Origin of the sequence: uncultured Eubacterium sp., assembly GCF_937958975.1 — a bacterium.
In the GTDB taxonomy this organism is placed as follows: Bacteria; Bacillota; Clostridia; order Lachnospirales; family Lachnospiraceae; genus Eubacterium_G.
This window is the reverse complement of record NZ_CALGRE010000022.1, coordinates 1-81683: the sequence shown is the minus strand read 5'-3', so window position 1 is coordinate 81683 and position 81683 is coordinate 1. Positions and strand designations below refer to the sequence as shown.

The 81683-nt window shown below is 34.9% G+C and carries 70 protein-coding genes, 1 tRNA gene, 1 other RNA gene, 1 pseudogene and 1 riboswitch; of the genes and pseudogenes, 7 read left to right on the top strand and 66 right to left on the bottom strand.

The genetic code is table 11. The features are described 5' to 3' along the window. The 3 genes from Q5O86_RS03910 to Q5O86_RS03900 form a co-directional block, all read right to left on the bottom strand. A partial coding sequence (locus Q5O86_RS03910; protein WP_302625842.1) for a diaminopimelate decarboxylase occupies positions 1–947 on the bottom strand: 947 nt, incomplete at its 3' end. A gap of 45 nt (positions 948–992) precedes the next feature. Further along, positions 993–2486 carry a 4-alpha-glucanotransferase gene (gene malQ / locus Q5O86_RS03905; protein ID WP_302625841.1) on the bottom strand — a complete coding sequence of 498 codons (1494 nt, stop codon included), beginning with the start codon at positions 2484–2486 and terminating at the stop codon, positions 993–995. 21 nt (positions 2487–2507) lie between these two features. After that, entirely contained in the window at positions 2508–3437 is a 930-nt protein-coding gene (locus tag Q5O86_RS03900; protein WP_302625840.1) for a hypothetical protein, read from the bottom strand. 394 nt (positions 3438–3831) lie between these two features. Between Q5O86_RS03900 and Q5O86_RS03895 the strand changes: the two genes are divergently transcribed. Continuing rightward, entirely contained in the window at positions 3832–8067 is a 4236-nt protein-coding gene (locus Q5O86_RS03895) for a 2-hydroxyacyl-CoA dehydratase (RefSeq protein ID WP_302625839.1), read from the top strand. Between the two features lie 99 nt (positions 8068–8166). Here the strand turns inward: Q5O86_RS03895 and Q5O86_RS03890 are convergent, their stop codons facing one another. The 9 genes from Q5O86_RS03890 to ssrA form a co-directional block, all read right to left on the bottom strand. After that, positions 8167–10479 (bottom strand): glycosyl hydrolase family 18 protein, encoded by a 2313-nt coding sequence (locus Q5O86_RS03890; protein ID WP_302625838.1) that lies wholly within the window; start codon positions 10477–10479, stop codon positions 8167–8169. 175 nt (positions 10480–10654) lie between these two features. Beyond that, a complete protein-coding gene (gene ung / locus Q5O86_RS03885; protein WP_302625837.1) occupies positions 10655–11329 on the bottom strand; it encodes a uracil-DNA glycosylase in 675 nt (224 codons plus the stop codon). Between the two features lie 3 nt (positions 11330–11332). Then, positions 11333–12208, bottom strand: a complete 876-nt coding sequence (locus Q5O86_RS03880; RefSeq protein WP_302625836.1) for a diacylglycerol kinase family protein — start codon at positions 12206–12208, stop codon at positions 11333–11335. 29 nt (positions 12209–12237) lie between these two features. Then, the gene (gene hisF / locus Q5O86_RS03875; protein ID WP_302625835.1) at positions 12238–12999 is read right to left on the bottom strand and encodes an imidazole glycerol phosphate synthase subunit HisF; all 762 of its coding nucleotides are present in this window, start codon (positions 12997–12999) and stop codon (positions 12238–12240) included. A 31-nt stretch (positions 13000–13030) separates the two neighbouring features. Further along, positions 13031–13639, bottom strand: a complete 609-nt coding sequence (gene hisH / locus Q5O86_RS03870; RefSeq protein WP_302625834.1) for an imidazole glycerol phosphate synthase subunit HisH — start codon at positions 13637–13639, stop codon at positions 13031–13033. After that, positions 13623–15149: a HAMP domain-containing sensor histidine kinase gene (locus tag Q5O86_RS03865; protein ID WP_302625833.1), complete on the bottom strand. Its 1527-nt coding sequence runs from the start codon at positions 15147–15149 to the stop codon at positions 13623–13625. Before Q5O86_RS03865 ends, hisH begins: the two co-directional genes overlap by 17 nt. After that, entirely contained in the window at positions 15146–15826 is a 681-nt protein-coding gene (locus Q5O86_RS03860; protein ID WP_302625832.1) for a response regulator transcription factor, read from the bottom strand. Before Q5O86_RS03860 ends, Q5O86_RS03865 begins: the two co-directional genes overlap by 4 nt. 104 nt (positions 15827–15930) lie before the next feature. Then, positions 15931–16560 carry a Fic family protein gene (locus Q5O86_RS03855; RefSeq protein WP_302625831.1) on the bottom strand — a complete coding sequence of 210 codons (630 nt, stop codon included), beginning with the start codon at positions 16558–16560 and terminating at the stop codon, positions 15931–15933. A 232-nt stretch (positions 16561–16792) separates the two neighbouring features. Further along, positions 16793–17131: a transfer-messenger RNA gene (ssrA, locus tag Q5O86_RS03850) on the bottom strand. Between the two features lie 169 nt (positions 17132–17300). Between ssrA and Q5O86_RS03845 the strand changes: the two genes are divergently transcribed. After that, on the top strand, positions 17301–17822 hold the full coding sequence (locus Q5O86_RS03845) for a DUF6512 family protein (protein WP_302625830.1): 522 nt from the start codon (positions 17301–17303) through the stop codon (positions 17820–17822). Here the strand turns inward: Q5O86_RS03845 and Q5O86_RS03840 are convergent, their stop codons facing one another. The 9 genes from Q5O86_RS03840 to Q5O86_RS03800 all read right to left on the bottom strand — a co-directional run bounded on the left by Q5O86_RS03840 (position 17823) and on the right by Q5O86_RS03800 (position 27431). Then, positions 17823–18611 carry a formate/nitrite transporter family protein gene (locus tag Q5O86_RS03840; RefSeq protein WP_302625829.1) on the bottom strand — a complete coding sequence of 263 codons (789 nt, stop codon included), beginning with the start codon at positions 18609–18611 and terminating at the stop codon, positions 17823–17825. Positions 18612–18622: 11 nt separating this feature from the next. Further along, on the bottom strand, positions 18623–19072 hold the full coding sequence (locus tag Q5O86_RS03835) for a C-GCAxxG-C-C family protein (RefSeq protein ID WP_302625828.1): 450 nt from the start codon (positions 19070–19072) through the stop codon (positions 18623–18625). A gap of 1 nt (position 19073) precedes the next feature. Then, a complete protein-coding gene (locus tag Q5O86_RS03830; protein ID WP_302625827.1) occupies positions 19074–20081 on the bottom strand; it encodes a Gfo/Idh/MocA family protein in 1008 nt (335 codons plus the stop codon). A 79-nt stretch (positions 20082–20160) separates the two neighbouring features. After that, a complete protein-coding gene (locus Q5O86_RS03825; RefSeq protein WP_302625826.1) occupies positions 20161–21600 on the bottom strand; it encodes a cell wall metabolism sensor histidine kinase WalK in 1440 nt (479 codons plus the stop codon). A 1-nt stretch (position 21601) separates the two neighbouring features. Beyond that, a complete protein-coding gene (locus Q5O86_RS03820) occupies positions 21602–22285 on the bottom strand; it encodes a response regulator transcription factor (protein WP_302625825.1) in 684 nt (227 codons plus the stop codon). Positions 22286–22300: 15 nt separating this feature from the next. Continuing rightward, positions 22301–23218, bottom strand: coding sequence for a thioredoxin-disulfide reductase (gene trxB / locus Q5O86_RS03815; protein ID WP_302625824.1), 918 nt, complete (start codon positions 23216–23218; stop codon positions 22301–22303). 93 nt (positions 23219–23311) lie between these two features. Further along, complete coding sequence (gene trxA, locus Q5O86_RS03810) at positions 23312–23623, bottom strand: thioredoxin (protein ID WP_302625823.1); 312 nt, start codon at positions 23621–23623, stop codon at positions 23312–23314. 51 nt (positions 23624–23674) lie between these two features. Continuing rightward, positions 23675–26278, bottom strand: a complete 2604-nt coding sequence (locus tag Q5O86_RS03805; protein WP_302625822.1) for a cation-translocating P-type ATPase — start codon at positions 26276–26278, stop codon at positions 23675–23677. A gap of 256 nt (positions 26279–26534) precedes the next feature. Then, positions 26535–27431: an aldose 1-epimerase family protein gene (locus tag Q5O86_RS03800; protein ID WP_302625821.1), complete on the bottom strand. Its 897-nt coding sequence runs from the start codon at positions 27429–27431 to the stop codon at positions 26535–26537. Positions 27432–27770: 339 nt separating this feature from the next. Between Q5O86_RS03800 and Q5O86_RS03795 the strand changes: the two genes are divergently transcribed. Together Q5O86_RS03795 and Q5O86_RS03790 are read left to right on the top strand one after the other, a co-directional pair. Beyond that, on the top strand, positions 27771–27974 hold the full coding sequence (locus Q5O86_RS03795) for a cold-shock protein (RefSeq protein ID WP_302625820.1): 204 nt from the start codon (positions 27771–27773) through the stop codon (positions 27972–27974). A gap of 158 nt (positions 27975–28132) precedes the next feature. Continuing rightward, positions 28133–29131, top strand: coding sequence for an alpha/beta hydrolase (locus Q5O86_RS03790; protein ID WP_302625819.1), 999 nt, complete (start codon positions 28133–28135; stop codon positions 29129–29131). A gap of 112 nt (positions 29132–29243) precedes the next feature. Here the strand turns inward: Q5O86_RS03790 and Q5O86_RS03785 are convergent, their stop codons facing one another. Together Q5O86_RS03785 and Q5O86_RS03780 are read right to left on the bottom strand one after the other, a co-directional pair. Further along, positions 29244–30272, bottom strand: coding sequence for an NAD(P)/FAD-dependent oxidoreductase (locus Q5O86_RS03785; protein WP_302625818.1), 1029 nt, complete (start codon positions 30270–30272; stop codon positions 29244–29246). 94 nt (positions 30273–30366) lie between these two features. Next, a complete protein-coding gene (locus Q5O86_RS03780; protein WP_302625817.1) occupies positions 30367–30915 on the bottom strand; it encodes a ferritin family protein in 549 nt (182 codons plus the stop codon). A gap of 219 nt (positions 30916–31134) precedes the next feature. Between Q5O86_RS03780 and Q5O86_RS03775 the strand changes: the two genes are divergently transcribed. Further along, positions 31135–31593, top strand: coding sequence for a peptidoglycan-binding protein (locus tag Q5O86_RS03775; RefSeq protein WP_302625816.1), 459 nt, complete (start codon positions 31135–31137; stop codon positions 31591–31593). 128 nt (positions 31594–31721) lie between these two features. On the opposite strand, the gene Q5O86_RS03770 is transcribed toward Q5O86_RS03775, so the two are convergent. The 7 genes and pseudogenes from Q5O86_RS03770 to Q5O86_RS03740 all read right to left on the bottom strand — a co-directional run bounded on the left by Q5O86_RS03770 (position 31722) and on the right by Q5O86_RS03740 (position 43240). Next, positions 31722–33428: a S8 family peptidase gene (locus Q5O86_RS03770; protein ID WP_302625815.1), complete on the bottom strand. Its 1707-nt coding sequence runs from the start codon at positions 33426–33428 to the stop codon at positions 31722–31724. 60 nt (positions 33429–33488) lie between these two features. Beyond that, positions 33489–34406, bottom strand: coding sequence for a SufD family Fe-S cluster assembly protein (locus Q5O86_RS03765; RefSeq protein ID WP_302625814.1), 918 nt, complete (start codon positions 34404–34406; stop codon positions 33489–33491). An 11-nt stretch (positions 34407–34417) separates the two neighbouring features. Beyond that, positions 34418–35143, bottom strand: coding sequence for an ABC transporter ATP-binding protein (locus tag Q5O86_RS03760; protein WP_302625813.1), 726 nt, complete (start codon positions 35141–35143; stop codon positions 34418–34420). Continuing rightward, on the bottom strand, positions 35136–36146 hold the full coding sequence (locus Q5O86_RS03755) for a S66 peptidase family protein (RefSeq protein WP_302625812.1): 1011 nt from the start codon (positions 36144–36146) through the stop codon (positions 35136–35138). Before Q5O86_RS03755 ends, Q5O86_RS03760 begins: the two co-directional genes overlap by 8 nt. Then, positions 36143–38923, bottom strand: a pseudogene (addA, locus tag Q5O86_RS03750) (helicase-exonuclease AddAB subunit AddA); the annotation flags it as partial. The gene Q5O86_RS03755 and the pseudogene addA, both read right to left, overlap by 4 nt. Positions 38924–38934: 11 nt before the next feature. Beyond that, on the bottom strand, positions 38935–39798 hold the full coding sequence (locus Q5O86_RS03745; protein WP_302625811.1) for a UvrD-helicase domain-containing protein: 864 nt from the start codon (positions 39796–39798) through the stop codon (positions 38935–38937). Between the two features lies 1 nt (position 39799). Continuing rightward, the gene (locus Q5O86_RS03740; protein ID WP_302625810.1) at positions 39800–43240 is read right to left on the bottom strand and encodes a PD-(D/E)XK nuclease family protein; all 3441 of its coding nucleotides are present in this window, start codon (positions 43238–43240) and stop codon (positions 39800–39802) included. A 203-nt stretch (positions 43241–43443) separates the two neighbouring features. Between Q5O86_RS03740 and Q5O86_RS03735 the strand changes: the two genes are divergently transcribed. Further along, positions 43444–43884, top strand: a complete 441-nt coding sequence (locus Q5O86_RS03735) for a hypothetical protein (RefSeq protein WP_302625809.1) — start codon at positions 43444–43446, stop codon at positions 43882–43884. A gap of 44 nt (positions 43885–43928) precedes the next feature. On the opposite strand, the gene Q5O86_RS03730 is transcribed toward Q5O86_RS03735, so the two are convergent. From Q5O86_RS03730 to aroD, 15 genes are all read right to left on the bottom strand, one after another. Continuing rightward, positions 43929–45968, bottom strand: a complete 2040-nt coding sequence (locus tag Q5O86_RS03730; RefSeq protein ID WP_302625808.1) for an NAD(+) synthase — start codon at positions 45966–45968, stop codon at positions 43929–43931. Between the two features lie 130 nt (positions 45969–46098). Next, a complete protein-coding gene (locus Q5O86_RS03725; protein WP_302625807.1) occupies positions 46099–46866 on the bottom strand; it encodes an N-acetylmuramoyl-L-alanine amidase in 768 nt (255 codons plus the stop codon). 65 nt (positions 46867–46931) lie between these two features. Next, positions 46932–47285: a hypothetical protein gene (locus Q5O86_RS03720; RefSeq protein WP_302625806.1), complete on the bottom strand. Its 354-nt coding sequence runs from the start codon at positions 47283–47285 to the stop codon at positions 46932–46934. Between the two features lie 190 nt (positions 47286–47475). Then, on the bottom strand, positions 47476–48231 hold the full coding sequence (gene dapB, locus Q5O86_RS03715; RefSeq protein WP_302625805.1) for a 4-hydroxy-tetrahydrodipicolinate reductase: 756 nt from the start codon (positions 48229–48231) through the stop codon (positions 47476–47478). A gap of 50 nt (positions 48232–48281) precedes the next feature. Next, a complete protein-coding gene (gene dapA / locus Q5O86_RS03710) occupies positions 48282–49166 on the bottom strand; it encodes a 4-hydroxy-tetrahydrodipicolinate synthase (RefSeq protein ID WP_302625804.1) in 885 nt (294 codons plus the stop codon). 85 nt (positions 49167–49251) lie between these two features. Beyond that, a riboswitch (Lysine riboswitch) is annotated at positions 49252–49433 on the bottom strand. Between the two features lie 145 nt (positions 49434–49578). Next, positions 49579–50772 (bottom strand): glycosyl hydrolase, encoded by a 1194-nt coding sequence (locus Q5O86_RS03705; RefSeq protein ID WP_302625803.1) that lies wholly within the window; start codon positions 50770–50772, stop codon positions 49579–49581. An 84-nt stretch (positions 50773–50856) separates the two neighbouring features. Beyond that, positions 50857–52395 (bottom strand): glycosyl hydrolase, encoded by a 1539-nt coding sequence (locus Q5O86_RS03700; RefSeq protein ID WP_302625802.1) that lies wholly within the window; start codon positions 52393–52395, stop codon positions 50857–50859. A 137-nt stretch (positions 52396–52532) separates the two neighbouring features. Further along, on the bottom strand, positions 52533–53882 hold the full coding sequence (locus Q5O86_RS03695; RefSeq protein ID WP_302625801.1) for a hypothetical protein: 1350 nt from the start codon (positions 53880–53882) through the stop codon (positions 52533–52535). Positions 53883–53978: 96 nt separating this feature from the next. After that, the gene (locus Q5O86_RS03690; RefSeq protein ID WP_302625800.1) at positions 53979–55094 is read right to left on the bottom strand and encodes a hypothetical protein; all 1116 of its coding nucleotides are present in this window, start codon (positions 55092–55094) and stop codon (positions 53979–53981) included. 330 nt (positions 55095–55424) lie between these two features. Further along, positions 55425–57122 (bottom strand): glycosyl hydrolase, encoded by a 1698-nt coding sequence (locus Q5O86_RS03685; RefSeq protein ID WP_302625799.1) that lies wholly within the window; start codon positions 57120–57122, stop codon positions 55425–55427. Between the two features lie 117 nt (positions 57123–57239). Then, entirely contained in the window at positions 57240–57869 is a 630-nt protein-coding gene (locus Q5O86_RS03680) for a single-stranded DNA-binding protein (protein ID WP_302625798.1), read from the bottom strand. 187 nt (positions 57870–58056) lie between these two features. Further along, positions 58057–58929 carry a hypothetical protein gene (locus Q5O86_RS03675; protein ID WP_302625797.1) on the bottom strand — a complete coding sequence of 291 codons (873 nt, stop codon included), beginning with the start codon at positions 58927–58929 and terminating at the stop codon, positions 58057–58059. A gap of 110 nt (positions 58930–59039) precedes the next feature. Continuing rightward, a complete protein-coding gene (locus tag Q5O86_RS03670) occupies positions 59040–60011 on the bottom strand; it encodes a D-2-hydroxyacid dehydrogenase (RefSeq protein WP_302625796.1) in 972 nt (323 codons plus the stop codon). A 146-nt stretch (positions 60012–60157) separates the two neighbouring features. Then, entirely contained in the window at positions 60158–60715 is a 558-nt protein-coding gene (efp, locus tag Q5O86_RS03665; protein WP_302625795.1) for an elongation factor P, read from the bottom strand. Between the two features lie 71 nt (positions 60716–60786). Next, a complete protein-coding gene (gene aroD / locus Q5O86_RS03660) occupies positions 60787–62064 on the bottom strand; it encodes a type I 3-dehydroquinate dehydratase (RefSeq protein ID WP_302625794.1) in 1278 nt (425 codons plus the stop codon). A gap of 130 nt (positions 62065–62194) precedes the next feature. On the opposite strand from aroD, the gene Q5O86_RS03655 reads away from it, so the two are divergent. Next, complete coding sequence (locus tag Q5O86_RS03655) at positions 62195–63070, top strand: shikimate dehydrogenase (protein WP_302625793.1); 876 nt, start codon at positions 62195–62197, stop codon at positions 63068–63070. A 49-nt stretch (positions 63071–63119) separates the two neighbouring features. Here the strand turns inward: Q5O86_RS03655 and Q5O86_RS03650 are convergent, their stop codons facing one another. From Q5O86_RS03650 to Q5O86_RS03550, 21 genes are all read right to left on the bottom strand, one after another. Then, a complete protein-coding gene (locus tag Q5O86_RS03650) occupies positions 63120–63626 on the bottom strand; it encodes a YqeG family HAD IIIA-type phosphatase (RefSeq protein WP_302625792.1) in 507 nt (168 codons plus the stop codon). 55 nt (positions 63627–63681) lie between these two features. Beyond that, positions 63682–64131 carry a transcriptional regulator NrdR gene (nrdR, locus tag Q5O86_RS03645; protein ID WP_302625791.1) on the bottom strand — a complete coding sequence of 150 codons (450 nt, stop codon included), beginning with the start codon at positions 64129–64131 and terminating at the stop codon, positions 63682–63684. Between the two features lie 65 nt (positions 64132–64196). Continuing rightward, complete coding sequence (locus Q5O86_RS03640; RefSeq protein WP_302625790.1) at positions 64197–64460, bottom strand: PRC-barrel domain-containing protein; 264 nt, start codon at positions 64458–64460, stop codon at positions 64197–64199. Between the two features lie 53 nt (positions 64461–64513). Beyond that, complete coding sequence (gene sigG / locus Q5O86_RS03635; protein WP_302625789.1) at positions 64514–65290, bottom strand: RNA polymerase sporulation sigma factor SigG; 777 nt, start codon at positions 65288–65290, stop codon at positions 64514–64516. A gap of 80 nt (positions 65291–65370) precedes the next feature. Then, entirely contained in the window at positions 65371–66108 is a 738-nt protein-coding gene (gene sigE, locus Q5O86_RS03630; protein WP_302625788.1) for an RNA polymerase sporulation sigma factor SigE, read from the bottom strand. Beyond that, positions 66109–66936: a sigma-E processing peptidase SpoIIGA gene (locus Q5O86_RS03625; protein ID WP_302625787.1), complete on the bottom strand. Its 828-nt coding sequence runs from the start codon at positions 66934–66936 to the stop codon at positions 66109–66111. It lies immediately after the preceding gene. Between the two features lie 267 nt (positions 66937–67203). Then, positions 67204–68349, bottom strand: coding sequence for a sugar-transfer associated ATP-grasp domain-containing protein (locus Q5O86_RS03620; RefSeq protein WP_302625786.1), 1146 nt, complete (start codon positions 68347–68349; stop codon positions 67204–67206). A 188-nt stretch (positions 68350–68537) separates the two neighbouring features. Beyond that, positions 68538–69563: a ketol-acid reductoisomerase gene (gene ilvC, locus Q5O86_RS03615; RefSeq protein WP_302625785.1), complete on the bottom strand. Its 1026-nt coding sequence runs from the start codon at positions 69561–69563 to the stop codon at positions 68538–68540. A gap of 88 nt (positions 69564–69651) precedes the next feature. Next, positions 69652–70134: an acetolactate synthase small subunit gene (ilvN, locus tag Q5O86_RS03610; protein ID WP_302625784.1), complete on the bottom strand. Its 483-nt coding sequence runs from the start codon at positions 70132–70134 to the stop codon at positions 69652–69654. Positions 70135–70636: 502 nt separating this feature from the next. Further along, positions 70637–70709: transfer RNA gene (locus Q5O86_RS03605), tRNA-Thr, on the bottom strand. A gap of 82 nt (positions 70710–70791) precedes the next feature. Then, positions 70792–71619 (bottom strand): RNA methyltransferase, encoded by an 828-nt coding sequence (locus tag Q5O86_RS03600; RefSeq protein ID WP_302625783.1) that lies wholly within the window; start codon positions 71617–71619, stop codon positions 70792–70794. Continuing rightward, a complete protein-coding gene (locus Q5O86_RS03595) occupies positions 71612–73783 on the bottom strand; it encodes an ATP-dependent helicase (protein ID WP_302625782.1) in 2172 nt (723 codons plus the stop codon). The genes Q5O86_RS03600 and Q5O86_RS03595 overlap by 8 nt, the downstream gene beginning before the upstream one ends. Positions 73784–73880: 97 nt before the next feature. Next, positions 73881–74648, bottom strand: a complete 768-nt coding sequence (locus Q5O86_RS03590) for an SDR family oxidoreductase (RefSeq protein ID WP_302625781.1) — start codon at positions 74646–74648, stop codon at positions 73881–73883. 34 nt (positions 74649–74682) lie between these two features. Next, positions 74683–75420: a 23S rRNA (guanosine(2251)-2'-O)-methyltransferase RlmB gene (rlmB, locus tag Q5O86_RS03585; RefSeq protein ID WP_302625780.1), complete on the bottom strand. Its 738-nt coding sequence runs from the start codon at positions 75418–75420 to the stop codon at positions 74683–74685. Positions 75421–75445: 25 nt separating this feature from the next. Further along, positions 75446–75895, bottom strand: a complete 450-nt coding sequence (locus Q5O86_RS03580) for a Mini-ribonuclease 3 (protein ID WP_302625779.1) — start codon at positions 75893–75895, stop codon at positions 75446–75448. Positions 75896–75907: 12 nt separating this feature from the next. Further along, positions 75908–77320, bottom strand: coding sequence for a cysteine--tRNA ligase (cysS, locus tag Q5O86_RS03575; protein WP_302625778.1), 1413 nt, complete (start codon positions 77318–77320; stop codon positions 75908–75910). A 29-nt stretch (positions 77321–77349) separates the two neighbouring features. Beyond that, positions 77350–78369 (bottom strand): GNAT family N-acetyltransferase, encoded by a 1020-nt coding sequence (locus Q5O86_RS03570; protein ID WP_302625777.1) that lies wholly within the window; start codon positions 78367–78369, stop codon positions 77350–77352. A gap of 12 nt (positions 78370–78381) precedes the next feature. Continuing rightward, on the bottom strand, positions 78382–79293 hold the full coding sequence (locus tag Q5O86_RS03565) for a DUF2156 domain-containing protein (RefSeq protein WP_302625776.1): 912 nt from the start codon (positions 79291–79293) through the stop codon (positions 78382–78384). A gap of 1 nt (position 79294) precedes the next feature. After that, entirely contained in the window at positions 79295–79768 is a 474-nt protein-coding gene (gene ispF / locus Q5O86_RS03560; protein ID WP_302625775.1) for a 2-C-methyl-D-erythritol 2,4-cyclodiphosphate synthase, read from the bottom strand. 180 nt (positions 79769–79948) lie between these two features. Continuing rightward, positions 79949–80872 carry a Fic family protein gene (locus Q5O86_RS03555; protein ID WP_368074731.1) on the bottom strand — a complete coding sequence of 308 codons (924 nt, stop codon included), beginning with the start codon at positions 80870–80872 and terminating at the stop codon, positions 79949–79951. A 130-nt stretch (positions 80873–81002) separates the two neighbouring features. After that, the gene (locus Q5O86_RS03550) at positions 81003–81188 is read right to left on the bottom strand and encodes a hypothetical protein (RefSeq protein WP_302625774.1); all 186 of its coding nucleotides are present in this window, start codon (positions 81186–81188) and stop codon (positions 81003–81005) included. Positions 81189–81683 lie beyond the last annotated feature (495 nt).

Genomic DNA, 81683 nt, shown 5'->3' with positions numbered 1-81683 from the left:
GAGCCATACATAGCTGGTCTCATTAGATTTGCGGCACATGCATCCACACCGATATACTCTTTGTAAATATGTTTTTCATGAATAGCCTTTGTCACTAACGCACCGTATGGTCCCATCATAAAACGTCCCATTTCCGTATAGATTGCCACATCACCCATTCCGGCCGGCGTAAGAATTTCCTCATAAACTTTTCTAACCCCCTCGCCGATTACCATAATATCATTTGGTGTCTGCTCAGGTGTATATGGTATACCTACACCACCGGACAGATTAATAAATTTAATATCTGCTCCGGTTTCCTTTTCCAGCTTAACCGCAAGTTCAAATATTGTTTTTGCAAGCATCGGATAATATTCATTTGTCACTGTATTGCTTGCGAGAAAAGCATGAATACCAAAATTTTTAACCCCTTTTTCTTTTAGGATTTTAAAAGCCTCAACAATCTGTTCCGGTGTCATTCCATATTTAGATTCTCCAGGGTTGTCCATAATTCCGTTACAAACCTCAAAAACTCCACCCGGATTATATCTACAGCTGACTGTCTCCGGAATGCCGCATTCTTTTTCCATAAAATCAATCATTGTAATATCGTCTAAGTTTATAATACCACCCAGACTGTTACAATAAGCAAACTCTCCCTCCGGTGTTTCATTCGAGGAAAACATTATCTCATCATTTCTAAGCCCCAACTTATCCGCAATCATAAGTTCTGTGTAGGATGAGCAGTCTACACCACATCCCACCTCAGCTAATTTCTTGATAATAAACGGATTTGGTGTTGCCTTTACTGCAAAATATTCTCTAAATCCTTTATTCCAAGAAAAAGCTTCATTTACTTTTCTCGCATTATCCATAAACCCTTTTTCATCATAAATATGAAAAGGTGTTGGGTATTTCTTTGCTATCTCCTGTACCTGTTCTAACGTTACAAATGGTTTCTTAGTCATCTTCAGTCCTCCCTTTACTAACAAAAATTTGTACTTTCATCACTCTTATCGACCATAAATATCACATAAGTATCTTAGTCTCTCAATTTTTTCTGCGCTAAATTGTCCGTTTAGCATTCTCCATCTCCAATTTGTCCCCATTGATGATGGCAGATTCATTCTGCCAATATTGCCCACTTTCAATACATCCTGCATTTGAAAGATAACAAGATTTGCCACACTCTCATATGCCGTCTTAAAAACTTTATCTACAAGGTCATCTATGGAACCATTTCTACATTCCATGTATTCTCTTATATACCCGAGTTCCCACGATTGAAGCCCGGTAAAATAACCTACAAGAGTATCATTGTCGTGTGTCCCTCCATAAGCCACCATATTCGGTGTCCAGTTATATGGCAAATGGTCATTTTTTCGATTGCCATCAAAGGCAAACTCTAGAACTTTCATACCCGGATATCCGGATTTTTCAAGAACTTCTATTACTTCGGGCATTTTCACACCCAAATCTTCTGCAATAATACGTTTATCACCGATAGATTCATTTATTGCCCGAATCAATTTCATTCCCGGACCCTTATTCCATTTTCCGTTTCTTGCATCCTCGTCTTCTGTAGGTATGGAATAATATTTTACCATTCCTATAAAATGGTCAATTCTTATAACATCATATAGATTTGCAGAATGTTCCATACGCTTTCGCCACCAGAAAAAATCATCCTTCTCTAAAGCTTTCCAATCATAAAGAGGGTTCCCCCATCTCTGTCCTGTCTCTGAAAATGCATCCGGCGGAACTCCCGCAATTTTCTTAGGCATCAAATCTTCATCTAATTGAAATACCTCCGGATTCTGCCATACATCAGAAGAATCCATTGCAACATAGAGCGGAATATCTCCAATAATTTCTACTCCATTTTCATTAGCATATTCTTTTAATTGACTCCACTGCTGTGAAAATTTGTATTGAATAAATCTATAAAAATCTATATCATCTGCCAAATCATTATTATATTTCTCCAACGCATCGGCTTCTCTATACTTAATGTCTTCATCCCATTCCTGCCATGACATATAATCAAACTTCTTCTTACAGGCACTGTATAGACAATAACCGTCCAGCCAAAACCCGTTCTCTTTCAAAAACTGTTTATATTTATTGGTATTTTTATGATTACTATTTTTATAAGCTTCTTTTAAAACCGTAAATCTTGAATTATATATCAATCCATAATCTACATACTGTTCTTCCATATTCCATCTAAAACTTTGAACATATTCTTTTGTTAAAAGTCCTTCTTCTATCAATATATCTAAATCAATAAAATACGGATTTCCTGCAAATGCTGAAAACGAGGCATAAGGACTGTCCCCAAAACTTGTCGGTCCAAGTGGCAGCACCTGCCAGTATTTTTGCTGTGCACAGACAAGACTATCTACAAATTCAAAGGCACTTTTTCCAAAAGTTCCAATTCCGTATGGAGACGGCAGACTGCTGACCGGCATCAAAATTCCGGCACCTCTACTAAAATTCTCCTGCATATTATATCTATTCCTTCCAACTTAATTATGATTATGTGTAAATAAATGGTCCTGGCAATACTCTTTATTTCCAGAACATTTTGAACAATATCTAAAGGTCAGATTCGGGTCATCTAACTCTGTTCTGCCACAAACCGCACATTTATGTCTTGCCCCACCACCATAGTTTACAGGCTTTGCCTTTTTTATGGATTGTTTGTATTCATATCTCCGTTTCACCTGTTTTGGACTAAATCGGCCTCTGTGTCTTCCCCAAAGCCAATATATTAAGAAATTTAGTAAGGATACTATAATAAGGACTGTAGTTACAATCGCCGTAACTCTTGGACCATATTTAAATGCCTCAAAAATTTCAAAAATAATATATGCACCATACAAAAATCCAAACCATTTTATTTTTATAGGAACGATAAAGTATAATAAGAGCTGTTCCTCCGGATAAGTAGCTGCATATGCCAGGAATATCGACATATTAATGTAATATGTGCTGACACATAAACTGATAACGGTTCCCAAACAGGCCTCTGGATTAAAGAAACTTCCAAGCATCATTCCGCCAAGCATATCTCCTGACACAATTCCCACATAATACAAAAGCAATAATAATCCATATAATATAAACGCTCCCACAACTGTAAAAATAATTCCTGAAAACATATATACATTATAACGATATGTTCCCCATGTATGCTCAAGTCCCTGCCCCAGCTGGTAATAAAGCAAAAGCATAATAATTGTAAAAATTCCAAATCCTTCCGGGGGAACTAATATCCATGTAAAGATTCTCCATACCTCACCATGTAAAATCATATAAGGATTAAATAATAGAAAACTATACATCTCAGGACTTGTAAACTGAATTACATATCCGATAATATATGCAATAATAAGATATAGTGATAAATTTTTTATTGCATATTTTCCAAATTTCTTCTCAAACTTTGATGCCATATCAATTCTCCTAAATTATATTCTTTGCAAAAACCTGCTCTGCTGATTATGAACAAAAGTATCTTTCTTTTCATAAATATTCCATAGGCAATTTGTTCTATCTATAAATTCTATATACATATACTTTAACATCCTTAGTAATCCAAATTACAGTATAAATTCTGTCATACTGTTTGTCAAACAACTTTCTTATTCAAATTTGTTTTTTTAATCATCCTAAACACATTTTTAATATTTCACATTTTTTTCACCACTTTCCTTTATGTGTAAAAGGTTGTTTAGTTGTTTTTTTATTTTTTTTATATTATAATAAGAAGTCGTTTTTGATGAAAAATATCGAAAACACTCTTTTTTTGAATATTATTATCTTTTTATAGATGAATCGGAGGCAATAATGAATAATAATTATTACAGTCTTGGTATCGATATTGGTTCTACAACAGTAAAAATCGCAATATTAGACCAGAAAAATAATTTAATCTTTTCAGACTATGAAAGACATTACGCAAATATCCAGGAAACTTTAGTTTCTTTATTAGAGAAAGCTCAGGACAAATTAGGAAATATCGAGCTTGCTCCAATGATTACCGGTTCCGGTGGACTTGCGTTATCAAACCACTTAAAAGTGCCTTTTGTACAGGAAGTTGTTGCCGTTGCATCTGCACTTGAAAATTATGCTCCACAAACCGATGTTGCTATCGAGCTTGGTGGAGAGGATGCAAAAATCATTTATTTTACAAACGGTATTGAACAGCGCATGAATGGAATCTGTGCCGGAGGTACAGGTTCGTTTATCGACCAGATGGCATCTCTTTTACAAACAGATGCCTCAGGTCTGAATGAATATGCAAAAAATTATCAGGCAATCTATCCAATCGCTGCAAGGTGTGGTGTTTTTGCCAAAACTGATATTCAGCCATTGATAAACGAAGGTGCTACAAAAGAAGATTTAGCAGCTTCCATTTTTCAGGCAGTGGTAAATCAAACAATCTCAGGTCTCGCATGTGGTAAACCAATCAGGGGAACCGTTGCATTCCTTGGTGGTCCGCTTCACTTTTTACCTGAACTAAAAAATGCATTTATTAGAACATTAAAATTAGATGATGAACATATCGTTGCTCCGGAACATTCCCATCTTTTTGCAGCTACCGGTGCGGCATTAAATCACAATACAAACGTAAGAGTCAATATTTCTGATTTACATGAACAGTTATCTAAAGGGGTCAAAATGTCTATGGAAATCAAACGTCTTGACCCATTATTTCATAATCAACAGGAATATGACGCCTTTATAGAACGTCATAACAAGGCAACTGTTAAAAAAGGAGATTTATCTGCCTACAGTGGCAATTGTTTTCTCGGTATTGATTCCGGCTCTACTACAACAAAAGCTGCCTTAGTCGGGGAAGATGGTACACTTCTATATTCTTTCTACAGCGGAAATAACGGAAACCCTTTACAGACTATTATTAATGCTGTGAAAGATATTTATGCGAAATTACCAGATGATGCTAAAATTGTGCGTTCCTGCTCTACCGGATATGGAGAAGCTCTAATCAAAGAGGCGCTTCTTTTAGATGAGGGAGAAGTTGAAACAGTTGCGCATTACTATGCCGCCGCATTTTTCGAACCACAGGTAGACTGTATTCTGGATATCGGTGGACAGGATATGAAATGTATTAAAATTAAAAACAATTCTGTAGACAGTGTCCAGTTAAATGAAGCCTGTTCTTCCGGATGTGGCTCCTTTATTGAAACTTTTGCCAAATCTTTAAACTTTACAGTACAGGATTTCGCAAAAGAAGCGCTATTCGCCACAAATCCTACAGACCTTGGCACAAGATGTACCGTGTTTATGAATTCAAATGTAAAACAGGCACAAAAAGAAGGAGCCAGCGTTGCAGATATTTCTTCCGGTCTGGCTTATTCCGTTATAAAAAATGCACTCTACAAGGTTATCAAAATAACAGATGCGAAAGGTTTAGGAAGAAAAGTTGTCGTTCAAGGCGGTACTTTCTATAATGATGCTGTTCTCAGAAGTTTTGAAAAAGTCGCTGACTGCAAAGCTATCAGACCTGATATTGCAGGTATAATGGGCGCTTTTGGCGCTGCTCTCATTGCAAGAGAGCGTTTTCACGGCGAGAGCACTACCATGCTAAGCCTAAAAGAATTAGAGGCTTTTTCTTATGATACTTCTATGACCCGATGTAAAGGCTGTACCAACTCCTGCCTTTTGACAATCAACAAATTTTCTGATGGTCGCCGCTTTATCAGTGGAAACCGATGTGAAAAAGGAATTGGTGGACAAAAAAATAAAGAAAATATACCAAATCTGTTTGAGTATAAAATGCAGAGAATGTTTGGATACGAACCCTTAGATGCTAAAACAGCCCCACGAGGTATTGTAGGCATTCCCCGAGTCCTAAACATGTACGAAAACTTTCCGTTTTGGGCAACATTTTTCAAAGAATTGGGTTACAGCGTTATGCTCTCCCCTGAATCTTCTCATAAGATTTATGAGATGGGTATCGAATCCATTCCTAGCGAATCCGAATGTTATCCGGCTAAATTAGTTCATGGGCATATTGCATGGTTATTACAAAATGGTGCAAAATTCATATTCTATCCTTGCATTCCATATGAGAGAAATGAAACACCGGATGCAAACAATCATTATAACTGCCCAATCGTTACATCGTATGCCGAAAACATTAAAAATAACGTGGAAGAATTGGAAGATTCATCGATTCACTTTATGAATCCTTTTATGGCTCTCACAAACGAAGATACAATTACTACAAGGCTTGTGGAAGAATTTTCAAAAACATTCCATATTCCTGAAACAGAATTAAAAACTGCTGCTCATCTTGCCTGGAACGAACTTATCGCTTCCCGAGAGGATATGGCAAAGAAAGGGGAAGAAACATTAAAATACATGGAAAAAACCGGCAGACGCGGTATCGTTCTCGCCGGCCGTCCGTATCATGTCGATCCTGAGATTAACCATGGTATACCGGAAATGATTAATTCCTACGGACTCGCGGTTCTTACAGAAGACTCTGTGTCACATCTTGCGGAAGTTGAGAGACCTTTAATCGTTTCTGACCAATGGATGTACCATTCAAGGCTTTATAAAGCTGCCAACTTTGTAAAAACAAGGGATGATTTAGATTTAGTCCAGTTGAATAGTTTCGGATGTGGGTTAGATGCTGTTACTACAGACTGCGTCAGTGACATTTTAACAAAATCCGGAAAAATATACACAGTTCTCAAAATTGATGAAGTAAATAATCTGGGAGCTGCAAGAATCAGGATTCGTTCACTTCTCGCTGCTATAAGAGTTCGAAGCGAAAAACATTTTGAGCGCTATATTCAGCCATCCTCGATTAATAAAGTTGAATTTACAAAACAAATGTATGATGACAAGTACACAATTTTGACGCCACAAATGAGTCCAATCCATTTCACAATGCTACAAGCTGCACTCAATTCATGTGGATATAATTTTGAAGTTATGGAGAGCAATAAATCCTGTGTAGATATGGGATTAAAATATGTAAATAACGATGCCTGCTATCCTTCTCTGATTGTTGTTGGGCAGATTATGGAATCACTACTTTCGGGTAAATATGATTTGAATAAAACTGCTGTTATTATCACACAAACCGGTGGTGGCTGCCGGGCAACAAATTATATAGGATTTATCCGGCGTGCATTAGAAAAGGCAGGGATGGGACATATTCCTGTTCTCTCACTCAGTCTACAGGGACTTGAAAAAAATAGCGGTTTTAAAATCACTCCGAAATTTGCAGTCAAAGCTGTGGAGGCTGTTTTATATGGGGATTTATTTATGAGAGTCGTTTACAGAACCCGCCCATATGAAATGAACGAAGGTGAAACAGATGCACTGCACAAAAAATGGGAATATAAACTATGCAGGGAACTGGCTGATAAAAAATTTGGTATTCGACGTTTTAAGCATAATATGAAAAAAATCGTAGAAGAGTTTGATGCAATTCCGGTTCAAAATATTAAAAAGCCAAGAGTTGGTATTGTAGGCGAAATCTTAGTTAAGTTCTCTCCTACTGCTAACAATAATCTGGTTCAATTACTTGAAGCTGAAGGGGCAGAGGCTGTCATGCCCGACCTGATTGACTTCTTCTTATATGGATTTAGAAATGCAACGTTTAAATATGAAAATTTAGGTTTTGACAAGAAATCCGTCCGTATAAACAACTTAGGAATCAGCGCTATTGAATGGATGCGAAATTCGGCAAAAAAAGCATTAATTAAGAGTAAACACTTTACCCCTACATCTGATATATGGGAAATGAGTAAAATGGCTGAAAAAGTAGTTTCTATTGGAAACCAGACCGGTGAGGGATGGTTCCTTACCGGTGAAATGTTACATCTGATTCATGATGATGTTCCAAACATTATCTGTACTCAGCCATTTGCCTGTCTTCCAAATCATATTGTCGGAAAAGGTGTGATTAAAAAACTCCGTGCAATGAATCCTGATGCAAATATCGTTGCTGTAGACTATGACCCCGGAGCCAGCGAAGTGAATCAATTAAACCGTATTAAATTAATGCTCGCAACAGCAAATAAAAAAATAAAGCAAGAATAGACATATTTATAGATAACATAAAAAACAGGATTGACTTTTGTCAATCCTGTTTTTATTATCAGTTATTAATATTCAATGCATAACCTATATAATTATTTATTATGCAAATATATTTTTCCAATCAAAGTCAATCGCATTATATGAAGGATTTACTACTGATAAAATATTATCGAAAAGATAATCATGCCCAGCTTTGTTTGTCATCTTTTTATTACTATATAAATTATCTGCAATATCATATACTGTCAAAGATTTTACTGCACTATACTTATATGTTCCATCTTTCATCTTCATATATGCTCTCACATAAATTTCTGAATTATAAAATTCTGCTGTTTTCACAAGTGTCATTGTCATTGCATAGCTTTCATAATTATTCTTTCCACTGTAATTCACATCGACTTTACCTGTATTAGTAGCAGGATAATCATGTACTAAGCTATTTGTTGAATTAACCACCATTTCTGCCATATTAGTTGATGAAGCTAAACCATACACTAATCCAAAGCTTTCAATATCACTGCCTTTGTTTACAGAATATACCACTCTATATCCTTCTTTTGTTGTACTAATCTGACATCCGTTAATCTCAATATTAGATGCAGCCTGTTCTTCTGTCTCCGGTGTCTGTGTTGTTGTTTCCACAGCTGCTCCGCCTGCCACATTAATATCTCCTGTAACACCTGTACTCTCTTTGCCATTTAATACTGCTGTTATTTTAACCGTGTGATTTCCACCGGCAATACCGGAAATTACATGCTCTGCACACTCTACTCCACTGAGCTTTAATACACCATCCACATAAACATTATATTTCTGTCCATTTGCAATTTGCTGTTCACTCTGTCCCCACACTACTGTAATTGTATTATTTTCTTTACTGGAAATTACATGTCCAATTACCTCGATTGGCTGTGTACCCGGCTGCTGTGACTCTGTGGTTTCCTGTGTATCTGGAGCTGTTGTCACTTCTGTTCCAGTCAAATCTTCTATTTTTATACTATTAAATGTAAGAGTTGTCCCAGGTTGAATACCATTACCCAACTCAAACATTACTCTCATCTGATTTGATGTGACATCAAACGTTGCTGTAATCGTATTGGAGCCTACACGAATATCATGATAAGCCTGGTCTGTTGACGCATTTGAAATATCTTCCTTAATACCGATGTTTCCTGCTTTGTCCGATGTTACATTTACCGTCACCTTATATTTATGCCCTGCAACAACATTAGTATCATATCTTGCCTGAATCAACCATGGCACACCAACATTTGCATTTTCTACATAAAGCTGATACGGTGTTCCATTTCCACCTTTATAAGCACCTGTAGCTGAACCACTCCAATTTCCAAAATAGCATCCCCAGTTTCCTGATGTAACCCAATCATTTTGTATTGCACTTGTAAAACCTGCCGGGATATTAGTGGAAGGTGCCTTTGTTGTCTGTGGCTGTGAGCTTCCAGAACCCATAACATCCTTAATTACTCCAAGTAAAGAATAAGATGAGTAGGAATCCTGTCCAATCTCCCAAATCATTGTTCCACCATAACTCTTGCTATATTCTGCTTTTTTTCTGATTGTACTCATTCCGTTATAATATACGCCATTCGCATAATCCAAATTAGCATTTGCTGCATTGGAACCTACCATTTCTGCATATGTGTATGCTGTTCCCCCAGCTCCATATCCATAAAACGGAACGCCGATAACTAATTTGTCGTTACTCACTCCTCTTGAGCCATAATATGAAATCATATCATAAATCTGGCTCCAAGGGGCAACCTCACCTGTTCCGCTCTGATTATAATCATATGACATTAAATTCAGAAAATCGAAATACTGATATGTACTATTCTGTATTCCTCCTGTAAACCATGTTCCTACTGCCATTGTAAGAAGCTTACCGCTGGCTTTTAATCTGGATGATAATTCAGAAACAAGTGCATCAAAATTGTTCCATACACCGGCATCTGTTACTTCTAAATCTAAATCCACACCATCAAGATTATATGTATTTACATAATTCATCAATTGATTTACAAATGAAGTTCTTTTTGCCGCTGTTGTGAATGGACCATCACTGGTATTAAAACCATTCCAACCTCCTACAGCTATTAATGCCTTCACTCCATTTGCATGACATTTACTTACAATTGTCTGCACATCTCCTGCCGAAAAACCTGATGTCAGTGTTCCATTACTATAAGTCATAAATGACAGGTTACAATGTGTTAACGCTGAAAAGTCAATCGAATTAACTGTACCCATTCTGTATGACGGCAGATATCCGACAACCCTTCTTCCAGGGTCTGACGTTGTAGCTGCCTTTGCCACTGGTAAATTCATTGGTAGTAATGTACAAACCATTACTAAAGCCAATAAAGCTGAAATTAGTTTCTTTTTAATCATAGATAAACCTCCCTTATATTGAATCCTATCTACGCCCCCCGACGCAAATAAATCCTTTTTCTTCAATATAAAATCTACCCTTATATTTTTTTATAGTCAATACTTATTGGAAAATGTTTACTTTTTCTAAAAGAAAAACACCATTTCTAAAAATGGTGTTTTTTATCTATAACTATTATATGTTTTCAATCTGCCAATCAATAGGCTCCACTCCATTCGCTTTCAGGAAATCATTTGCCTGACTAAAATGCTTACATCCAAAAAATCCTCTGTATGCAGAGAGAGGACTTGGATGAGGTGCCTCTAATATAAGATGTTTCGGATTTGTCAGCATTACCTTTTTTCTTCTGGCAGGACTTCCCCATAAAAAATATACAATTGGTCTGTCCTGAGCATTCACAGCCTCAATTACTGCATCCGTAAACTGCTCCCATCCGTGTCCCTGATGTGAGTTTGCTCTGTGAGCTCTCACTGTGAGGACTGTATTTAATAATAGAACTCCCTGGTCCGCCCATTTTTTCAAATAACCATTATTAGGAATATAACATCCTATATCATCATGTAATTCTTGATATATATTGACTAATGACGGTGGCGTTTCATTTCCCGGCAAAACTGAAAATGACAATCCATGCGCCTGATTCACATTATGATATGGGTCTTGTCCCAACAGTAAAACTTTTACATCCTTTAACGGTGTAAAATGAAACGCATTAAAAATATCATCTGCCGGTGGATAAACCACTGTCTTACTATATTCATCCCGAACAAATTTATATAAGTCGCTGTAATAAGGCTTTTTAAATTCTGCGTTCAAAGGCTCCACCCAATCATTACAAATCATTCCCATTTTTTAATCCTCCAGTATTTCATTTATAAGTTTTTTATCATTGAATATCCTGACTGCTCTTTTTTCAATCTCTAATTCAAAGTGTTTTGACGTTATCATTTCACCGTCTATATTGAAAGTATATGTCTCTTGACAATCAACAACAATTTTTGAATCCTTATATTTTTTTACATGCCTGTCCGTTTCGTGCTTACCACAAATTAACTTAATCAGAACCGGGATTATTGAAAGTTTTGGCATCCTTTCCACGATATATACATCAAACATCCCATCATTCAATATAGCGTGAGGCGCTATTTTATATCCACTGCCATAATATTTCCCATTACAAACAGCAAGAATAGTACACTCATTATTAATTGTTGTCTCACCCATACTGATATTTAATTTCTTAAATTTATACTTAAAATATGTAAATATTAATCCGGCATTATAACGCTGTGTGACAGGTATCCATTTTTTTGAACGAATCATAGAAAGATTATTCGCCACATCAGCATCCAAGCCAATACATGCCACATTAATAAAATATCTTCCATTAATTTTGCCTACATCAATATAATGTATACCTGTATCTAAATCTTCTAAAGACCTGTCAAAATCATTTCCACTGCCTGTTGGAATATTCCCAAGTATTTTATTGTCAGATGCTACTACTCCATTCAAAACTTCGTTTAAACTTCCGTCACCTCCAACAGAAAAAACAACACATTCTTCATCAATAAGATTTTCTGTTATATGTTTCGCCTCTCCTGCTCTTGATGTATAAATAATCTCATATGGAACTTCTCTTCTCATACAGGCATCTCTGATATTATCTTCTATTTTCCTTTTTTTTAATTTTCCGCTGCTGGGATTCATTATAAAATAGTATTTCATTTTTTATTCGCTGTATTTTTTGTCCCATATTACAGTCTGACAGCAACTCCTTTTTCATCTAAATAGTGCTTTAAATCCATAATCTCAAGTTCTTTATAATGGAACAGAGATGCTGCAAGAGCTGCATCTGCATTTCCCTCTGTCAGTGCCTCGTGAAAATGTTCCTTTGTTCCCGCTCCTCCCGAAGCAATCACCGGAATCGAAACATTATCTGCAATTATTTTTGTTAATTCTATATCGTAGCCCTGTTTTACACCATCACAATCCATACTTGTGAGAAGTATTTCTCCTGCTCCGAGTTTATCTGCCTTCATTGCCCACTCCACGGCATCAATTCCCATGTCTACGCGACCACCATTTTTAAATATATTCCATCCATTACTATCTTCCCTTCTCTTAGCATCAATGGCAACGACTACACACTGACTCCCAAATTTATCTGCCGCTTCGCTAATCAGATTTGGATTCATAATTGCCGCTGAATTAATAGAAATCTTATCGGCGCCTTCCCTCAATAACTCTTTAAAATCATCTACCGTCCTAATGCCGCCGCCTACCGTAAAAGGAATAAATACCTGCTCTGCTACTTTTCGTACCATATCCACAACTGTTCGCCTGTGATCTGATGATGCTGTAATATCCAAAAAAACTAATTCATCTGCTCCAGCCTGATTATATGCTTTCGCCACTTCAACCGGATCTCCGGCATCTCTCAAATTTATAAAATTTGTACCTTTTACCACGCGGTTATTGTTCACATCAAGGCATGGAATAATTCTTTTTGTATGCATTATAATCTCCCGTCTTATATATTTTTCTACATCAATCTAAATTTGCAAAATTAGATAATATCTTTAATCCCACATCACCACTCTTTTCGGGGTGAAACTGACAGGCAAAAACATTATCTTTTTCTACAGAAGCATGTATGTGTGTAACATATTCCGTACTGGCTTTAACAATAGACTCTTCTTTTGCTTTTAAATAATATGAATGTACAAAATAAACATAAGACTGTTCATCAATATTCTGAAATAATTTTCCATAATTGCTTAACTCCAGAGAGTTCCATCCAATATGAGGAATTTTAAATCCCGGCTTATCCGGTATCCTAAGAATCTCCCCTGAAAGAATCCCTAAACCACTCACGTCCGGTGTCTCATCACTGCTTTCAAATAGCAGCTGAAGTCCCAGACAAATGCCAAGAAATGGTGTCTTTTTATCTACAACATCATATATAGTGTTCACTAAATTGTAATCTCTTAATTTTTTCATGGCATCACCAAAAGCTCCAACTCCGGGCAGCACCACTTTATCCGCCGCAAGAATCTCATCCTTATCTCTTGAGACTATTGTTTTTTCCCCCAGATATTGGAAAGCTTTTTCCACGCTCTTAATATTTCCCGCATCATAATCAATTATCGCTATCATTAATCTGTCCTTTTTTCCCTTCTTCTAGCGTTTTACCATCAAGTTCAAACCAAAATTCAACACCTTCATCGCAATTTCGCACACCATATTCTCTCCCATGTCTGTCCATAATTGCTTTTACAATAGACAATCCTATTCCGTTTCCGCCATAAGCTCTGGTTCTTGCCTTATCCACTTTATAAAACTTAATCCATATATTTTCTAATTCACTTTCCGGTATCTGTTTCCCGGAATTAAAAACTGACACTCTTACTATACCATCTTTTTCAATTATTTCCACTTTAATTATTTTGTTTTCATCCACATGATTCAAGGCATTATTCAAATAGTTTGTAATTACTTCTTCAATCTGGAACTCATCTGCCCAGACACTTATAGGTTTTCTAGGCACAAACTGTATCAAAACTCCTTTTTGTTCTATACGGAGCTTCATTGAATGTATCACACCCTCGATTACCGAAACAATATCAAATCTCTCTAAATGGACATGGTTTCCTCCGAACTCTAGTTGATTTAAAGTAAGCAGATTTTTTACCATCTTATTCATTTTTGCCGCTTCATCGACAATGACATCACAATAGTATTGCATATCCTCAGGACTTTCACCGACTCCCTCCTGAAGCCCCTCCGCATAACCTTGAATTAACGCAATCGGTGTTTTTAATTCATGAGAAACATTTGAAATAAATTCTTTTCTCATCTCATCCACTTCTTCTTTTTCTGCAATATCCTTTTGAAGTTCAATATTTGCTGCTTTCAGTTCAGTTATCGTCTCCTCCAGTTTTTCTGACATTTCATTCATACTCTCACCGAGTATTCCCAATTCGTCGTTATGATGCCCCTCATATTTCACATTAAAATCCAACTCTGACATTCGTTTTGAAATATCTGCCAACTGCAATAATGGTTTCGTATATCTTGTCATCATAAACAATATTACGATAGTTGTTATAATAATAGCACATATTCCCAGGCGCAGATAAAATTTATTTGTGATGCCGATACTTTCTTTAAAGCTCTCGACTGACATCCTGATAATAATAAAATTACCATTGTCAAGAATGGAATACAATTCATAATATTTATTTGTCGACCTTTTATCTACCATATACTGAATCGTATAGTCTTCTCCCGATTCGATAATTTTATTTTCTTTATTTTCATTAATATTTTGTCCAAAGACTAAATCTGCCCATCTGTCCGCTAAGTTTTTATCCGCTCCGTATGCATACACAGAATATCCTGTAATATCCACCATAATCAATGTAGCACCTGAAGTCTCACAAATACTGTTTAATTTTCTTATATTTTCTGCCTGTTCTATTTTCTCATCTTTAGATACCACATTTTTTAATGTTGCATATACTTTTTTTATTGTCGATTGCTTTTTGTTTGTATAGTATCGTTCCATAAACATACTGCTAAACAAACCCACAGCTCCCATGGAAACAACCATAATCACAATAACAAGGGCAGTCATTTTATATCTGATGGAACGTCTTCTTTTCATTCGTTTACCTCAAATTTATATCCCATACCCCAAATGGTTAAAATATACTTTCCGCAAGTACCTAATTTACTTCTCAATTTTTTTACATGAGTATCAATCGTTCTCGCATCACCAAAATAATCATAATTCCATACATTATTTAAAATGTTTTCTCTGGACAATGCAATTCCCTTATTCTGTACGAAATAAGTTAGCAATTCAAATTCTTTAAAACTTAAATCGACTATCTCTCCATGAACTTTAACAATATGAGCCGCTTTATTAATCTCTATGTTTCCTGCCTGCTCAATTTCATTCTGGTCAATATTATTCGTTCTCCTGAGAATAGCATCAACTCTTGCCACCAAAATTCTCGGACTGAATGGTTTTGTAATATATTCATCAACACCGAGTTCAAACCCCAGCAGCTCATCACTCTCTTCGCCTTTTGCCGTCAGCATAATTATTGGTACTTTAGATAACTTTCTTATCTCTCTGCAGACTTCCCATCCATCCATTTTAGGCATCATTACATCTAAAATAACCAAATCAAAATCATTATTTTGAAAAAATAAATCAATTGCCTCTTCACCGTCTGCTGCTTCAACCACTTTATACTGTTTTCTTGTCAAAAAATCATTTACGAGTTTTCTCATTCTATCTTCATCGTCAACTACAAGTATTTTTAATTGTTCCATAAGGTACCTCCGCATATTTTATATTTTATCAGTAATCACTTAATATTACAATTTTATACTTATATTAAACAACAAATATGTGTAAAAAGTATGTTTCTCCCAATCTATTTTATCACTCTTTTCAAACAAAACGCTTTCATAAACTCAATGATATTATTATCATTACCCGTCTCATAAAATTCAATTAATAACATTTTAAATTTCTCAAGTTTTTCAATAGGTATTTGAAAAATTCCTATGTTATTCTCAATCAATATTTTATTTGCTATGAGCTGAGCCACTCGTTTATTTCCATCTATAAACATCTGTGTTCTAGCAACATAACAAAAATATTTTAATGCTCTTAATTCTATATCCTCTATTTTTTCTATTTCCTCAATTGCAGAAATAATCACTCCAGCATGTGGGATTTCCGACTCCCATGAAGTTCCACCTATTTGTACCGGAATTGTTCTAATTTCACCGGCATAATTAAATAACAGTTCTCCCACAATTTTATTATATTCCCTCAGAAGCATAATGCAGTTATCATAGTTAAGATTATCCAGCAAAAACTGCCATGCCCTTTTCATATTCACGATAAAAAGCACTTCTTCCGTCTTTGTAGTTGTTGGCGCATTTGCCAAAATTGCTTCGGTTTTTGGAAATGTTGTTCCTAAGCCTTCAAGATTCGCACTTTTCCAAATACTGTCTACCAGAAGTCTTTTTGCCATCTCTATTGCTGTATCCTGCATTTATTTATTCTCCAATCATTCATTATTACCGTATTATTATATTTAACAATGCTGATTTTTTCAATATATTAACGAGTAAGCCAACAAACTATTTTCACACAAATAAAAAGAACCCCTTTAAATAAAGGAGTTCAAGAGTGGAGCAGATGCATTAAAAAAACAAACTCCGTTCGTAAGCATCTGCTTCGTGATAAGGCATCCTCCCACTTCGTGGGGCCCTCCTTACCACAACTAGTGGACTAGATGGGAGTCGAACCCATGTCCAAAAACCCTTCCATTGTTCTTCTACTATCATAGTCAGTTATTTGACATTCCCTCCAACGGACGAGAACTAACACCCTTCCATCTTCAGTAGCTTCATATTACTCCCAATTACTCAAAGCTTTGTAACCAGGGTTCCCTACTAAGTCGATGCCAGCTTCTAAGCCGTAGGCCTCTTAGAAGTGACAGCTGCAACTAGGCAGCGTATGCTAAATTATCTTCAGCGTTTAAATTTAATTTTGTGAGTTAACGCATCACCTGCGGATAGCTTCACCAACTTCCAAATCCCTGTCGAAACCAGTACTAGCCCTAATTAAATTTTATAATTCTAATAGTTATTTGAATTGTATGAGTATACTAAAACAAATAAAACAAAAAGTCAATGGAATATTTTTATAAAAACAACATAAAATGTTAGTGTTCATTTAGTTATTTGTCTCAGCTTTAATACAATAGTCCAATAGAAACAGGAGCGTTATATGAAAAAAGGAATATCACAAAACATAAATAAATTTATAATTTTTGGAATTATTTTTACGATAATATGCGGCACTCTTCTACACTTCGCATACGACTTTTTTGGAAAAAATCCAATTGTAGGTATCTTTTCCCCTATCAATGAAAGCGTGTGGGAACATTTAAAATTATTATACTATCCGGTTAGTATCTGGATTTTCTTTCATTATTTTAAATATGGTAAAAAATACAAAAATTACTTTTTTTCCGCACTCATAGGTCTTATTTCAGGTCTATTGACAATTCCAATATTATTTTACTTATACACATCTATTGCTAAGACTGATATATTAGCCGTAGATATCATTATATTTATTATTAGTATTATTGTTTGCTTTTCTGTTTTTGGTTACCTGTTACAAAACTACAATATGAACTTTCTATCTTCAAAGGCTGCAATAATATTATGGGAACTAATATTTATACTATTCGTTTTATTTACAATATTTCCACCTGATATCTTTCTTTTTAAAGACTATCAATAACTATTTCTCTTTTCCTGTATACCAATACATCATGCCGGTAAGACAACCGCCTACTATATTACCAAGCGTTACAGGAAAGAGATTTTTTATGAAAAAACTGTACCATGTAAGTCCCGATACATCCATCCCAAAATTTCCATATTTCATTTTTGCAAAGAGACCGCCACTGATATACCCCATGTTTGCCACGCTATGCTCAAAGCTACATACTACAAATACCATAATTGGAAAATATAATGCCGCAATTTTTTCTGCTGCATTGTCTGCCATCATTGCCATCATGACTGCAGCACATACTAATATATTACATAAAATTGCTTTCACAAAAGCATCCTCAAAACTAAGATTTGTTTTTACTACAGCTGTATTAATAACACTTTCTGCCACGGCATTGCCAAATAATGAATATTCATGCCCCAATATAAACATCCATGATATAAACATAGAACCAACCAAGTTTCCTATATAAACAACAATCCAATTTTTCAACATTGATAAAAAACTGATTCTCTTATCTAATACCGAGATAACCATTAAATTATTTCCCGTAAAAAGTTCAGAGCCATTCAATACTACCATAGCCAAACCTGCCGGGAAAATTAGTGCATTCAATAATTTTGCTAAAGAAGCATTCTCTACAGTAGACGCTGCAATCGTTGCTGCCGAACCGGCAAACGAAATAAAAATTCCTGCCATAAATGCCAAAACAAACATTTTGGAAATTGACATATTGGTTTTTGCGATTCCTCCCTCTGAGTATTTTATTGTTGCATCTTTTGCTGTTATCATTTCTATTCCTCCTAATGTTCTTTCACGTATCTTTCCAGTATATCTGCGGCACATTTTACTATTTCCGGGCATGGGCGTTTCTTATAATATTCATTCGTTCGTCTTTCCGGAGTTGGCTCATCCTTTTGCCTATCCAAACCTAAAAGTTCTCTGCATACAATGGAACCATTTTCTTTTTTAAACTGCTCCGCCAAATCTTGTATTCGCTCATAATGTTCCTTCTTTGAATCAAAATCTTTTGGATTATTATAACCGTATAGTGCTCCTGCAACAATAAACATACCACTCACAGTTCCACAGACTTCTCGCAATCTTCCCATTCCACCACCGAAAGAAGAGGATATTTTTATAATATCCTCTTCTTTCATATTTAGTTCATCCGAAAAGGCTAATACAACAGCCTGGGAACAATTATATCCTTGCAAAAAATATTCTTTTGCCAAATCACCTTTACTTTTCATTTCAATTCTCTTTCCACTCTTTTTTATCAGCAGGAAATACAATTCCCTGTTGTCTTCTCGCCTCATCCATTATCTTCAAAGACATCAATGAATATTTACTGTGCTTATCACCGTAATCTCTATTTTCAATCATATGTGCCCACTCAATTGCCTCAAACTCCAAAGTATTGTCACTATGCACAACATCCATCGTTTTACTATTTCCATCTCTATAAATAATTGTAACTTCTCTTGGATTTGTAATATCACTTATAATTATAGTTCCCTTTTCTCCCTGTATCTGACTTGGAATGTGATTATCTGATATCTTTGAATACAGTAATTCTGCAAGCATGCCGTCATACTTTGCTATAATCGTCCCCTCACCATCAATACTTTCCGGCAAAATAATCGCTTGTGCCAATATATCATTTGGCATACCAAATAGTTTTACAAGGGGATGTACACAATATACACCTATGTCCGTTAATGCTCCATTCGAATAATCCGGATTAAATGCATTTTCAATCGTTCCACTCTTAAATTTATCATATCTCGATGAGTATTTGCAATAGGAAAAACTTGCACGTCTTACAATTCCCACTTCGTTTATAGCCTCTTCCAATGCTTTCATTCCCGGATCATGTGCGGAACACATTGCCTCCATCATAACAACCTGATATTTCGACGCAAGTCTTATCAGTTCTTGCACTTCTCTCGCATTACTTGCTATTGTTTTCTCTATTAAAACATGTTTACCATTTTCAATCATTAATTTAGCCTGCTCAAAATGTTCTGAATTAGGACTTGCAATATATACTGCATCTATTTCATCACATTTTGCCAGGCTATTTAAATCATCAAAAAATAACGTACTTCCATACTTACTGCCAAACTCTTTTGCTCTATTAATATTTCTGGAATATGTTCCTTTATATTTTAATAATGGACACTTTGCTGCTCCTTGTAAAAACCAGTCTACCACAAAATTACTTCCAATAGTAGCAAATTTAATCGTGTTATTATTCATATATCTTATCCTTTCACTTTACTGTTACCAATAAGACCATTATATATTTACTACGTTATGAATGCAATTTATTTTCATCTCAATTTTGCACTTTTGGTATATCAATATAGAAAATTACACCGTTTTCTATATTATCAAAACCATACTTAGCATCATGCAATTCAGCAATACTTTTTACAAGATAAAGTCCCAATCCACTACTCTTTTGACCATTTAACGTCTCATTACCATCTCCGCTGTAAAACATATCCCATATTTTGTCTCTATAAGTCTCGTCAATCGGCTGTCCCTGATTCTCGACTTCAATTCTCACACTTTCGTTCCTTGACAGGACTCTGACAATTACCTCTCCATCTTCCTTGCTATGTTTTATCGAATTTGTAATATAATTAGATACTGCCTGCTTTATAAATTTTTCATTTACCTGAGCTACTGTATCTAAATCATATTCTTCTTTCAAAATAATATGATTTGCACGAAACAATTTAAAGTACCCTTTGCATAAGGTTCTCACCAAATCACTGATATCGCAATTTGTAACCATCAAGGCTTCCTGGTCACTCTGTATCGAGTATATTACAATCATCTCATTTATTAATTCCGACATATTTTCTGTTTCTTCTATAATCGAATTACAATATTCTTTTCTTTTTTCTTCATCATCTAAGAGTAATATCATTTCGACTTGAGTAGAGATAATCGCAAGCGGTGTTTTCATCTCATGTGAGACATTATTCACGAACTGCTGTCTCATATTTTCAACATTGTTTTTTCTTTGAATCTCCTGCTCTAAAGTCTCAATTTGATTTCTTATCTGCGCAATCATCGTATTAATACTCTCTGCCAAACCGGAAAGTTCCTTAAATTCCTGCTGTTCGTTGATAGAAATATTATACCCATTCTTAACAGCCATTCTGGTATTTATCTCCATCTGCTTAATAGGTTTACTTATTTTGTTTGAAATAATAGATGATATTATAATACTTATAAATGCTGCAAACACTATAATAAAAGCAAAGAAAATTCTATAATACGAAAAATGTATTTTCATTCCTGTTTTCAGCTCGTAAATATAGACATAATATGTATGTCCATTCTGTTTAACCATTCCACGACCATGTATTCTGGTTTGGCCATTTTTTGTCACAAAATTATTTTCATCAAATAAATGAAGCTTTTTTATAATACGGTTTTCAATTTTACTCTGTATTCTCTCTTTGTCTTTTTTTGCATTTTGTCCAATCCCCTTGCCGGAAACATAAATTGGACGGTAGGATTCATCTACTATTATAAATTTTAATTTCTGTTCTTCAAAAGAAATTATTTTTTTATCTCCACTATCTAATTTTCCTAACTCGATTGTGTTCAAATATTTAAAAGACCTTTTCATAATGTTAATCTTTTTACTAAAATAATATTCTTCCGCACATGAAACAAAGATAATAAAAAGCACACCAAGCGTAATGAATATCATTATTGCCTGAAGATAAATCATCCGCCCTTTTATTGTTTTAAACATATTACACCTCAAATATATATCCTACTCCATAAATTGATTTTATATATTTCTGACAGTCGCCTAATTTTATTCTTATTTGTTTGATTATCGTGTCAACCGTCCGGTAGGTTCCATCGTAATCCTGCCCCCACACTGCATCTAATATCTGTTCTCTTTTTAATGTGACATTTTGATTTTTCATCATATAACATAATACTTCATATTCTTTTGGTGTTGTAATAATATATTCATCCCTTTTATACAGCTTTCTTGCGCTGCAGTCCAATTTAATATCCCCCGCCACAAGTTCTTCTATCCGGTGCTCGCCAGCTCCTGCTCTTTTTAGTACTGCCTCAATTCTTGCCTTTAAAAGAACAAGCATAAATGGTTTTTTAATGTAATCATCCACACCATTTCCAAAACTTTTTATCTGTTCATAATCTCCGGTCTTGGCAGTCATCATAATTATCGGTACCTCTGAAAAATCCCTAATCTTTTTTAAGACATATTGACCATCAAAAACAGGCAGCATAATGTCTAGAAGCACCAGGTCAATATCTTTCATATTTTCTTCAAACATTTCTATTGCTTTTTGTCCATCCTTCGCTTCAAGCACATTATAATTATACAGCTTTAAAAAATCCGCTACTGTCGTTCTTAATTTTTCTTCATCTTCGACAATTAAAATAGTCTTTGTATCTTTCATATTATAACGCTCCTATTATTTTGTATTTTTCTCATCTATAAAAGAACACGCTGCAAGTGCGGCAACCGCACCGTCCGATGCCGCTGTTGTAAGCTGTCTGATTTGTTTCGTCCTACAATCTCCGGCAGTAAACACACCCTTTGTGTCTGTCCTGCATGTCTCGTCTGCGCTGATATATCCCTTTTCATCAAGATTGACTACATCAGAAAAATATCCATTATCCGGAATCTGTCCTGCCGCAATAAATAACCCTTTTATATCCAGAGTCATTTTTTGTTCACTCTTGACATTTCTAACAATAATTCCTATGACACTGTCATCTCCAAGGATATCATCTACCACACTATCTAAAATAAACTTTACATTCTTTTTCGTTTTTAGCACATCAACTAATCTGCTTTCCCCCCGGAAAGTGTCTCTTCTATGAATTAAATATACAATATTACAATAATTTGCTAAAAAAGCAGCATCCTCCAGCGCTGTATTTCCACCGCCTACAACCGCAACATCTTTTCCTCTAAAAAATGCTCCATCACAAGTTGCACAATACGACACCCCTGCGCCGATAAATTCTTCTTCTCTATCAATTCCAAGAGTTCTGTTTTTTGCACCTGTAGCTATAATAACGCTGTCAGCCATGTATTCATTTTTATCTGTGATAACAGTTTTCTTTCCTCCATTATCCTTTACCTGTAAAACCTTCTCAAACTTAAATTCCGCATCTAATGCCTTCACCTGATTGTAAAGGTTTGTAGCAAATTCAAATCCCGATACATTTTCAATCCCGGGATAATTTTCAATTTCCGGAGTATTGATAATCTGTCCACCATAATTTTTTTCTTCTATTATGAGCACTGTACGCCCTGCTCTTCTTGCATATATGGCTGCTGTCATCCCTGCTGTTCCCGCACCAATTATTATAATATTATACATTTAAGCCTCCCATTGCCTCAATCAATAATGATTGCATTGCTACCATAATTTTAGTATAGTTTTGAAAATTGATACAAAATAAATGATATTCTTTTATTTCTTTAATAGCGCCAAAATTTCATCCTTTGACACAAAACCTACTGATTTTTCAACAGCATCTCCATTTTGAAAGACAATTAATGTTGGAATTGACATAACATTATATTTCATTGCCAGCTCCGGCTGCTCATCCACATTAACCTTTGCTACTTTAATATCCGTAATTTCCTGCGCTACTTCATCTACAATTGGACTCAACATCTTACATGGTCCGCACCAATCCGCCCAAAAGTCCACCAAAACAGTTTTACTCTCATTCAAAACTTCACTTTCAAAATTTTTACCTGTTATTTTTGTTATTGCCATAATATTATCTCCTTTTCCTTTTCTGTATCTATAGTATAACCTTTTTTCAGTTTATAACAACCAAATTTTATAGAGTTGTATTATAAACGTAGGTGCGAATGCTAACAAAATAGAACTCAATATATCAATTATATTAATATCAGCAATATTAAAAAGGCTGTTTAATGGGTAAATAAAAACTACCATTGAAATAAATATAAGTCCAATTAGAAAAGAAACGACACTAAATTTATTTGTTAAAATTTTGACTTTTGTAATTGCTCTTTCATTTCTACAATTAAAACAATGAAAGAGCCGTGCCATTGTTAAAGTTAAAAATGCCATAGTAGCCGCACACATTTCCGATGCTTTTAATCCAATATGATATGAGATAATCGTTGAGACTGCAATAATACTCCCCTGTAATATTATTCTTTGAATAAAATCTTTTGTCAGTAAACCATCTTTGTGGTTTCTAGGTGGTTTTTTTAACAAAGACATATCTGATGGTTCCATTCCAATGGCAATTGCCGGAAGAGAATCTGTTAACAAATTCATAAATAGTAAATGAACAGGGGTAAAAGGCGCCGGAAGTCCTAAAACTGCTGCATAAACTACAGTTAATATTCCCGCCATATTGCCGGATAACAAAAATATAATTGCATTTTTTATATTTCTAAATACGTTTCTGCCATTTGCCACTGCTTTTATAATCGTAGCAAAATTGTCATCTGCTAATATCATAGTCGATGCATCCTTGGATACCTCAGTACCTGTAATTCCCATCGCAATACCAATATCTGCTTTTTTTAATGCAGGAGCATCGTTTACACCATCTCCTGTCATTGCCGTAATATTTCCCTTTTTCTGCCACGCTTCTACAATTCTAATTTTATTTTCAGGAGAGACACGGGCATACACAGATATATTCTGCACATTGTCATCGAGCCATTGTTCATCTTTTTCATCTAACATCAATCCTGTAACCGCCATATCGCCCTCTTTATATATTCCCGCTTTTTTAGCGATGGCTACAGCCGTCGTCCTGTGATCTCCGGTTATCATAACAGTCTTTATACCTGCACTCCCGGCTTCATTGACCGCTGATATCGTCTCCTCTCTCAGTGGGTCTGACATTGCAATAAGACCTATAAAAGTATAATCACACTCTTCACATACCTTTAATTCGTTTTTTGTCTCTTTATACGCAAAAGCCAGGACTCTCAAACCTTCCCCGGAATATTTCTCATATGCTTTATTAATTTTTTGTCTTTCCTTATCTGTCATCTCAACGATTTCATTGTTATATCTCACCTTAATACATTTTTCCAGCAAAAAATCCGGAGCTCCTTTTGTGAGAATCGTCTCCTCTCCATGTAAAATACATTTTACACTCATCATTTTTCTTGTGGAATCGAAAGGAATTTCTTCTTTTCTGGAAATCCATTCTCTTATAAATTCTGTATCTAACGTTTTATTATTTTTCAATGAAACATTATGAGCCATTTCTATTAAAGAATATTCAGTTGAGTCTCCCACATATTTCCCATTGGAAAAATAAGAATTGTTTACTAAGATAGCATCATAAAGTAGATAACGATGTGATTCTTTTGATAAGTCAATATCTTTTATTTTTATCATTTTCCCGTCTATAAAAATATCCTGTACCATCATTTTATTCTTTGTAAGCGTTCCTGTCTTATCGGAACATATTACCGATACGCACCCAAGACTTTCCACTGCTTTTAAATCTTTTATGATTGCCTTCTCCTTTGCCATTTTTCCCGTTCCGATTGCCTGAACAATCGTAACAATAGAACCCAATGCTTCCGGTATGGCTGCCACAGCCAAAGCCACAGCAAACATCAATGAATCTATAACACTCATTCCTCTATATAAATAAATACATAAAACAAGAATACAGATAGATATTATAAAAAATGCCAATCCTTTACTAAATTTATCAAGATTTCTCTGTAAAGGTGTCTTTCTATCCTGTACCTTATTCATTAAATTTGCTATTTTACCTATTTCTGTATTCATACCGATGGATGTGACTACCATCTCACCTCTTCCATATACCACCAGACTTCCCGAATAAACCATATTAACTCTATCTGCCAATGCTACATTACCATCTATTCGCTTTTCGCTTTTCTCCACCTCCAACGATTCACCTGTGAGAGAACTTTCATTCACCTTAAGAGAATTACTGCATATGACTCTCCCATCCGCTGCCACCATATCCCCATCCTCGATTATAATCACATCTCCGATAACTATTTCATTCGATTTTATCTCCACTTTTTTACCATCTCTTTTGACTTTGACAATCGGTGATGACAACTGTTTGAGACTCTCTAAAGACTGCTCTGCTTTGATATACTGCACTGTTCCAAGAATTGCATTCATTAATAAAACAACACCAATTACAATTGTGCTTTCTATGTTTTTAGAAACAGCGGATATCATGGCAGCTAAAATTAAAATAATAACAAGAAGGTCACAAAATTGTTTTAAAAATACTTGTAAAACACTTTTCTTCTTTTTCTCCTGCAAAATATTTTTTCCATATTTCTCTCTGCGCCTTATCACTTCACTGGTTATCAATCCTTCTTCTGTTGTATCAAGACAACACATCACCTGGCTTTTCTCCATCTTCCAAAATTCTTTCATATGACCTCCTAAAGATTATTTATTTTATGCACTCATCAAACGAATTTCTTTTCTTCCTCGATGGTACAAAAAAAGAACAAGACTTTTGCCGCATCAAAAAAATGCGATAAAAGTCTTGTTCTTTTAGAAAAAATCTAACTGTACTTTCCGGTTTATATAAAACGTGATGACGAAAAGTACACCAACTTTTGTTGTGAACTACTCCCTTATATCTGTTCTAAAATTACCATATATATTTAATATATGCAACAGTTTTTTATTTATGAAACTCTATTCCATATGAAATCACTTTACATTCCCCTGCTAATAGCTTCATTTCACCGGCTTTATCTTTTAATTCTCCTGTATATCCATCATCATCCGTTCTACCATACCAAGGTTCAATACAAACAAAGTCTGCCTCTCCCTTCGACCAGATTCCTACATATGGAAAACCTGCACAGTATACAGAAACAAAAGGCTCTCTATCCGGTTTTAGTATTCTCACAGTATGCATCTGGCTATTTTCAAAAATAAGAGCATCCTTATCAAACATGTTTCTTGCTATATGGCATGCATTTCTATTGAGCACCAATGGATAAGTTTTATCCGGCAATGCCAGTCCCGTTTTTGAATGAATTAATATATAATGTGCAAATGCTTTTTCAGGAATTTCTATCAAATAATCTTCTCTTCTCCATTTGTTATTAACAGGTATAGCAAATCCTGGATGTCCACCAATCGAATAATACATGTCCATATCTCCATTATTTTTAATTTCCCATTTCACCTCTAAAACCCTCGGGTTTTCTTCTGAAAAACTATGAGAAACATAAAGTTCAAAATCAAACGGATATATCTTGAATGTATCCCCATCTGCTTTGAAACAATGCACTATACGCTTTTCTTCTTTTGTTACAAGCTGAAATTCCTTATCTCTCGCAAAACCATGTTGTGTCTTCATCTCATATTCAATTCCTTCATGACGGTAAACTCCATTATTTACTTTACCCACAAAAGGAAATAGTATCGGTGCATGTCTGTTCCAAATATCCGGATTCGCGCACCATATACGCTCCATCCCAGTTTCTTTATCGTAAACACTTACAAGTTCTGCTCCCTTATCCTCTATAGTTACCTTCAAATAATCATTTTCTAAAATATGTTCTGCCATTTTACCCATCTCCTTAAATTCTCTACGCTGATAATAACTTGATTATACAATATATGTTATAAAAAGATAAGGTTCAATTGTTTTATAATTTGCACTTTACCTTTGCATTATTTTCACTATACTAAAATAAACTTTTTAATCTCTATAATAATATAATATTTATATTGCATAAATTTCTAAAATCGTGATATACTAAATAAGTAAAAGAAATAATATAGTTGCAGAGTATCATTGGTATTAGTTAATTGTATTATCACTTATGTACAAAAAACTAATATACAATGATTTTTTTATACATTTGTGTCTTCTTTTTCAAAATTATAATAAGGAGGTACTAAAATGAGTACAGGTAAAGTAAAATGGTTCAATTCGGAAAAAGGATATGGTTTCATCACAATAGATGACGCAAACAAAGATATTTTTGTTCACTTTTCAGCAATCGAAACACCGGGATTCAAAACTTTAGAAGAAGGACAAAGCGTAAGTTTTGAAACTACAGAAGGTAAATCCGGTCCTCAGGCTTCTCATGTTACAGTTCTTTAAAAAGTAATTCAATAGATTTTACTTCAACTGACGATAGTATTTGATTTTCATCAATTCTATCGTCTTTTTATTTGCATAAAAAAATATATGTAACACTTCTAAACCCTCTAATGATTCAATATTATATAATAGATTATCAGAAAAACAGAGGATATTTTATGAAACGATGTATTCCACTGGAATCTGCTGCGGAAATGGTCTGTAACCAGAGTTCTATTCCACCACTTATTTTTCAATTACCTCCTGAACAGGGACGATTGATTTTAGAACAGGCGCAAGATTCCCCTGTATACAAATACCCTGCTAATATTTGTAATACTAAAATAGAAACTACTTTTGGACGAATACCAATATATTTTGTAACTCCTCAAAACTCCAAATGTATTCAAAATGTAATTTTATATATTCATGGCGGTGGCTGGGTTTTTGGGAGCTTTCATACACACGAAAAACTTATCAGAGAACTGTCAGCAAGAACCGAGTCTCTAATTATCTTTCCCGAATATACCCGTTCTCCAGAAGCACAATATCCTATTGCTATTGAACAGTGCTATTTTATACTTTCACATATATGGGATATTATAGATGGAAAATACACACTTGCTAATTGTACACCAGATATGCATTCGATAAACCACAACACGCTAACTGTTGCCGGAGACAGTGTCGGGGGCAATATGGCAATCGCAATGTCTATAATGTCTAAAATGCGCTACGGTCCAAAAATTCAAAAACAACTCCTATATTATCCTGTAACAAATCATTGCTTTAATACACCATCCTACTGCCAATTCGCTGTAGATTATTACCTCTATCGAGCTGGAATGCAATGGTTTTGGAATCAATATACAATGTCTGAAGCAGACAGAAATCAGATAACCGCCTCTCCACTCCGTGCAAATATGGAATACTTAAAACAACTTCCCGATACTATGATTATCAATGGTCAGGCAGACGTTTTACGCAGCGAAGGAGAAGCATTCGCGCAAAAGTTACGTCTTGCAAGAATAGATGTTACTTCCTTACAAATATATGGAATTATTCACGATTTTGTGATGTTAAATGCACTCGACCAAACCAATGCCTGCCGCACAGCTATGGATGCCTCAACTGCATGGATTAATCGAAAAAATCAATATTTTTCTAAAAAATCTTAAAATGCAATAAAATTAATTTTGACGGAAAATTGCGCACTATCAACTTTATCAGCTGCGTGTTTTCCGCCACACTAAAGTAAACATAGATTTTTTGTTACACATATTTTCTATTTTAAAATCTCATTTCACTAAAAGTATCCGCCATATCTCCAACCAAACTCCATTGCCGCTCCATATAACTTTTTAATTTTCTTGTACTATCACGATATGTATTATATATCCCTTGAATATTATCAAAATTTTCTGCCACTGAACATGCCGCATAATATCCGCTTTCCATTCCTGCTGAAATTCCTTCTCCCATAGGATTTAAAAAACCTGCAATTTCTCCGGAAAATAAAACTCGACCCACACCATAATCAATATGACATCCCGGACGAATATGTGGCATTAACCATTTTTCTGATTTCATCTGCTTATGAATTTTTAAATTATGATTCTTTTTCATATAGTAAAGAAAATTCTCATAAAAATGTTCAATTTTACTTGTATCCTTTACTGATACGCCCAATATCAAAAACTTGTCCTTGACATTAAACCATGCATCATACTGTGATAATTCCGGTTGCAGATAAGCATAAAAATAGTGCGGATTCAACTCTATACTCCCCTCATTAAATGTCTGAAATGTGGTAATATACTCTGGAGATGTATTCACTAATTTTCGTTTTAATGTTCCAACAATTCCCTCACAATCTATTACAAATCTTGCTTCCTCTGTATAATTTTGCGCTCCATGTAATGTAAGTATTATAGAATTTTTTGTTTCTTCACAGGAAATAACTGATGTACAATCTCTAACCTGAACTCCGTTGTCCATTGCCTTTTTTGTTAACCAGAAATCAAAGGAATCTCGCCAGATATTTAATCCTTCCTGTTCAAATCGAAACTCCTGTCCATTATCATTTGTAAAAATCATTCCACAATTTTGAGCCGGTTCACACATAGTAAAGCTTGGAACATTTTCTCCAAAATATAATTTTATCAAATCTATCGACTTTTTAATCAAAACACCGGAACAAGACTTATAACGTGGCAATCTAAATTTTTCTATCAACAAAACTTTATATCCTTTTTCTGCCAATACTTTCGCCGCAGTGCTTCCGGTTGGCCCTGCACCAACTACAATTACATCATACATTTGACTTATCCTCCGTTATTATCTATAGAACAAAGTGACCTCAATGTGAACTGGATTTGGAGCCACTTTGTTCATAATTCATCAATACTTTCTCTTAATTTCTTGGCATTAAAGCCTGTAAAAGCATAATATGATATTCTTCATCCTTAATAATTCTCTCTAAAACAGCATTCACATATTTGTCTTTTATCATTCTTATATGCATTTTATATTGATTAATTGCTGCCCTTTCTGATTCTATATCAGCCCATATCATCTTTTTCATATTTTCCGGAATTTTCAAATATTCGGGAGTCCAAATATTCTGTTTTCCATTTGAATATTTCGCTACAAAATCAATCTTTCCTCCCAGTAAATAAATCAACTCTCCCAACTTCTGCAAATGAATCATTTCTGCCATTGCAATTCCCAAAATTGTCTTTGCTATAGGACATTTTTCACACGAGAGTCGATTTTCATTGTTGATATATTGCGTAATTGCAGACATTTCAGATACTGAGCCACAATAATCTATACTCAACAAATTAGCATAATTCTGATTTCTTTCATTTACCTGAATCGGTGGATAAGGTAATTCCATCATGGCAGGTTTTATACTCGCAAAGTTACAATTGTTAACTAACGTTTTCACATTATTTTCCATAATCACTCATTCCCCAATATCTCTTATATAATAATATATTGATATTTTGTGGTAATGTGAATACTCATAAAGCATATGCCATATTTTTTACTTTCATCTCACTTCTTAAAAAACTTACTCTTGTTGTTTTTATAAATAATTACTATTTATACTGTCTTTTTTGACATTTTTTAATATACATATTATACTAAAAGTATCTTATTTTTAGGAGGAGAGAAAATGAAAATAACAAACTTAGTAAAAAAATTATTTATTGTTATGATAATAGCGTCTTTAATGCTTTGTCAAGCATCCTTTGTTTCGGCACATTCAGGCAGAACAGATTCACAGGGTGGTCATCATGATTACAAAAATGCCAGCGGATTAGGAAGCTATCATTATCATTGTAATGGTCATCCTGCACATCTACACAACAATGGAATCTGCCCCTATAGGACATCCAGCTATAAAGCATCTTCAACATCTAAGCCAAAAAAAGTTTCCAAATACTATAAAAAATCAACAGTAAAAAAAGTGCAAAAAAAACTAAACAAACTTGGATATAAATGCGGGAAAGTTGATGGAAAATATGATAAAAAAGTCAAAAATGCACTCAAGAGATTTAAAAGGGACAACAACATGACAATAAATGCCAAAATAAATAAAAAATTAATTAAAAAACTACATATAAAAATATAAACAATGTCAATTACAAGTATTGACAAATAAATGATATATATAAAACTACCGATTCAACTATAAAATACATTTTTACAAAAGGCAGAACCATTTTCAGGTCTCTGCCTTTTGTATAATACTGAAATCAACTATCCCTCTGGAAAACTATCTCTCAGACACAATGCTCCCCATCCTGCAAGCTCACTTGGATATCTGTCGATTCCGGCTAAGTGCCGTGCTCCGCGGATTAAATATGCCTTAACCTTTTCTCCGTACAAAAATGGGTCATTTCCGCGAACAATTCCCCATTCCATCATAAGAGCAACACTTCCTGTAACAAACGGTGTTGCCATAGACGTTCCACTTCTAATTGTTGTTCCACCTGTATTGGAAGCAGATAAAATATCAACCCCCGGCGCCACAATATCCGGTTTAATCTGATTATCCTCTCTCGTAAACCCTCTGCCTGAAAATGTAGCAATTGTATCATTATTGCTATTATATGCCCCTACGGTTATTGCCTTTCTCGTTGCAGACGGTACAGTTAATGTAATAAAAGGATTAGGGGTCAGAAATCTTGTATTTATATTAATCGAACTGCTTGTCGGAAGCCATAAATCATATCTGCCACTTACCGTTTTTTCAGGGATTATAGTTATCGTCCATATCCCTTTTACAACATATCGGTTATTCGGTATCAAACTGATATAAATCTCCTGATATTTACTGTAAGGTTTTGGAGTTCCATAAAGAATTTTAACATCCGTATTATCCAAACTATAACTGAAAATCAAACCATCTTTATTAATTATCGGTGTTGATACACCGGATGGTGCAGTTATCCTAATTCCCCAAACATCTACAAAATTTTTCCATAATTGAATACCAAAAGCTCCCTGATAATCTGATACCTGCAATTCAATATCTCTGTTCTCTGCCACAAAACCACCTACATGTCCTGCACTATCACCTTCATTACCGGAACCTATCACCATGGCCGTTCTATTACCATCTACAATGGAATCAAAATAAGTAGAAATCAAAGAAGTTCCATCGTGAGCCCCATAAGTATTTCCAAAACTAATATTCATAACAAAAGGCATCCCATACTCATTCGCCTGTTTTACTATAAAATCCACTGCTTCCATCAGCTGTGTAGTTTTGGGAAAAGAATCTGAAGCAGGCTCTGCCATTTTTACAATAATCAACTTACTTTTCGTAGCAATACCTAAATTCTCATTTCTATTTTCAGCATAGTTTCCCGCCGCGATTCCCGCTACATGTGTGCCATGTCCGGAGACATCTCTTGAATTAACAATATCATAGGGATTTGTGCCGGATAATGCCTCATTAATCTGCTCTTCACTAAAAACTGTATTGGTAACCTGGTCCCATAATTTCAAAATTCTGGTAGTCCCATCAGCATTTAAAAACACTCTATTTGTATAATCAATACCACTGTCCGCAATTCCTATAATCACTCCATCGCCAAACAACCCATTTGCACCACCAATCAATGAGTTCTGTACCTGAACCTGATTCACACAGGAAACTCGTTTCCCATTTAGAACAGAAAATTCGAGACTTTTAGGTTTCTCCACAAAAATAATTTCTTCCAGATTAGAGACCGTATCTACCAGCGGCTCCGGTACATTTAGAATGGCATATCCATTAGACAGCTCATAAACCGTTCCCCCTAATTGTCTCACCCTGTCTAAATTGCCCTGATATTTAACAATCAAATCCCAAGAGTTTGTAGCTTCATCAAAACCTACGGATAACTCTTGGGATTTATTTAATTGCTCCGGTGTCAAATCCAAAGCCATATTTAATTGATTGTCCTGCTTTTCGTTCATATATATACTCAATCTTACTCTTTATAAGTAAATATGCGGATAATATCCATCGTATACCTTCTATCTCAAAAATCCATTTACAATCTGTTCTTCTGCCTCTTCCTCTGTCAATCCTAATGTTTGCAGCTTAATCAACTGCTCCCCTGCAATTTTTCCAATTGCCGCCTCGTGAATCAGAGATGCTTCCAAATCATTAGCTGTAATTTCCGGAATCGCACTAATTTTTGCGTTATCCATAATAATTGCATCACATTCCGAGTGACCATTACATTTTGCATTTCCATTAATAACAGAATAAAATATCTGTTTTGAATTATCTTTCGCAACCGAACGCGAAATAACATTTGCACTGGAACCATCTCCATCCATATCAACCTCAAACCTTGTCGTTGCTTTTTGATTTCCATGTGTCATCAAACGTTCTGTGATAACTATTTTTGCATCTTTCTCTAATTTTCCCTTCGTAACTCTATCTGTAGAGTCAATTCCCTTAATCTGAACAGTCTCCATCTCCATAAATCCGCCCTCTTCTATATTCACAATTGTTGTCGGATTCATTACATTTTCCCCATTTCCATCACCTTTTCCGTAATGCTTTTCCACATATTTTACCTTAGCATTCTTTCCAATGTAAAATGTGTGTATCCCGTCATGCCTAGATAACTTATCTCCTCCATTATGGATTCCACAGCCTGCTACAATAAGCACATCTGCTCCCTCTCCAATATGAAAATCATTGTAAACACACTCTTCCAGACCTGTCTTACTAATAACAACCGGAATATGAACACTCTCATTCTTTGTTCCCGGTTTCACATATATATCAATTCCATCTTTATCTTCTTTTGTTATAATATCAATATTTTCCGTCGTATTTCTACTGTCTTTCTGACTATTTGCCCTAATATTATAAGCACCTGCAGGAATTTCATGAAGACCTGTAAGCTGTTCAAATAAATCCATCTGTATTTTGTCCATGTCTTTCCTCCTTACGCCTGTAATTTTTCACAGACACCATGATTCTTCCCTAAGACCATAGGCATAATTTCTTCTTTTCTGCCCTGTGCCTTTATCAATCCGTCTGCCAGTAATATAATTTCATCTGCAATATCAAGAATCCTCTCCTGATGAGAGATAATTAAGATAGAATTTTTATTTTTGTGCTGCATTTTTTCAAATACCTTAATCAAGCTATTAAAACTCCACAAATCAATCCCTGCCTCGGGCTCATCAAACACGGAAAGCGCTGTCCCTCTGGCAATAATTGTTGCAATTTCTATTCTCTTTAACTCTCCACCGGAAAGACTTCCATCCACTTCCCTGTTAATATAATCTCTGGCACAAAGTCCGACCTCTGATAAAAAATTACACGCTTCACTGATAGTTAACTGTTTTCCCGACGCCATTCTCAGCAAATCAATCACCTTAATTCCTTTAAATCTTACCGGCTGCTGAAATGCAAAACTAATTCCCAATTTTGCCCTGTCAGAAATAGACATATTTGTTATATCTGTTCCATTATATAAAATCTGACCTGATGTCGGCTGAAAAATACCGACAATCAATTTTGCAAGTGTTGATTTTCCACTGCCATTTGGTCCTGTAATTGCTACAAATTTACTCTCATCTATTGTGAGATTAACACCATTTATAATATCTTTAAGTTTACCGCTGTCATCTGTTACACTAAATTTAACATCTCTTAATTCAAGCATATTCTAAAACTCCTTTTCCACCAACACTGGTAATCTTAGCCATTGCCCCTTGTATTAACGAAAACTGTGGTCCCTTATGACCAATATCCGCATCAAAAATAACAGGAACATCCAAGTCACCTAATATTGACATAACCGCCTCTTGATATGGCTGTTCTATCCATGTATTATACATGAATGGTCTTCCAAATACAAATCCCTTTGCATTTTTGAAATATCCTCTCTGTTTCATCTGCCAAAGATGTGTAATTAATACGACATCCTCCATATTAAAACTTTCTAATGTCCAAATAATTCCATCCCTTGCATACTTTTCTATAAATTGCTCTGTGCCATCATACTGCGTGCCAAGCAAAAAAACAATAACATCGAGACAGCCGCCGAGCAGCCTTCCACTGATTTGTATTTTATTCTCTCCTCTTGCGTTGACCCATTTTACTTTTTCATCATTATAATACCCCTCATACCCTGTCATATATTCATGTCTTTGCGATTCATAATAAGCAAAAGAGTTCTGTGTCTTTACGCTGCCCTCTAAAATACCCAAAGCATTTTCCACTGAACTTTGCCATGGCTTCATTCCAAAATCACTGATATGGCATCCATATACTGCTGCCACATCACATGTTGTAACAATCGGATATACCAATCCTGTATTATCCGAGAATCCCTGAAACCATTTAGGATTCCTTTTTATTTTTTCAAAATCTACATAATCCAACATTTCCATTAAATAATCCCCGCCTGCTGCAGAAAAAATACAGGAAACAGCACTATCATTTATTAATGAATTAAACTGCTCTCCTCTTATCTTTCCCTCAGAACTGCATCCCCTATGGTCAGCTGTAAAAAGATTATCTGTCAGTTTTATATTGTAACCTTTAAGTTTCAATTCTTCTGTTGCATTTGCAATTCTTTTTTGTTTCAGTTCATTGGTAATACCACTAGATGTAGCTGTTACACCTATAGTATCTCCCGGTTTTATATATTTTGGAAAAATCATGATACCTCTCCTTTATCATTTATTTCTAATTCATCACTCAAAGTCACAGAATAAATAATCATCTCTTTCACATGAATCTTTGAAATCCTCTCAATTGCCAATTTATAACACTCCAACTGCACATGGTATCTGTCCACTAACTCTTTCATCCTTCCAACCTTGTCCGTCTTATAATCGGCGATGACAAACTCACCGTCTTCTTCAAAACAAACATCAATAATCCCCTGAACAATCATTGTCTCCTCGGAGTTTGATTTCTGATTTATTTCACCGGCTTTTACCCCTAAAAGAAATTTTCTCTCCCGGTAAAGTTTACCAGCCTTCTTTGCTTTTTTCATTCTATAAAACAAATTTGATTTTGTAAACTGAATAATATCTCTGTAAGAAATAGAATCCGCCTGTTCCTTAGTCATGAGTCCTTTTTCAACATAAGTATTTATCATTGCAGACACGGTTTCCTCATTATATTCCTCCAAATCAAAATCCAACAACTCAAATACCCTGTGATATGCTGTACCACGCTCTGCACCAAATAACTTTTTGTCAGTGTCCTGCTGATTCTTTGCAAAATCAGGTATCATTTCTATTTCCTCTCTTGGAACCTCAAATTGACAATGACCGTCTATTTCCTCCTCATACTCCATGCTTTGCTTCTTAATCTCTGTCACACTCGCCTTGGAATGTAGTGTGATATCTTCCAAATATGGATACTGAAAAGAAAATCTTTTTTCAATCATATTCTCTTGATTCTCACTCTTTTTTGAATCAATCAGCATATCTATTGTCTCTTTTTGTATTTCTTCAGAAATACCTTCCCTCATTTCCTCATAAGCTATATCTTCTCTTGTGACCACATCGACAACAATATTTGAATTTCTATCATACATTGTATTCGAACAATCATGTGTACCTATGAATCGTTCTGCTACATTAGTAAATGCCTTGTTTTTCCCTACTGTTTTCCCAATCCATGTCATCATATTGGGAGCGTCAACAATATCCATATAAGACATTTCCGTACCTTTATCATAAATACTGTTATAAAACTCTACAGCCGTTTTATTGATATCTTTACTAAATCCTGTAATATACAGTTTTTCTTTTGCCCGTGTTAATGCAACGTAAAGAATACGGAGTCTCTCCGCCATATCCTCTTTTTTGTTTTCTTTTTTAATGAGTGTCTTTATGATGGTTGGTGTTTTTACTTTCAATGTCCCGTCAATAAAATCCACTCCTATATTTCCATCTCCATCGACAACAATTTTGTCTGTATCATTTTTTGCCCCTCCATTGGTATCACAGAGAAAAACAACCGGGAATTGAAGTCCCTTGCTCTTATGTATAGACATTATTCTTACAATATTATCATTTTCATTATTTACAGATGCCTCACCGTCATCACTATCTAAATATTGCAGCTTTTCTATGTATCTGACAAAATGAAATAAACCTTTATAACTGATATTATCATAGGCTACAGCTTTTTCTTTTAAGGCCTCAATATTTAAATGTCTTCTCCTTCCATTTGGCATTGCTGTGATATAATAATCATATCCTGTCTCCTCTAACAGCTGGTTGATTAAGTCATACACACTGGTATATGTCACGCTGTCTCTAAAACGGTTCAGCACAGTTAAAAAGTCACCAACCTTCTTAGACAACCTTTTATCCTCACCATTTTCCTGATACAAAACAAGGTTTTCATACAAATTTTCACAAATATTTTCTGTCCTTATAACAGCCAGCTCCTCCTCGGTAAAAGAAAACATCGGACTTACCAAAACAACAGCTAAGGGAATATCCTGCCTTGGATTATCTATAATGGACAAAGCGCTCATAACGGTTCTCACTTCCTTTGTCTGATAATAACCGGTTCTTGAATCCGAAAAAGAAGGGATTCCATTCTCCTCTAACTGCTCCATATAGATTTCACTGACACCTTTCACACTTCTGAGAAGAATCGTAATATCACTATATTTTACAATTCTCTCCCCCTGTCCCTTTTCAGTAATTCTCAAACCATTCTTCGGGTCCGTGATTTCCAGTATTTTTTTTGCTACAAAATCTGCTTCAGCTTTTCTCTCATCTCCTTCTACTAAAATAACTTCCGTAGAATTATCTTGTCCATGGGGAACTTCACCAAAATCTGCACCATACTCGAGTCCATTTCCTCTCTTATAATCTATCCCTCCTACTTTTTCATTCATAATGTAGTCAAAAATATAATTTACACTATCTATTATTTCACGCCTGCTTCTAAAATTTTTGTCCAGAACAATTTTACAATTATCCGATTTCAAATCTGAGGAATAAGTTCTATATTTATCCAAAAACAATTTAGGTTCTGCCTGCCTGAAACGATAGATACTCTGTTTCACATCACCAACCATAAAAATATTATGGACTCCCTGTCCTCTCGATACACTTGTAAGAATATCCTCCTGCACATAATTACTATCCTGATACTCGTCAATCATTATTTCTTTAAACTTATGTGACATTTCTTTTGCAACTTCAGACGGAAAAATATTTCCCTCGCTATCTTCCTCCACTAAAATATTCAGTGCAAAATGAGCCTGGTCATTAAAATCCATAATCCCTTTATCCGCCTTTTCTCTCGCAAAGCGCTTCATAAAGTCGAGAGTCATCATGACAAGCATATCCACACTTTCCCTACTGTTTTGAATATCCTTCACCATATCTTCCATCGTTTGACTAAATAATACACTCTCCATTTTAGCCAGTTTTTCCATTGACTTTTTCTTAATATCCTGGACCTGTTTTTTCTTTACTTCATCACAACCTTTAACCCCCGCAGTGTTACACTTTTAATGCCTCGAAAAGCAAGTCTCATTTTATTATAATCAGAAGAATCTTTTACTGTTTCAATATCTTCTATTAATCTCTTTAAGGCATCCCCACAACCTGGCCCATCACTCTCCTCCGATATTTCAAGAGCCATATTCAAATTGTCCAAAATACCTGAAATTTCTCTTTTACCAATAATAAGCAGCTGCTGCATAAATTCAGATTGTTCAAATGTATCCACATCAGAGATATGATAAATATCCGCACACTTTTGAATCCATTTTTCAGGATTGCTATGTCCGTTTGCATGTTCATACAATTGACAAATCACTTCCCCTATATTGTCAGACAGTCGTCCTGTAGAATATTGTCTTGCCAGATTCATAAAAGACTCATCTGCATTGAGATAATATTCCTCTAGCATCTGGTCCAACACATCCATTTTTAACATCTCAATTTCCGTCTCATCTGCAATTCTAAAATTAGGGTCTAAATCAATCTTATCAAAATTTTCTCTTACAACTGTGGCACAAAAGCTGTCAATAGTAGAAATATTTGCATTGTGAATGAGAGCTAATTGTTTCATAATATTTTCATTTTCTGGCTCTCTTTCGGCCAGTGTTTCCAATGCTTCTCTGATTCTCTCTTTCATCTCTGATGCCGCCGCTCTTGTAAATGTCACAACTAACAATTCATCTATATTAACATCTGCATTGTCATCCGTAATTAATTGAATAATTCTCTCCACAAGAACTGCTGTCTTTCCCGAACCCGCCGCTGCTGAGACTAATATATTTCTCCCTCTCGTATTGATAACATCCAACTGTTTCTCTGTCCATTTCATGCTAATCTACCTCATCTGACTTATTTAATTGGGATATCACATATTCCAAATCAATTTTTTCTATTTCTCTATACCTGTCACCCAGCTTCCTGTCAAAACCGCAAACACCACCATATGGACAATAGGAACATGCCTTTTCTGTAGGATTAATTTCTATATTTCCGCTTATTATCTCCTGCCTCATCTCTTCAGCCTTATCATATACATAATCAATAAACTTCATATAATTTTTGCTGTCAATTACTGTACTCTGTTTGCCAATTCCATTCTTTGTTGTATTCACCTTAATTATCTTAGATGCCCCTGTCTTGTCTCCCAGTTCACTATCTATCGATTCAATCACCTGAAAATCCGAGTTGACAAGCCCGGTCATCCGATAACACTTATATTTTTCATTTTCTATCGTTCTCAGCATAATTTCTTCATCCGACAATGTTTCATACGGATTGGATTTTATAAAATCTTTTTTTGCTTTTATAAAGTCCGGTCTTTTAATATATGGGTCATGAATATGAAAATAGAGCCCGGCTCCCGGAATAACATTCTTTTGTGGATTCTTTGACTTTTCATAATTCATTGCATCTTTTAAGTAAACCATTAACTGCATCTGCATGCCAAAAAACGTGTCTGTAACATCAAATTCCGTATTACCGGATTTATAATCAATTACCTTTACAAAAATATCATCTCCACGCTCATAAGTATCTACTCTGTCAATACGTCCATGTAAAACTTTTAATTCATACTCTGCCGGCTGAAACCTTCCTGATTTTATATGCCTGACTAATACTTCTACAGTTTTTAATGCAGTCTCACGAACTTGATTTTTAATAAAAAGATTTCTCGCAGTTCCTTCAAATACATCATTTTCATATTCTTCTACTACCTTTTCCACGCATTCCTCTACAATGGAATCACTTGTACTCTTTTCTAACTCTTCCCATAAAATATCCCGCTTTTGCACATCCACAAAAAATCTATTTATCACTTCGTGAAACAGATTTCCTATATCATAAGCCGCAATCTCAAACTGTTTTCTTTCTCCCAACCGTAATCCGCTCTTTAAAAACTGGGAATAGGCACATGCTGCATATCTCTCCAATCTTGTGATTCCAATATTTTCCTTATTGTCATATAATTTTCTGGCAGCCTCCTCTGATAGAAACGGTCTCTTTCTCCTATAAAATGCTCCCTCACGCATTAATTTTATATATTTTCTCCCCTGTTCCTCTTTGGAAAGCTTAGAAAATAATATTTCAAACAAGGTATCTTCTTTTTGAAATCTATACTCCGTAATATGAGATGCCAAATATTCTAAAGCAGCATTTTTTGTTGTAATATCATCAATACTCTTCTTAATTTCATCTACCGAAATAATTTTTAAATCTTCAAACATCTTTTCCAGCGTTCCGATAATATAAGATTTTCTCAATACTTTTCCCGACGAATCGGACTTGCTAAAAGAAAGACATATTTTTTCTGTAGGTTTAGCAAACAAAGAGTACAAATATACTCTCTGCTTAAAAATATTTTCCCTTGCAGTCGGCGCTAATGTAAAATGATTCTCACCCATATCCGACTGTAAAAAGTCTCTGTCATTATCTGTTATAATACCACCTGAAGCCGAAGCCTTTGGTATTATCCCATCGTTTACACCAACAAAGAATATAATTCGCTTTGTGTCTTTCAATCTTGTACGCTCAATGTCACCCACCATTACAGTATCTAATCCCGGCGGAATAATTCCAACTTTAACAGATTGAAATCCCGCCTTTAAAATCTCACTATATTCTTTGAGAGGCATTCTTTCCTTCCCCATAAGTTCTACAATCTTCTCAAATAGCGAAATAATTGCATAATATGTCTGCTGGTATTCTTTTGATAAACTAAGCTCACCTTCATGTTCAAAAAACTCTACATACTCCTCAATCTTGTTCTGCATATTCTGGCTCAACACATATTGATAAACCGCCAATGTAAAATCTTTTATACTGCTGTTTTTTCCTTTGAATACAGACCTGAGCGGTAAGATATTGTCATATATAATTTTTCTTACTTTATTTACCTTTTCTAATTTCTCTGCGTTAAATCCCTGATAACTTTTTTCCCATTTCCTCCCATAACTTTTAAATCCTCTTCTCCCAAAACGCCTGATATAGTTTTCAAAAATATCCGCATCATCCCTATCGATATCCATGAATCCAAGTCTAACCATATGCATTACAGTATCATAGGAAAAATCTTTCTGAATCACATCTAATGTAGCAATAATACCATCCACAAACGGATTTGAGGATATATCCCTCTTATGGTCTATAAATGCCGGAATGCTATATTTATTCAATTCCTCCTCAATATACTTGTGATACCCCTCCATATTACCGGTAATAATAGCGATATCATTATATCGATATCCTTTATTCACAACTAAATCTGATATCTTTGCCCCCACAAACTCTATCTCACTATGAGGACTGGAAGCTCCATATATTTCTACAGACTCACAAGATTGCCTGTACTTCTCTAATAACTTATTTCTAAAAATGCTTCTTTCTATATAACAAAGAGTTTCATTCTCTCTGATTCGATATGGTTTTTCATTTTCTCCTGCTACAAGAATCGGTTTGACCCCAATATTGTTTTTTTCTGCCAGAATACTTAACTTTGTAATGGTTTCTTTACTCAATGAAAATAATTCATATTTATTATAATTGGTAAAAGTTTTTTCATCTTCCGGCAAAGTTATTGCCAGCATAACGCCTTTGGAATATTTCATTAAAAGCTCTAAAACATTATATTGAAGAGGTGTGAATCCGGTAAAACTGTCAAAATAAAAATATGTATTTTGAATCAATTCTGACTTTGATATATATTTACAAAAAAGACTTAACACATCTTCTGTCGTAATCATCTTATCTTTTATATAGTTATCAAACGCACGGCTGATTACCTGAATATCTTTCAGTTTATGTCTGAGTGCCGGTCTTTTCTGTGAAATGCAAATCATGTCATCTAAAATTTCATCTGTAATTCCATACTGCTTTAATTCTGAAATTACCGACTTTATTTTCTCAGAAAATCCGGGCTTAGAAACCTTTCCTTTATAAATTACCAAATCCTTCTTACAATCTTCCAGAACTTTCCGCACAATCAGAGTTTTACCTAACTCATCCATTACTTTATAATCTATAATTCCCTGTTCTTCCAGAACAGAATAGGCAAGCCTGGTAAAACTGGTAACTTCTATATTAAAACTACCTCCCCTGCTAAATTCCTGATTCATCATTGTAAGAATCTGCTTCTGAGTTTCCATAGAATATTGCTCCGGAACTACTGCCACAATATTTTTATCACTATATTTTATAGATGTTTCAATCAACTTTTTATATAAAAGGGTAGATTTCCCTGCTCCGGCTCTACCTATAATAAACTGTAAAGACATACGCACCTCCGCTTCTGGTGATTCACTCTGCTATCAAACATTATAGTTGAAATCCTATTATCATTTCAAGAAATAATTATCTTTTATATTTTCCTATATTTATTGGCATACTTTCTCACCTTTTTTAATAGATTAAAATATAGAACAAAGCGTCTTACGACGTGAGGCTATAAAAACAAAAAAACTATAAGTAAGGAGTCAGTATGGGAAAAAGTCCAAAATTCATGGTATTTCATTTAAGGGAGCTTATATATACCGTAGTATTTGTACTCCTTGGCATTGTTCTCGTGATTTCATTAATTTTTATGTTCTGTAACAAAAACAATGATGAAAAAGAAAAGGAAACTTCATCAGGACAATATGAGGCCGGAGTATATACTTCCTGTGTAACACTGAACGGAAATCCAATGGAAGTCACTGTAACTCTCGACAGCGACCATATTAATTCAATCACAGTGGACAATATAAGTGACACGATTACTACAATGTACCCTCTTGTGGAACCTGCATTTGAAGATATCGCAAAACAAATTGTTGATACCCAGTCTATTGAAAACATAAAATTTTCTGAAGACAGCCAATATACATATACGATGTTATACAATGCTATCGTAGATACAATAGACCAAGGTAAGAATAAATAAAAGCTGTGGCAATGTTAGCTCTCATACATTGCCACAGCTTTTATTTATTCTAACTCATCTAGCCATTCTTTTACACATGCATCACTTGGCATTCTCAAGTCCCCTCTCGGTGAAACTGCTACTGACCCTACTTTAGGTCCATCCGGCAGACAGCTTCTCTTAAACTGTTGTGCAAAAAAACGTCTGTAAAACGTCTTTAACCACTTCACTATAGTCTCTCTATCATATATTCCATAAAATGCTTTTTCTGCCAAAAATAACACTTTTTTAGGTGTATAACCAAATCTCAATACATAATACAAAAAGAAATCATGCAATACATAAGGTCCTACTAAATCCTCTGTTTTTTGAGAGATTTTTCCTCCTTTTGGTGGTAGCAGTTCCGGACTTACCGGTGTATCTAAAACATCATTTAAAATATCAGATAAGACATTATCACTACATGTATCTGCAAAATATTTTACTAAATGTCTTACCAGGGTTTTTGGTACACCTGAATTTACACCATACATAGACATATGGTCTCCGTTATATGTTGCCCATCCAAGAGCTAATTCCGACATATCTCCGGTTCCAATTACCATTCCATTATATTCATTTGCAAAATCCATCAACAAATATGTTCTCTGTCTCGCCTGAGCATTTTCATAAGTAATATCATGAATACTGATATCATGACCGATTTGTTTTAAATGAAGTTCCACAGCCTCTGCGATATTTACTTCCTTAAAATCGCATCCTAAAACCCGAATCAATTCCACTGCATTATGATATGTTCTATCCGTTGTTCCAAAGCCTGGCATAGTAACAGCTAATATACCTTTTCTGTCAAGTCCAAGACTATCAAAAGCTCTCACTGTAACTAACAAAGCCAATGTAGAATCTAATCCCCCTGAAATACCTACAACTGCATTTTTACAATTTGTATGCTCTAGCCTTTTCTTTAACCCCATTGTCTGAATAGATAAAATCTCCTCACATCTCTTTTCTCTCTCTATCTCATTCGATGGTACAAACGGAGCGTTATCAATATGCCTGTTAAACTTAAAACGAATAGGCTCCATCGAAATCTCAATTGACTCATATTCAGGTTTTATCTTATCATCCATATTGGGCTCAAAGGTAGTCATTCGCTGTCTCTCAGCAATCAATCTTTCTAAATCAATATCCGCATAAATTGTTTCATTTTTAAAACGTTGTGCTTCTGATATTATGTTTCCATTTTCTGCAATAATATTGTGTGCCGAGAAAACCAAATCTGTGGAAGACTCTCCCTCTCCTGCATCTGCATAGATATAAGCAGAAAGAGTTCTCGCAGACTGCCCTGACACAAGCATTCTCCTGTAAACATCTTTACCGGTAGTCTCATCACTTGCTGAAAGGTTTGCAATAATTGTAGCGCCTGCAAGGGCATGACCTGTACTCGGTGGATTCGGTACCCACAAATCCTCACATATTTCAATAGCAAAAATAAAATTTTCTATATTTTCACAACGAAATACCAGATTTGTACCAAAAGGAATATAATCATTGAGCATGTCAAACTCATCATCATACTCGTCGTCATATTCATCATCGTATGAATTATTTAACCTGAAATTTTTGATAATATAAGAACCACCTATTACGAATTTTTCATCTTCTGACCTAATCTCGGAAAAATCCAGATAGTCATCAATATCTTTTCCAGAAGAAAAATGTCTTGCCTCATAAAACTCAGAATAATTCGGAATGCATGATTTTGGTACAATCCCCTTAACTTCCCCATCATATAAAACTGCCGCACAATTATAGAGCTTCTCTTTATAAACAATAGGTAATCCTACGATTGCAATCACTTCCATGTCTACAATATGTTTTGCAATCTCCATCAATTTTCTTTTAGCTGAATCCAGCATATTTTTCTGCCAGAACAAATCTGCCGCTGTATATCCTGTAATACATAATTCGGGAAAAACCACGAACTGAGCACCATTTTGGTAAACTTCATCAATTAATCTGCAAATTTCCTTTGCATTGTGTCCACAATCTCCCACTTTTATCTTTGGCGTCGCTGCCGCAACTTTTATAAATCCATGATTCATATCTATCTCCTTGAAAAAAATACCAGTTAATATCAGAACAATTTTAACATTTTCTCTCCTTAAATACAACGAATAAAAATCCGCATCCTAAAACCACTTTTAGGATGCGGATTGTAAATACATTATTTTTTTAACTTCTGATAAATGTATTATACCCAAGAGCTCTTAACCTCTGCTCCATAGCTACAGCATTATCCAGACTCTCATAATCTCCTATCTGAACTTTATAAAGACCGTCTTCCGATATAACCATTGCCGGAAATCCTTGAGCTTTTAACTGTGCTGTCATATTATTTGCCAGCTGACCATTTCTAAATGCACCAACCTGGATTTTATAGCTCTGTGTGTCCGTTGCAGTTATTCCCTGGTCATCCAACGTGTCTATAATAGCATCCGCTATTCCCTGAGCAATTTCATCAAATCTTGTGTCATATAATTCATTGTCTTTGTCTGAATTAATAAACCCCGTCTCAATTAATACCGATGGCATCTTTGTCCTTCTAAGCACAACTAAATTAGGTCTCTCAACCACACCTTTGTCCTCAAATCCTAACGCCACAAGATTTCTGTTAATATTTCTCGCCAGTTCGGCTTTCATTCCCTCATCATTATACACTAGTGTCTGTACACCATTATACATATTGGGAACAGCAGAGGAATTTCTGTGAAAAGATACAAACAGGTCTCCACCTGCATTATTTCCAATCATAGCTTTTTCAAACGGTGTATTATACACATCTGTCGTCCTTGTATACTCCACATCAAACCCTGCATTGCTCAAAAGCTGTCCTACTGCCATCGCAAGTGCCAGCGCATCATCCTTTTCCTGTCTTCCATTAAAGGTTGCACCAGGGTCAGAACCCCCATGTCCTGGGTCTAAAATTATTTTATAAGCCATATTTAACCATAACAAAACTCTTTATCATAATAAAATATGCTTATATTCCATAAAAGATACCTTTTTTATTTCTTTGTAGTAGTGTTATTCTTGTCATTATTCTTCTTGTTATTATTTTTGTTGTTATTGTTGTTTCCGTTTACGTCATCAGCAATATCATCTACACCACTCTCGATATCATCACCAATATCATCTATTACCCCATTGTTATCATTTCCATTGTTGTTATCCATATCATTATTACCTGTTGTGTCATTTATAATACCTGAATTTCCTCCGTTGTTTGTAGATGCATTATCTACTTCTGTTGTAGTATTATTACTTGTCTCGTTGTCATCATTATTGTTTCCACATCCAGCAAAAGTAAATACTGCCATCATCAAAGTAAGTGCTAATAAGTAATTTCTTAATGTTTTCATAATATAATCCTCCAATTGATTTATCGATATCTTACCGGTCCAAATCAAAAATGTTTGATTTTTCTTCCGATAAGATTATTGTTTTCATATTTTTCTTTTTTATACAAAAAAGAATATCACTAAAAAACAAAAAGGTTTATCACATCTACTATTTAGATGCGATAAACCTTTTTGTTTTTTTATTTTTTAATTAATCAATTACATCCGCCATATTATAAATTCCTGCCTCTTTTCCTGCAAGGAACTTTGCTGCATCGATAGCACCTTTTGCAAAAATGGCTTTTGAATATGCTGTATGCTTAATCTCAATCACTTCATCTATACCTGCAAAGATTACTTCATGTTCACCTACAATCGTACCACCACGAACTGCCGATAAACCGATTTCTTTTTTATTCCTCTTTTTTCGTACAGTGCTTCTGTCATAAGTATAATCATATTCATTATCTAACACCTGATTCATACAATCAGCCAATGCCAGTGCAGTACCACTTGGTGCATCCACTTTCTGATTATGATGTTTCTCCACAATCTCAATGTCAAAACCTCTATCTGCCAATACTTCTGTCGCTGTTCTAAGAAGTTTCATCAATGTATTAATGCCAAGAGACATATTTGCCGAACGTAGAATCGCAACCTTTTTGCTCGCCTCATTAACTTTTTCCAACTGTTGTGCTGACAAACCGGTAGTACATATAACCACCGGTGTTTGTGTCTCTACAGCATAATCCAATAAATCGCTAATTGCCGCTGTCACTGCAAAGTCAATGATGACATCGGCTTTTATTGTACATTCTTTTATGGAAGAAAATACCGGATATTCATTTGCAACGCCGGTATATGCATCGATACCTGCCACAATCTCGACATTATCATCCTGTGCTGCAAGATTTGTTATTACTCTTCCCATTTTGCCATTACATCCGTGCATAATAACATGAACCATTATTTAACCTCCGTGTCTAATCTTTTTCTCAAAAGGTATTTTACCGCCCCTTAAAGGACACCGTAATCTTTTAATGCCTTCTTTAAAACTTCTTTATTCGCATCTGAAAGTTCCGTGAGTGGTGCTCTTACAGAACCTGCATTATAACCTAACATATTCATTGCCGCTTTTACCGGAATAGGATTTACTTCACAGAATAATGCTCCTATTACATCAATAGCTTCTAATTGTAATTTTGTAGCAGTTTCAACGTCTCCATCAAAATATGCCTGAACCATATCGTGTACCTTTTTAGGAGCAATATGTGACCAAACAGATATAACACCTTTTCCACCAAGTGAAAGTAATGGTAAAACCTGGTCGTCATTTCCTGAATATATATCTATACAGCCATCTGCCAACGCAGCAAGTTTGGCAACTGCTGAAATATTTCCTGATGCCTCTTTAATTGCTACAACATTTTCTACTTCTTTTGCAATTCTCACAGCCGTTTCCGGTTGAATTGTTGTACCTGTTCTGCCTGGAATGTTATACATTATAATTGGAATATTTACCGCATCCGAAATTGCTTTATAATATTGGTACAATCCTTCCTGTGTACACTTATTATAATATGGTGTTACACAGAGCAGCCCGTCAGCTCCCACTTCCTCTGCTTTTTTTGAAATGTTTACAGCTTCTCTTGTACAATTAGAACCTGTACCTGCGATAACCGGAACTCTCTTAGCAACTCTGTCTACACAATATTTAATTGTGGCTATATGCTCCTCATCATTCATCGTCGATGACTCACCCGTTGTTCCACAAACAATAATTGCATCAGAACCACCATTAATCTGGTCATCAATAATTTTTCCAAATTCTTCAAAATTAATTGTTCCATCTTCATGAAATGGTGTAATAATCGCTACACCTGCACCTTTAAAAATAGACATTTCATATCCTCCTAAACATATGTAATTAGTCAACCATAGTAAAAGGAGCTTAAATTAAGCTCCTTATAAGAATTCTAATATAAAACTTATAAGTAGCTCTCCATATACAATCTACCGTACATGACAGTCATACGGCTATTAACCGCATGCCCAAGAAATAATCTCCGATAATTAATTCCTTCGGCGCATCATCCTTTGGGCTATAATCTTTTGTCTTCGGAAACATCATATAGCTTACTAATAATCAGCGCAACCTCTACTATTGTTTAACTGTAACTATAATAACACTGACTTATCATAGTGTCAACCAATATAGTAAGAAATCGCCAGGCGTTTCTAACAGATAGCTGAATTGTCATTTGTTACTATTTATCATATGCTTTTTTCATTTAAATGTGTACCTATATCTTTTTTAATTGATTATATCAGGGGTTGTATTTTTTTGTTGTAACAATACTTTTTCATCTCCATATCCTTCGGGCAGACCTAATTTCTGGTATTGATATCCCAAATCGGTAATGTCTCCCATATAATGATTTAAAAGGGCTGCACCACCATTTTTATAATCTGTTGGACTAAATGAAAACCATGCGTACCGCTCAACATAGTCTCTTTTATCTAACTCCGGAATAACCCCTTGCATATAATCCATTACCGATTGTCTCATCTGTTTCGTTCTACCCGGAACACCACTTGTAGCGAACTCTGTTATCCATATCGGTTTGTGATACATTTCCCAAGTTTTATCAACCAATTCCAAAAAAGCTTTCACGCCTTCTTCATTCCACCAATTCCAATAATGATGGATTGGAATAAAGTCGATATCCATTTTTTCTGCTTTCATTTTTTCCATGAAAGGAACAAACCAGCTATCCGACCACGGTGGACAAAGCGCTGTAGCAGGTGAACCTACCAATAAGTCCTGATTCATAAACGCCTTCATTCCTTCCACAGCATCATCTACGGAAATATTAGACTGTTCTTCTAAATCCGGTTCATTAAAGGCTAATACATATTTATATCCCAACTTTGGAAAAACAGCTATTTCTTTCTTATCTGTTGGCGCTGTAGTCCACATCATCGGCACAAATTGTAACTTTTGAAAACTTGTATAATTATGCTTTGTTGTACTCCAATTATAATACCATGAAACTCCCCAATCATCAGCATCCACCTTTCTCGCCATGTCTTTATTCATACAGAATCCTTTCTTATTTACATAAAAAGAAAACTTATCTGAATATATTTTAGAACCTTTCTCCAAATCAGCCTCAATATAAACAGTATGAAGTTTTACCGCCGTAGAATAATACTCACATGTATTGGTTTTTCCATCTGTCTCCGCTATTTTTTTACCATTGACATATACTTTATATCCTTTAACATCTCCTAATTTTCCTGCTTCATTCCAACGAATTGTAATATATCCGGCAGGCTGCAATGTTCCTTTTTCCGGAAAAGTTACCGCACTTTCTTTCCATTCCCCACGATTTTCATTTATTATTCGTATTCGATTTTTTTCACTTATATGAACTGATATTATCCCTGTCACAATACCTATTGTGCATAATATCGCAAGAAATATTAATATTTTTTTCTTCGTCATAAACCTAAACCCAATCTTTTTCAATTCTACAAATGAGAAGGGCTGTTAACAACCCTTCTCATTTTATCTTATATTTCCCGTTACTTATTTCTTCGTTTTTACTTTCTTTTTTCCACTCCATTTACAATAATACTTCTTCCCGTTTATTATCTTATATGCCCTCACACGCACATAATATTTCTTCTTTTTTAGAAGTTTCTTTATTGTTCCATTTTTGGTAGTAGCACTTGTCGCTGATATATTTTTTATCTTAGTTTTATATTTCTTCTTAGTGCGAAACTTGCTGTTCAACGAATACTGAATTTGATAGCCTGATGCTCGTTTAACAGATTTGATACTATACTTAAATGCTTTCTTTTTTGCACTCACACTATATAGTACCGTCGGAACTGCGGCCGTACATGCCGCCATAGAAGTATTTTTTGTTGTTGACGATGCGACATTGTATTTCTTTGCATTATATCCTGTCGGATTACCTATATTAGCATAAATCTGTCCCAATGTTGTAAGCTTACCTGTTTCATAATAAAATATTCCTGATGCTCCCGTCACCTCATCATTTGGATTAAAATCAAACCATGAGTATCTCTCTACATAGCTTCTCTCATTCAATCCTTTTAATACGATTTTCATGAACTCCTGTACCTGAGCAGTTTGTTTTGCATTTTTAAGACTAAATTTGTTATAAGTATCTGCCACAGCAAACTCTGTTACCCATATCGGCTTTTTATATTTTGCATAGATTTCATCAATAGCATGTAAATATTGCAGTGCCGTATCTGCATTATCATAAAAATGCTGGTATGCGTGAACCGCAATAAATGACATATTATTTTTCTGTGTCGTATTTAAACCATTCCAAAATGGTGTCCACCATTTATCCGAATTAATCTGAAACGACTCTGTTGCCGGAGAGCCAAGTCTTAAACTTCCTTTATTATCAATCATATCATTCCAACGATAACGCATAGTGTCCGGTTGTTTATTGGACTCCCACTGTAAATCAGGCTCATTGTATGCCAACATATATTTATATCCTTTTTTATTTGCATACTGACATCTTGTGGAAATATCTACCGGACTATCTCCCCACAACATAGATACAAATTCTGTATCGTCAAATTTGTGGTTTTTAAAATTGCTGTCTTTAAATGATTTATATCCCCAATTATAATACCATCCAATATTCATGGAAGCCGGGTCTACGGCAATCCCCATATCTTTCTCATTTACACAAATACCCTTTTTTGTTACATAAAATTTTCTTGTATCCGTTTTCACGATTGTTCCATCATTTAACAGAGCATCAATACGCACATCATAACCTTTTACACTCGTTGTATAAAATTCATATTTCATTGTAGTTCCACTGGGAGAAACTGTTTTCTTTAATTGATTATTAATGTATACCTTGTATTGCTTTACATTTTCCAGTGAATTATTCCATTTAATATCGATAAATCCTGCTCCCACAAGCTTATTCTGACCCGGACTGATAATTGCTTCGCTTTTCCATAATGCTGCAGCATCGTCGACTGCTTTTACTGTATCATTAATTGTTATACCTGAAAATAGGATTGCAATCGATAAAACTATTGACAATATTTGCTTTACCTTACTCATAGATACCTCCATATTTTTATATTATATTTGACAATATTGATGCAAGAAAGAACTTAATAACTTAGGTATAAGAAAAAAGGGCAGAATAAGTTACATAAAATATAACCCTTCCACCCTTTCAATTATCTCTTGCTTAACTACTTAATTACTACAGTTTTCTTTAATGTCTTTTTACTGTATACTTTCTTTCCTGCCGAGTCTAAATTATAAGCTCTAACTCGGAAATATGTCTTCTTTCCTGACTTTAATTTTTTAATTGTAATGCTTGTCTTTGTTGTCGTCTTTGTTTTTGCTTTCTTCATCTTGCTGTTGTTTGCATATTTAATTTCGTATCCCTTAGCATTCGCAATTTTCTTAATCGACAGTTTAGCTTTCTTTTTCTGAGCAGTAAACTTAACTTTCGCTTTACCCGGCTTCTTTGTTGCACTGTATACGCATGTTAAGTTAAGATTACCTTTAACAGGTGTAGAAAGACTATATTTTGCTCCTGTTGCAGCATTCTTATATCCGGTAAATGTTTTACCTTTCACTGCAAACTGGTAACCGGATGCCTTTTCACCTGCATTTACATACTGTGTATAAGAACTCTTTCCATATGAGTATTTCACTGAATACTGTGTACCTGCTGTAAGTTTTAAGTCACTAATGTTAAGACTACCCTTCATAGCAAGCTCATCCGGATATGTAACAAGATAAGCTCCCATAGCAAACTGAATTGCTACTTCACTTCCCGGATAAGTCTTAGGTACTTTAAATGTTACAGAAATAGTTTTTTCATTTTTATTACTTGAATCTGCAACAAAGAAACCACCTGAAGTACATCCTGAATATGCTGTAAAATCTAATCCATTGTTGTTCGCCGGATTGATTACACTAAGTCCTACATGCTTAATAAAATTATCTTCCTGTACAACCTCTCCTGCAGCATCTTTTACAGGAATCTTATCACCATTCTCATCTAACTTAAATTCACCATCTGCATCTTTTTCATATACTGTTGTCTTACCTTTTAAACTACTATTATATTTAAATGAAAGTGTATATGAACGACCTTTTTCTACAGGAATATTTGATGAAAACGCTCTCAGTCCCCAAGGATTATCTCCTACCAAAGAACCATCACGGCTATTATATTCACCATCCCATCCTGTATTAACAGCATAAAATGTAAAAGCTGAAGAAGTTGCTCCCTGAGCAACATATCCGTCTGTCACAAAATCCTTTCCCGGAACCTGACCATTTGGATAATCTTCTGTACTAATATGTGTCAATGCATGATACCAGCAGTATGGATGCTGTCTGCTTCCATCTTCACCAGCCTTATGGTCTTTCATAGAAAGTACGGAATAATAATCCCATTTGATATTTGAAGCAATATTCGCACCATTAGCTGCATGTTTAGCTGCTGATACTACACCTGTTGCTCCCACTATCATTGTAAGTGCAAGAACTGTAGCTGTTACTTTCTTAAAAAATCCTTTTCTCACTCCTAGTCCTCCTGACTAATTTTCAATTTTTTCTGATAACGAAACAGTTACCCAATGCATAAGCATTGGGTTTCTGCTTAACTTGTTTTTACAAAATTATTTTTTAACTTTAACTTTTGTCTTAGCCCATGCGCTTGCTTTATATCCTGAAGCTGTAGCACGAACTTTAATTGTGTATTTTTTACCCTTTTTAAGTTTCTTAACGGTATATTTAGCTTTCTTTGTAGTATATGTCTTCTTTCCTACTTTAATCTGATATTTCTTTGCCTTAGAAACTTTTCTCCAAGTAATCTTAACTGTACCTTTTTTGCTGTTTTTAGCTTTAAGTTTTTTAACTTTTGCAAGTTTCTTTACAGTCGGCTTTACTGGTGGCTGTGTAGGAGTTACTTTTTTCGTTGTAACTTCTTCTGTAGGTGCAGTTGGATTATCCGGTCTTTCAGGTGGAAAATCATAATTTGGATCTAATCCCTTATCATGAATTTTCACATTAGAAATAGTTAATACACCAGAAGCTGCTTTGTCTTCTGTTGTAAGTCCTGCATTATATGATGCAAGAAATGCTCCCATGTTAATTGATAATTCCATGGAATCTGTTCCGTATGCACCAAACTGGTCTGTCTCAACAGAAACTGTTTCGCCTGACTTTATTGTAACAACTTTATTAACGACATTGTTTGTATTTCCATCATTGGCAAGCACTAATATGTTCTTTTCAGGTGCTTTATCGGCATTTTCGCCACCTTTTACCCATTTTGCTTCAAATGTAACTGTATAAAAATGTCCTTCATTTAACTTAATAGAAGGCATCCATGCTCTAAGCATATATGGATTATCTTTTGTTGGCGCATCACCAACCCAGTCATCTCCATCCCAACCGGTATTTGCTATATTAGCAGTAAATCCATCAGCAACTTTTGTGGTTGTCCATGTTTCCTCACCGCCATCTACATACTGCTTGTTAGGGAAATTCGCATCCCAGTTAGTCTTTGATTCACCTGCTGTTGTGGCAAATGAATTATAATAACGAATAGGCCAGCCGTTAGGGTCTGCACTTCTGCCTATCTGTCCTGCTGAATAAACTACCCAAGGTGTTAATGCTGCTGTATCTTCAGCCTTAACTGATGTTGATACTGTACTAACACCAATTAATAATGAAGAAACTAATGCGATTGACATTACACCTGTAATCATTTTCTTGAAAACCTTTCTCATTTTCAATTCCTCCTCTTAATTTCTTTTTCTTTGAAAACGCCTAATTTTCAGTTAGGGCAATTATAACATAAATAACGTTTCAATTCAATCACAAAATAGTATTTTTATACAAATAAAATCACTTTTATGTCATATTTCTTTTGTCTATTCTTACAATTTTCGGTAAATAATACAATATTCACAATAAGATTTGCATATATTTTACAATTATTTTTTTCACATATCTCTACAATAAAAATATTTTTATGTAATATATAGTATTTTTGATAAAAATTTCTTTCTAAGAAAAAAAGAGAGCAAAAGTTTCCTCTCACTCTCTCATACATCTTGTTATTTTTTTATCTTAATCTTCTTAACCTTTGACCAGGCACCGTAAACTTTTCCATTCAACGCCCTCACTCTGAAATAGTATGTCTTTTTCTTTGTAAGTTTTTTGGCAACATATGAAAGCTTTGAAACAGATACTGTCTTAGTCTTATACTTTTTAGACTTTTTAAATTTTTTATTTAAGGAATACTGTACCTGATATTTTTTCGCCTTGTTTACCTTGCTCCACTTTAAAGAAACCGCTTTCTTTTTGTTATTTTTAGCTGTTTTTAACTTTACTCTCCCGAGTTTTAATGCCGGACCCGTTTGAGATGGCTTACTTGTCGGTTCTACGATTACTTTTGTACTTGGTTCTTCTTTTTTAGAAGTTTCCGGTTCTGTAGTAGGTTCTTTCCACACATATTTCTCATCATCTGAAATTTCTTTTGGCACATATCCTTCCGGATTTCCCATTGTCGAATACAAAACTCCGAGCTCTGTAAATTTTCCACTCTCATAATCAAACAATGCAGTTGTTCCACACCCATCTAAACCGTCAATCTCATTGGAGCTTTCCACATTATATGGGAACCACGCATAACGTTCCACCCTATCATCAGCATCCATTGCTTCAATAATTTGTGCAACATATTTTTTCATTCTTTCTAAGGCTCCCGGATACTCATAACTCCAATCAGAATATCCGCCTTTCATACCTGTGACTGAAACTTCTGTAACCCATATTGGTTTATGATACTTATCCCATAGATAATCAACTGCAGATGTCAAATATCTAACATCAAAATCTGTGCCTGATTTTGCTCCACCATATCTATGAAGCGCTACTGCATCTACATCTACAGCGGCATAAAAACCATCTTCTAACGGTATCACTTCCCCTTCTTCCGTGTCCGATTCTTCTTCTTTTTCTTCTTTCGTCGAATCATATGTATCACCTGTTTTTAAAAATTTGTCCATAAATCCGCCTGTATATACAGCTAAAGCCGGCGATACCGTTCTCTTTCCTAACGCTTCGATATATTTCCATGCAGCTAATGCTTTTCCTGCCGAAAGATTCGCCTGCGAAGGAATATCCGGTTCATTGTATCCCAAAATATAATTAGAATCATCTGTTATCTTCTTAATATCTCTCAAATTTGACTGTGCGGCACCCCAAACCATAGGAACATGTGCCACACCGGCATCCACACTGCTATTAAAAGCTGTAGCAGCCCAATTATAATACCATGATATATTTAACTTACCGGTTTCCACAGTGTCACTCATATCTGCGCCCATTGCCAAACCTTTTTTAGAGATGTAAAAAGTTCTCATATCTGATGTAATGCTTGTTCCATCTTTCATCTTGGCAACAACGTATGCCGTATGTGCATTTTTTACGGCAACAGAATATACTTCACAAGTTTGTGTCGTGTCACCGGGTTTTGCCGCAAATGTCATCGTAGCCATAGTTCCATCTACCAATTTATTTTCTGCTTTTCCGTCAAAATACACCGTATAGCTTTCAGCATTTTCCAATGTAGTATCAAACTTGATATTAATATAACCTGCTCCTGCCAGTTCTCCTTCTTCCGGTGCGATTACAGCCCTGCTTTTCCAGTCTGTTTCCCGTGCACTGGCACTATCTGTCGAAACATTACTAATTGTTATAACCGAAAATAACATTACCACAGATAAGATAATAGATAATATTTTTTTCATGTATCCTTCTCCTCTCAACGTTCTTTCTAATTTTTACTTTATCATAAAAAATGTTTCAAAACAATCCATTTATAAAAAAGATTATCTACCCAAAGGCAGATAATCTTTTTTCCATCACTATTCATCAATATATTCCAATTTGCTTACGGAAACCTCATAAGCAATATGCTTCTCACTCTCATCCTCGTTTATCTTTTTTACATATTCTCTGCTCTGTACTCTTCCCCAGATTTGTATATGTCCTCCAACCTCAAATGTTGAAGCATATCTGGCATTTCTTCCCCATGCAATACAAGGTATATAATCTGATTTTCCATATGGACGATTCACTGCAATCAATAAATCTGCAATTTCTCGTCCTAACGGTGTTTTTCTATAAATCGGTGGCTTACAAATATAACCATCCAGAAAAATCTGATTTGTTTTTCCTGCCTCCAGATTTTCTTCGACTTCCTCCCATTCTCTCACAAATATTGAAAGGACCAATTTGTTTCTCGTTCCCTCATGTCGGTTATAAGAACGAAACTGTCCTGATACCTCTACCAGCCTTCCCTGGTAATCTTCATTGATGTCCACCAGTCTCTCCGATACCATCAACGGAATTACATCTGTCAATTCACTTAACCTGTCTACAGACACATCAACTATGTAAAAACCTTCACCAAACACCTCATGGCTAAATCTGAATCCAGAAACTATCTCTCCTATAATACTCACTCTGTTGTTTTCAATAACTTTGTCAATCATTGTATTTCCCCCTTTACCACACTTTGGTTTATTATTTTTTTATCAGTATTATTATACACTAATATTTTCCAAATATGTAAAAAATCGTTCGACCCTTTCCGACTTCAAATTCATATGTTTTCACTTTTTCTGCATTATAAAAGGCTATCAGACAAAACTCTGATAGCCCTCTATGTATCTTCTTAAATTATTTTTTCTTTACCTTAACACTCTTCTTTGCGCTATATGCTCCAGTCACTCCTGAAGACTTTGCTACTGCTGCAACCTGAACAGCAACTTTCTTACCGGCTTTTGCCTTTACTGTAACAGATGTCTTCTTAGTTGTTGTAACTTTACCACCAACTTTTACTTTATACTTTGATGCTCCGTCAACTTTTGCAAATTTAACTGTAACTTTACCCTTCTTTGTGGATTTTGCAGATTTAACCTTTGGCTGACCAATCAAAGTAAATTTAGATACTGTAATCAATGTTGATGCTGTGTAATCTCCATTTGCATCATTTGCCAGTCCAACTTCTGCTACCTGCTTATACTGATCTTTGAATACTTTGTATCTTGTAGCTGCATCTTCGTCTGTTGAAACGTCAGTTCTATCTCCGATATCTCCGCCAAGACCAAAATAAACTGTGTTCGCATTTGCTTTTGCCTTAAATTTCTTGCTGAACTTAACTGTCTTATTTGCTGGAACCTTCACCCATGTTGAATATGCAAGTGTCTCACCTGTAGCTACTTTTACATAAACAAATTTTGTAATGTTAGTAGCTTTAATCTGAAATGAAAGTGTATATGTCTGACCTTTCTTTACAGATACCTTACCAGTGCTGTTTGTAGCATCCATAAACACCTGAGCTCCCCAAACTCCGCCCCAGCCAACAGCGTCAATAGCTGCTGTAAAGCCTGATGCTTTATTTGAGTTTAATTTTCCTTCTGCTCCTTCGTACCATCCTTCATTTGCACCGAAGTAGCTTCCCCAGTTTGCTGCAAAACATGTAGTTCCCATAGCAATTACAAGAGTAAAAGCAAGAACTGATGCTGCAAGTTTCTTCGCCAATCTTTTCATGATTGTTCCTCCTTTTAACTTAAAAATTTAAATACAATTATGGGAAATATCCGTTCTCCCAATTGACATTGTATTAGATTATGTGTCTTAACCCAACACCTCTCTGCGTTCTATTCTATAACATTTATAGGGGTTCCTGCAAGCCATTTTTGCAAATTTTCTGAAACGATTTTAATAAGCCTGGTTCTCGTCTCCAATGGAGCCCATGCTGCGTGAGGTGTAATAATAATATTCTTGGCGTTTAATAACTGACAATTAGGCGTCATCGGTTCTTTTTCTACCACGTCTAAGGCCGCCCCTCCAATAATGTCATTGTTGAGCGCCCGGACTAAATCTTTCTCATTCACTACCCCTCCACGAGATGTGTTAATAAACAGACTATCTCGTTTCATTTTACAGAAAAAGTCCATATTACACATACATTCAGAATCTTTATTCAACGGACAGTGCATCGTAACAATATCAGATTTTTTTAATATTGTATCGATATCAGCATACTCCACAGACTCCTCATTTTTATGTATTTGATGACCATTTTTTATGACACTGCGACTGTATGCCAGCACATTCATTCCAAATGCATTTGAAATCATTGCAACTTTTTTCCCTATGGAACCATAACCTATAATTCCTATAGTTTTCCCATATAATTCTTTCATTTCCATAAACGGAGAAAACTTGTTGGTATTAATCCACCCTCCATTTTTTACAAATTCATTATACTTCGTAATTGTGTTATAAAAATGAAGTATCAAGGCAAAAACATGTTGTGCTACGGCCTCAGTAGAATAGCTGCCTGCATTACAGACTGTTATGTTATGCTCTCTTGTATATTCTAAATCTATATTATTATAACCTGTTGCAAACAGACCAATATATCTGAGGTTTGGCGCTTTACTTAAATTTTCCCTATTCATTGGTGATTTATTACACAAAACTACATCTGCACTTTTAATTCGCTCTGCCACCTGTTTATCTTCTGTGAAATCATAAACTTCTAATTCACCATATTTTTCAAAAATTGAAAAATCTATATCATTATTTATCGTCAAGGTACTCGCATCTAATATTACAATTTTCATTTTAAACTCCTTAATATTATTATAACAAAACAGACAAGTCTGCTTCGAACTCCCCCTCAATTCTTGAGGGACTTGCTGCACTCCGCACTCCAAATATATAAAAAAAGCTACGAAACCGTAGCTTTTTTTGCAACTAAACTATATATTTATACTCTCTTTGAGTATTCACCTGTTCTCGTATCAATCACAATAGTCTCACCCTGCTCAACGAATAAAGGAACATATACCGTAGCTCCCGTCTCAACAATTGCCGGTTTTGTAGCGTTTGTTGCTGTATTTCCCTTGAATCCCGGTTCTGTTTCTGTAATCTGTAATTCAACTGTGATTGGTGGTTCAATAGCAAACACATCACCCTTACAGGAACAAATCTTAACTGTTTCATTTTCCTTAACAAACTTCAAAGAATCTCCAACCTTCTCTGCACCAATAGCAATCTGGTCATATGTTTCTCCGTCCATAAAGTAATATAAATCACCATCATTGTATAAATACTGCATATCTTTTCTATCAATATGTGCATTTTCAAATTTTTCTGTCGGTCTGAATGTTGTTTCTACAACACCACCACTCTTAATATCTTTTAATTTTGTTCTAACGAACGCTGCGCCTTTTCCCGGTTTTACATGCTGAAATTCGATAATCTGACAAATCTTTCCCTCATATTCAATTGTAATACCGTTTTTGAAATCGCCTGCTGTTACCATAATTTTTCCTCCTAAAAGTTCGTTTGTGATTGCTCACACTGTCACTATTATATGATATATCCTAATATATTTCAACCTTTTTCTTCTATCCGACACAGCATATCATAACAGGTGAGAACTCTGTCATTACTGTCCACATTCACCCGGATATCGGCGACCGACTGATACCTTGGCTCCCTCTTTGCCATAAGACTTTTTACATGTCCCAAACTCATGTCATTATTTAGTATTGGTCTGTGTGTATGTTCCTTTACTCTGTCAAATATCGTCTCCGGCGAAGCCGTAAGTAACACAATTGTACCATTCTTTTTTAACAGCTCAACATTTTCATCCTTTAAAACTGCACCTCCACCACAAGATATAATTTGTCCTTCTGCGTTTACAATCTCACGGAGTGCTTCTGTTTCCAACTTTCTAAAATGTTCTTCTCCAAATTTTTCAAAAATCTCACTAATGGTCATACCTGCCTTTTTAACAATATAGGCATCCACATCTATCTCTTTTAAACCGGTAATCATAGAAAGAGCCCTTGACACAGTCGTTTTCCCCGTTCCCATAAAACCAATCAAAGCGATATTCCCCTGAAAATTATAACTTTTATTTATGTCTAATAACTTTCTCATTTTTTTAATATCTATCTGTCCGGGCGCCGATGCTCCCACACCCGCCGCAAATGTCACAACAGATTTTGTCAGTCCTGTAACAATTCTCGTTACTGCTCCCAGCTCACCCATAGACATTGTAATAATCGGAACCTTTAACATTTTATCCGCCTTCTCCGATGCCTCAATCAAACTCCACACATCTTCTTTTTCCAGCGGCATAACCGCAAGCTTGCTGATATCTGCACCTAGCTCCTCTGTCGTTTTTAATATTTCAATCATTTCATCCCTACCCGGTGTCCGGTCAAAATGATGATTTGAGCCAATAACTTTTATGTCATATTTTTTTATCTCCTCAATCAGCACTCTCGCCTGTTCTTTATTTCTATAGGCTTCTATATCAATAAACGATACATTATAATTATTACCTATTTTTGCAACAAAACAGCATAATTTATAATATTCATCCCATTTAATATCCCGGTTTCCACCTTCATTTAATGTTCTAAATGTAAAAATCATTGGAATAGTTCCCAATATGCCCTTCATTTCATTTAAAACACTCTCATATTCTGTCAATGCTTCACTTTCAAAAAAGTCCGCTCTCCACTCAATGATATCCGGAGACAATTTCACAACTTCACTAATCTGACGAATGATTTCATCTCTATTTTTTCCAATAACAGGAACACATATCTTCGTATCTTCACTGTCTAAAACTATATTTTTACAGTCTATCCTTTTCATAGGTACCTCCAATTTTTCAATAACTAAAGTATAAGTTAGCACGCATTTTTAGTCAATGCAATGGTTTACTTTTTTATACAAACCTCTTATACTGAATAAAGATTTTATATTTTGAAAGGTGGAAAAACATATGGGATGCATAAATGAAATAACAGGTCACACAAAACTTACCGGTCTTCTTGGAAGCCCTGTAGCTCACAGCAAGTCACCATTAATGCACAACGAAGCATTCAGATTATTAGGACTTGACTATGTGTACCTTTGTTTTGATGTCAAAGAAGAGAACTTAAAAACAACATTTGAAGGGCTGAAACAGCTCAATATTGCCGGCTTTAACTGCACTATGCCAAATAAAACTGTCATTTGCGAAATGCTTGATGAATTATCACCTGCTGCGAAAATGATTGGCGCTGTCAATACGGTAGTAAATAAAGACGGAAAATTTATAGGATATAACACAGATGGAATCGGATATATGCAGTCTGTAAAAGATGCCGGCTTTAACATTATCGGTGACACAATGACACTTCTCGGTGCTGGCGGCGCCGCTTCATCTATTCTGGTTCAGGCTGCCCTGGATGGTGTAAAGAACATAAATGTTTTTAGTATAAAGGATAGATTTTGGGAGAAGGCAGAAAAAATGATAGAAAGCGTCAATTCCAATACAGATTGTAAGGCTTGTTTATTTGAACTTGGAAATGATGACATTCTTGGTGACTCCATTTCCCAAAGTAAAATATTGACCAATGCAACTTCGGTAGGTATGGCACCAAACACTGATAATTGCATAATAAAAGATTTCTCATTATTGAATGAAAAGTTAATTGTTTCCGATGTTATTTACAATCCAATGGAGACAAAATTACTTCAAATGGCAAAAGAAAAAGGTTGTCCTACTTTCAATGGTTTATACATGCTTTTATATCAGGGAGCCGAAGCTTTCAAAATCTGGACCGGAAAGGAAATGCCCGTAAAGGAAATTAAAAATAAATATTTTGCAGAATAGTCACAGAAAGCGGTATCAAACGTCCATGTCAAAAAATGAAAGAGCAGCATTACTGCTGCTCTTTCATTTTCTTTTTCCATCTCCATAATATAAACTTTTCCGGTACCCTTTTTAAAACAATCTGAATTTCTTCTTTTTTATCAATCTGTTTTACCATAATTGACTGAATCCCCGCACGGTTTGCTCCCCATATATCTGTAAAAATCTGGTCACCGACAAACAGTGTAGAACTCTCATCCGTTCCCATCAATTCCATTGCTTTTTTGTAATTTTTAATGGACGGTTTATGTGCATCAAAAATATATTTTGATTTCACCGCATATGCAAAAGGTTCTACTCTCGGTTCCTTATTATTAGAAATCAAACATGTATCAATTCCCCGGCTATGTATTTTATCAAATATCTCAATAATATGTTCATCCGCCGGTGCACCATGTGGGACAAGCGTGTTATCTATATCTGAAATAATCCCTCTTACACCTTGTTTATAGTACATCTCAAAGTCAATATCGCCAAAAGACGCCAAGTATTCTTTTGGGAACAGTTTTTCAAGCATTTTAGCCTCCTAAAAAGTGAAAGTAGTTTTGTCGGACACTGACACTGTTTTCACTCTACTTTAATAATTTTGTAAGTTCAGCCATAAATGTATTTACGTCTTTAAACTCTCGATAGACAGAAGCAAAACGAACATATGCCACCTGGTCCAGCTTCTTCAATCTATCCATTACCAGCTCACCAATAATCGTACTGGAAATCTCTTTCTGCTCCATATTAAAAACTTCATTTTCTATATCCTCTACAACCGAAACAATTTGTTCATAGGACACGGGTCTCTTATGACACGAGCGCAGGATTCCTGCCTCTATTTTTCCTCTGTCATACTGCTCTCTAATATTATCTTTTTTTATAACAATTAAAGGTATTGTTTCTACTTTTTCATACGTTGTAAATCTTTTTTTACACATCTCGCACTGACGTCTTCTTCTTATAGCGTTATTTTCTTCTGCCGGTCTAGAATCAATAACTTTCGTATTTTCCTCTCCACAATATGGGCACTTCATCCTTTTTCCTCCAGTTTTTTATCATTAGATAATTATAAATAATATTCATATTTTGGTCAAGCCGTTTAAAACATCGTAACCTTGCGTTTCACCTCGTCTTCATCTACCTTTACAAGAATAATATCCGGTCCTACCTGTGTAATACATTTAAAGGGAATGACATACTCAAAATCACTGCATACCAGTCCACACCACTTGCTGGGACCCGGAACAATTATCGCTTCTATGCATCCTGTACATATATCAAACTCTATATCATCTGCGCAACCGAGAATCTTACAGTTACAGCAATTAATCACTTCTTTTCGCTTTAAGTCTTCAATTCTCATAGCATACCTTTTTTTATTATACTATGCTTTAAGGTATAACCTGTTTCTTGTTTTTAACGCATATAATTTTTCATACTTTTTAGGGCATTTTTCTCAAGTCTGCTGACCTGTGCCTGAGAAATCCCAATTTCCTCCGCAATTTCCATCTGTGTTTTTCCATTGAAAAATCTCATATCAATAATCTTTCTTTCTCTTTTAGAAAGTCCATCTAATGCCTCATTTAAAACTATATTTTCTACCCATTTTTCTTCTTTATTTTTTTTGTCACTAATCTGGTCCATAACGTAAAGAGTATCACCTCCCTGGTCATATACCGGATCATACAGAGAAACAGGACTCTGAATTGCATCCAGAGCATACACAACTTCCTCCGGTGTTACTCCGATATGCTCTGCAATTTCATTGACCGTCGGCTCGGTATTGGTCTCTTTCATTATATTTTCTTTGCAATATATCGCTTTATACGCAATATCTTTAATAGAACGACTCACTCTGATTGCCGCATTATCTCTGAGAAATCTTTTCAATTCACCGGAAATCATAGGAACTGCATAGGTAGAAAATTTAACATTTAAAGTATCATCAAAGTTATCTACTGCTTTAATCAGACCAATACAGCCAATTTGAAATAAATCATCCACATTTTCATTGCTGTTAGAAAATCTTTGCAAAATACTGAGAACAAGCCTTAAATTCCCCCGGATATACTCCTCTCTCGCCTGCATATTTCCTTTTTTAATTTCTTGAAATAATTCTTTTTTTCTTTCCTCGCTTAAAAGCGGAAGCTTTGCTGTATTCACTCCACATATTTCTACTTTAAAAAGAGCCATAAAAATCCCCCCGGCAGATATATTTATTTACATAAATATAATTGCCCAATTTATGGCTCTCTATACAAATATGAAATTAGTTATTCAAATTTTAAAATTTCTCTTTTTAATCTTTTGATAATCTTTTTTTCGAGTCTGGAAATATATGATTGAGAAATTCCCAGTGTATCTGCCACCTCCTTCTGCGTCATTTCTTCTCCGTCCAAATTATTGAGACCATATCGCATCTGAACAATAATCTTTTCCCGGTGATTTAATTTTTCAATTGCCTTATATAATAATTTTTTCTCAACTTCATTTTCAATTCCCCTTGAGATAACATCTTCATCAGTGCCTAAAATGTCTGACAATAAAAGCTCATTTCCATCCCAATCCACATTTAACGGTTCGTCGATAGAAACTTCTAACTTCGTCTTATTATTTTTCCTTAAATACATAAGTATTTCATTTTCTATACATCTTGATGCATAGGTCGCCAGTTTAATATTCTTATCCGGATTGAATGTATTTATGCCTTTAATCAACCCTATTGTTCCGATGGAAATCAAATCTTCCACCCCCACTCCTGTATTATCAAACTTTTTTGCTATGTACACCACAAGCCTTAAATTGTGTTCAATCAGTGTAGACCTCGCTTCCATGTCCTCTTCATCAATTAGTTTTCTGATACATTCTGACTCCTCATCCGTTTCCAAAGGAGGGGGCAATACTTCATTTCCCCCTATATAATGTAAATCTCCTTCACTCGGTATTAAAATCCCTCGTAAAATCGGTAAATTTCTTATATTAATTGCTGTTTTTATTGTCTCTAAAAGCATTCACTTCTCCTTTTCAAATAAATTAGGGTTCAGTATCATTTCGTATTTATTATTCTGGCTCAATTTTCCATTATAAATTCCTATAATTGCTTTCTCAATTTCAATACCATCTACACTGATTTTGTCTGCGATAAAAGCCTCCAATAAACCATGCTTTTTCCCTACAGAATTATAAGGAATCAGCAAATATTTTATTGTCTCATTTTTGAATTGATTTACAGTGCTTTTTTCAACAATGGATACAGGTTTTCCCGTCATTGGTTCAACAAGACTGTTTCCTGTATCTCTCAATGCCTTTAATTCTATTTCCTTGCTTCCGAGTACAACAGAAACCTTATAAATATTTCCAAGATTTTTTATGTATTTGGTGATACTGTCTGAATATTTTTTAATTACAATGCATAGAGTCACACCTATTATCAATACTATGAAGATATTAATTTTTCCATAATATGTACTGTTTGCGCGCCTGACAATATTTTGGCTACCATCAAAACCATAATAGAGTAAATTTATAATTCCATTCATGAAAAAGGTAATCCCATAAAGAATAATTATATTTTTTAAATTATCCTTAATCGTTTGTTTTCCCAGTGATATCCATAGCATAATTTCCGATATAACTATGTATGTTAAAAAATAAATCATTCCCCCTTTCATATTGAACACTAACAAAATCACTGCATACAACGCACCTATAATTGACGAAATTATTCCCCTGACAACAGCCTTTTTGCTTTTGACTATTATTTCCAGAATCAGTATTACAAGAAAATCCATCAGAAAATTAAATCCAAAATAAACATCAATATAAATATTCTGTGTCATCATCATCCCCTTTTGAATTTATTATAAAAATAATTCCTCGAAAAGTCTGTCGAAGTGAGAATGAATTGTCCAAAAGTTATCGACAAAAATAACCAATGGTACACATTCGCCAAAATCAATATCAATTACACTTTTAGACTATATGCGGTCATCAAAGCGCTTTCGTCAGATAATTGCTTTTTCTTCATCACTTATAAAAAAATCGTGTGTAGAAAAATTTACACACGATTTTTTATAGAAATTACTTCCAAGCTCAACAAAGAGCCCTTATTTTCTATTAATTTTAAATAACTTTTTATTGTATTTATTTGATAAAAATGGATAATGCGGTTCAATGACTCTAACCTGTCCATGACTATTAATTTCCAAAATATCAAATCCATAATCAGTTGGAATAATATCTACACAAAGATATGGTGTCATTGGCACATATCCACACACATCCTTTACCAATTTTTTTAATTCTTCCCAGTTTTCTACCTGGAATCCCTCAAGGTTCACTCCTGTATCCGGATGATTTTTTATTTTTCTGTAACAATATTCATTTTCTTTGTATATAGGCTCAAATGACTTTCCTTCATCCAAAGTCAAGCCTACATATATAGTTCCACTGAAATCGGTAACAACACCTGCATTTTTACAGCCTAGTCTAAGAATAACAGCTGTAATCTGTGGACCATCATTTTCATCATATATAGCAATAATTCTCATTACTGCAAATGCATCATCACCACATATTTCTCTAATTTTTTTATGTGGAATTACATAATCTGTAATAATATAATTATCTAATGATTTAATAATTTCTTTCAATTCATCTAATGATTTCTTCTCATTATTTACTAAATAAAAACCTTCTTTTTTCTCAAACTTATAAAAACCTGTTCCATGACCACCAATTACTGCCTTTGCTGCTATTGGTCTTTCATTTACTAATTTTACAATATCTTCAACTTTTCCATTTTTCTTTTCTTCTACATCTAAAGGAAGAATTTTTCCGCTTCTTACATAATAGTAATGTTTTGGCAAATATTTGTTAAAAGGTTTCAATAAATAATATGTATTTAATTTGTTTTCAGCCCACTGACAATATTCCGTATTCATATAATTATCTTTTCCGAAAAAATCAAAGTCTGAAATATAATTTTGATAATTTTCCTTATTTATTCCATACCACTGAAGTTTGTAAGACAAAATTCCCTGTTCGTGAAACCACTTTTTCTCTTCCTTTGTAGCTCCTTCAAAATCTAACCAATCATAAGTATACATTTCCGCTACTCTATCTATTCTAAAATCAGCTACTTGTTTTCTTCTTGCAATCTTTCTATATCTGTAATAAGTATACTTATATTTAAAACCGCCCTCAAATTTCAGTGCTCTTTTAATATCTCCTAATTGTGCTCTTATTCCCATTATAAGAATCCTCCCTTTTGTTATTTCCATAACATTATAAGTCTTTCAAGTTACAAACACAATACTTTTTTCTTTGGTTATTATAGTTTTATTGATATAATCATAAAAGAACACATTGCGGCTTGTGCTTGCACAAAAACCGCAATGTGTTCTTTTATTGTAAGTATTCACTTGAAAAAAGTTTTTACTTAGTTGTTGATTAATTTTCCGCTCTCATCATTCCAGCTGTAAAGTTTTCTGATTTCTTCTCCAACTTTCTCTGCCGGATGCTCTGATGCTAATTTTCTCATTGCCTTGAAGTGTACCTGACGTCCTGCATCTGACATATCAAGTAAAAATTCTTTTGCAAATGAACCATCCTGAATATCTGAAAGAACTTTCTTCATTGCTTTCTTTGTTTCTTCTGTTATAATCTTTGGTCCTGTTATATAATCACCATATTCTGCTGTATTTGAGATAGAATATCTCATTCCTGCAAAACCTGACTGATAAATGAGGTCAACAATCAACTTCATTTCATGAATACATTCAAAATATGCATTTCTTGGGTCATATCCTGCTTCTGTTAATGTCTCAAAACCTGCCTGCATAAGTGCACAAACACCACCACAAAGTACAGCCTGTTCACCGAAAAGGTCTGTCTCTGTTTCTGTTCTGAATGTTGTTTCAAGAACACCTGCTCTTGCTCCACCGATAGCTAATGCATATGCCAAAGCTACATCAAGTGCTTTTCCTGTAGCATCCTGTTCTACAGCTACTAAACATGGAACACCTTTTCCTTCCTGATACTCTGAACGTACAGTATGTCCAGGTCCTTTTGGTGCAATCATCGTAACATCAACATCTGCCGGTGGAACAATACATCCAAAATGAATGTTGAAACCATGAGCAAACATTAACATATTTCCTGCTTCAAGGTTTGGCTCGATATCTTTTTTATACATATCAGCCTGTTTTTCATCATTGATAAGAATCATAATGATATCAGCCTTCTTAGCAGCCTCTGCTGTTGTGTATACTTCAAATCCCTGAGCTTCAGCTTTTGCCCATGACTTGCTTCCCTCATATAATCCAATGATAACATTGCATCCTGATTCTTTAGCATTTAACGCATGTGCATGACCCTGGCTACCATAACCAATAACTGCAATTGTCTTACCTTCTAACAATGAAAGATTACAATCTTCCTGATAATAGATTTTTGCTTCTGACATAATTGTCGCCTCCATTTGTAATTTTAATTTATTTTCATATGGAATGTATAAGTTTACTATTCATACTATCCATATAATGCTATCTAACTTATTTTTTTCCTCTTGAAAGACCTGTAATACCGGTTCTAACCAATTCTAATATTTCGTAATCTTCCAAAAGACTTAAAAATGCTGAAAGTTTTGACTGGCTTCCTGTAATTTCAATCATTACACTATCCTTAGCAACATCTACAATATTTGCTCTAAAAATTTCTGTCATAGCCATAACCTGCTGCCTCTGTGCAGCATCTGTTTTAATTTTTACAAGAATCAGCTCTCTTGTAACTGAATTATTTGATTCGAGAACATCAACTCTTCTGACATCCTCTAGCTTTGTAATCTGCTTAATAATCTGTTCCAAAATAGCATCATCTCCGGTAACGACAATGGTCATTCTGGAATATTTCGGATTTTCTGTCTCACCGACGGTTAAGCTATCGATATTGTAACCTCTTCTGCTGAATAATCCTGCTATTCTGTTCAATACACCTGATGTATTGTCTACTAAAACTGATAATACCTTTTTATTCATATGTACATCCTCTTTTCTCAGATTTAATGCTCATAATATAATAGCACATATAATTTTGTGTTGCAATATTTACACTAAAAATATTTAAGGAATCAATATAAATGCAACTCAAAGACTTTCAGTCTTTTTCGTCGCTGGCTTCGCTTCTCTTTCTTTTTTGCATAAGCAATGCAACTCAAAGACTTTCAGTCTTTTTCGTCGCTGGCTTCGCTTCTCTTTCTTTTTTGCATGAGCAATGCAACTCAAAGACTTTCGTCTTTTTCGTCGCTGGCTTCGCTTCTCTTTCTTTTTTGCATGAGCAATGCAACTCAAAGACTTTCAGTCTTTTTCGTCGCTGGCTTCGCTTCTCTTTCTTTTTTACATGAGCAATGCAACTCAAAGACTTTCGTCTTTTTCGTCGCTGGCTTCGCCAGATATGAATAAAAACACATAGACTCTTTTGAAAGCAAGCTTTCAACGAGTCTATGTGTTTTTATTCATGCATTGCTCATGCCTATACGAAAGCTGCCAACGGGATTTGAACCCGTGGCCTCCGCCTTACCAAGGCGACGCTCTACCTCCTGAGCCATGGCAGCCTGTCTTGCGACTTAAAAATAATATCATATTACATTGAATTTTACAATATATTAAATTTTATTCTTTTAATAAAGAATTTTTCTATGAGATATTTCTCGAGAGCTGCCAAAAAGCTACTGCGCTGGCAGCTGCAACATTGAGTGAATCCACACCGTGAGACATTGGAATACAAACGGTGTAATCACTATCCCTAATTGTCTGCTCTGTCAATCCTTCTCCTTCTGTCCCTAAAATTATTGCGAGTTTTTCTTCATTCATTAACCGGGAATCATCTATACTCACAGCCTCACTACTCAGTGCCATTGCCGCTGTTTTAAATCCTAAATGGTGTAATAGTTCTATATCTGTCTGCATTGATTTTGCCCCCTCCAAATATGTCCATGGTATCTGAAATACTGTTCCCATACTCACTCTTATGGCACGACGATATAAAGGATTACTACAAGCGGATGTCAATAATACTGCATCAATATTAAGTGCAGCGGCGGAACGGAAAATTGCCCCTATATTGGTAGGATTCATAATATTTTCCAGTACGGCAATACGTTTTGCAGTTCTGCACACATCCTCAACCTTCTGCAGTTTTGGACGATACATTGCACACAGCATACCACGGGTCAATTGAAATCCCGTAAGCTGTGTCAATACATCAAACTCTGCTGTATAGACTGGAATATTACCACAACGTTCAATAATGTTCTTTGCCTGGCTTTCCACATGTTTCTGTTCTAATAATAAAGAAATCGGAATACATCCGGAATCTAACGCACGTTCAATGACCTTAGGACTTTCTGCAATAAATATCCCCTTTTGAGGTTCATGGCGATTTAATAACTGAGCCTCTGTAAATCTTGCATAAATATCCAGTTCCGGTGCGAAAAAGTCAGTGATTTGAATAATATTAGACATTTGTTTTTCCTGTTCCTTTCACTTCTAACTTTACCCGGAATGAAATTTTTCTTGCCGTATCCATCCCTAGGAATTGTATCAAATAAGCCGAATTATCATTATCTATTTCCTGCACGACACCTTCACCAAAAACTCTATGAATCACTCTTGTTCCTACTTGAATTATATTCTTCTGTTCATCCATCATCAAAAATTTCTTTCTGAGTTGTATGTAATTTCCAGCCTCTTTCAAAAGACCTTCATCTGGCTTTTCAGTATATTCTAACAAATTGGGGGCTATATCTAAAATAAATCTCGACGGATATCTCGGTGTTCCATCAAAATTTCTTCCCTCTGCTTCAGAAATATATAATCTTTTTTCTGCCCTTGTAATAGCAACAAACGCCAATCTCCGCTCTTCTTCCATTCCTTCTAACGTGCTTGTCTTTCTGGACGGAAATATCCCCTCATTCATACCAAATAAAAATACATACGGAAATTCCAATCCCTTTGCCGTATGTACCGTCATCAATTTCACTTTATCATTTTCGTCTTTCACATCTGAGTTTGTAAAAAGTGCAATATGATTCAAATAGTGTTCTAAAGTACATTCCTCTCCACATGTAATTTCATATTCGTATACCGACTGTTTTAATTCTGCCAGATTATCCAGACGTTCCTGACTACCTTCTGTCCTTAACATTTTCTCATACTCGCTATCATTTAATATCATTGATAACACTTCCGAAATTGGCCTTTCTTCATACCCATGTGCAAATCTCTCTATGAGATTAATAAATTTTTTGGCCCCTGTTCCACGAAACATATCCTCTTCTACGGTTTGGCAAAGCGCCTCATATAAAGAGCAGGAATTTTTTTCTGAATATTCCTTTAGAAATGCCACTCTTCGTTTCCCAATATTTCTTTTCGGCAGGTTACAGATACGAAGAAATGACAAGTCATCCTGAAACACAATCATTCTCAGATAAGATAATGCATCCTTAATTTCCATTCTGGAAAAAAACTGTACTCCGCTATAAATATTATAAGGAATTTCTGCCTTTAAAAAAGCTTCCTCAACTGTCCTTGTAACATAATGCGCTCTATATAATACAGTGATATCTTTATAACGGATACCTTTATCATGCATTTCTTTGACTTTTTCTGCAATCCACACTGCCTCAGATAACGAATTTTTCCCATGATGACATACCACCGTATTCCCATTATCTAATATAGGAATTAAATCCTTTACCATTCTCTGCCTATTGTTTGATATCAGTGAATTGGCAACATTCAAAATCTGAGGAGTAGAACGATAGTTTTTCATCATCATAATTGTCTTTGTATTGGCAAAGTGTTTATCAAACTCCAATAGATATTTTACATTCGCTCCCCGCCATGTATAAATTGTCTGGTCAGGGTCCCCGACTACAAATAAATTTTTATGATATGAACAAAGCACCGACATTAACTGATATTGAAGCCGGTCAATATCCTGAAACTCGTCAATCATAATATATTCCAGTCTTTGCTGCCATTTTAACTTTATGTCTTCATTTTCTTCAAAAATATATAGCGAAAACTTAATTAAATCATTATAATCCAGCCCAAAACATTTCTTTTCCTGATATAGGTAACCATAAAAAATAATATCATGGATATCAACTGCACTCTCATACTTTTCCTTGAGAGTATTGATAGACATATGTATCAAATCCAGATAATACAAAGGTTCTTTCCATAACTTTTTTATTTCTATCATGTCCCTTGCCTTAGAAAAAGTCATATCCCGCAATGTAAGTCCACGTTCCTCATAAATAATCTTTAGCATCGCATCAATGTCAGAATTGTCAAGTACCAAAAAACTTTTTGGATATGAGACGGCATAACTGTCCTCCTGCAAAATAGAGACACAAAATCCATGAAATGTATTGATATATCCTGTATCATTATCACCTGTCAGATTATGAATACGCTGTCTCATTTCGTTTGCCGATTTATTTGTAAAAGTTACACACAAAATATTTCCCGGCAATATTCCAAGATTATTTACAAGATATGCAAATCTATGGGACAACGCACGAGTCTTTCCTGAACCTGCTCCCGCAATCACTCGTACAAACCCCTCTGTAGATGTCACAGCATCTCGTTGTTCCTCGTTTAAATCTTCTAATATATCCATATTATACCTCGAACATTTGTTCTTGTTATTATATACAATCCTATTCCCAAAGTCAATATGAATTCATCCATCTGCCTTTTGTTTATTATAATTTATTCTATTTTTCTATCTTTTTTCTCTGTTGTCTTGCAACAATTCTCGTCAGCACATTTTCCGGCATCACTTTTTGTCCTGCGATGCAAAGTTTCATTTTTGCTGACGGGACAATAATCACCTTTCTTTTTTTCATTCCCAACAGCGCTTCCTTTACGCAAAGTTTGGATGTGATACCTTTTAAGGCAAACACTACACCTGCCCTATTATTAAACTCTGTATCTACCGGTCCAGGACAAAGTGCTCCCAGATAAATGTTACTGCCTTTTGCCCTAAGTTCTTCTGCAACCGCTTTTGTCAGGCTTACCACATATGCCTTCGATGCATAATACGCCGCCATGTAGGGACCCGACGGAAATAGTCCTGCTGATGAAGCAATATTTAATATACGCCCATACCCCTGTTTTTCCATTTTGCAAAGCATCTTTTTAAATAGAATATGCATTGCACAAACATTAACCTGAATCATAGAAATTTCTTTCCCTAAATCCGTCTCTGCAAAACAACCACATGTCCCGAATCCGGCATTATTGATAAAAATATCTACTCTGCTTTTTTCAATCTTTTCAAACAACTGATAACATTCATATTCCTGAGACAAATCCGCAATGATAATACGACAAGGAACCTTTAATTCTCCCTTTAATTTTTTTAATCGTTCTTCTCTCCTTGCCGTTAAGATAAGTTGATATCCCATTTTTGCAAATATTCTTGCGAACTCCATTCCAATACCCGAACTGGCACCTGTAATCACTGCTGTTTTTCTTTTCATCTTTTCTCCATTCATAAAAATTCACTCTTAATGATTACATTCTCTGCCTTACAATCTCATATGCCAATACGCCTGCTGCTACCGATGCATTCAACGAATCAATATCTCCAAACATTGGAACCTTTGCTACGAAATCACACTTTTCTTTTACAAGCCTGCTGACACCTTTCCCTTCATTTCCAATAACCAATCCGATTGAACCTTTTAAATCAAGGTCATACATTGTCGTGCCATCCATATCCGCACATACAAACCACAACCCTTTATCTTTCAATTCTTCTATCGTCTTTGAAATATTTGTCACCTTTGCCACCGGTGTATAATTTATTGCCCCTGCCGACGCCTTAACAACAGTTGCCGTAAGTCCCGATGCCCTGTGTTTTGGGATAATCACCCCATGAGCGCCGGCTAAATTTGCTGTTCTTATAATAGCTCCAAGATTATGCGGGTCCTCTATGTCATCTAAAAGAATAATAAACGGAGATTCTCCCTTTTCCTCTGCTTTCTTTAAAATATCATCTACCGAAGCATAGTCATATGCCGCAATATATGCGATAACCCCCTGATGTTTTCCCGTCTCAGACATCTGGTCTAATCTCTCCCGTTTCACATAATGAATCACTGTATCATTTTTCTTTGCTTCACGCAGAACTGTATTCATAGAACCTTCCTTGCAATGTTCTAAAACAAACAGCTTGTCTACCGTTTTTCCCGCACGATAAGCCTCAATGACTGCATTTCTTCCCTCTATCACAAATTCCTCGTATCTCATTATAACCTCTAATTCTCACAATAATTTATTTGCTTTGCTCCTGCGTCATCTTATGGAATCTCTTAATTCCTTCTTTTATTAACTCCATCATTCTCTGGGACTGTCCTGTCAGATATAGCCACCCCATTAACGCTTCAAATCCTGTGGCTGTCCTATAATCAGACATAGAAGCATTTTTTGCTCTTGTCACTGCTTTCGCATTCCGTCCCCTTTTATAAATTGTCTGTTCTTCCTCTGTAAGCATGTCTTCCAATAGGTGTATCATTTTTGCCTGACTTCCGGCTTTCACTAATTCCGAAGCTGCTCTATGTATTTTGTTCACCTGTCTGTTTGCCTCGTCGACAATGATTGTTCTCACGACAATCTCATAAATACCATCACCTATATAGGCAAGGGTTAAAGGAGAATAGTCTGTAATATGAATCTCCTTTAACCCCATATTCCGCTTAATAATCTCAAACAAATCCGACGTCATTTTTCATTCACCTTAGTTTCTGCTCCACTTTGTTCCCTCTCTCGTATCTTTGAGAACAATACCTTTCCCTGCCAATTCTTCACGGATTTTGTCTGCCAGCGCAAAATCTCTATCTTTCTTCGCCTGTGCACGCTTAGCAATCATCTCCTCAATGTATTCCTCATCTCCTACTGTCTGAGTTTCCTTTTCTAAAATAATTCCCAACACATCACATAATTTAGATAACATCTTATATAATGTCTTTGCAAATTCTTTTGTCGAATTTTCATTTACTTTACTATTCGAGAATTTTACAAGTTCAAAAACTGCCGTAATTGCGTTCGCAGTATTACAGTCATCATCCATAGCCTCGTCAAATTTAACAACAAAGCTCTCTGACTCTTGTATGAGACTCTTTTCCTGCTCTGTCATTCCATCTTCTTTACCATTCGCCATAACATCGCGAAGTTTTTCCCCTGCCGTTGTAATTCTCTCTAAGCCATTTTTCGCCGATTCCATAAGAGAATCACTAAAATTCAGAGGACTTCTATAATGGGCACTGAGCATAAAAAATCTTAAAACCTGCAAATCATATTTTTCTGCAATATCCCTTACCGTAAAGAAATTTCCAAGAGATTTTGACATCTTTTTATTATCAATGTTTAAAAATCCATTATGCATCCAATATTTTGAAAACTGACATCCATTGGCTGCTTCACTCTGGGCAACCTCATTTTCATGATGCGGAAAAATCAAATCCTCACCACCTGCATGTATATCAATCTCATCACCGAGATATTTTTTGGACATCACAGAACACTCAATATGCCATCCGGGTCTTCCGTCACTCCAAGGAGATTTCCATGCCGGTTCCCCCTCTTTTTTTGGCTTCCAAAGAACAAAATCCAATGGGTCTTCCTTAGATTCTTCTCCTGCCACCTTAATATCTCTGTGTCCTGCTTCTAAATCGTCAATATTTTTCTTCGACAACTTTCCATACTCGTCGAATTTTCTTGTTCTAAAATAAACGGTACCGTCAGCATTATAGGCATATCCCTTGTCAATCAATGTCTGTATCATATCAATCATTCCGTCGATTTCCTGTGTCGCCAATGGATGTGTCGTAGCCGGTTTCACATTCATTCCCGCCATATCTTTTTTACATTCTGCAATATATCTCTGTGATATCTCCTCGGCTGTGCTGCCTTCTTCTATTGCTTTTTTTATTATCTTATCATCCACATCCGTAAAATTGGATACATAATTCACTTCATATCCCTTATATTCCAGATATCTTCTAAATGTATCAAAAATAATCATTGGTCTTGCATTTCCGATATGTATCAGATTATATACTGTCGGTCCACACACATACATCCTTACTTTTCCCTCTTCAATCGGGACAAAATCTTCTTTCGTTTTTGATAATGTGTTATAAATTTTCATATTGTACTCCTTGTTCATTTATTTATCATTTATACATAATCATGAATAAAAAAGCTATCTTTTTTACACACTTTTGGCAGCCCTGAAATCTGTTTATACCCAAAAATATGTGCTGTAAGTTCTCCTATAGTTATATCAAAATCGGGAGTTTTTTCTATATCCTCTCTCCCTTTTTTTTCGAATTTTACACTTCCATGGGTTTCTGACATCACAAAATATCCATTATTTTCGTTAATCATAGGGTCAGATATTTTAAAAACAATTTCTTTAAAGTTTTTAAAGGCAAACATTCTGAGTGTCTTTCTTATATTAATAATTCTCGCCATAATATAAGGTTTTCTAATGTCACCTTCCCAGCTGAGAAACTGTATACTATTATCTAAAACTTCCTCAAATATTTCATTATCAATCCATATTCTATAGCCGACAATTACTTTATTTTCTACATATATGTCGATATGTCCGCCTTCAACATCAATAAGCTCTTTTATCCGCTTAAAATACTCTAAATCCTTTGATAATACCACGCTATATTTGTTATAAGCCGTAGACTGTGCAAAAATTGATAACTTTACCAAATCTGAATTTTCAGCTTTTCTCAGGATAAGCGAATGTGTGGCCTTTCTTCTATGCTCTATTGGTGCAATTTCCATTTTATCCATAACATATTGAAAACCAAATTTTTCATATATTTTTGCATTTTTCTCATTCGAGGGTATCAGATAAGTAAATGCATCCATGTTTTCATACATTTTTTTCAGTATTTCAGAAAATAATTCTGTGATAAATCCTTTATTACGATATCCGTTAAAAGTTGCCACTCCATAGATATACATCACATTCGTTTTTAAAGAACCCATAACAACATTTTTCGGCACAAGGTGAACTGCTGAGACGATTTCACCATCAATTTCTTTAACTAAAACTTCGTTGTGAGGAAGACATTTCGCAAAATAATAATCGGTAAACTCCTGTCCATCCTCATAAAAACAGTGTTCATAAAGGGGTCTGATATTTTGTTTTTCAAAATTTTCAAGCAATTTTATCATAATAACTCTCTCTTACTTTTGAATAATCGTGTATTTTTCAACCATATATATAGGATTATATGACTTTTTTGACTTTCTTAGTCCTTCGATTCCCATATCATCTTCTCTGTTTTCCCTGCCCGCCTGTGGAAATGCCTCTTTTAAAAACTGACTGCATATAAATGGATAAAGACCTCTTATATTGGGATTTGCCTTTTCTACCGGAATATAAACCATGTCTTCCTCTGCATAATAATTTCCCAGTGTAAACGCCTGCAATACTCCGTCAATATATACACCACCCATTTTGTAATCTAAATATTGTTCATTCTCCAACAAAAACTTTACTCCTCTGGCTTCGCTGTCAATAAACTCATGTTCCTCTGAGTGCTCTTTTGTCTCTTTCCATTTTTCAATAAACTCTAATATTTCTTTTTTATTCTCTGCCGAAAGCAGTTTAAATTGATATCTGCCTTCATAATCACGCAAAAAAGCATTATAATGGTTTTTCTTTTTATGATATTTCTTTCCACTAAATGTCCTAAGCTTCTCTGCATCATATACATAATCGTAATATGTTCTGTCAGGAATAATTAAATAATCTTTTTCCGGAAGTTCCAGAATTTCAACCGCTTCTTTATCTACAACGTACATGGTAAGTTTCTTTTTTAAGACGTCATTAAAATATTTCTGTGTCTCTGAAAAGCACTCTCTCAAATCTTCTTTTTTACAGCATGGAATTGCAGAATAGTATTGACCGTCTGCACTCCTCGCCACCCACATCAATCCTTTATCATTCGTAAAATATTTTGTGGGATAACAATTTTCCCACAAAAACAAATCAAGCAGATTACTATCCGCAGTTTCCGGTCTCCTCATTCTATAATACTTATCAAGTTTTGCGTAATCTTTTACTTTTATTGTCTGTAAATCATATGTCTTCATATTAACCTTCTTCCAATAAAACTATTGCCTGAGAAGATATACCCAGTCCTTCTCCCGTAAATCCCAAACCTTCCTCTGTCGTAGCTTTCACACAAACCTTATTCTTCCCGATATTTAAAGCTTCTGCAATATTTTCTATCATTTTATCACGATATGGTGCCAGCTTTGGTCTCTGGCAAATAATCGTAGCATCAATATTTCCAATCGTATAATGATTTTTTTTTAAGAGTTCTCCCACACGTTTCAACAATTCTATGCTGGAGATTCCTTTATATGCCGGATCAGTGTCCGGAAAATGTTTTCCAATATCACCCAAAGCACCTGCGCCTAACAGTGCATCCATAATAGCATGAACGACCACATCCGCATCAGAATGTCCTAAAAGTCCTTTTTCATAAGGAATTTCCACTCCGCCCAATATCAATTTTCTATTTTCCACTAACTTGTGGACATCATATCCCATTCCGATTCTCATTAACTGCTCCTATAGACTGTAATTTCTCAAATAGATAGTATACCACAATTTTCGATTATTATAAACAAATGAATCTATATATTACTTTAATGTTTTCTATATTTGATTCAAAAATAAATTATAGCCACTATAAAAAGCATTAACGAATGTTTCCGTTAATGCCTTCTAACTAGTTATAATTTATTCTTCTACAAAGTATTCCAACAATTCCTTGTATACATCTTGTGCAGATAAACAAGTATCTATCAAATATCCTCGTTCATTCTCAAACTCTTTTAATCCTCTGTAATAATAGAGTTTATGTCGTTCATCAACAATAAATGGGATTATGTTATGTTTCAAACACTCTTTGAATATTATCAAACGCCCTACTCTACCATTACCATCCTGAAACGGATGTATTTTTTCAAAACGATAATGAAATTCTACAATATTTTCAAAATCAATAGTCTCCTTCTGTTGATATTCAAATAATAATTGTTGCATTTCTTTTTTCACTTTATTAGGAGGGATTGTTTTTGAATCACCTACCATATTTGAACGCTGTTTATAATCTCCAACATTAAACCATTCTAAACGGCTATCGGATGTATTTGATTTTAATATCAAATGGATTTTCTTTACTATATTTTCTGTTAATACGTCTTCTGCACAGTCTAAAATATAATCAAAACACTGAAAATGATTAACTGTTTCTATAATATCATCTATATTAGCAGGTTCTTTCTCTAATCCTATAGTATTAGTTTCATAAATATATCTTGTTTGATCCTCTGTGAGTTTACTTCCCTCCATATGATTAGAGTTATACGCAAGTTTTATTTGTGTATGATGGTAAAGTCCACCCTTTAATTTAATTTGCTTCTCTTCACGCAATCGGTATAACAATGTAGTTTTATCAACTTTTTTTTTCATTTCCATAATATCTCCCGGTTGACAGTGTAGAAAATTACAAATATCCTCAATCACTTTCATAGATATTAGTTCATTTTTTGATAACTTAGCAAGAGTAGCAGTAGAAATTTTTATATTTTGTCTTAACTCTGTTTTTGTAATATTCCTTTGTTCTAATATCTCAAACAGTTTATTATAAAAAATCTTCAAATTTTTCACATCCTTTCTACCGTACAATTATATCATATGTATTTATTTTAGTAAATATAATTTATGTTTTATTTATTTTTCTAAATGCATTTGCCAAGAGACGATTCTTCCATTGCCATTCATATAATAACTATCCCAAATTTACAATTTCCGACTTTATGCCACATTTAGCAATTCCGCAACCATTCCACCATCCGATATTATATGCTTTTATCCCACCAACTTTCATGTTTTCCAATAGTTTTGTAATATCAATATTTTCCATTTTAAAAGCTTCAATAATGTCTGCCTTTTCCGTAACTTCTCCATTCTGCATCTACTTTCCAGCCTTCCTCTATTCGTTTAAACTCTGCACAAATCATAAATTTTTCTCCTTTTTCCAATAATAAAATAATGTAAATTTGTTCAATTAAAATTAGAATATTATATTGTTCTATATATTACCAGATACCTATTTTTTAATTTAAGCATTTGTTTTAAACCAAAATTGGATTTTTGTTTAATTTGCAAAAATAGTCTAAAATCAACTATTTTCGTTTATATAAGTTAAAGAATAAAAAAAGAATGTCAATATTGCCATTCTTTTCTATTGCTAATTATATATATGAATTTAAATACATATTAATTTAAACAATAATTTTATATCAAACCTTTTTAACTTAAATTATTTTTTGTTAATTGTAATTAATTTGCAGATTGTTTGTAGGGTACTACTTACTTTTATATAAAAAAACGGCTCTAAACTTTACTTGGGGGTAAAGTTTAGAGCCGTATTCATTATCTATATAAAAAAAGTAGGCACAGGAGCCCA

What these genes read in the sequence shown, in the direction of transcription:
- malQ (WP_302625841.1), bottom strand. Translation starts at nt 2,486, where the DNA reads ATGCAGGAGAATTTTAGTAGAGGTGCCGGAATTTTGATGCCGGTCAGC.
- Q5O86_RS03900 (WP_302625840.1), bottom strand. Translation starts at nt 3,437, where the DNA reads ATGGCATCAAAGTTTGAGAAGAAATTTGGAAAATATGCAATAAAAAAT.
- Q5O86_RS03895 (WP_302625839.1), top strand. Translation starts at nt 3,832, where the DNA reads ATGAATAATAATTATTACAGTCTTGGTATCGATATTGGTTCTACAACA.
- Q5O86_RS03890 (WP_302625838.1), bottom strand. Translation starts at nt 10,479, where the DNA reads ATGATTAAAAAGAAACTAATTTCAGCTTTATTGGCTTTAGTAATGGTT.
- ung (WP_302625837.1), bottom strand. Translation starts at nt 11,329, where the DNA reads ATGGGAATGATTTGTAATGATTGGGTGGAGCCTTTGAACGCAGAATTT.
- Q5O86_RS03880 (WP_302625836.1), bottom strand. Translation starts at nt 12,208, where the DNA reads ATGAAATACTATTTTATAATGAATCCCAGCAGCGGAAAATTAAAAAAA.
- hisF (WP_302625835.1), bottom strand. Translation starts at nt 12,999, where the DNA reads ATGCATACAAAAAGAATTATTCCATGCCTTGATGTGAACAATAACCGC.
- hisH (WP_302625834.1), bottom strand. Translation starts at nt 13,639, where the DNA reads ATGATAGCGATAATTGATTATGATGCGGGAAATATTAAGAGCGTGGAA.
- Q5O86_RS03865 (WP_302625833.1), bottom strand. Translation starts at nt 15,149, where the DNA reads ATGAAAAGAAGACGTTCCATCAGATATAAAATGACTGCCCTTGTTATT.
- Q5O86_RS03860 (WP_302625832.1), bottom strand. Translation starts at nt 15,826, where the DNA reads ATGGAACAATTAAAAATACTTGTAGTTGACGATGAAGATAGAATGAGA.
- Q5O86_RS03855 (WP_302625831.1), bottom strand. Translation starts at nt 16,560, where the DNA reads ATGCAGGATACAGCAATAGAGATGGCAAAAAGACTTCTGGTAGACAGT.
- Q5O86_RS03845 (WP_302625830.1), top strand. Translation starts at nt 17,301, where the DNA reads ATGAAAAAAGGAATATCACAAAACATAAATAAATTTATAATTTTTGGA.
- Q5O86_RS03840 (WP_302625829.1), bottom strand. Translation starts at nt 18,611, where the DNA reads ATGATAACAGCAAAAGATGCAACAATAAAATACTCAGAGGGAGGAATC.
- Q5O86_RS03835 (WP_302625828.1), bottom strand. Translation starts at nt 19,072, where the DNA reads ATGAAAAGTAAAGGTGATTTGGCAAAAGAATATTTTTTGCAAGGATAT.
- Q5O86_RS03830 (WP_302625827.1), bottom strand. Translation starts at nt 20,081, where the DNA reads ATGAATAATAACACGATTAAATTTGCTACTATTGGAAGTAATTTTGTG.
- Q5O86_RS03825 (WP_302625826.1), bottom strand. Translation starts at nt 21,600, where the DNA reads ATGTTTAAAACAATAAAAGGGCGGATGATTTATCTTCAGGCAATAATG.
- Q5O86_RS03820 (WP_302625825.1), bottom strand. Translation starts at nt 22,285, where the DNA reads ATGAAAGATACAAAGACTATTTTAATTGTCGAAGATGAAGAAAAATTA.
- trxB (WP_302625824.1), bottom strand. Translation starts at nt 23,218, where the DNA reads ATGTATAATATTATAATAATTGGTGCGGGAACAGCAGGGATGACAGCA.
- trxA (WP_302625823.1), bottom strand. Translation starts at nt 23,623, where the DNA reads ATGGCAATAACAAAAATAACAGGTAAAAATTTTGAAAGTGAAGTTTTG.
- Q5O86_RS03805 (WP_302625822.1), bottom strand. Translation starts at nt 26,278, where the DNA reads ATGAAAGAATTTTGGAAGATGGAGAAAAGCCAGGTGATGTGTTGTCTT.
- Q5O86_RS03800 (WP_302625821.1), bottom strand. Translation starts at nt 27,431, where the DNA reads ATGGCAGAACATATTTTAGAAAATGATTATTTGAAGGTAACTATAGAG.
- Q5O86_RS03795 (WP_302625820.1), top strand. Translation starts at nt 27,771, where the DNA reads ATGAGTACAGGTAAAGTAAAATGGTTCAATTCGGAAAAAGGATATGGT.
- Q5O86_RS03790 (WP_302625819.1), top strand. Translation starts at nt 28,133, where the DNA reads ATGAAACGATGTATTCCACTGGAATCTGCTGCGGAAATGGTCTGTAAC.
- Q5O86_RS03785 (WP_302625818.1), bottom strand. Translation starts at nt 30,272, where the DNA reads ATGTATGATGTAATTGTAGTTGGTGCAGGGCCAACCGGAAGCACTGCG.
- Q5O86_RS03780 (WP_302625817.1), bottom strand. Translation starts at nt 30,915, where the DNA reads ATGGAAAATAATGTGAAAACGTTAGTTAACAATTGTAACTTTGCGAGT.
- Q5O86_RS03775 (WP_302625816.1), top strand. Translation starts at nt 31,135, where the DNA reads ATGAAAATAACAAACTTAGTAAAAAAATTATTTATTGTTATGATAATA.
- Q5O86_RS03770 (WP_302625815.1), bottom strand. Translation starts at nt 33,428, where the DNA reads ATGAACGAAAAGCAGGACAATCAATTAAATATGGCTTTGGATTTGACA.
- Q5O86_RS03765 (WP_302625814.1), bottom strand. Translation starts at nt 34,406, where the DNA reads ATGGACAAAATACAGATGGATTTATTTGAACAGCTTACAGGTCTTCAT.
- Q5O86_RS03760 (WP_302625813.1), bottom strand. Translation starts at nt 35,143, where the DNA reads ATGCTTGAATTAAGAGATGTTAAATTTAGTGTAACAGATGACAGCGGT.
- Q5O86_RS03755 (WP_302625812.1), bottom strand. Translation starts at nt 36,146, where the DNA reads ATGATTTTTCCAAAATATATAAAACCGGGAGATACTATAGGTGTAACA.
- Q5O86_RS03745 (WP_302625811.1), bottom strand. Translation starts at nt 39,798, where the DNA reads ATGAAATGGACAGAGAAACAGTTGGATGTTATCAATACGAGAGGGAGA.
- Q5O86_RS03740 (WP_302625810.1), bottom strand. Translation starts at nt 43,240, where the DNA reads ATGTCTTTACAGTTTATTATAGGTAGAGCCGGAGCAGGGAAATCTACC.
- Q5O86_RS03735 (WP_302625809.1), top strand. Translation starts at nt 43,444, where the DNA reads ATGGGAAAAAGTCCAAAATTCATGGTATTTCATTTAAGGGAGCTTATA.
- Q5O86_RS03730 (WP_302625808.1), bottom strand. Translation starts at nt 45,968, where the DNA reads ATGAATCATGGATTTATAAAAGTTGCGGCAGCGACGCCAAAGATAAAA.
- Q5O86_RS03725 (WP_302625807.1), bottom strand. Translation starts at nt 46,866, where the DNA reads ATGGCTTATAAAATAATTTTAGACCCAGGACATGGGGGTTCTGACCCT.
- Q5O86_RS03720 (WP_302625806.1), bottom strand. Translation starts at nt 47,285, where the DNA reads ATGAAAACATTAAGAAATTACTTATTAGCACTTACTTTGATGATGGCA.
- dapB (WP_302625805.1), bottom strand. Translation starts at nt 48,231, where the DNA reads ATGGTTCATGTTATTATGCACGGATGTAATGGCAAAATGGGAAGAGTA.
- dapA (WP_302625804.1), bottom strand. Translation starts at nt 49,166, where the DNA reads ATGTCTATTTTTAAAGGTGCAGGTGTAGCGATTATTACACCATTTCAT.
- Q5O86_RS03705 (WP_302625803.1), bottom strand. Translation starts at nt 50,772, where the DNA reads ATGACGAAGAAAAAAATATTAATATTTCTTGCGATATTATGCACAATA.
- Q5O86_RS03700 (WP_302625802.1), bottom strand. Translation starts at nt 52,395, where the DNA reads ATGAGTAAGGTAAAGCAAATATTGTCAATAGTTTTATCGATTGCAATC.
- Q5O86_RS03690 (WP_302625800.1), bottom strand. Translation starts at nt 55,094, where the DNA reads ATGAGAAAGGTTTTCAAGAAAATGATTACAGGTGTAATGTCAATCGCA.
- Q5O86_RS03685 (WP_302625799.1), bottom strand. Translation starts at nt 57,122, where the DNA reads ATGAAAAAAATATTATCTATTATCTTATCTGTGGTAATGTTATTTTCG.
- Q5O86_RS03680 (WP_302625798.1), bottom strand. Translation starts at nt 57,869, where the DNA reads ATGATTGACAAAGTTATTGAAAACAACAGAGTGAGTATTATAGGAGAG.
- Q5O86_RS03675 (WP_302625797.1), bottom strand. Translation starts at nt 58,929, where the DNA reads ATGAAAAGATTGGCGAAGAAACTTGCAGCATCAGTTCTTGCTTTTACT.
- Q5O86_RS03670 (WP_302625796.1), bottom strand. Translation starts at nt 60,011, where the DNA reads ATGAAAATTGTAATATTAGATGCGAGTACCTTGACGATAAATAATGAT.
- efp (WP_302625795.1), bottom strand. Translation starts at nt 60,715, where the DNA reads ATGGTAACAGCAGGCGATTTCAAAAACGGTATTACAATTGAATATGAG.
- aroD (WP_302625794.1), bottom strand. Translation starts at nt 62,064, where the DNA reads ATGAAAAGGATAGACTGTAAAAATATAGTTTTAGACAGTGAAGATACG.
- Q5O86_RS03655 (WP_302625793.1), top strand. Translation starts at nt 62,195, where the DNA reads ATGGGATGCATAAATGAAATAACAGGTCACACAAAACTTACCGGTCTT.
- Q5O86_RS03650 (WP_302625792.1), bottom strand. Translation starts at nt 63,626, where the DNA reads ATGCTTGAAAAACTGTTCCCAAAAGAATACTTGGCGTCTTTTGGCGAT.
- nrdR (WP_302625791.1), bottom strand. Translation starts at nt 64,131, where the DNA reads ATGAAGTGCCCATATTGTGGAGAGGAAAATACGAAAGTTATTGATTCT.
- Q5O86_RS03640 (WP_302625790.1), bottom strand. Translation starts at nt 64,460, where the DNA reads ATGAGAATTGAAGACTTAAAGCGAAAAGAAGTGATTAATTGCTGTAAC.
- sigG (WP_302625789.1), bottom strand. Translation starts at nt 65,290, where the DNA reads ATGGCTCTTTTTAAAGTAGAAATATGTGGAGTGAATACAGCAAAGCTT.
- sigE (WP_302625788.1), bottom strand. Translation starts at nt 66,108, where the DNA reads ATGCTTTTAGAGACAATAAAAACAGCAATTAATATAAGAAATTTACCG.
- Q5O86_RS03625 (WP_302625787.1), bottom strand. Translation starts at nt 66,936, where the DNA reads ATGACACAGAATATTTATATTGATGTTTATTTTGGATTTAATTTTCTG.
- Q5O86_RS03620 (WP_302625786.1), bottom strand. Translation starts at nt 68,349, where the DNA reads ATGGGAATAAGAGCACAATTAGGAGATATTAAAAGAGCACTGAAATTT.
- ilvC (WP_302625785.1), bottom strand. Translation starts at nt 69,563, where the DNA reads ATGTCAGAAGCAAAAATCTATTATCAGGAAGATTGTAATCTTTCATTG.
- ilvN (WP_302625784.1), bottom strand. Translation starts at nt 70,134, where the DNA reads ATGAATAAAAAGGTATTATCAGTTTTAGTAGACAATACATCAGGTGTA.
- Q5O86_RS03600 (WP_302625783.1), bottom strand. Translation starts at nt 71,619, where the DNA reads ATGTCTAATATTATTCAAATCACTGACTTTTTCGCACCGGAACTGGAT.
- Q5O86_RS03595 (WP_302625782.1), bottom strand. Translation starts at nt 73,783, where the DNA reads ATGGATATATTAGAAGATTTAAACGAGGAACAACGAGATGCTGTGACA.
- Q5O86_RS03590 (WP_302625781.1), bottom strand. Translation starts at nt 74,648, where the DNA reads ATGAAAAGAAAAACAGCAGTGATTACAGGTGCCAGTTCGGGTATTGGA.
- rlmB (WP_302625780.1), bottom strand. Translation starts at nt 75,420, where the DNA reads ATGAGATACGAGGAATTTGTGATAGAGGGAAGAAATGCAGTCATTGAG.
- Q5O86_RS03580 (WP_302625779.1), bottom strand. Translation starts at nt 75,895, where the DNA reads ATGACGTCGGATTTGTTTGAGATTATTAAGCGGAATATGGGGTTAAAG.
- cysS (WP_302625778.1), bottom strand. Translation starts at nt 77,320, where the DNA reads ATGAAAATTTATAACACATTATCAAAAACGAAAGAAGATTTTGTCCCG.
- Q5O86_RS03570 (WP_302625777.1), bottom strand. Translation starts at nt 78,369, where the DNA reads ATGATAAAATTGCTTGAAAATTTTGAAAAACAAAATATCAGACCCCTT.
- Q5O86_RS03565 (WP_302625776.1), bottom strand. Translation starts at nt 79,293, where the DNA reads ATGAAGACATATGATTTACAGACAATAAAAGTAAAAGATTACGCAAAA.
- ispF (WP_302625775.1), bottom strand. Translation starts at nt 79,768, where the DNA reads ATGAGAATCGGAATGGGATATGATGTCCACAAGTTAGTGGAAAATAGA.
- Q5O86_RS03550 (WP_302625774.1), bottom strand. Translation starts at nt 81,188, where the DNA reads ATGCAGAATGGAGAAGTTACGGAAAAGGCAGACATTATTGAAGCTTTT.